108 protein-coding genes, 1 tRNA gene and 7 pseudogenes (2 of these 116 running past the window's edge) are annotated in these 112,111 nt (G+C 59.8%); 40 read left to right on the top strand and 76 right to left on the bottom strand.

The features are described from left to right. Both JQ587_RS21185 and JQ587_RS21190 read left to right on the top strand, forming a co-directional pair. Positions 1-193, top strand: partial view of a hypothetical protein gene (locus JQ587_RS21185; protein WP_212426533.1) — the 3' portion only. The gene continues 179 nt to the left of window position 1, outside the view; only the last 193 of its 372 coding nucleotides appear in the window; the start codon falls outside the window, past its left edge; it ends in the stop codon at positions 191-193. 1 nt (position 194) lies between these two features. Further along, entirely contained in the window at positions 195-590 is a 396-nt protein-coding gene (locus JQ587_RS21190; protein WP_212426534.1) for a GFA family protein, read from the top strand. Positions 591-663: 73 nt separating this feature from the next. Here the strand turns inward: JQ587_RS21190 and JQ587_RS21195 are convergent, their stop codons facing one another. Next, a complete protein-coding gene (locus JQ587_RS21195; protein WP_212426535.1) occupies positions 664-1,593 on the bottom strand; it encodes a CobW family GTP-binding protein in 930 nt (309 codons plus the stop codon). A 3-nt stretch (positions 1,594-1,596) separates the two neighbouring features. Next, the gene (locus JQ587_RS21200) at positions 1,597-3,087 is read right to left on the bottom strand and encodes an amidohydrolase family protein (protein ID WP_212426536.1); all 1,491 of its coding nucleotides are present in this window, start codon (positions 3,085-3,087) and stop codon (positions 1,597-1,599) included. A 533-nt stretch (positions 3,088-3,620) separates the two neighbouring features. Between JQ587_RS21200 and JQ587_RS21205 the strand changes: the two genes are divergently transcribed. The 3 genes from JQ587_RS21205 to JQ587_RS21215 all read left to right on the top strand — a co-directional run bounded on the left by JQ587_RS21205 (position 3,621) and on the right by JQ587_RS21215 (position 6,805). Further along, a complete protein-coding gene (locus JQ587_RS21205) occupies positions 3,621-4,622 on the top strand; it encodes a PcfJ domain-containing protein (RefSeq protein ID WP_249154427.1) in 1,002 nt (333 codons plus the stop codon). A 102-nt stretch (positions 4,623-4,724) separates the two neighbouring features. Further along, complete coding sequence (locus tag JQ587_RS37045; protein ID WP_212426538.1) at positions 4,725-5,825, top strand: GNAT family N-acetyltransferase; 1,101 nt, start codon at positions 4,725-4,727, stop codon at positions 5,823-5,825. Beyond that, complete coding sequence (locus tag JQ587_RS21215) at positions 5,822-6,805, top strand: Rieske 2Fe-2S domain-containing protein (protein ID WP_212426539.1); 984 nt, start codon at positions 5,822-5,824, stop codon at positions 6,803-6,805. The genes JQ587_RS37045 and JQ587_RS21215 overlap by 4 nt, the downstream gene beginning before the upstream one ends. Positions 6,806-6,808: 3 nt before the next feature. On the opposite strand, the gene JQ587_RS21220 is transcribed toward JQ587_RS21215, so the two are convergent. The 8 genes from JQ587_RS21220 to JQ587_RS21255 form a co-directional block, all read right to left on the bottom strand. Beyond that, positions 6,809-7,960 carry an ATP-grasp domain-containing protein gene (locus JQ587_RS21220; protein ID WP_212426540.1) on the bottom strand — a complete coding sequence of 384 codons (1,152 nt, stop codon included), beginning with the start codon at positions 7,958-7,960 and terminating at the stop codon, positions 6,809-6,811. After that, positions 7,957-9,240: a F390 synthetase-related protein gene (locus tag JQ587_RS21225; RefSeq protein ID WP_212426541.1), complete on the bottom strand. Its 1,284-nt coding sequence runs from the start codon at positions 9,238-9,240 to the stop codon at positions 7,957-7,959. Before JQ587_RS21225 ends, JQ587_RS21220 begins: the two co-directional genes overlap by 4 nt. Next, positions 9,237-10,031, bottom strand: coding sequence for an MBL fold metallo-hydrolase (locus JQ587_RS21230; RefSeq protein WP_212300120.1), 795 nt, complete (start codon positions 10,029-10,031; stop codon positions 9,237-9,239). The genes JQ587_RS21225 and JQ587_RS21230 overlap by 4 nt, the downstream gene beginning before the upstream one ends. Next, a complete protein-coding gene (locus JQ587_RS21235) occupies positions 10,028-11,011 on the bottom strand; it encodes an NAD-dependent epimerase/dehydratase family protein (RefSeq protein ID WP_212426542.1) in 984 nt (327 codons plus the stop codon). The genes JQ587_RS21230 and JQ587_RS21235 overlap by 4 nt, the downstream gene beginning before the upstream one ends. Beyond that, entirely contained in the window at positions 11,012-12,013 is a 1,002-nt protein-coding gene (locus JQ587_RS21240; RefSeq protein WP_212426543.1) for a 3-oxoacyl-ACP synthase III family protein, read from the bottom strand. Positions 12,014-12,168: 155 nt separating this feature from the next. Further along, positions 12,169-12,381, bottom strand: a complete 213-nt coding sequence (locus JQ587_RS21245) for a hypothetical protein (RefSeq protein WP_212300123.1) — start codon at positions 12,379-12,381, stop codon at positions 12,169-12,171. A gap of 138 nt (positions 12,382-12,519) precedes the next feature. Continuing rightward, positions 12,520-13,053 (bottom strand): 2'-5' RNA ligase family protein, encoded by a 534-nt coding sequence (locus JQ587_RS21250; protein WP_212300124.1) that lies wholly within the window; start codon positions 13,051-13,053, stop codon positions 12,520-12,522. Positions 13,054-13,108: 55 nt separating this feature from the next. After that, positions 13,109-13,179: transfer RNA gene (locus tag JQ587_RS21255), tRNA-Glu, on the bottom strand. Positions 13,180-13,298: 119 nt separating this feature from the next. Here JQ587_RS21255 and JQ587_RS21260 point away from each other — a divergent pair. Beyond that, positions 13,299-14,675: a tyrosine-type recombinase/integrase gene (locus tag JQ587_RS21260; RefSeq protein ID WP_212426544.1), complete on the top strand. Its 1,377-nt coding sequence runs from the start codon at positions 13,299-13,301 to the stop codon at positions 14,673-14,675. A gap of 134 nt (positions 14,676-14,809) precedes the next feature. Here the strand turns inward: JQ587_RS21260 and JQ587_RS37200 are convergent, their stop codons facing one another. Continuing rightward, the gene (locus JQ587_RS37200; RefSeq protein ID WP_433995303.1) at positions 14,810-15,040 is read right to left on the bottom strand and encodes an excisionase family DNA-binding protein; all 231 of its coding nucleotides are present in this window, start codon (positions 15,038-15,040) and stop codon (positions 14,810-14,812) included. Positions 15,041-15,344: 304 nt separating this feature from the next. Then, positions 15,345-16,175 carry a methyltransferase domain-containing protein gene (locus tag JQ587_RS21270; RefSeq protein ID WP_212426546.1) on the bottom strand — a complete coding sequence of 277 codons (831 nt, stop codon included), beginning with the start codon at positions 16,173-16,175 and terminating at the stop codon, positions 15,345-15,347. Between the two features lie 552 nt (positions 16,176-16,727). Here JQ587_RS21270 and JQ587_RS21275 point away from each other — a divergent pair. Then, positions 16,728-17,093 carry a response regulator transcription factor gene (locus JQ587_RS21275; RefSeq protein ID WP_349629520.1) on the top strand — a complete coding sequence of 122 codons (366 nt, stop codon included), beginning with the start codon at positions 16,728-16,730 and terminating at the stop codon, positions 17,091-17,093. Positions 17,094-17,254: 161 nt separating this feature from the next. Here JQ587_RS21275 and JQ587_RS21280 read toward each other — a convergent pair whose 3' ends face one another. The 3 genes from JQ587_RS21280 to JQ587_RS21290 all read right to left on the bottom strand — a co-directional run bounded on the left by JQ587_RS21280 (position 17,255) and on the right by JQ587_RS21290 (position 18,945). Further along, entirely contained in the window at positions 17,255-17,425 is a 171-nt protein-coding gene (locus tag JQ587_RS21280; protein WP_212426548.1) for a hypothetical protein, read from the bottom strand. A gap of 65 nt (positions 17,426-17,490) precedes the next feature. After that, the gene (locus JQ587_RS21285; RefSeq protein WP_212426549.1) at positions 17,491-17,811 is read right to left on the bottom strand and encodes a hypothetical protein; all 321 of its coding nucleotides are present in this window, start codon (positions 17,809-17,811) and stop codon (positions 17,491-17,493) included. 24 nt (positions 17,812-17,835) lie between these two features. Then, entirely contained in the window at positions 17,836-18,945 is a 1,110-nt protein-coding gene (locus tag JQ587_RS21290; RefSeq protein ID WP_212426550.1) for a DUF1236 domain-containing protein, read from the bottom strand. Positions 18,946-19,174: 229 nt separating this feature from the next. Here JQ587_RS21290 and JQ587_RS21295 point away from each other — a divergent pair, with 229 nt between their 5' ends. Further along, on the top strand, positions 19,175-19,402 hold the full coding sequence (locus tag JQ587_RS21295; RefSeq protein WP_212426667.1) for a hypothetical protein: 228 nt from the start codon (positions 19,175-19,177) through the stop codon (positions 19,400-19,402). 85 nt (positions 19,403-19,487) lie between these two features. On the opposite strand, the gene JQ587_RS21300 is transcribed toward JQ587_RS21295, so the two are convergent. From JQ587_RS21300 to JQ587_RS21320, 5 genes are all read right to left on the bottom strand, one after another. After that, positions 19,488-20,516, bottom strand: coding sequence for a glycosyltransferase family 4 protein (locus JQ587_RS21300; protein WP_212426551.1), 1,029 nt, complete (start codon positions 20,514-20,516; stop codon positions 19,488-19,490). A 131-nt stretch (positions 20,517-20,647) separates the two neighbouring features. Continuing rightward, the gene (locus JQ587_RS21305; RefSeq protein WP_212426552.1) at positions 20,648-20,854 is read right to left on the bottom strand and encodes a hypothetical protein; all 207 of its coding nucleotides are present in this window, start codon (positions 20,852-20,854) and stop codon (positions 20,648-20,650) included. Between the two features lie 90 nt (positions 20,855-20,944). Continuing rightward, on the bottom strand, positions 20,945-21,349 hold the full coding sequence (locus JQ587_RS21310) for a hypothetical protein (RefSeq protein ID WP_212426553.1): 405 nt from the start codon (positions 21,347-21,349) through the stop codon (positions 20,945-20,947). A gap of 439 nt (positions 21,350-21,788) precedes the next feature. After that, on the bottom strand, positions 21,789-22,016 hold the full coding sequence (locus JQ587_RS36730) for a hypothetical protein (protein WP_249154428.1): 228 nt from the start codon (positions 22,014-22,016) through the stop codon (positions 21,789-21,791). Between the two features lie 276 nt (positions 22,017-22,292). Further along, complete coding sequence (locus JQ587_RS21320) at positions 22,293-22,637, bottom strand: DUF1236 domain-containing protein (protein ID WP_212426555.1); 345 nt, start codon at positions 22,635-22,637, stop codon at positions 22,293-22,295. A gap of 193 nt (positions 22,638-22,830) precedes the next feature. Between JQ587_RS21320 and JQ587_RS21325 the strand changes: the two genes are divergently transcribed. Next, entirely contained in the window at positions 22,831-24,234 is a 1,404-nt protein-coding gene (locus JQ587_RS21325) for a TAXI family TRAP transporter solute-binding subunit (RefSeq protein WP_212426556.1), read from the top strand. Positions 24,235-24,256: 22 nt separating this feature from the next. Here JQ587_RS21325 and mdoH read toward each other — a convergent pair whose 3' ends face one another. Next, positions 24,257-26,377 (bottom strand): glucans biosynthesis glucosyltransferase MdoH, encoded by a 2,121-nt coding sequence (gene mdoH / locus JQ587_RS21330; protein ID WP_212426557.1) that lies wholly within the window; start codon positions 26,375-26,377, stop codon positions 24,257-24,259. Then, the gene (locus tag JQ587_RS21335) at positions 26,365-27,870 is read right to left on the bottom strand and encodes a glucan biosynthesis protein G (RefSeq protein WP_212426558.1); all 1,506 of its coding nucleotides are present in this window, start codon (positions 27,868-27,870) and stop codon (positions 26,365-26,367) included. The genes mdoH and JQ587_RS21335 overlap by 13 nt, the downstream gene beginning before the upstream one ends. Before the next feature lie 76 nt (positions 27,871-27,946). On the opposite strand from JQ587_RS21335, the gene JQ587_RS36920 reads away from it, so the two are divergent. Both JQ587_RS36920 and JQ587_RS37050 read left to right on the top strand, forming a co-directional pair. Next, complete coding sequence (locus JQ587_RS36920; protein ID WP_283815647.1) at positions 27,947-28,195, top strand: ImmA/IrrE family metallo-endopeptidase; 249 nt, start codon at positions 27,947-27,949, stop codon at positions 28,193-28,195. Continuing rightward, entirely contained in the window at positions 28,192-29,604 is a 1,413-nt protein-coding gene (locus JQ587_RS37050; RefSeq protein WP_212426559.1) for an exonuclease domain-containing protein, read from the top strand. Before JQ587_RS36920 ends, JQ587_RS37050 begins: the two co-directional genes overlap by 4 nt. A gap of 120 nt (positions 29,605-29,724) precedes the next feature. Here the strand turns inward: JQ587_RS37050 and JQ587_RS21350 are convergent, their stop codons facing one another. From JQ587_RS21350 to JQ587_RS21360, 3 genes are all read right to left on the bottom strand, one after another. After that, positions 29,725-30,258: a hypothetical protein gene (locus JQ587_RS21350; RefSeq protein ID WP_212426560.1), complete on the bottom strand. Its 534-nt coding sequence runs from the start codon at positions 30,256-30,258 to the stop codon at positions 29,725-29,727. A gap of 1,263 nt (positions 30,259-31,521) precedes the next feature. Then, positions 31,522-31,719 carry a hypothetical protein gene (locus tag JQ587_RS21355; protein ID WP_080669694.1) on the bottom strand — a complete coding sequence of 66 codons (198 nt, stop codon included), beginning with the start codon at positions 31,717-31,719 and terminating at the stop codon, positions 31,522-31,524. Between the two features lie 588 nt (positions 31,720-32,307). After that, entirely contained in the window at positions 32,308-32,703 is a 396-nt protein-coding gene (locus JQ587_RS21360; RefSeq protein ID WP_349629521.1) for a response regulator, read from the bottom strand. 90 nt (positions 32,704-32,793) lie between these two features. On the opposite strand from JQ587_RS21360, the gene JQ587_RS21365 reads away from it, so the two are divergent. Beyond that, positions 32,794-34,053, top strand: a complete 1,260-nt coding sequence (locus JQ587_RS21365; RefSeq protein WP_212426561.1) for a GAF domain-containing sensor histidine kinase — start codon at positions 32,794-32,796, stop codon at positions 34,051-34,053. A gap of 36 nt (positions 34,054-34,089) precedes the next feature. Here the strand turns inward: JQ587_RS21365 and JQ587_RS21370 are convergent, their stop codons facing one another. Next, positions 34,090-35,367 (bottom strand): IS701 family transposase, encoded by a 1,278-nt coding sequence (locus JQ587_RS21370; protein ID WP_212426562.1) that lies wholly within the window; start codon positions 35,365-35,367, stop codon positions 34,090-34,092. Positions 35,368-35,568: 201 nt separating this feature from the next. Here JQ587_RS21370 and istA point away from each other — a divergent pair, with 201 nt between their 5' ends. After that, positions 35,569-37,083, top strand: coding sequence for an IS21 family transposase (gene istA / locus JQ587_RS21375; RefSeq protein WP_433995304.1), 1,515 nt, complete (start codon positions 35,569-35,571; stop codon positions 37,081-37,083). Then, on the top strand, positions 37,080-37,892 hold the full coding sequence (istB, locus tag JQ587_RS21380; RefSeq protein WP_208764263.1) for an IS21-like element helper ATPase IstB: 813 nt from the start codon (positions 37,080-37,082) through the stop codon (positions 37,890-37,892). Before istA ends, istB begins: the two co-directional genes overlap by 4 nt. A gap of 264 nt (positions 37,893-38,156) precedes the next feature. Here the strand turns inward: istB and JQ587_RS21385 are convergent, their stop codons facing one another. The 6 genes and pseudogenes from JQ587_RS21385 to JQ587_RS37055 form a co-directional block, all read right to left on the bottom strand. Then, positions 38,157-38,918, bottom strand: a complete 762-nt coding sequence (locus JQ587_RS21385; protein WP_212426563.1) for an IS5 family transposase — start codon at positions 38,916-38,918, stop codon at positions 38,157-38,159. A gap of 297 nt (positions 38,919-39,215) precedes the next feature. Then, entirely contained in the window at positions 39,216-39,932 is a 717-nt protein-coding gene (locus JQ587_RS21390) for a Crp/Fnr family transcriptional regulator (protein ID WP_092219513.1), read from the bottom strand. Positions 39,933-40,080: 148 nt separating this feature from the next. Then, positions 40,081-40,329 (bottom strand): DUF6894 family protein, encoded by a 249-nt coding sequence (locus JQ587_RS21395; protein WP_028160173.1) that lies wholly within the window; start codon positions 40,327-40,329, stop codon positions 40,081-40,083. A gap of 146 nt (positions 40,330-40,475) precedes the next feature. Next, positions 40,476-41,234, bottom strand: a pseudogene (locus JQ587_RS21400) (IS5 family transposase); the annotation flags it as partial. A gap of 205 nt (positions 41,235-41,439) precedes the next feature. Next, entirely contained in the window at positions 41,440-42,201 is a 762-nt protein-coding gene (locus tag JQ587_RS21405) for a molybdate ABC transporter substrate-binding protein (RefSeq protein ID WP_212426564.1), read from the bottom strand. Positions 42,202-42,458: 257 nt separating this feature from the next. Beyond that, positions 42,459-43,142 (bottom strand): invasion associated locus B family protein, encoded by a 684-nt coding sequence (locus JQ587_RS37055; protein WP_212426565.1) that lies wholly within the window; start codon positions 43,140-43,142, stop codon positions 42,459-42,461. Between the two features lie 82 nt (positions 43,143-43,224). Between JQ587_RS37055 and JQ587_RS21415 the strand changes: the two are divergent. Continuing rightward, positions 43,225-44,780 (top strand): annotated as a pseudogene (locus JQ587_RS21415) (ISL3 family transposase). Between the two features lie 81 nt (positions 44,781-44,861). Here JQ587_RS21415 and JQ587_RS21420 read toward each other — a convergent pair. The 3 genes from JQ587_RS21420 to JQ587_RS21430 form a co-directional block, all read right to left on the bottom strand. Beyond that, positions 44,862-45,638 (bottom strand): DUF2182 domain-containing protein, encoded by a 777-nt coding sequence (locus JQ587_RS21420; protein WP_212426566.1) that lies wholly within the window; start codon positions 45,636-45,638, stop codon positions 44,862-44,864. Positions 45,639-45,690: 52 nt separating this feature from the next. Further along, a complete protein-coding gene (locus tag JQ587_RS21425) occupies positions 45,691-46,323 on the bottom strand; it encodes a DUF1326 domain-containing protein (RefSeq protein ID WP_212426567.1) in 633 nt (210 codons plus the stop codon). Positions 46,324-47,187: 864 nt separating this feature from the next. Further along, the gene (locus tag JQ587_RS21430; protein WP_212426568.1) at positions 47,188-48,180 is read right to left on the bottom strand and encodes an ABC transporter substrate-binding protein; all 993 of its coding nucleotides are present in this window, start codon (positions 48,178-48,180) and stop codon (positions 47,188-47,190) included. A gap of 821 nt (positions 48,181-49,001) precedes the next feature. Between JQ587_RS21430 and JQ587_RS21440 the strand changes: the two genes are divergently transcribed. Next, positions 49,002-49,610, top strand: coding sequence for a LabA-like NYN domain-containing protein (locus JQ587_RS21440; RefSeq protein ID WP_212426569.1), 609 nt, complete (start codon positions 49,002-49,004; stop codon positions 49,608-49,610). Between the two features lie 349 nt (positions 49,611-49,959). Here the strand turns inward: JQ587_RS21440 and JQ587_RS21445 are convergent, their stop codons facing one another. From JQ587_RS21445 to JQ587_RS21455, 3 genes are all read right to left on the bottom strand, one after another. After that, on the bottom strand, positions 49,960-50,172 hold the full coding sequence (locus JQ587_RS21445; RefSeq protein ID WP_212426570.1) for a hypothetical protein: 213 nt from the start codon (positions 50,170-50,172) through the stop codon (positions 49,960-49,962). Continuing rightward, entirely contained in the window at positions 50,169-50,645 is a 477-nt protein-coding gene (locus tag JQ587_RS21450; RefSeq protein WP_212426571.1) for an NHL repeat-containing protein, read from the bottom strand. Before JQ587_RS21450 ends, JQ587_RS21445 begins: the two co-directional genes overlap by 4 nt. Before the next feature lie 960 nt (positions 50,646-51,605). Further along, entirely contained in the window at positions 51,606-51,818 is a 213-nt protein-coding gene (locus tag JQ587_RS21455) for a hypothetical protein (protein WP_212426572.1), read from the bottom strand. Positions 51,819-52,203: 385 nt separating this feature from the next. Between JQ587_RS21455 and JQ587_RS21460 the strand changes: the two genes are divergently transcribed. From JQ587_RS21460 to JQ587_RS21475, 5 genes are all read left to right on the top strand, one after another. Further along, entirely contained in the window at positions 52,204-52,431 is a 228-nt protein-coding gene (locus tag JQ587_RS21460; RefSeq protein WP_212426681.1) for a hypothetical protein, read from the top strand. A gap of 38 nt (positions 52,432-52,469) precedes the next feature. Then, complete coding sequence (locus JQ587_RS21465; protein ID WP_212426573.1) at positions 52,470-53,072, top strand: ATP-dependent DNA ligase; 603 nt, start codon at positions 52,470-52,472, stop codon at positions 53,070-53,072. A gap of 391 nt (positions 53,073-53,463) precedes the next feature. After that, positions 53,464-53,625: a hypothetical protein gene (locus tag JQ587_RS21470; protein WP_212426574.1), complete on the top strand. Its 162-nt coding sequence runs from the start codon at positions 53,464-53,466 to the stop codon at positions 53,623-53,625. A 64-nt stretch (positions 53,626-53,689) separates the two neighbouring features. Next, positions 53,690-53,818 carry a hypothetical protein gene (locus JQ587_RS36935; protein ID WP_283815648.1) on the top strand — a complete coding sequence of 43 codons (129 nt, stop codon included), beginning with the start codon at positions 53,690-53,692 and terminating at the stop codon, positions 53,816-53,818. 104 nt (positions 53,819-53,922) lie between these two features. Beyond that, on the top strand, positions 53,923-54,366 hold the full coding sequence (locus JQ587_RS21475) for a DUF7662 domain-containing protein (RefSeq protein ID WP_212426575.1): 444 nt from the start codon (positions 53,923-53,925) through the stop codon (positions 54,364-54,366). Positions 54,367-55,199: 833 nt separating this feature from the next. Here JQ587_RS21475 and JQ587_RS21480 read toward each other — a convergent pair. Next, complete coding sequence (locus tag JQ587_RS21480) at positions 55,200-56,762, bottom strand: integrase catalytic domain-containing protein (protein WP_212426576.1); 1,563 nt, start codon at positions 56,760-56,762, stop codon at positions 55,200-55,202. Between the two features lie 66 nt (positions 56,763-56,828). Continuing rightward, positions 56,829-58,313: a group II intron reverse transcriptase/maturase gene (ltrA, locus tag JQ587_RS21485; RefSeq protein ID WP_212426577.1), complete on the bottom strand. Its 1,485-nt coding sequence runs from the start codon at positions 58,311-58,313 to the stop codon at positions 56,829-56,831. 429 nt (positions 58,314-58,742) lie between these two features. On the opposite strand from ltrA, the gene JQ587_RS21490 reads away from it, so the two are divergent. Continuing rightward, positions 58,743-60,170 carry an IS1182 family transposase gene (locus JQ587_RS21490; protein WP_212426578.1) on the top strand — a complete coding sequence of 476 codons (1,428 nt, stop codon included), beginning with the start codon at positions 58,743-58,745 and terminating at the stop codon, positions 60,168-60,170. A gap of 127 nt (positions 60,171-60,297) precedes the next feature. Here JQ587_RS21490 and JQ587_RS21500 read toward each other — a convergent pair. Both JQ587_RS21500 and JQ587_RS21505 read right to left on the bottom strand, forming a co-directional pair. Further along, a pseudogene (locus JQ587_RS21500) lies at positions 60,298-61,277 on the bottom strand (ABC transporter substrate-binding protein). Between the two features lie 225 nt (positions 61,278-61,502). Continuing rightward, positions 61,503-63,041 carry a winged helix-turn-helix domain-containing tetratricopeptide repeat protein gene (locus JQ587_RS21505; protein WP_212426580.1) on the bottom strand — a complete coding sequence of 513 codons (1,539 nt, stop codon included), beginning with the start codon at positions 63,039-63,041 and terminating at the stop codon, positions 61,503-61,505. A 115-nt stretch (positions 63,042-63,156) separates the two neighbouring features. On the opposite strand from JQ587_RS21505, the gene JQ587_RS21510 reads away from it, so the two are divergent. Continuing rightward, the gene (locus JQ587_RS21510; protein ID WP_212426581.1) at positions 63,157-63,603 is read left to right on the top strand and encodes a cupin domain-containing protein; all 447 of its coding nucleotides are present in this window, start codon (positions 63,157-63,159) and stop codon (positions 63,601-63,603) included. 254 nt (positions 63,604-63,857) lie between these two features. Here JQ587_RS21510 and JQ587_RS21515 read toward each other — a convergent pair whose 3' ends face one another. The 4 genes from JQ587_RS21515 to JQ587_RS21530 form a co-directional block, all read right to left on the bottom strand. Beyond that, positions 63,858-64,439, bottom strand: coding sequence for a hypothetical protein (locus JQ587_RS21515; protein ID WP_349629522.1), 582 nt, complete (start codon positions 64,437-64,439; stop codon positions 63,858-63,860). A 582-nt stretch (positions 64,440-65,021) separates the two neighbouring features. After that, entirely contained in the window at positions 65,022-65,183 is a 162-nt protein-coding gene (locus tag JQ587_RS21520) for a hypothetical protein (protein WP_212426582.1), read from the bottom strand. Between the two features lie 440 nt (positions 65,184-65,623). Beyond that, complete coding sequence (locus JQ587_RS36940; RefSeq protein ID WP_212426583.1) at positions 65,624-65,857, bottom strand: DUF1127 domain-containing protein; 234 nt, start codon at positions 65,855-65,857, stop codon at positions 65,624-65,626. A gap of 805 nt (positions 65,858-66,662) precedes the next feature. Then, positions 66,663-67,364: a Crp/Fnr family transcriptional regulator gene (locus tag JQ587_RS21530; protein WP_212426584.1), complete on the bottom strand. Its 702-nt coding sequence runs from the start codon at positions 67,362-67,364 to the stop codon at positions 66,663-66,665. 491 nt (positions 67,365-67,855) lie between these two features. Between JQ587_RS21530 and JQ587_RS21535 the strand changes: the two genes are divergently transcribed. Beyond that, on the top strand, positions 67,856-69,181 hold the full coding sequence (locus tag JQ587_RS21535; RefSeq protein ID WP_212426585.1) for an MFS transporter: 1,326 nt from the start codon (positions 67,856-67,858) through the stop codon (positions 69,179-69,181). A gap of 398 nt (positions 69,182-69,579) precedes the next feature. On the opposite strand, the gene JQ587_RS21540 is transcribed toward JQ587_RS21535, so the two are convergent. Both JQ587_RS21540 and JQ587_RS21545 read right to left on the bottom strand, forming a co-directional pair. Continuing rightward, positions 69,580-70,524: a class I SAM-dependent methyltransferase gene (locus JQ587_RS21540; protein WP_212426586.1), complete on the bottom strand. Its 945-nt coding sequence runs from the start codon at positions 70,522-70,524 to the stop codon at positions 69,580-69,582. A 244-nt stretch (positions 70,525-70,768) separates the two neighbouring features. After that, entirely contained in the window at positions 70,769-71,677 is a 909-nt protein-coding gene (locus JQ587_RS21545; protein WP_212426587.1) for a LysR substrate-binding domain-containing protein, read from the bottom strand. Between the two features lie 107 nt (positions 71,678-71,784). On the opposite strand from JQ587_RS21545, the gene JQ587_RS21550 reads away from it, so the two are divergent. Together JQ587_RS21550 and JQ587_RS21555 are read left to right on the top strand one after the other, a co-directional pair. Then, positions 71,785-73,161 carry an FAD-binding oxidoreductase gene (locus tag JQ587_RS21550; RefSeq protein WP_212426588.1) on the top strand — a complete coding sequence of 459 codons (1,377 nt, stop codon included), beginning with the start codon at positions 71,785-71,787 and terminating at the stop codon, positions 73,159-73,161. 128 nt (positions 73,162-73,289) lie between these two features. Next, entirely contained in the window at positions 73,290-74,162 is an 873-nt protein-coding gene (locus JQ587_RS21555) for a GNAT family N-acetyltransferase (RefSeq protein ID WP_249154433.1), read from the top strand. Between the two features lie 669 nt (positions 74,163-74,831). Here JQ587_RS21555 and JQ587_RS21560 read toward each other — a convergent pair. Continuing rightward, positions 74,832-75,674 (bottom strand): class I SAM-dependent methyltransferase, encoded by an 843-nt coding sequence (locus JQ587_RS21560; protein ID WP_212426590.1) that lies wholly within the window; start codon positions 75,672-75,674, stop codon positions 74,832-74,834. Between the two features lie 518 nt (positions 75,675-76,192). Between JQ587_RS21560 and JQ587_RS21565 the strand changes: the two genes are divergently transcribed. After that, the gene (locus JQ587_RS21565; protein ID WP_212426591.1) at positions 76,193-76,504 is read left to right on the top strand and encodes an NIPSNAP family protein; all 312 of its coding nucleotides are present in this window, start codon (positions 76,193-76,195) and stop codon (positions 76,502-76,504) included. A 44-nt stretch (positions 76,505-76,548) separates the two neighbouring features. On the opposite strand, the gene JQ587_RS21570 is transcribed toward JQ587_RS21565, so the two are convergent. The 3 genes from JQ587_RS21570 to JQ587_RS21580 all read right to left on the bottom strand — a co-directional run bounded on the left by JQ587_RS21570 (position 76,549) and on the right by JQ587_RS21580 (position 78,939). After that, positions 76,549-76,905: a PilZ domain-containing protein gene (locus JQ587_RS21570; RefSeq protein ID WP_212426592.1), complete on the bottom strand. Its 357-nt coding sequence runs from the start codon at positions 76,903-76,905 to the stop codon at positions 76,549-76,551. A gap of 241 nt (positions 76,906-77,146) precedes the next feature. Next, entirely contained in the window at positions 77,147-77,989 is an 843-nt protein-coding gene (locus JQ587_RS21575; RefSeq protein ID WP_212426593.1) for a tetratricopeptide repeat protein, read from the bottom strand. Next, positions 77,968-78,939: an adenylate/guanylate cyclase domain-containing protein gene (locus JQ587_RS21580; RefSeq protein WP_212426594.1), complete on the bottom strand. Its 972-nt coding sequence runs from the start codon at positions 78,937-78,939 to the stop codon at positions 77,968-77,970. Before JQ587_RS21580 ends, JQ587_RS21575 begins: the two co-directional genes overlap by 22 nt. Positions 78,940-79,401: 462 nt before the next feature. Between JQ587_RS21580 and JQ587_RS21585 the strand changes: the two genes are divergently transcribed. Both JQ587_RS21585 and JQ587_RS37205 read left to right on the top strand, forming a co-directional pair. Then, positions 79,402-79,860 carry a RidA family protein gene (locus tag JQ587_RS21585; protein WP_212426595.1) on the top strand — a complete coding sequence of 153 codons (459 nt, stop codon included), beginning with the start codon at positions 79,402-79,404 and terminating at the stop codon, positions 79,858-79,860. Positions 79,861-79,909: 49 nt separating this feature from the next. Continuing rightward, complete coding sequence (locus tag JQ587_RS37205) at positions 79,910-80,314, top strand: group II intron maturase-specific domain-containing protein (protein WP_212426596.1); 405 nt, start codon at positions 79,910-79,912, stop codon at positions 80,312-80,314. Positions 80,315-81,173: 859 nt separating this feature from the next. On the opposite strand, the gene JQ587_RS21595 is transcribed toward JQ587_RS37205, so the two are convergent. The 6 genes and pseudogenes from JQ587_RS21595 to JQ587_RS21620 form a co-directional block, all read right to left on the bottom strand. Then, positions 81,174-82,868, bottom strand: a complete 1,695-nt coding sequence (locus JQ587_RS21595; RefSeq protein ID WP_349629523.1) for a response regulator — start codon at positions 82,866-82,868, stop codon at positions 81,174-81,176. Then, a complete protein-coding gene (locus JQ587_RS21600; RefSeq protein ID WP_433995305.1) occupies positions 82,865-84,355 on the bottom strand; it encodes an ATPase domain-containing protein in 1,491 nt (496 codons plus the stop codon). Before JQ587_RS21600 ends, JQ587_RS21595 begins: the two co-directional genes overlap by 4 nt. Before the next feature lie 468 nt (positions 84,356-84,823). Beyond that, positions 84,824-85,294, bottom strand: a pseudogene (gene greA, locus JQ587_RS21605) (transcription elongation factor GreA); the annotation flags it as partial. Between the two features lie 253 nt (positions 85,295-85,547). Next, positions 85,548-86,066: a hypothetical protein gene (locus JQ587_RS21610; protein WP_212426598.1), complete on the bottom strand. Its 519-nt coding sequence runs from the start codon at positions 86,064-86,066 to the stop codon at positions 85,548-85,550. An 89-nt stretch (positions 86,067-86,155) separates the two neighbouring features. Then, a complete protein-coding gene (locus JQ587_RS21615) occupies positions 86,156-86,653 on the bottom strand; it encodes an Hsp20/alpha crystallin family protein (protein ID WP_212298440.1) in 498 nt (165 codons plus the stop codon). A 77-nt stretch (positions 86,654-86,730) separates the two neighbouring features. Continuing rightward, a complete protein-coding gene (locus JQ587_RS21620; protein WP_212298441.1) occupies positions 86,731-87,180 on the bottom strand; it encodes an Hsp20 family protein in 450 nt (149 codons plus the stop codon). A 23-nt stretch (positions 87,181-87,203) separates the two neighbouring features. Here JQ587_RS21620 and JQ587_RS21625 point away from each other — a divergent pair, with 23 nt between their 5' ends. Further along, positions 87,204-87,425: a hypothetical protein gene (locus JQ587_RS21625; RefSeq protein ID WP_212298442.1), complete on the top strand. Its 222-nt coding sequence runs from the start codon at positions 87,204-87,206 to the stop codon at positions 87,423-87,425. A 155-nt stretch (positions 87,426-87,580) separates the two neighbouring features. Here JQ587_RS21625 and JQ587_RS21630 read toward each other — a convergent pair whose 3' ends face one another. The 9 genes from JQ587_RS21630 to JQ587_RS21670 form a co-directional block, all read right to left on the bottom strand. Further along, complete coding sequence (locus JQ587_RS21630) at positions 87,581-88,591, bottom strand: PAS domain S-box protein (protein ID WP_212406744.1); 1,011 nt, start codon at positions 88,589-88,591, stop codon at positions 87,581-87,583. Positions 88,592-89,012: 421 nt separating this feature from the next. Further along, a complete protein-coding gene (locus JQ587_RS21635; RefSeq protein ID WP_172648795.1) occupies positions 89,013-89,411 on the bottom strand; it encodes an Hsp20/alpha crystallin family protein in 399 nt (132 codons plus the stop codon). 11 nt (positions 89,412-89,422) lie between these two features. Continuing rightward, positions 89,423-89,848, bottom strand: a complete 426-nt coding sequence (locus JQ587_RS21640) for an Hsp20/alpha crystallin family protein (protein ID WP_172648796.1) — start codon at positions 89,846-89,848, stop codon at positions 89,423-89,425. 92 nt (positions 89,849-89,940) lie between these two features. Further along, the gene (locus tag JQ587_RS21645) at positions 89,941-90,273 is read right to left on the bottom strand and encodes a hypothetical protein (RefSeq protein ID WP_172648797.1); all 333 of its coding nucleotides are present in this window, start codon (positions 90,271-90,273) and stop codon (positions 89,941-89,943) included. Between the two features lie 207 nt (positions 90,274-90,480). Beyond that, positions 90,481-92,106 carry a chaperonin GroEL gene (groL, locus tag JQ587_RS21650; RefSeq protein WP_212426599.1) on the bottom strand — a complete coding sequence of 542 codons (1,626 nt, stop codon included), beginning with the start codon at positions 92,104-92,106 and terminating at the stop codon, positions 90,481-90,483. A gap of 45 nt (positions 92,107-92,151) precedes the next feature. Beyond that, a complete protein-coding gene (gene groES, locus JQ587_RS21655) occupies positions 92,152-92,466 on the bottom strand; it encodes a co-chaperone GroES (protein ID WP_172648799.1) in 315 nt (104 codons plus the stop codon). Positions 92,467-93,834: 1,368 nt separating this feature from the next. Continuing rightward, positions 93,835-94,053, bottom strand: a complete 219-nt coding sequence (locus tag JQ587_RS21660; protein WP_172648801.1) for a hypothetical protein — start codon at positions 94,051-94,053, stop codon at positions 93,835-93,837. A gap of 302 nt (positions 94,054-94,355) precedes the next feature. Next, the gene (locus JQ587_RS21665; protein WP_212426600.1) at positions 94,356-94,541 is read right to left on the bottom strand and encodes a hypothetical protein; all 186 of its coding nucleotides are present in this window, start codon (positions 94,539-94,541) and stop codon (positions 94,356-94,358) included. 9 nt (positions 94,542-94,550) lie between these two features. Continuing rightward, positions 94,551-94,760: a hypothetical protein gene (locus tag JQ587_RS21670; RefSeq protein WP_212426601.1), complete on the bottom strand. Its 210-nt coding sequence runs from the start codon at positions 94,758-94,760 to the stop codon at positions 94,551-94,553. A 299-nt stretch (positions 94,761-95,059) separates the two neighbouring features. Between JQ587_RS21670 and JQ587_RS21675 the strand changes: the two genes are divergently transcribed. The 4 genes from JQ587_RS21675 (at position 95,060) to JQ587_RS21690 (ending at position 99,118) form a co-directional block, all read left to right on the top strand. Next, on the top strand, positions 95,060-95,512 hold the full coding sequence (locus tag JQ587_RS21675; RefSeq protein ID WP_212426676.1) for an Hsp20 family protein: 453 nt from the start codon (positions 95,060-95,062) through the stop codon (positions 95,510-95,512). A gap of 152 nt (positions 95,513-95,664) precedes the next feature. Continuing rightward, positions 95,665-96,621 carry an RNA polymerase sigma factor RpoH gene (gene rpoH, locus JQ587_RS21680; RefSeq protein ID WP_212426602.1) on the top strand — a complete coding sequence of 319 codons (957 nt, stop codon included), beginning with the start codon at positions 95,665-95,667 and terminating at the stop codon, positions 96,619-96,621. A gap of 69 nt (positions 96,622-96,690) precedes the next feature. Then, positions 96,691-98,328 (top strand): chaperonin GroEL, encoded by a 1,638-nt coding sequence (gene groL, locus JQ587_RS21685; RefSeq protein ID WP_212426603.1) that lies wholly within the window; start codon positions 96,691-96,693, stop codon positions 98,326-98,328. A gap of 562 nt (positions 98,329-98,890) precedes the next feature. Beyond that, positions 98,891-99,118 (top strand): hypothetical protein, encoded by a 228-nt coding sequence (locus JQ587_RS21690; protein ID WP_249154434.1) that lies wholly within the window; start codon positions 98,891-98,893, stop codon positions 99,116-99,118. 389 nt (positions 99,119-99,507) lie between these two features. Here the strand turns inward: JQ587_RS21690 and JQ587_RS21695 are convergent, their stop codons facing one another. Beyond that, complete coding sequence (locus JQ587_RS21695; RefSeq protein ID WP_212426604.1) at positions 99,508-99,705, bottom strand: hypothetical protein; 198 nt, start codon at positions 99,703-99,705, stop codon at positions 99,508-99,510. Between the two features lie 218 nt (positions 99,706-99,923). On the opposite strand from JQ587_RS21695, the pseudogene JQ587_RS21700 reads away from it, so the two are divergent. The 3 genes and pseudogenes from JQ587_RS21700 to JQ587_RS21710 all read left to right on the top strand — a co-directional run. Then, positions 99,924-100,280, top strand: a pseudogene (locus JQ587_RS21700) (hypothetical protein); the annotation flags it as partial. A gap of 550 nt (positions 100,281-100,830) precedes the next feature. Further along, positions 100,831-102,276, top strand: a complete 1,446-nt coding sequence (locus JQ587_RS21705; RefSeq protein WP_212426605.1) for a hypothetical protein — start codon at positions 100,831-100,833, stop codon at positions 102,274-102,276. 324 nt (positions 102,277-102,600) lie between these two features. Continuing rightward, positions 102,601-102,876: a hypothetical protein gene (locus JQ587_RS21710; protein WP_212426606.1), complete on the top strand. Its 276-nt coding sequence runs from the start codon at positions 102,601-102,603 to the stop codon at positions 102,874-102,876. Here JQ587_RS21710 and JQ587_RS21715 read toward each other — a convergent pair. The 6 genes from JQ587_RS21715 to JQ587_RS21740 form a co-directional block, all read right to left on the bottom strand. Next, positions 102,852-103,871, bottom strand: a complete 1,020-nt coding sequence (locus tag JQ587_RS21715; RefSeq protein ID WP_212426607.1) for an adenosine deaminase — start codon at positions 103,869-103,871, stop codon at positions 102,852-102,854. The two genes, JQ587_RS21710 and JQ587_RS21715, sit on opposite strands and share 25 nt — an antisense overlap. Before the next feature lie 130 nt (positions 103,872-104,001). Beyond that, positions 104,002-105,060 carry a LacI family DNA-binding transcriptional regulator gene (locus JQ587_RS21720; protein ID WP_212426608.1) on the bottom strand — a complete coding sequence of 353 codons (1,059 nt, stop codon included), beginning with the start codon at positions 105,058-105,060 and terminating at the stop codon, positions 104,002-104,004. 30 nt (positions 105,061-105,090) lie between these two features. After that, positions 105,091-106,071, bottom strand: coding sequence for an isopenicillin N synthase family dioxygenase (locus tag JQ587_RS21725; protein ID WP_212426609.1), 981 nt, complete (start codon positions 106,069-106,071; stop codon positions 105,091-105,093). 41 nt (positions 106,072-106,112) lie between these two features. Next, positions 106,113-106,967 carry an ABC transporter permease gene (locus tag JQ587_RS21730; RefSeq protein WP_212426610.1) on the bottom strand — a complete coding sequence of 285 codons (855 nt, stop codon included), beginning with the start codon at positions 106,965-106,967 and terminating at the stop codon, positions 106,113-106,115. Further along, on the bottom strand, positions 106,964-107,800 hold the full coding sequence (locus JQ587_RS21735; RefSeq protein WP_212426611.1) for an ABC transporter ATP-binding protein: 837 nt from the start codon (positions 107,798-107,800) through the stop codon (positions 106,964-106,966). Before JQ587_RS21735 ends, JQ587_RS21730 begins: the two co-directional genes overlap by 4 nt. Continuing rightward, positions 107,797-108,891, bottom strand: coding sequence for an ABC transporter substrate-binding protein (locus tag JQ587_RS21740; protein ID WP_212426612.1), 1,095 nt, complete (start codon positions 108,889-108,891; stop codon positions 107,797-107,799). Before JQ587_RS21740 ends, JQ587_RS21735 begins: the two co-directional genes overlap by 4 nt. Positions 108,892-109,279: 388 nt before the next feature. On the opposite strand from JQ587_RS21740, the pseudogene JQ587_RS37060 reads away from it, so the two are divergent. The 3 genes and pseudogenes from JQ587_RS37060 to JQ587_RS21750 all read left to right on the top strand — a co-directional run. Next, positions 109,280-109,455 (top strand): annotated as a pseudogene (locus JQ587_RS37060) (IS21-like element helper ATPase IstB); the annotation flags it as partial. Between the two features lie 163 nt (positions 109,456-109,618). Continuing rightward, a pseudogene (locus JQ587_RS37065) lies at positions 109,619-109,774 on the top strand (tripartite tricarboxylate transporter permease); the annotation flags it as partial. A gap of 221 nt (positions 109,775-109,995) precedes the next feature. Beyond that, positions 109,996-110,832: a universal stress protein gene (locus JQ587_RS21750; protein WP_212426614.1), complete on the top strand. Its 837-nt coding sequence runs from the start codon at positions 109,996-109,998 to the stop codon at positions 110,830-110,832. 68 nt (positions 110,833-110,900) lie between these two features. Here JQ587_RS21750 and JQ587_RS21755 read toward each other — a convergent pair whose 3' ends face one another. Together JQ587_RS21755 and JQ587_RS21760 are read right to left on the bottom strand one after the other, a co-directional pair. Then, complete coding sequence (locus tag JQ587_RS21755) at positions 110,901-111,860, bottom strand: NHL repeat-containing protein (protein WP_212426615.1); 960 nt, start codon at positions 111,858-111,860, stop codon at positions 110,901-110,903. 8 nt (positions 111,861-111,868) lie between these two features. Beyond that, positions 111,869-112,111, bottom strand: partial view of a VOC family protein gene (locus JQ587_RS21760; RefSeq protein ID WP_212426616.1) — the 3' portion only. It continues 540 nt past the right edge of the window; 243 of the gene's 783 nt are visible here — the last part of the coding sequence; the start codon falls outside the window, past its right edge — the gene reads right to left on this strand; it ends in the stop codon at positions 111,869-111,871.

The following is a 112,111-nucleotide window of genomic DNA, read 5'->3' on the forward strand; positions in this document are numbered from 1 at the left end:
GATGTCGGTCGACGTTTCCGAAGAACTGGCGCGGAAGGGCCAGGAAGTACGGGAGATGACGCGCGATCTCGACATGTTGAAAGTCGACGTCGACGTGATCGACACGATGATCCGGTTGCGCAGCGCGCGCGGCGCCTCTCCGGTTCATGCGGAAGAGACAGCCGAGCAGCCGGCCGAGCCGGACGGGGAGTGACATGACTACGTTCCGGGGAAGCTGCCTGTGCGGCAAGGTCGCTTTCGAGGTCGAAGGTCCGTTCGATCGTTTTCTCAACTGCCATTGCTCGCGTTGCCGCAAGGCGACCGGGACCGCGCATTCCTGCGAGGTGGTCGTCAAGGCCGGCGCACTGCGCTGGCTGCGCGGCGAAGCATCTGTCGCTCGCTTCGATCTGCCCAATGCACGCAGCTTTGCCACCGCATTCTGCAAAACCTGCGGCAGCCCGATGCCACACCTCACACGCAGCGGGCGCGAGGCGATCATCCATGCCGGCGCGTTCGACGAGCCGCTCGGCACGACACCCGACCGGCATGTCCAGTGGGCGTCACGCGCAGAATGGTATGTGCACGGGGATGGATTGCCGGTGGAGGATTGAGGCTGAACGTTCAGCATGCACGCTGTGGTGTAAGGCGGCGTCGACGGAAGCGATTGGCTCCTATCGCCTCAATTCAAGCTGAAGCAACACACCCGTCCATAAGCGCGTCGAGCTCGGCTTTCGACAGCACCCCGAGCTCGGCGATGAAGACGATCCGCGCCCGCGGCACGCCTTCACTCGGCGGCTCGCCCGGCGCCAGTGTCGCGCGGCCGCCGGCGAACTGAAACACCATCAGACGTCCGGGCTGCTCGACCGTTTCGAACAGGCCTTTTGCACGTGCCAGCTTCGGCGCAAGCCGGCCGATTGCTTGCTGCAATCGCGGCAGCGAGAGCGGCCGGTCCGAGGTCCAGCTCAGCGTCTCGAAGCGCTCTTCTGCCGGACGTTTCGGTCCCGGCTCGCGCAGCGCGGGCGCGCGGTCGGTGGTCGCGGGAAACAGCAGCGCGGCTGGAAGCTCGCCGTGCTTCGCGTCGACCACCACGGCGGGCACGCGTTGCGCGCGGATGGCCTCGCGCATCCGCACGCCTGCGCCTTCGTCAGCCAGATCCAGCTTGCTCAGCGCCACGATGTCGGCGACGCGCAGCTGCGACCGCATCAGCGCATCATCCAGAGCGGCCCGCGGCGTTGCCGAGTCCATCACGCAGAGCACCGTTTCCAGCGGCGCCTCGCGCAGGATCACCGGATCCATCAAATTGCGGACGACGTCGCCGGGATCGGCGACGCCGCTGGTCTCGATGACGATGTAGTCCGGCTTCGAATCGCGCCGCAGCAAGACCGAGAGTGTCCGCAACAAATCGCCTTCGAGCGAGCAGCAGATGCAGCCATTGGCGAGACTGACCACGCCGTCGCTCGCGCCGGCGATCAATTCGGCATCGATATTGATCGCGCCGAAATCGTTGACGATGGCGGCAATGCGCCGTCCTTCCGCGTTCGCCAGCAGATGGTTGACGACCGTGGTCTTGCCCGCCCCCAAAAAACCGGTGACCAGGAGAACGGGAACCGGCATCGATCAGCTCCCGACGACGGGACGGCGCACGGGCTTTCCGGGCCGCGCCGCGACGTCGAGCACGCCGTCGCTGATCAGCACCTGGCCGCTGACCACGAGATGTCGCACGCCTTCCGACGCACGGTTCATCGCCGTGAACGTCGCGCGATCCGACAGCTTCTCGTAATCGAACACCACGATGTCGGCGTCGGCGTCCTTTGCCAGCCGGCCCTTGGCGCGCATCGCCGGCGTGCTCTGCGACAGGATCTGTGCGGGGATCAGCGCGCATTTGCGCACACCTTCGAGCAACGACACGGTTTTGCGCTCGCGCACCCATTCGCGGATGAACTTCGTGAAGCAGCCGGCCGAGCGCGGATGCGAGGTGGCGTCATCCGGCAGCGGCCAGGCATCGCCCTTGTAGGTGCTGCCGTCCGACAGCGTCCACGGCATCGCGTCGGAGGCGATCGCGCCGCCGGGATAGAGCACCGACATATCGAGCAGATCGCGGTGATGCGCATTGTTCTCGGTGTCGAGGATGTGCCAGAGCACCAGCGAGGACGGCTCGTCGGCTTGAGCTTTCAGCAGTTCCTCGCGGTCATGGAAGCGATAGCCGTCGGTCACGCGCTGCACGGAATCGTAACCGGTGCCGTTGCGCTCGACGAATTCGGGATCGCTGAAGAAGGCCGCGGCCAGCACGGTCGAGCCGGTGCCGTACGGATAGGCTTCGACCGTGATCGGCAGGCCCTGTGCCTGCGCCTTCTCGATCAGCACGCGGCAGCGTTCGATATCGGTCTTGCTCGACGAATTGAAATGACAGATGTGCATATGCGCGCCTGTCGCGCCGGCATAGCCGATCAGGCGGATATAGGCTTCCGCCGCGCTCTCGGGATCGATGCGCGACATGTAGGCGACGTGGGTGAAGGTCGGGACATTTTGCTTGGCCGCGAGCTGGCACACCGCGGTCAGCTCCTGCACGCCGGCACCCGGCGCATAGGCGTTCAAGATGCCGATGCCGATGCCGCCCTCGTTCAAACCGCGCGTGAGACGCTCGAGGATTCCCACCACCTCCGCATCGCTCGCCACATTATCCATCCAGCGGCGATCGCGCATGGCGTTGCCGAACGCTTCCAGCGAGCTCTCCGCGTTCGAGCCCGTCATCGCGCCGATGCGCGCAAAGGCCCAGTTGGTGGCGGCGCCGTAGTTCAGCACGCGGCCTCGCCTCGCCTGGCGCTCGTACCAGGGGGCGACAGGCAGCACGCCGGCCTCGAGATCGAGCGTCGTCGTCACGCCGTCGAAGGCCTGCATGCGGTCGGCGGGGACCGACTGGCCGTGGGCGTGCAGGTCGATGAAGCCGGGCGCGACCACGAGCCCGGTCGCATCGATCACCCGCTCGGCGCTGCCGAGCGAGGAGCCGACGGCGGCAATCTTGCCGTCCATCACCGCCACGTCGCCGACGGCGTCCATTCCGCTCGCGGGATCCACGACCCGGCCGCCAGAGATCACCAAACCGCTCATATCATCACTCCGCCAAGCTATTTCCCAAACCTCCAAAGGCCCGGCAGCAGCTTCGGAGGCGCAGACCGGCCGCATCAGCGCACCGTCCCGGCGCGCATGAAGGCAGATTTTTTGATGAACCACCACCGCCACCGGAGCCGACACAGTATGCAGATTGCACCACTTCGATCGCCGCGGTCGCGCGAATGGGATGCAGTCCCGGGTTGCATCCCGGCCAATACCAAGCTATTGGGTGCGCGCAATTTCATTTTGGAGGCGATCATGTCGACGACAGCACGCTTCCCGGGTTCGCCGCGCGATATTTGACGCGCTCCCCCGGGACCAAAGGCCCGGGTGAACGATAAAGCCCCATATCAACTCTTATCTGCCGCGGCCCATCGGCGCCGCGATCTCGAACCTGTGTCATGACATCCCATGTTTTACCGGCTCCTTGTCAGGCGGCCGGGCGTTCCGACCTGCTTGAACGCCGGCTTCGGCGATATCACCCGAGCGTCCAGGACGCGGTGGGCGCGTTGAGCGCGCGACACGCACGTTTGGCCGACCTCGCCGCGAGCTTTCCTGCGCTTCTCTTCGCACTGGCTGTACCGCGGCCACGGTGCGATCCCGCGCGCGCCATTGCATCCGTGATCGACGGCGCCGCCCTCTCGCAAATCGCCGCACTTGCCGACTTGCCCTTGTGGCTGCGCAAGCTTCCCCCGGAAGCGTTCGTGCGTCCGATCCCGCGATTGCCCGATGGCGAACTTCTTCGCCGGCAGATCGCGAACCACCTTCCGCGCTCTCCCAAGCTCGCGCCGACCTGGCTTCAGCTCGTGGCCGATGCTGCCGAGATCGCGCATGAGCCGTTGGCGGCGTGGATCGCGCGCGAATACGTCCGCGATCCGCGGCAGGTGCCCCCCGCACGGTTGCGGCGCATCGCTCTTTGGGCCTGGTTCTCCGCCGAGCCCGCTACAGCAGGGCACGACCTGATCGAACGGCCATGGACACCGGACATGCGGATCGATGCCGCACGTTCCGCCGCGCATGATTGGCAAGCCGCAGTAACCCTGCATGCAAATCTCGGTCGACAGCCGATCCCCGATATGTGGCTGCGGGCGGGCCGGATAGCAGGTTACGAGTTCCTGCCGCTGGATTCGTTGACCGCGATCACCGAAGAGGCAAGGGCCATGCGGAATTGCCTCCGAACCTACGGCACCAACCTCGCGCATAATCAAACGCGAGTTTGGAGTGTGCGGAAGGACGGTGAACGCGTCGCGACGTTGCAGATCGCCCGCCGTTATCGCGACCCGCTGCCAAACATCGTTCAGCTCAAGGGGCCCGGCAACATCGAGGCCTCGCGCGAGCTGTGGTGGGCAGCGCGTCAATGGCTGCACAGGCACGATCTGTCGCAGGTCGTGATCAAGCCGCGGAGCTGGGGTACTGCGCCGCTCAATCGCGAAAGCTGGGTGTCGCTATGGCGGCCCTACTGGCTGGCCAAACGTCGTATCCCCGACTGGCTGCCGTTGGCCCCTTCGCGCGCAGCGCTGGAGGCGCTGTGAACCTACCAAAGCCGTTGGCAAAGCGTTGACCACCATCGGAACAACTGAAACGATTGGGCGCGCCGGATTCTCCGGCGAGACGGGACAGGGGCACGCTTCTCGGTGACAGAGATCGACAACACCGCGAAGGCAAATTCATTGTGCGAGCTGTTCGGGTCGGCACCGAGCGAAAACGCGATCGGCAATCTCAGCACCCATGTCGGCTTTCGCCAGATCGATCGCCATGTGCTTCCCGTCACGATCAACAGCGGCACCCGGCCGACCTGCTATCTGTGCTGCCCCTCCGTCGCGTATATTGATTATGCGCGCGACGAGCTGCGTCACTTCTCGGAGCATCGGCTGTTATCGGCCATGCTGGATGGCCTGCTCAAGCTGGGTTATCCGCTGATCCGGGCAGCCGGGCTCGACCGACAGGTGCAGGTGAACAACTGGCTGATCGCAACAAATCCTGTTCCCGATGTCACGCTTGATGCGCTTCAGGCGGTGACGCAGGCGATCACGCAAGAGCATCCCGGACACGTGGTGGTCTGGCGCTCTCTGAACGATTTCAGCGACCGCGAGACGATGCGGACTTTTTGCCAGGCCGGCTACCAGATGTATCCGGCGCGGCAGATCTACATGTTCGATTGCAGGGACGCTGAGCCGAAGATTGGTCGCGACGAAAGACGCGACCGCACGCTGCTGGACGAGGCGGGCTTCACTCTCGTCACGCCGGAGGAATTTCGCGACGACGATTTCGTTCGCGCGCAGCTGCTCTACCGGCATCTCTATCTCGAGAAGTACACCTGGCTGAACCCGCAATACACCGCTGCGTTCATGAGAACGGCACATGCCGGCGGCATCCTCGAATTCTGGGGGACACGCGCCGCAGACGGACAACTCGCCGGCGTGATCGCGTTCTTCGACCGCGGCCGCACCATGACGGCGCCGATCGTCGGCTATGACAGCACCGTGCCGCAGGCGATAGGTCTCTATCGCATGCTGATGGCGCTGGCGGCGAAGCGCGCGCGGGAGCGGAAAATGCTCTACAACATGAGCGCCGGCGCCGCATCATTTAAACGCAACAGGGGCGGCATCGCCGCGCTGGAATATTCCGCCGTCTACAACGCCCATCTTGCGCCGACGACCCGGCTGGCCGCATGTCTGGTTCGGGCAATTCTGGAACGGGTCGGCATCGCCATGCTGCGGAGCTTTGAGCTATGACGGGTCGAGCATCGACCTGGTACGCGGTTGCGCTGAGCCGCAAGATCGGCGCGAAGCCGCATCGCGTACTGCTCGGCGGCCAGCCTTTCGTCTTGTTCCGATCCGGCGAGACCCTGAAATGCCTAACCGACCGCTGCCCGCACCGCTTCGCGCCGTTGTCGCTGGGCCGCGTGATCGACGGCACCATCGAATGCCCCTATCACGGCTGGCAGTTCGGCGGCGACGGCCGCTGCCGCAGCATGCCGGGCCTGCTGGAGCAGCCGCCGAACATCGCAGTGCCGGCACATGCGGTGCGCGAACAGAACGGCCTGATCTACATTTCGCCGGGCAGCCAACGCGGCAAACCTTATCCCGGTGTGCTGTCGGGACCGGGCACCGTGAGCAGCGTTGTCGAGAATCGCGTTCGCTCGACCTTGCTCGACGTCGCCGAAAACATTTTGGACGCCACCCACACCCACTTCACCCATAGCGGCCTGCTGCGCGGGCTGAGCAGCCGGCGCTGGAAGGTCAGGGTATCCGTGACAGGCGGCAATGGCTGGGTCGAGGCCCGGTACGAAGGCGAGCCACGGCAGGAAGGTTTGATCAGCCGGTTGCTGGAAGGCGAGCGTTCAATCAGCGTCGGCCGCTTCATCGCGCCGGGCATCGCCGAGCTCGAATTCTGGGGACGCGACCAAATCAACTTGTCGACGACATTTCATCTGCGCCAGGAGGACGATGACCACGTGCGCGGCTTCTGCGTGCTGGCGGGGCCACGTCAAGGTGGCCTCGGATATCTCAAAGCCCTTCTGTTCAAGCCGCTGTTCATGATCGCGCTGCGCCAAGATCAGCGCATTCTCACGGCCGCGCGGGACAACAAGCCACCGGACGCGCTGCCTGTGGTCAGCCGCCTCGACGTGCTCAGGCCCAGCATCGACGCGATTCTGCGCGGCGAACGTCCGGCGGTTGCTGACGCGCCGTTCGAGATCACCATGGAATTGTGATCCTCACGACAGCGGCTCGCCGTCCCATTCGATATCGCGCACTGAGGCTTCAACCAGCCCGGTACCGTTCCGCAGCGCGCGAACGGCGATCTCTCCGAGCGCCCGCAACTGCGCCAACAACAGTCCGCGATCCCCGGGCCAGGCGGAGATGTCCTGCATGCCGGCAAAGTCGCGCCGCCATTGCGCAAGCCCGCGATGGCGTATGGCGTCAGGCAAGCCATAGGCCAGCATGGCCAATGGCAGCGTCATCGGCGCTGTGGATGATGCCCGCGCGGCGCGTCCTTCGAGAATTGATTTCTCAAGACCGTCCGCGGGTCCAAAATAATGCACACCGCTCGTCGTGCGCGGATTGCATTCGATGACATGCAGCGCGTCGTGTGCGTCACGGCGGAAATCGAACGAAATCTGACCGGTCCAGTTCAATCGCCCGACCAACCCTTCCACAAACTGCCGCGCGACCGGTTCATCGGCCGGCGCGAAGGCGACGCCGGCACCCAGGCCGACCCGATAGGTCGGCCTGTAACTTTGAAATGCCGCGAGGCAACCATCGACGGCGACCGCATAGGCGCTGATCTCTTCGCCCGGCAGGTAGGTCTGTGCAACCCAGGGATCCGCCGCAGTCGGAAAAAGCGCGTCGACAACGGCGCGCGATGGCCGGATCAGCACGCGCGATCCGAACCGCGACCATGCGGGCTTCAGGACCAGCGCTTCGCTCGACTGCGACAGCCTTGGGAGGTCTTCCCGCGAGAGCAGCCGCGTAGTCGGCGGCGGATCGGCGCCGAGCCCGGTGGCGAGCTCCGCGAAGTCGGCCTTGTTGTGGACTCTTGCGAGCAGATCGAAACGCGGCGCAAACAGGGGAACGTCGATGCGGCTGATGTCGCGGACCGCGGCCAGGAAGAACACCTCCTCGCAGGTCGGCACGATGAGATCCGGCGCTTCGCGCGCAACCAGCGCCGCCACTGCCGCGCAGTAGTCGGAAAAACTCGCCCGCGGCGACGGCAATTGCGCATAGCCATGCTTCATCCGCGTCGCCCGCGACATCGGATAGCGGAAGGTGTCGGCCAGAATGACGCGATGGCCGGCGCTGTGAAAAATTCGCGCCAGATGCAGCGCCGCAGGCGCTCGGGCTCCGGTGACGAGAACGGCCTTCCTCATGGGACGCCCGGCTTCCAGCAATTTTCGACGCGCCGAAGTTTTGCGTCGTTGCGCGGCTGCAGGGCTTCGTGCTGCACGTCAACGCCGGGGCGCGCTCCAAGCCCCTCACACACGCGCAGCACCGCGTCACGTGCGGCCTCACCAGCGGAGATATTGACGTGGACCGGCAGGACGATGTCGATGCGGTTTTCGCCGGTCTGCCGGATGCGAAAATCATCGATGCTCCGGTCGGCCGCCAGCACGGCATTGCGGAGCACGTCGGGAGTCACCAGCACATCGGACCGCGCCGAATCGCGGTTCGGCAGCAGAAAGACATCGTCGCGACGACCGATCACCTCCGCGACGGCTTGCATGGCCGACCCGCAGGGACAGCGCATCGGGGCGAGACGAAGGATATCGTTCATGCGGTACCGCGCCATGACCTGGGTGCGTCGCGTGAAATCGGTCACGATCGGCGCCACGAGATCGGAGCTGCCGGCGACGGGCTCGAATTCGAAATGGACCACGTCTTCTGCGAGATGCAGCGTACCGTGCTCGCAGGACACGCCGAACAGGCCCTCCGTCGCCATGTAGATTTGCCGCAAGCCCAGGCCGAAGCGACGCTCGATCACCTCCCGGTCCGGCGGATCGAGCACCTCCGCAGTCGAGAACATCGCTCGCGGGGCGATCGCGACGCCGTTCTCTGCGAACCAGCGCAGCGCCTTTGGCGGACCGACGACCACGGTCGGCTGGAAAGCGGCGAGCGTTTCGGCAGCCGAAGGCATGCTGAGCCTGAGATCGACGAAGCAAAGTTTCAGCAGCTTCGCTTCGTTCGCGGAATCGTAGAGCCGCGACGAGCGCGGCAGCACGATGGCGACCCGATGCTGTCGCCACAAGGACGGCGGAATCGCCTTTGCAACGATGGTGCCGAGCCAGACGAAGCGCTCTTCGTCCGAAACGAGATAGAGTCCCTGATTACCGCTGGTGCCGGTGCTGCAGCCGACATCATAACCCCTGGGCGCCTCCCCCCGGTCGATCATGGTCCAGATCTGCGCGGCGGTCAGACCGAGCCGGTTGAAATCCTCGAAGCGCGCCATGACCTCGCGCTTACCGACGATGGGAAGCTCGGACAACACCCCGTCGCGAAAGGTGCGATAGAAGGCAGCCTGCCGTGTCGCATCGCGCATCAGCCGCGCGAGACGCGGCTGCTGCCATCGCGCGATCCGGGCGCGGCTGGTCAGCCAGCGCCGCAGCAGGCGCGTGCGCAGATAGGCCGATGCCAATGCCAATTGCGGCGTCACGACATCGGCTCTTCAACATCATGGCAGAGATGAATTCGGCCGCCCTGCTCGGCGAACGCCCTGAGCAGGCGCTGACTGTCGCGTCCGGCGCTGATATCGTCGAACACGACGGCTCTGGAGATCCACGGCGTCTTGTCCTGCATCAGCGCCTCGCGCGTCCATGCCACATCAGTAGCGTAGATGACCGGACCTGCCGGCTCGCGCCAGAAGATGCCGAAATGGCCGAACGCATGTCCCGGCAGCGGCACCGCGAGATAGGAGCCATCGCCGAAAAGATCATGGCCGTCGCCGAGCAGGGTGCCGGTCGACCGTCGCGTCAGCCCTTCGACCGGCCGCAGCCGCTCGGTGATATCCGGCGGGATCAGCTCCTTGAAAATCCCTTGGTGCAGGGCCGCGGCTGGGCTCATCGCCATGACCGCGTGCGCCGCGGCTGCCCAGGCGATGACCTCGGCGTTCACGAACAACCGAAGACTCGACACGTGATCGGCGTGAAAATGGGTGACGACGACATGGCGGATATCGGCCGGAGCGACGCCGAGATTGCGCAACGTCGTCTCTACGGCCTCGCCGGCGTTCAGTTGCGGGCGAAGCACCGCGCTGTAGAGACGCAATGCCGCGCTGCGCTGCCCCTGCGTCACCTCCGGTCCGACGCCGGTATCGACAAGGCAGAGCCCACGCGCGCCGAGGTCGATCAGGCCGTAGCGCACCGTGAGCCGCGCACGTTTCAGCCCGGCACCGCGCTTGATGAGACCGGCGAAGACATCGATATGCGCGCTGTTGAACAGCTTCATGCCGCCTGATCTCCCGCGAACGTCCGCTGCAAACCTTCGGCGAAGGTGATCCCCGGTGTCCAGCCGATGTCGTTGCGGATGGCCGAGAGATCGAGCGTCTGGCTGAACGCAAGCAGGCCCGCAGTATAGGCCGTCACCACTGGCTCGACCTGCGGCCGGAACAGTGTGTGAAATCCCTCGATGGCACGGATGGCGGTGAGCGCGACCGGCCAGGGCAGCTCGCGCCAGCGCACATCAAGGCCCGAGAGCGCGGCGCTGCGGGTGATGATGTCGCGGATCGACACCGCCTCTCCGCCCGAGACGTTGTAGACCGCACCCGTCGCCCGGTCCCGATGGTCCAGTACGCGCGCGATCGCGGCCACGACGTCGTCGACATGGGTGAGATCGATCACCGCCCGCCCGCCGTTGAACGAGGGCAGCGGCCCTCGCCTGGCTGCCCGCAGCAACCGCGGCAGCAGGGCCCTGTCGCCCGCCCCGTAGATGCCGCGCGGCCGCACGATGGTCCAGGGAAGATCAGCCGCAGAACCGACGAATTGTTCGGCCGCGACCTTGCTCCAGGCATAATGATTGACCGGCGCGGGCAGCGCCGAGGTCTCGCCGACATTCAGCCTGTCACGGAAACTGAAATAGACACTGGACGACGACACATAGATAAAATGCGGACGCCCCCAACGTCGTGCCTGTGCCAGCAGACTGGCCGTTGCGGTGACGTTGTTGCGTTCGAAATCGCGTCGCGGCCCCCAATTCGACGACAGGCCGGCGCAATGGACGATGGCATCGACTCCTTCGATCTCGAGCGCGGACAATGAAGCGGCATCGGCGAGATCGCAAGTCTTTACCGTAATGCGTCCGTCGCGAAGGGCGTCGCGGAGCAAAGCGGACCGACCGAGCGCCACGACCTCGTGGTCGCACGCCGCCAGATGGCGCGCCAAGCGACGCCCCAGGAAACCACCCGCTCCCGTCACCAATATCCGCGGCATCTAGATCTCGATCGCCATGCCGCCGAACGACACGCCCGCAGAGGTGCCGAGCAGGATGACCCGCGATCCCCGGCTAATGCGCTGCTGGTGTCGCGCAAGGTGCAGCGCGGTCGGGATCGACGCTGCGACCTGGTTGCCATGGGTGGCAACGATATCGATGACCTTGTCACGCGGGAAACCGCAGCGCTTGACGAGGTGTGTCAGCGCAAAGGGACTGGCCTGGTGCGGAACGACGAGATCGACGCTCTCGCGCGTCCAGCCTGCGCCTTTGAGCAACTCATCGACAAAGCCGGGAAACTTGCTCGCGGTCAGCTTGAACAGGTCGCGGCCATTCATCTGGAAGAAGCGGCCCGCCGCGAAGCGCTCGGGCTCGCGCGCGAAGTCGATCCCCGTCCCGCCTGACGCCAGCGAGCAGGCCTCATAGCCCTCATGGTGGACCTCGAAACGAACAGCCCTGACATGGCTCGCGCTATCAGGTTCGGGCCGGACCAGCACCGCCGCCGCGGCGCCATCCCCGAACAATCCGGCCGTGGCCGGATCGGTCTGCCACGGCAGGGCTCGCGAGGCCATCTCGGACGAGACGACCAGGGCACAGCGATGGCGCCCGGCGGCGATCATCAATGTCGCCATGTCGAAGCCCGACAGGAAGCTGAGGCAGGTCGAGTTCACGTCGAGCGTCGAGCAGTGCCCAGCGGGAATGCCGAGATGCCGCGCGATCAGCGGCGCCGTAATCGGAATCGAATATTTGGGAACGGCGCTCGCGAAGATCAGGAGGTCGATCGCTGATGGTGCGATGCCGGCCTCGGCCAGCGCGTCCTGCGCAGCACTGGCCGCAAGCTCGTCCTGCGTCTCGGCCTCGCAAACGAACCGTTCCCTCACGCCGCAATTCGCCTCGAGCCATCCATCCGGCTTTCCCAGCTCGCGGTCGAGGGCGGCCGAGCTGACTTTCTTCCCTGGCAGGCTCGTCCCTGTTCCGCGCAAGCTGAACGCAATCGGCGTCATGGCACCTCTGATTCCCGTGGAGCCGTCCTAAACTACAGGATGCGCCCGGCGGTTGCCACGCGATCGAGGGGAGCAGCGCTCGATTGTGCGCAGATCGTCACACAAAACCTCCGGACCCGAAGGCCCGGAGGTTGCACGTTGAACAAACAGTTCGCTCAGTTCTGCCTGTGAATGGTGATGTTGACGTGGCTGGTGCCGAAAACCGAAGCCACCGCGTTCTCGGCCTTGGCGAATTCCGAGCCGATCCATTTCACAGCCGCAGACGCTTCGTGCTTGATCCAACCCCAGACGCCGGCTGCGACAACGCCGTCGAGTTCGTCGATGGTCAGCTCACGGTTCTCAAAGCCTTTGTCGTTGGCACGTTTCATGTTCATCTCCAGTTGGTGATGCGGGCCATCCCGCAAGCACAGGCAGGATGCATGCACGCTCCGAAGATGGCTGTGACGACGATCACCTCCGTCACGACGGGTGATGAAATGGCGTTCCAGTCGTGAAGCGACAACTGACTACGATGACAATCTCCGCTCGGCGATAATCCGCACAGGCGGAAAAGCAACGCAATCGACCACGTCGAACATCACTTCGATGCTGCGATCGAACGCCAGTGCAAACGCAATGGCATCATTGCGCCGTTCGTCGACGATGGCCGTGCCAAGCGTACAATGCGGCGTCCACGCGCCGGGCCGGTAATGCGGACGACAATGCGCTGGATCGATTGCGGCACTGACGGCGCGATGGATGCGTGCCAGGACCTCGTCGACCGCCGGCTCAGCCCAGAGGACGAGCGGAGAACCTTCGAACCAGCAAATTCGCGTGAATTCGATGCGCAGCTGCGTTTCGCCGGCTGCGGCGGCCAGCATGGCGTCCCACGCCGTTTCTTCGTCGATCGCAGGCCCGTCGTAGATCGCAAATGTAAAATGGGGACGGTAGCCAAGCGCACGCATCGATGGCTTGGCCTCGAACGCACCGACCTGATCCCACAGCCGCTCGATCTCGTCTGCAGAACCGTTGTCGGCGCGGATATTGATTGCCAATGCCACAGGGGCACCCCGCGGGTGGAACAATCAAATCAAGAGGGATGGTGATTTCGAGAAATGGCGCTCCCTAGGGGAATCGAACCCCTGTTTCAGCCTTGAGAGGGCTGGAAGCACTTTCCGCGCTGGTTCGTAGTTGTTCGTCATAATATAGCCTTATCAATAACTTAGACAGAAGTCGTTCTTCGCTGATCGGCTTTGTACGCCGATGCTTATTCGACGGATATTCGACGACTCCGGGTTCGTATGCCATGACAAAGACGCTCGCTGAGGCTCAGATCACGACTGCCAAGGCGCGCTCGAAACTGGAGCTTGGTGTACATTGGCGCCGCCTCGATGCCGAGGCGCATCTTGGCTATCGCAAGGGCAAGCGGAGCGGCATTTGGTTCGTGCGCTGGCGCAATCACCATGATGGAGCCAACTACAAGCAGGCGCCGGTCGGCATCGCCAACGACGTCAACGACAAACTTGCCGAAGGCACGCTGACTTTCGAGCAGGCGGTGACACAAGCGCGGGAACATGTCACCCGTTCCAGAACAGAAGCGGCGGCACAAGCCGCCGGACCGGCCCCCACCGTGCGGACGGCTGTAGAGACATATATCAGGGAACGTAATGCCCGTGACAGCCGAAGGACCGGTCGCGAGGTTCGATCCGATGCTGGTCACCGCTTGCGGCGTTACGTTCTTGGTCAAGAGGAACGTGGTAGCCAGGAAGCCATTGAGGCCACCCCGCTCGCCGCAGTGCATCTGCACGCGCTACGGGAAGATGATCTTTTGACGTGGCGCGAGGACCTTCCTGTAGAGTTGAAGGCCACGACAAAACAGCGGCTCATAAATGACCTGAAGGCTGGGCTGAATGCAGCGTGGCCTCGCCTGTCGGCAGAGCAAAAGAAGCTGAACCCAACATTCCCTTCGATTGTGAAAGACGGGTTTAAAGCTGAGCGCATCGATGATGATGATGACACATCAGTCGCCCGAGACAACCAAGTCCTTACGGATGCGCAAATAAGCACCCTACTTCGAGCCGCGCGCGAGATCGACGACGAGCAGGGATTTGAAGGCGACCTACATCGCATTGTCGTGTGCCTTGCAGCCACGGGCGCCCGATTTGCGCAGGCAAGACGGATGCGCGTCAGTGATGCACAACGGGAAGAGCAGCGCTTGATGGTACCAGGTTCCTACAAGGGTCGTGGTGGCAACGGTGGCTCCGTTCCAGTTCCGGTGGGCGAAGATGTCATCGAAGTCCTCTTGCCAGCCATGTTAGATCGCCCAAAAGAGGCGCCGTTGTTCGAGCGATGGAGCTACGAGCAGGAGGCCGGCAGCATCGTTTGGAGAAAGTCAGAACGCGGTCCTTGGAAGACGGCAGAACTTACACGTCCGTGGCACGCCATCCGCGATCGCGCAGCGCTACCAGAAGCCATTCCTTATGCGTTGAGACATTCCAGCATCGTTCGCGGTTTACGAAACCGACTCCCTATTCAACACGTTGCTAAGCTACACAACACTTCCGTGAAAATGATCGAGCGGCATTACGCGAAATATATCTCAACAGCCTTGGAAGATCTCGCTCGGGCGGCAGTTGTGCCCCTCGTCCCGCGGCACGGCGAAAATTCGGTTGGGTACGGATGACCAATAGGACGCGCTTGCCAGCGAACGCGTACGGCCTTTCCGGGCTGAGACGACAACCAAGTTGAGGGCCAATTCACGATCGATACGGTAAGCCGTGTCATCGTCAGCTTCCGCACCTGCTTACCTGACTGTCATCAGGAGCCGTGAACCTGTCCAGGGTCGATTGGTATCGCATTGATACCAACCAGAGCCAATAGAGATTGCACATTGACTAGACGACGGCGCCCGACCGTCGTCGTGGTAACTCGACCATCCCCGATGAGTTCATAGATTTTGGTCCGTCCGAGACCCGTCGCTTCACAGGCCTCCGCAACAGTGCAGGTCAACCGCTGCGCAAAAGGGAGACGACCTAGATGGTTGGACATCGGTATATCTGCGGCCGCACTACGTTCAACTTGGAAACTACTTTCGAAGCCCTGACCACGCCGTATCAAGATCCGCCTCCTCCATAATCGAAGGAGCTACCCTGAGGCGCGCCGCATTGCACGTCAATGGAAGCAAAGGAGCAGAAGGGAGGGCCTTAGCGAACGTTAGAGAGTGTCAGAAAAGACCAGGTTACGAAAGACAACGCAGAATTTTTCGTAACTAGTGTTGGCAAGGATCGATGCTGCGACAGTTGCAACACCCAGTTCTTGGCATTGCTTGAGCGAACATTGCTGAAGCTGCAGCTCAGCCCGGGGCCAAAGCCGTTCCGACGTAAGCTTCCTGCGGGAAGGAAAATACACCGCCTGCCAGCATCGCTGGATCGGACGTGTCCGCGACTTCCGATGCGACCCTGTCGATCAGCGCCTGCCGTTCGGACTCCGGACGGCCGTCGAGCAGCCCCGCCATCGGCGTCGCAAGAAGCTGAAAGCGCACGTAATCGAGGACGGACGGAAAAGCGATCCCCTGGACGACGGTGTCGACACGCACGCTCTCGAACGCGGCGTTGAAAAGAAGCTCCTCTAACTCGCCAGGGGCGCCGAATGAATGCTCCCCGCGTTTGATCAGGGAAGCGTCGCTTCCGAGGACGCGGTCGAGCGCCTCGACGAACGCGTGGGCGCCAGGAGTTCTTTCGATCGGGCTATAAACGCTCACCGCCAGGCGCCCGCCCGGCAACAGCACACGACGCATCTCGCGTAGAGCCATCCCTTGATCGGGGAAAAACTGCAGACCCAGTTGGCAAAGCACGACGTCGAAAGTGACCGCCGCGAACGGCAGATCCAGGGCGCTTCCGTCGATGAACTCGATCGCCCCATCGCCGCCGGATGCCTTGCGCGCGACGGACAGCATGCCTTGGTTCAGGTCGAGGCCGGTGACGTGGCCGGACCCGGTCCGGAGGCTCGCGAGGCGGGCCACGATCCCCGTTCCGCAAGCGACGTCGAGGACCTTTTCCTCGGGCCGGATCCCGGCGCGTTCCACAAGGTCAGCCGCCCATTTGGCGGTGATCGCAGGCACAAGATAGCGCTCGTAGAGCTCCGGCGCGCTACCGTCGAGTTGCCAATGGGAAAGACCAGACACCGTCTCCTCCAGCTGCTATCCGCTTCAGTATAGCACACCGCAATTACGATCTCAGTCCGCGCGTAGCCGGCTGGTCCGGGCCGGGAAACGTCGTAGACGTCGAAACCATTTTTCGAAGCCGCGACACATTCCTGAAACCGAACAGGATCGAGCTGCTGCCATTGGACCAGATGGGGATGTGGTCATGCGGAGACATTCATCGAAACCCTTTACCGCGATTATTGCCTGGCCCGGCTGCAGGAGATGCGGAAGCTTGAGATCTCGCACTGACCCATAAGTGATACTCAAAGATATCCGATCGCGTTCGCCGTACTGTCGGCCTTCGCGATCGCCATCGCGGTCTGGGCCGCCATGGGGCAACCGCCCGCGAATCATCCGAATAACCCGGCTCTCGCCTCGTGCTGAATCAATCAGACGGTTCCCTCTGGCTCAGGAACCGGCCGTCGTTTTCAACCGTTCGGTCAATGCTCATCGGTCTTGGTACCCGTCTGGAACGGGTACGCAATCTTTTTGTTCGACATGAGCGACAAACCGGTTCGGAAAGAGCAAGCAGTGAGCGTACTTCTCGTCGAGGACGACCCCCTGATCCGCGAATTCGTGGTCGAAGCTCTGCGTGAGGCAGGGTACCACGTGATCCACGCAAGCACCGGCGAGGAGGCGCTCGCCTGGTGCAAACGCCACGTCGCCGACGTGCTGGTCACCGATGTGAGGCTACCTGGACCGCTCGATGGATGGCAGATCGCGGAACGCTACAGAGAGGAGGATCCTGGGCTGCCCGTCATCTACGCCACCGGCTTCTCGCCCAGCACTCCACGCCCGGTCCCCGGTAGCCGCATCGTGAAGAAGCCCTTCCATCCGGACGAGATCGTCCGGACGATCAAGGAGCTCGACGAAAAGAAGGGCGCACCGCCTGATTGATCGGTACTCGCGGTCGTTTGCGCCGCGCGCGGCTCTCCGGCCGACCAGATTCAAACCGCGCACAGGAACCATAGCTCCTTACCAGCTCATAACCCGCTAGCCCCCGGAGCTGGGGCCTTTCTCCCAAGCAGAGCTTCTGTGAACTTCCCCGGCGCCGAGTGCTATTCGTCCACGCCCGCAGCGGCGGAATTCTGGGCGCCAAGCAGCTTGAGCGCAGTCTCGATCTTCGCGAGCAGCGCCTGGATTTCGGCGCGCTCGTTCGGACCCGGATCGGTGCCGAGGCGCGCGAGCAACTGCTCCTTCTGTGTCAGGAGCTTCGCAACAGCAGGCATGTCATCTCCGCCGAAATGGAGCAGAACGTCGAAGGGGGCCGCTCTGAGAGCGGCCCCCTTCTGGTTCACCAGCTTCGGGTGCCGAAGCTGAAACCGATGCTCGGCCCGCCGCCGTAGTAGCCGTAGCCGCGATCGTAGTAGCCGGGGCCGCCGTAGTAGCCGTAGCTGCGGCGCACCACGTAGGCGTCGTCGTCGCCGTAGTAGCGTTGGACGTAGCGCGGGCCGCGGGTCCGGAAGCAGCGGCCGTACTCGTCGCAGACGAGCCGGACCTGCTCCGTTCCGGAGGAGACCTCGGTCGACCCCGGGGAGGTCGGGTTGAGCGGGGCGGCAATCGCAGCCGATCCCAGAAGGGAGGCGGCGAACAGTCCCAGTGCGATGGTCTTCATGAATGTTCTCCTTCCTTGGCGAGATCAGTCGATCTCTTCGATGACACGGCGCTCATGAGGTTCGACGATGTAGGTGCGGCTGTCCCGGTTGATGTACCGGTATTCGCGCAGGGTTGGAGCATCCCGATAGACCTCTTCCGGAAACGCCTCTACCTCGACGCCTTCGGGCACACGTTCGCCGGTCCTGATTTCGGTTCGGGCCGTACTGCCCGTTGTGCGAGTCTCGCGCTCGACAGGCCGCGCCTTGGCATGCTTGCGGATCACCTCGCGGTCGCGATCGCTGAAGGTGACCTTGCGCTGCTCAGTGCGCGCGGGCGCCGAAGCGGTCGAGCGGCCGGAGTAAGGCAGGACCGTCACGATCTTGTAGCTGGACGGCTCCACGATCACGATCTCGTCCTTCACCAGCACGAAGTCGTAACCCCTATACTGCGGTACGATCTCCGCGACCTCGGCCGGCAGCGGCTGCATGGGGACGTCCCGCGGCACGACGGTGCCCACCGAAAGCGAGAAGTTCACGTTCGTGAGCGGCTGCACGTTCAGGTGCGAGATCGACGAGCTGATGCGGGTCCGCTGCTGATCGTTGATGTTCACCGACGCGTTCACGTTGGTGTTCGACGAACGATCGGCAGTGTTCTGCCGGTCGTTCGGTTGCTGCGCCGTGTTGGTCGAACCGCTGCCGGTCGGGGACTGCGCCTGGTTCGTTCCCGAAGCGGGCGGATTGGCACTCTGCGTCTGATTGTTCGTGTTCGACGGAGAGTTGGTCTGCGCCTGGTTGGAAGGCGCGGTGGTCTGGTTGGACGGCTGAGTGGTCTGGGCCTGGTTGGTCGAGTTGTTCGACGTCGGCGCCTGCGTGGTATTGGTGCTTGTACCGGAATTGGACGGCTGGGTCGCGGCGTTCTGACCGGTCGAGGAAGGCTGCTGCGTCTGGGCCGAATTCGTCGAAGGATTCGTGGCCTGGCCGGACGAGCTGGACGGCTGGGTCGTCGATGATGAGGACGGTGGCGTCGTGGACGTGGAATCCTGCCGCTGCGCCGTCGGCGGATTCGCGCTCGAAGTGCCGGGCGACGACTGTGCAAACGCCGAAGTCGCGATCGCGACCGCAGCGGTCGTGGCCAAGAATAAACGCTTGTTCATCTGATACCTCCTAATGAGATTGCCGATAACACTCGGAGGCATGACGAGTTCCTGATCGGGTAAACTAGGCAGACCACGTTCTCACGCACGGAGACCTATCGCGGCAATGTCCGTTATTGGCGCGATCGCGCAGAGGCGCGCGTGATTCCAAGCTTTCGGGAACAAACGGAACTTCCAACTGTGCTTGCCGTTGCCCGTGACTACTTACGAGCCACTGGAGGAGGACATGATGAAGAAGCTGATCCTGTGCGGCGCGCTCGCCGCTTTCGCACTCGGCACACAGGCCGCCAGCGCCGCCGAGTTCTATATCGTCCGCGACGCGACCACCAAGAAGTGCACCGTCGTCGACAGCAAGCCGACGACGACCACCACTACCGTCGTGGGCAATGGCATGTACAAGACCAAGACCGAAGCCGAGTCCGCCGTGAAGACCACTAAGATCTGCACCGAGCAGTAATCGCTCGGCGGTCGAACGGCTCGTCCGGTACGCCGGGCGGGCCGCTTTCGTTTCAGCTATCCACAACCGATTTCTTAAACCGGCATTACCTGCGAGCGATCAGTTCACGATACCGGCCTTCATACTCCCGCGCCATCCGGGTCGCGACGAAGCGTTCCTCGAACCGGGCGCGGACGGTTCCTCTGTCGAGACGACCGAGCTTGTTCACAGCCGCGATCGCCTCTTCGGCGTTCTCGACGATGAAGCCGGTGACGCCGTCCTCCAACACTTCCGGCACCGAGCCGGAGCGATAGGCGATGACAGGCGTTCCGCAGGCCATCGCTTCGATCATTACGAGACCGAACGGCTCGGGCCAGCTGATGGGAAACAGCAAGGCCGCGGCCCCGGCGAGGAACGGCTGCTTCCGCGCCTCATCGACTTCGCCGACGAGCTGGATCTTATCGCCATCAATGCTCGGTTCGAGCGTTTTTTTGAAGTACGCCGTCTCCGCACGAGGTATCTTGGCGGCGATGCGCAGCGGCATTCGCGCAGCGCTTGCGATCCGCATCGCGTCTTCCGGGCCCTTGTCGGCCGTCAGTCGCCCCAGAAATGCCAGGTACGATCCGGGTTCATGGGACGGCCGAAGGAGATCCTTCGGCAGACCGTGCTGTATCGTCGCGATCCAGTTCGCGTCTGGAAGCGGCCGGCGCTGATTGTCGGAGATCGAGACGAAGGGCGCTTTCGGAAAGGCTCCGATGACGTCGGGAAGCCCGGGAAGGTCCAGACGGCCATGCATCGTCGTGAGATACGGGATGCCCGTCCGGCTCAACACGGGAAGAGGTAGCCAGTCCACGTGAGAGTGGATCAGGTCGAAGCCGGCGGCGTGTTCGGCAATCGCTTCCATAAGCATCGCGCAGGCGGCGTTGGGATCCGCACCCCTCCGCCCCAGTCGCAGAGCGCGGGGCCACACCGTGTGAAGCTTTGCCTTCGTGCTCGAATCGCCGCTGGCAAACAAGGTGACGTCGTGTCCGAGCTCGACCAGCTCGTCCACCAGCCATGCGATCACGCGCTCTGTCCCGCCGTAGAGTCTCGGCGGGACGCTTTCGGCCAGGGGAGCGAGCTGCGCGATCCGCATCGGCTAGGCTCCCAGAACGCATCGCATGATCACCACCACAACGGCCGAAAGCAGGAACGAAATCGCGAGCAGCGTCCAACCGGGCTGGGTGCTTCCGCGGGTCACCCGTGCGACGAGCATCTTCAGGCCCCTCAGCATTCCTCTTCGGGAAGCCGGTCGAGATAAGCTACGCCGAAGCTGGCGAGTTCTTCGGAATCGCTTCGTCGCTCTTCCCATCTCCTCTGCAGGTGACGCTGCAGCAGGCAGCGCCGGTCATCTCCTGAATCGACGTCGGGGTGCCGCGAGCGATAAACCGTCCACGCGGTCTCCGCGGCCATTTTCAACACATCGTCGACCATCTTCGCGCTCCGGCGACCGCATCCAGTCGATGCCAACTCGACGCGTGCGCGAAGGTTTCCTGTTTTTCCCGATCATAGACGAAGGCCATATCAAGACGCCTTCGCACGCGCTCGCCCGCGCGCCGCCCGTCGGCGCTGCAGGCGCCGGCTTCGGGCAGCGCGCGTGGAGGCAAGAAGTCTCGGCGCGGGCTCTGCGGCCGCGGGGCGCTCGACGACGATCTCGGGTTCCGCTTGCGACTCGGAAGGCCTGGCTTCCATGAAGTCGAGCACCGTCCGGCCCTTCTCGGTGATCCGCCATCCGCCATTCAGGCGTTCGACCAGCGCCTGCGAGAAGATGTCGAGATCGGGGACGCGTGCGGCGAGACGCTTCGTTCGCTCGACCCAATCGCGACCGCTGGTGGCCAGGATGGCCATGTCGCGCTTGAGGTCCGCCATGACGGCGAAGCCATCGGGATAGCTCACTAGGATCTTGAGCACCGTGACCTGGAAGTTCACGCCCCATCCCCCCTATTTATCGCCGCGTCACCGAACCGTCGTGAAGCGCCTCGCAACCGACCTTCTTCAGATTCTCCGGCGCGACGTTGCCCTTGGTTGCAGCTTCCAGAATCCTCGAGCGACTTGCGCGCGAGCACCGGTTTCCAAGCGCGAGATGTCGGCGCGGTCATCGTGGATTACGGCGCGCGGAAGCGCGGTCGTAGCCGGATCGAACATGGCCCCCGAAAGGCGACTAGCGCAGAAATTCAGCCGGCGCATTCAAGATTGTTAAGGCCGCAACGTCACGCAGCTTGTCTCGTACCGCCGGGGACTGGCTACGGCAACCACGGCGGAGCCTATCCGGTCGTTTGGCATCGCTGGCATCGTCACCATTGGTTGAAACCAGTCGATCCGCGCAACGGAGGCCGCGCGCTGGAAGGCGCGGCCTTTTTCTTTACCCTCACCACCATCCACCCGAAAATGGGTCGTGCCGCTCGAAGGCGAGCTGTCGTTCGGGTGCTCTTTTCGACAGCTTTGCAGAGCGCTTCGGATGCGGACGGGACGCGGCGGAGAGGCGTGCTGGCGGCTCTTTCTTGATTTCGGCAGAAGGTGCTGCAGGCATTGCGGCCAGGGCTTCGCGCACTTGCTGCGGCGGTTCTTCGATGACCGGATCGGCCTGCTCTATCATTGGAACATCCGTCCGCGGACGCGTGTCGAAGACGACCTTCTCCGGAAGACTTCTCGCCGAGGCAATCCGGATGATGGTCCTGTCGGGATCGGCCGTTCCCACATGCTCGACGGGAGCCGGCAGGTAACGGTCCGCAGCGAAGAGCAAAGCCAGCAGCAGCGCGCCTACGAAGACGAAATATCGAATGATGGGCATGGACGGCCAAGGAGTCTGTTGTCGGCGGGGCCGGTTGGACGTGGAGGCGGACCGCCCGTTCGGCGACCCGCCTCGATCGACTCAGTCGATCTCCTGGACGACCGTGCGCGTCGACGGATCGACCAGCATCACGCGTTCACCCGAGTAGACGTAGCGATACTTGGTGAGCGAGGGACCCCAGTCGGCAGGCACGGCCTCGAGCTCGACCTCGCGCGGCACCGGCTGGCCGACCACGATCTTTTCGCGGGTCTCCACCGGGCGGACCTTGTGTTCGGTCACGTAGGTATGGATCTTCGTGCGGTATTCCGGCTCGATCTGCACCGCGGCGGCATTCCCGGCACCGGTGGTGGTGACGACCGTGGACTGTGCCATCGCACCCGTCGAGATCAGCGCGGCAGCCGCGCATGTCAGCATCAGCTTCTTCATGAATGTCTCCCTCTCCGCAGGATGCGGCATGCGAGAACCCGCGAATGGTGGCAAGGTTCCCGCCACTGCCCCTGTGAAGAGCCAGCTCGCTCACGCGCGCGACGGAACATTGCGATCAAAGACTGGTTCGCCCAAGTTAACGGCGGCGCCCTTGTGGCTCCAAAGCAGGCGTTCGCTCACGTAGGTTCTGCCGATGTCACCGTCCGACCCAGTCAATAGTGCTCACGATCGGCGCCAACGAAGGCTGCTCTTTGTGTTGGCTTTGGGTTTTGTCGTTTTCGGTGCCGCCGCAGCCGCCCTCTTCTACGTCTTGCAGCCCGAGACCCTTCGGATCGCCGTCGGCCCCGCAGGCAGCGACGACCAACAGGTGGTCGAAGCGATGGCCGAGGCTTTCAAAGAGGAAAGCAGGTCGGTCACGCTCTCCCCGATCACGACTGACGGAGCGGCCGAAGCCCTCGCTCTGTTGGGCGCCGGCAAGGCCGACCTTGCGGTCGGTCGCAGCGATCTCGGCATGCCGGCGGACGCGCAGACACTGGCCGTGCTGCGCAAGAACTACGTCGTCCTGTGGTCGCCCTCGGGGCGACCGGGTAAGAACTCGCGGAAAAAGGCGACCGGGAAGATCGGACAGATTGACGATCTGTCCGGCCACAAGGTCGGCATCATCGGAAAGACCGGGGCCAATCTCGCGCTCCTGCGCACCATTTTGGTCGGCTCCGGCGTCGATCCGGACAAGGTGACGACGGTTCAATTCGGGACCGACGAGATCGAAAAGCTCGCGCAGAATACGACTGTGGACGCCTATCTCGCGGTCGGTCCGCTCGACAGCAAGATCACTGCCGACGCGATCGCGGCGACCTCGCAGTCGCGCGGAGCTCCGAAGTTTCTTCCGGTCGACGCATCCGAAGCCATCGCCCTGAAGCACCCCCGCTACGAGGCCGAGGAAATTCCGGGCAGCGTCTTCAGCGCGAACCCGGCCTGGCCGGAGGACAAGGTCGACACCATCAGCGTCAACCATCTTATCCTGACCAGAAAGAAACTGTCTGAAGCCAAAGCCGCGGCCTTCTATCGGCAGCTGTTCGCGGTGCGCGACACCATCACGCAACGTGTCGCTAGCGCCGCGCACATCAGCAAGCCAGAGACGGAAAAGGAGGCGGAGCCCTCGGTGCACCGGGGCGCCGCAGCGGTCATCAATGGGACCGAGCGGACCTTTCTGGACAAGTACAGCGACTACTTCTGGTTCGCTCTGCTTCTTCTTTCCGGGATCGGTTCGGCCGCTGCCTGGCTGCGTCGCTATCTGAACCGGGATGAACGTGACGACAGCACCAGCCACCGCAACCGCATTCTCGCCCTGGTCTCGGAGGTTCGGGATGCCGGGTCCGAGCAGGACCTGCTGACGTCGCAGCGGCAGATCGACGCCATCATCGGCGAGACCCTCAAGTGCTACGACGAGGGAGCCATCGAACAAGAGGACATGGCCGCATTCGGCCTTGTCCTCGAGCTGTTCGATCATGCGGTTGCGGAAAGGCGCGCCGTGCTACAGAACGGCTCCGCCGATCCGGCGAGGTCTCCGGGCCCAACCTTGGCCTCGCGCCGATAGTCGCACCCGGCAGGCCAAACCCTCATCGTTTCTGCAGCACGGTCGAAAGCACCGGACCGTCGTTCAAGATCGACAGGACCTCCCGCGAGGACAGATGCGCTGCGGCTTCCTCGAAAGTATCGCTCGCGTCGACCTTGGCACGGCCGACCGCCAGGTTCGCATCGACCGTGTCAGGCCGCGCGGTGCGCGGAGGTGGAAGCTGCGCCAGGTGGAAGGCCAGGAGCGCAGGGTCTTCGCGCAGCTGCACCAGTGCGGGTCTGACCCCGACCTCTGCCGACGCGCTTAGTTCGTTCGCCCGACGCAGGACCGGAGGCGGCTCGCGTTCTTCGGGAGTGACGAACAATTTGGCGGACGCCGGCCTGGCGGTCAGCGCGCCGATGGGAACAGCGAACAGCAGCCCAATGATGACCGGCGACATCCAAAGCAGAAGGGGCAGCGAAACAGCGTACGCACTTGCCGCCATCGCTACGCCACACAAGGTTGGAACGCCGTATTTCCGATAGAGTTCGCGGCGCTCGACCGTGCCGTCGTCGCGCCTCTGCGTCTGCCAGCCCGCATCGCGGCCGGCAAGAATTTCGACAACCGCGATCGACTGGAAGATCATCATGACTGGCGCCATCAGCGCGGACACGATGATCTCTGCGAAAACTCCGGCTGAGGTTCGCAATGCCCCGCCGAATTGGCGTCGCTCCGAGCCCCGTATCCCAACGAGGAGCAGGCTGAGCAGCTTCGGCAACAGCAGCAGCCCCATGGTGGCGACGAACACCCAAATGGCGAGCACCGGGTCCTGGGCCGGCCAGGTCGGAAACAGCGAGAAACCCTTGGGAAAATACTCCGGACGCACGAAGCGGGCCTGCAGCGAGATCAGCATCCCCAGCAGCAGGAACAGCAGCCACAGCGGTGCCGTCAGGTAGGCCCCGATCCCCACTATGAAATGCAAGCGCGACACCCAATGAAGACCCCGCGCCGGGACAACGGCAAGATGCTGAAGATTGCCCTGACACCAACGCCGGTCGCGCGCGGCAAAATCGAGCAGCGAAGGCGGCACCTCTTCGTAGCTTCCGCCGAGCATGGACAGCATGTAGATGCCCCACCCGGCGCGCCGCATCAGCGCGGCCTCGACGAAATCGTGGCTGAGGATGTGCCCGCCGAATGGCTTGGGCCCCCGAAGCTGGGGCAGCGCCGCCGCTTCGGCGAACGCCTTCACACGGATTATCGCGTTGTGTCCCCAGTAATTGCCCTCGGAGCCGTGCCACCAGGCGACGCCGGCCGCGATCATCGGCCCGTACAGCCGGCCCGCGAACTGCTGGACACGGCTGAACAGACTTCGCGCGTTGACGACCATGGGGAGCGTTTGGACGAGACCGGCGGTGGGATTGGTCTCGATCGCATGGACCAATCGGACGATGGTCTGCCCGCTCATGAGGCTGTCGGCGTCGAGCACGATCATGAAGTCGTAGACGGCGCCGAACCGCGTGATCCACTCTGAGATGTTTCCGGCTTTGCGTGCCGTGTTGTCGGCGCGGTGCCGATAGTACAGCCGCGATATTCCGACGGCCTGACGCAATGCGAGCAGTGCCTTTTCTTCGGCGACCCAGATGTCCGGATCGGTGCTGTCGCTCAGAACGTACCAGTCGAACAGCTCTCCATGCTTCGTCGCTTCCAAGGACTCGATGATCGCGCGCAGCCGGGCCGTCAATCGGTGTGGGTCCTCGTTGTAGGTGGGAAGCAGCATGGCGGTGCGGCTTGCGATCGCAGGCAGCTCCCCGTCTGGCGCGAAGGCGCCCGAACGATGGACCAGCAGCACAAAGAAGCCGGCCAGCGCGGATGCGAACGAGAAGGCGACCCAGGCGAGCAGGACCAGAAAGAGCGCCAGCACCATGGCTTCGAGGACGGTGACACCCCCGACCTCCAGCACGCGGTACATCTCATAACCGCCGGCCCCCGTGAGCGCCACCGTCGAGAGCAGGATAAGGCCGCGTCGCCAGGCCATCGCGAGCGCGACCGGCGCACGAACACGGTGGGGTACCCGGCTTTTTCCGAGATCGCCAGGAGCCATCGGAAGTGGTGCTTCCCGGGGCAGCAGGCGCTGAGTCGCAGTTTCGCCGGCCATCGGCCGCGGCGCCGGGTTCAGGGTGCCCATCGGTAGATCCAGACTTCCGACAAGGGCTTGTCGCCTTCGGCCAGAAACGCCCGCAGCTCGATCGGCTCTCCCTTCACCTGGCACTGGAAGCTCAGGCGCCAACCGCCGGTGTAAGGATTTGGCTGCGTGACGATGTTCTTCACCTCGGACTTCTCCGCCGTCACCACGCCTTTGACGCCCGCAGGATCGATGCCCTTCAGGTTGTCGCCAACCAGATCGAGCACGAAGAGGCGCGCGTCCTCGCCCCTCGCGCCGATCCCGCTTCGCGTGAATCTGGCGACCGAATGCGGTTTCGGGCTGTCCGGCCCCCAGTGCAGCCGATAGGTGTAGTTGTGTTCGCCTTTGGCCTGTAGCGGGTTCTTAGGCCGCCAGAATGAGGCTATGTTGTCGTGGACCTCCTCCTTGGTCGGGATCTCGAACAGCATGATGCCACCCTCGCCCCAATCGCCGATCGGCTCCATCCACAGACTTGGACGTTTTTCGAAGCTGGACTCGATGTCCTGATAGGCGAAGAAGTTTCTCTCCCGCTGCATCAGCCCAAACCCACGGGGATTTAGATCCTGGAAGGTGCTGATCTGGAGATCGCGGGGATTGCTGAGCGGTCGCCACAGGCTTTCGCCCTTCCCATTGAAGATCGCAAGGCCGTCGGAATCGTGGACCGACGGACGGAAGTCGTCGATGTCGTTGCGGTCGTTCGGACCATAGAAGAACATGCTGGTCATGGGTGCGAGCCCGGCCCGCTGCATTTCGACGCGCGGGTAAACCGCCATTTCGACGTCGAAGACCGTCGTGTCCCCGGGCCGCACGGTGAAGCGATAGCTCGCTGCGCAGCTTTTGCTGTCGAGCAAAGCGTGGATCACCATCGAGGTTGCACCTGGCGCCGGCCGCTCGAGCCAGAAGGCCTTGAAGAGCGGAAATTCCTCGCCCTTGGCTTCGCCGGTATCGATCGAAAGTCCCCGGGCCGAAAGCCCGTACGTCTGCCCCTTGGCAACGGCACGGAAGTAGCTCGCGCCCAGGAAGACGCAGACCTCGTCGTAGTAGTCGGCGCGGTTCATAGGCGCGTGTATGCGGAAGCCCGCGAACCCGAGATCGATGTCCTCGAAAGCCGGGACCTTCTCGCCGAAAGAAAAGTCCGCCTTGCGGTACTTGAGCTCGGTAGCCTTCCCGTCCGCGACTTCGAAGACGGTCACCCTGTTCTTGTAGAAGAAGCCGCGATGAAAGAACTGCGCCTCGAAGGGTAGGTTCTTGCCACGCCAGAGCGCGCGCTCCGGCAGAAAGCGGATCGAACGATACCGATCGTAGTCAAGGTCCTTCAACCCGCCCGGCAGCTTCTCATCCGGCGCCTCGTACGGTTTGCCGGCCAGCGCACGGGCCAAGTCCCTGACCGTGGACGACCCAAACGCGTCATCCGACGCAGCGGCAAAGCCGCTGCGCGAGACGAGCAGCAACGCCGGCAGCAACGCCGACCCTTGAACAAGCTGGCGTCGGTTCACGTGCTCTCCTACTCGCTACATCTGCCGCGGCCAAGCAACGGCCGGCGCGCGTGCGAGTTCCACCGCCCGGCCATCATTGACGAGAGGACAACCCCTCAATCGGTCCCAAAACGGACGAAACTCGGCCGGCGTGGACGCCACAGAGATCGAGGCGAACACCTTCGCGGCCGAATTGCTCATGCCCGAGGATCTGCTCAGAGCAGCTCTTGAGGGGCAATCGGTCGATCTGGAAGACGACCAAGCCGTTGCTATGCTGGCCAAACGCTTCAAGGTGAGTGAAGCTGCCATGCGCTTCCGCTTAAGCACACTCGGAGAATCCGGGTGAGCTTTGTTGTCTATGACGTCGAGACCACGGGGCTGACCAAGGGCTTCGACCAGATCGTACAGTTCGCGGCTTTGAGGACGGATGACGATCTCACGGTCGTCGATCAGGTCAGATTTAGCTGCCGTCTGATGCCGCACATAATTCCCTCGCCCGAGGCCATGCATGTCACGGGACTTGGCATCGATGAGCTGACGGACCCGTCGCTTCCGTCTCACTATGAGATGGTTATGCAGATTCGCCGGGTTCTGGAATCCTGGTGTCCCGCTCTCTTCCTTGGTTTCAACTCCTTGTCGTTCGACGAGGAGTTCCTGCGCCAAGCCTTCTACCAGTGCCTCTACGGCCCCTACCTGACCAATACGCAGGGCAGTGCCCGGGCCGATGTCCTTAACCTTTGCCGAGTAGCGGCGGCTCTTCGCCCGGACGTGCTCAGGGCCGCGGCCGACGACCAAGGCCAGCCGATTTTCAAGCTAAAGCCGCTCGCCGAAGCAAATGGAATTGGTGTGCCGCTGTCGCATGAAGCCCTGGCCGACGTCGCCACCACGCTGGCATTGTGTCAGCACGTTAAGGGGTCTGCCCCGGAAGTCTGGTCTCAGTTCCTCAGATTCAGTCAGAAGGCCAGCGTCGAAGCCTTCATAACTGGCGAGGACGCGTTCTTAGTTTCGGAGACGATAGGCAACCAGCACCGCACCCGCGTTGTAACGCGTATCGGATGCCACAGCGAGCAGTCGATTCGTCACTACTGTCTTGACCTAGGTGCAGACGTTGCATCGCTGCGCGCGATGACCGACGAGGAACTGGCCCGCGCACTTAAGGAACGCGGGAGACCCGTGGTGACTGTCCGCACTAATGCTGCGCCTACGCTGTGGGCATTGTACGAGGCCACTCCCGCGCACTTGGCACCCTTTGACGAGTCCGAGGTTCTGAAGGGGGCAGCTGCTGTCCGGGAAGACAAAGAACTTGTCGAGAAGCTATGCCGGGTCGCGCAATCGACCGAGCCGGTCTATCCGCCGTCTCCTCATGTCGAAGAACAGCTCTACGAGCGCGGTTTTCCGCCGCCGCAAGACGAGAGCTTGATGCGACGATTCCATGCCGCGTCGTGGGAAGAACGCCCGATGCTCGCCCGCCAATTCGAGGACGATAGATACCGTCGTCTCTCTCATCGCCTCATCTTCTTCCATCATCCCGAGCTGCTCGGCGATGAGTACCGGCGCGGGGCGGCGGCGGAACTTTCCAGACGTTTTACAACCCCATTGGACGCTAAACCCCGCTGGCGCTCCATTCCTGCCGCCCAACGCGAATTGAAGACACTAATCGAAAGCGGGATCAATGATGACGCGCGGGCGCGGCTAAGCCGGTATGCTGCCTATCTCGATCGGCGCTGGCTGGAAGCCCAGATGCAGAACACCTAATCGGACCTCTAATCGGTTGGCCCCCAACGAAGAGAGGAACTACTGCAATCGATGAAGTGATGCTTGCTGGTGCGAAGGGTGTTTAGGGCCAATATCATCGTGCGCGTCAACGTCAGCGCGCTAATTCTCATCAGACTTGCGCCGCACAGATCGAGCTCGATTCATGAACGCGAGCACGTCCTTGTTCGACTGCATGCGGGAGGCATCGCGTCCTGTTGACTTTGAGAGCACCCCATGCGTCTCACTGCGCCCCTCAACTCGCGGGCGCGCGGCTGCCTCCGTTCGCAGCAGCCGCCCAAGCGGCAGGTGCTTTGCCTCGGCTCGTTTTTTCTGGTCCGGCTCGCCAAGCAGCGGCCCACCCCGGGGTTCTCGATGCGGCGGCCGCTTGCTTGCTGCATCTGCTTCCATGCGCTTGCGCCATACCGTCGAAGACAGCGTACCGACACTGAGCGGCCTCCCGCCCCGCGTTGTGACGCCCGCGGCGGTCAGCCCGCGGATCATGTCTTGCCAGCTCATGCCGCGCCCTTCAGCGGCGTCGAACCACCACAAGTGCACGGCGATAAGCCGTGCCAGCTTCTTCCGCCCTCCACCCGGAAGTTGGAAGTCTTCCGCCATTGCTCTCAGCCCAGCTTCAAGCTCTTTGTTACTGGCCATCTCAAGCCCTCATTAAACCCAGCAACAGATAGGAAACGGACCAAGCTTCTGCAACTCTCTGCAAAACTATGCACTGTCGACGCAAAGGGAAGCAGAAGTTTGCAGAACTCACACCTGTGCACCATGAGGTGCTTTACCCGTGGCTTGAAACGGATCGGTCGCTGACCTTGAACGACGATGATACGAGCGACGTCAGCCTTGTGCCGATCGAGGCGCGCCGGCAGCGCAATATATGGCGATGCGCCGATAGCAAACCCAAACATCTGTCAGAGAGTCATCGCTTGGGACAAAGGGAACAAAAAACGCCGCCCGCTTAAATAAAGTGCAGGCGGCGGATCACCAGCCCCGGGAGGGTGAGGGTAAAATCCCGACAAAGGTTGTCCCGACGTGTCGCCCTAAGGTTCATCGGCATCGAGTGGCAACGCCCGAGGTCAAAGATAATTCAAGAATCGGTAGGTCGCAGACCGAGCGTATTTGATCGAAGCTGCTTTTCCCTGAGCCATTGGATGATGGCACGTTGAGCTGCGATGATAGCCTCTGCTCGATTGAAGCCGATGCCTGTTTTCGATGACCGACCGGCTCGCTCAAACGACCATTTCCAGCCAGGTGGATTGATCGTTTGAACCACCGTATACTCAATACCCTGATGTTCCATGCACCGTCATCGCTCTGCGACGAAACAACACGTAGGCAGCGAGAAACGCTGATCAATCAGCGTCGCTTGAAGTCTTCTCTGAACGATCGACTCGAACTTCCCGAAACTCCGCGGGCCCGTCGAGAAGACGCTGCTTGCGCATCTGGTGCTCCTGCGAGCTCGCGGAGCTGTCGGCCCTGTCATCCAACACCGCACCCGCCAAACGAAGGGCTCGCCTTCGTTGGCGGCCCGTCCGACGACCTCTTGCATCCTCATTCGTCATTAAATTGAACCCTCAAATAGGAGCGTACATGATCGGATACGCCCGCTCGGTCGGCGAAGCTCAGCAACCGCGGCAAATGTTCTTCAGCTTTGCGGCGGTTCGAGCCTCTTCCGCAACGAATGGGTCCTTGGACCCTGACGATGGGGCACTATCGGTTTCGGCGGGCTTCTTGGCCTTTGGCGGAAACGCCGCATCGTAACAGGAGAGCCGGGCACTGGTGCTCTCGATCGCGCTGCAATTCGGTTCCGCTACGGAAGCGGCTAACGCAGATGTGCTTAATCCCGACGCGAGCAGGAGCGCCGCCGTCCGCATACCGGATCGAGTTCTGCTCACACCGAAGGTCCCGTCATGATCCACCTTTGTTGACCCAAGAAGGACGCTGGCCGGTCCAGATTGGAAGAGCATCCCACTCAGAGCAGCGCATCCGGCGCTCCTCACCCCCGACGCTCACGAAAACAAAAGGCGCATCGTCCCGGCCTGTTTTCGAGCCAACGAAAATTGCCGGAACGCCGTAGGCATCCCTGATGATTGCGGTGTTTGCCATTATCGGCTCCCATTGGCCCAAACTTGCTCCAGGCATTCGATTTGCATTTTGAACGCATGGTTGCTGAACCGCTTGCAGCTACAGAATAGCCACAACCGCGATCAGCAGTGCGAGGAAGACCGGCACCAATAGCGGCGGCACAAGCCACTCGCGAATTTCGAATTTGTCGGATTTTGACGTCTTACCGCCTTCACTGGGTTGAGGCGGGAGCGCAAAGCTCTCAGTCACCGATAACAGCCACTAAGCGCGCGGTGATACCAATCCTATAGCAGTCTTCTTACCACCAAGCCAGATCAATCTTGGTCCATTGCTGCCGAAAGTAGATTGGCAGTCGATTGCGTCTCCGGATCGGGCGGCTCACTTCCAAAAAACGGCGGCGATCACCAACACGACCGGGATAGTCCCGAGTACGATCACGCCTTATGCGGAAGCCAATTTCGCCAGGCATTGGGAACTCCCGCCAAGGCAAGAGTGTAAGCTGTCCTTCTGCCCCAGATAGACGCTTTAAGCACGCTGCATGATTGACCATTTTCCAAACCTTCGCAGGCCCGCATCGAAATCAAAACACAGGGGACGGGCGGCTGGCCATCATCCGGTGAGAGCATGGAGATGCTGGCCGAGCTGCCTCTGCACATAGGGCTTGGCCAGGAAGCGGGCTCCGGCGGGAAGATCCTCGACGGCAGGTTCTACCTGGCCCGAAGTGACCAGCAGTGCGATCGGAGGCCAACGGTCGCGAACGGTGGCTAGAAGTCCCAGGCCATCCATCGAGCCGGGCATCTGGATATCGGTAAATACGATCGCTATATCGGCGGTGTTCTCCAGGAGCTCGATTGCGTGATCCGCATCGGCGGCCTCTATGACCTCGTAGCCCAGCTCGCGTACCATCTCAGCCGCGTTCAGACGAATGAGGAACTCGTCCTCGACTATCAAAACAACAAATTTGTGAGCCACCGAATGGGGGTACTTTACTCTAGAGGTCAACACGCAACGGCTCCCGCCTCGCGTTGTTCCGAGAACATTCTATCTCTTCCAGAGTTGGGTCAGGAACCCAGATGCTCCCCTGAGTATAGTTCAATGATAACCGACCTTAGCGGCGAAATCACCGCCGTTCAGCAAATCAATGCTGTTCCGAAAATTTTGGATGCCGTAACCCGCTTAACGGGCATGGGCTTCGTAGCGGTCGCCAGGGTGACCAGCGATCGCTGGTTGTGCTGTGCTGTTCGCGACAACATAGATTTCGGCCTCGTGGAAGGGAGCGAGCTTCGCGTCGAAACGACGATCTGCAATGAAATTCGCGGCCACGGCGAACTGGTTGTCATCGATGATGTCGAGACGGATTCCAGATTTTGCAATCACCCGACGCCACGCATGTATGGCTTCAGGAGCTACATCTCAGCTCCGATCAAGCGTGCGAACGGAGACATCTGGGGCACGCTCTGCGCGATCGATCCGCGACCGCGTGAGTTAAATCGACCTGAGATCGTCGAAAGCTTGCGGCTTTTTGGGGAATTGATTGCTGCGCATTTGGATCTCAACGAGCGCTTCGAGCAATCTCAGGCCGACCTTGCCAAGAGATCAGAAAGCCTGCTGGCCAGTGAGGTGGGGCGGCAGTCTGCCGAAGCGGACCTGAAAAGCACCCGAGCCGATCTTCTTGACGAACGGAAGACGTCGGAGCTGCGCGAGCAATTTATCGGCGTGCTGGGACACGACCTCCGCAATCCGCTGGCGTCCATAGCCGGCGGCATGCGTGTTCTCCTCAAGAATGCGAATAGCGAGCGAGCGCCCAACATCGTCGCATCAATCCAGAAATCCGTGATGCGAATGGCGGGTCTGGTGGACAACATCATGGATTTTGCCCGCGGCCGCCTCGGCGGCGGATTGACGATCAGGCCCGACGCAAACGAGCCACTGACCCCCGTGATCGAACACGTCATCAACGAAATGCGTCTGGCGTGGCCAAGCCTTAACATCGAGACCGATATTGCCCTAAACGAGCCGGTTCGATGCGATCGCATCAAGATCAGCCAATTGTTCTCCAATTTACTCGGGAATGCGGTCACCTATGGCGACATCGACAAGCCAATCATTGTTTCGGCAAGGACGAGCGATGGAAGATTTACCCTCAGGGTGACAAACTACGGTACGCCGATCTCGGACAAGGCGATGCAAAGCCTGTTTCTGCCTTACACCCGCGGCGACCGTCCCAGCCAGCAAGGTTTAGGTCTCGGCCTCTACATCGCATCCGAGATTGCGCGAGCCCATGACGGGACGCTTAAGGTCGTCTCGAGCGGCATAGAGACAATTTTTGAGTTCAGCATGCCTGCAACGACTTAGCACTACTTTGGCAGAATGTGTTTTGGCCGCTGTTTTTCAAGGATTTGCTTTCGGCAATATGGGCATTGCTGAGACGGCGGCCGAAGGATGAGATCGACGATAGCGTGACGTACGGCGGGCATGGTTGGTTGAGGCGGAGGCCCGTTGATTCTTTTTTTTCCGCCCCGCGTTTGCGAGGCGACGATGTTGCAAAAAGGCGTAGGCAATCATTGTCATAAGGGCGTGGCGATGAAGACCTTGCCATGATCGCCCTTCGAAGTGATCAAGTCCAAGCTCCTCCTTCAACTGTTGATGCGCCTGCTCACAAATCCACCGTGCCTTGATGGTGGCGGCCAGCGTGCGCAGATCCGTCGTCGCCGGAAGATTGGCGAGATAGTATTTCTTCTCCCCGGAGGCACGTTGCTCGCCAATGAGCCAGGCTTCGTCGCCTGGGAGATGCTGCTGACCTTTATCCCATATCCGCTGCGGAGGGCCGTCGGCGGTGCGGACACGGAGAGCAGCAAATCGGGCTTTGAGCCGACCTTTCGTCCCGCTGCGCCAACTCACGGTTTTCCATTTGGCGCTGGCCAGCATTTGTTCTGCCGCAATCGATAAGATATCGGGCACGTGGTGCTTTCGTGGTTTCCCGCGGGCTTTGGTGATCGGCCAAATGAGCTTCACATCGACCGGATACACTTTCTGGTGCCGAGGGATACCGACCGCCCAGGCCAGCCCGCGCTCTGTTAGCCCTTGTCGAAACGGTGCGCTGAGGCCGTATCCTGCATCCGCCAGCACACATCCAAAGCGCATGTTGGCTGCCATCGCGCGGTCAATCTCGGCCAAAGCGATCTCCGGCTTGGACCGTGGCGTTCGGTGTTCGACTGGCACGCGAGCGCGCTTCAACCGAGGCATGTCGCTTGTCCAGCTGTCGGGCAGAAAGAGACGTAACGCGACCATTACTGGCACTTCGCCGCGCGCAAGCGTTAAAGACACCAGCGTTTGGCAATTTGCAGTTTTACCGAGAGCCGACGCGTATTGAGCCGCAACACCGACCGATCGCTCACCCTTCTTCGGCAGTGAGGTGTCATCAATAACCAGCACCGCATCCCTGCCGCCGACAAGTCGGTCCGCCTGGTTGAGCAGCTCTGTCTCCAGCGGCGTCGCGTTCCAGACACCATCCGCAATGAAATGGTGCAACTGGTCGTAGTTGCTCGTGGCAAGGCGTTCCGCCATCGGCTGAACGCTCTTGCGATCGCCAGGACCGATCAATCCCGCAACATACAGAGGACACATCCGCTGCCGGGTCTTATGACCCAGCCGGTCCAAGAACGGCATCAGCCTGTCGCGCGGCGATCAGGATGGAAGGCAGCGTCAATCAAGGTGAGAGAGTTTCGCTGGGCTCGTGACGTAGGGAGGGCGTAGCCCGACCGGAGTTACGAGCCCAGCGTCGGCGCGATCCGAGGAGGACCGCGCCGACTGGTGATCGCGGCCGGCGGGGTTATGCAAGTGGTTCTTCCGCCAAGAGGAATCACTCGCGTGCCCGGCCGACACATCACAGATCACCAGATGAGGCTCTACATGAAGTACCGTCAGACCGATAGCCCGCCAGTGGCGGCGGCCAAGGCGTCATTCAGTGCGTCGACCGCCTATCGGATCGAGAGAGACCCCCGATTTCCATCGCAAAGGAAGGCGCCCCGCGGCCGGCGACGGCCGGACCCGTTGAGCGACGTGTTCGAGACCGAGATCGTCCCGATCCTGAAGGCGGCACCTGGCTTACGCCCGGTGGCGGTGTTCGAGGAGATGCTGCGGCGTCATCCGGATCTCGGCAGCGGTATCCGTCGTACCCTGGAACGTCGGATCCGTGCCTGGCGGGCGATCCACGGCGAGGAGCAGGAGGTGATCTTCCGCCAAACCCACGAGCCTGGCCAACTCGGCCTCTCCGACTTCACAGACATGGACGAATTGGGTGTTACGATTGCGGGTGCACCGTTGGATCATCGTCTCTATCACTTCCGTTTGGCCTATTGCGGATTCGAGCACGCCCACGTCGTGCTTGGCGGCGAGAGCTTCGTTGCCTTGGCCGAAGGCCTGCAGAATGCCCTCTGGTCGCTCGGTGGGGCGCCGCGGGAGCATCGGACCGACAGTCTGTCGGCCGCATTCTGCAATCTCGATCGTGATGCACGGGACGATCTGACGCAGCGATACGAGGCCCTTTGTGCCCATTACGGCATGCGGCCTTCCCGCAACAATCGAGGCGTTGCTCACGAGAATGGTTCGATCGAAGGGCCCCACGGTCATCTCAAGCGAGCAATCGCGGACGCCTTGCTGCTGCGCGGAACTGTCGACTTCGACGATCTTGCCACCTATCGCGGCTTCATCGACGAGATCGTCAGCCGCCGCAATGCCCGCAACGCCAAGCGGATCGATGGCGAGCGCGTGGTATTGCAGGAGCTGCCCGATCGGCGCACCTCGGACTACGAAGAGGTGATCGTCCGCGTGACGTCCTCGGGCGGCTTCACCCTGCGCAAGGTGTTCTACACGGTGCCATCGCGCCTGATCGGTCACCGGCTGCGGGTGCGCCTTTACGATGATCGTCTCGACGTGTTCGTCGGCGGCACCCATCTCGTCACCCTGCCGCGTGGGCGGCCGCATCCCAATGGCAAGTACGACCAGGTCGTCGATTATCGGCACGTGATCCATTCCCTGCGGCGCAAGCCGATGGCGCTTCTCAATCTGGTCTACCGAGATCGGCTGTTCCCGCGCGATGCCTATCGAAAGACCTTCGATCGCTTGCGCGAACGCTTGCCGGACAAAAAAGCCTGCCGGATCATGGTCGATCTCCTCGCGCTCGCTCATGAACGCGGCTGCGAGACCGAACTCGCCGATCAGCTCACCGCCGACCTTGAGGCCGGCCAACTGCCCGACCTCAACCGGCTACGTGCTCACTTCGCCCCCGATCCCGCCAACCTGCCGAACGTCGTGGTGCAGCTCGTGCCGCTTGCGACCTACGAATGCCTCATCGGTACCGCCGAGACCGGAGGTGCCGCATGAGCGTAACGAACACGGTTGATGCCGCGCGCCTCAATCTGTTGCTCAATGAGCTCCGGCTGCCTGCCATCAAGGTGCTGTGGGCGCAATTTGCCGAACAGTCCGACAAGGAAGGCTGGCCGGCCGGCCGCTTCCTCGCGACCATCGCCGAGCACGAGATCGCCGAACGCGGCCGCCGTCGGATCGAACGGCACCTTGTCGAAGCACGTTTGCCCGCCGGAAAGACCTTCGACAGCTTCGACTTCGAAGCCGTGCCGATGATCTCGAAGGCGCAGGTGATGGCGCTCGCCGCTGGTGACAGCTGGCTGGGCAAGGGCGCCAATTTGCTGTTGTTCGGCCCGCCCGGCGGCGGAAAGAGCCACTTGGCGGCAGCGATTGGCCTGGCCCTCATCGAGAACGGATGGCGCGTCCTCTTCACCCGGACCACCGATCTCGTGCAGAAGCTCCAGCTGGCGCGACGCGAGCTCAACCTCGAGGCGGCCATCAATCGTCTCGATCGCTTCGATCTCCTGATCCTTGATGATCTCGCTTACGTCACAAAGGATCAGGCCGAGACCAGCGTGCTGTTCGAGCTCATCAGTGCACGCTACGAGCGCCGCTCGATGCTGATCACCGCCAATCAGCCATTCGGCGAATGGAATAGGGTCTTCCCGGATCCCGCCATGACCCTCGCCGCTATCGATCGCCTCGTTCACCACGCCACCATCGTCGAGATGAACGTCGAGAGCTATCGCAGACGAACCGCCCTCGAACGAAAACGCGGTCCAGGACGGCCGCCATCGCACGCGACACCTAAAACCGTCGCTGATTGACGCTGCGCGACAATCAGAGTTCAACAAAACTCTTGCGCGCGACAATCATCGCGGCAATCATCATCAGGCCGCGACACTGCCTCGCCATCCTAATTGCCGCGCACTTCCTACCCAGATTGCCGCGCTACAATCAGCCAGCGTTCAAGTTCGTCTTCCCATCCCGGCATGGTCAGCCCTCCAAGAGCCGACCACCCATGAATCATTGAAAAATTGATTCGGGAATCCTATAAATCGCGGCAAGATCAATAATCTGCCAAAGTAGTGTTAGGACGCGGACTCATTAAGGCGCAGCCATAGCCGGATTGACGCGAGTTGAATGAATGCGAGGTAGTTGGCGGCGAGCCTATCGTAGTGCGTCGCCACCCGACGACATTGTTTGATCCTGTTGAAGAACCGCTCGACCTGGTTGCGAGCACGATAGAGATAAGGGCTGAAGCAAATCGGATCGCTGCGATTGCTTTTCGGCGGGATGTTTGCCCACGCGCCCTTCTTCATGGCAAGCTCCCTGATCCAGTCCGCATCATACCCACGGTCAGCAAGCAGCATCGACCCGGATTTCAGACGAGACAGCAGTTTTCCGGCGAGTCGAACGTCATGGGCCTCACCCGGGCTCAGCGCCAGCCGTACCGGCAGACCATTGCCATCGACCACCGCATGGATTTTGCTCGTCAAGCCGCCGCGGGACCTTCCCATCGATTGGCGCTGGTTCCTTGTGATGCAGGCTCCATGCTGATGCACGCGGACAATGGAGGTGTCGATCATTTGGACAGCGGCATCATGGGCAGTGGCAAGCGCTCCTATGATGCGGCCCCAAACATTGGCCCGCCGCCACCTAACGAAACGGTTGTAGCAAGTGGTGTATGGGCCAAACGCCGTCGGAAGATCACGCCAGGGTGCTCCTGATCGGAGGACCCAGAAGATGCCATTCAGGACCCGTCTGTCGTTCACCCGAGGAACGCCACGCGGCTTGTTCGGCAGCATCGGCTTGATGGCGGTCCATTCACGGTCGGCGAGTTCGTAGCGCATGATTCGAGTCCCCAGTTCGGGACCTTGAATCACGGCAGTCCGGCCAAGCGCAACTCTCCTGGCCCGCTCTTGGTACGGCGCTTACGGACAGGAGCGGACATCAACCAGTCCTCAACCCCTGCCAAACGCGTCGAAAATGACCCAGAGCTGACTCGTTATGCTGTTAGCGTTCGGGGGCCTGTAGGGGCCGAACGCCGTGTCGTCCAGACGTGTCTCGCGTCGAGCCGCATAGTACGCATGTGCTCGGAAGGGCTTCAGTTCAAGGTTCAATACCCCTAATTGCGCAGGTTTGGGCTGTCAAAGTTTTTCATCCCTGAGATGGAGATACTCTGGCGTGAAGTCCGCCAGCTCCTCCAGCTCCTTCCGTCGGAGCAGCGTCAACGTGCGCCTCTCCCACTCAATGAGTCGGAGTTGTCTTAGCTCCTGTATAGTCCGATTGATGTGCACGACGGACAAACCGCAGGCATCCGCGATGTTCTGCTGGGTGAATGGAAGATAAAAGCTGGCGTTCTCCAGCAATCCGACGACTTCGAGTCGCGCCGCAAGCTCGCAGATGAGGTGCCCCACTCGTGAGCGCGCGTCGCGGGCAAGGCCTGCAATCCATTCGCGGTAAATCGCGGCATCGACAAGGGTCTCGCGCCAGAGCGCGTGAACCAGTCCGGGAGAGCTACTCAGGATATCATTGAGATAGGTGTGCGGCACAAAGCCAACGGTCGATGGACCCGCACTGCAAATATTGTGGTCCATGACGGGTAGCTGCAAAGTGTGCAGATCGGGCATATCGCCAGCCAGGTCGATCGACAGGATCTGGGCTCGGGTGCCGACGACCTTCTGACGAAACACAAACCCGCTCATCACGATGGCGCATCGGGACGCTCTGTCTCCTTCACGCACGATGTACTCGCCGTCAGTGAATTCCTTCACCGTATGGGGCATGTTCGCGAGCTTGGTCCGGTCCTCGTCGGAGAGTCCAACAACGGCTTGCAGCCGTTTGATCAATATTTTGCTTGGCATTGCAGCACCCGAGTTCTGGGGCGGGAGCACAACACTCTCAGTTGCCAGCTACCCTGCATTAACGCCAGCAATGCTGATACGCTAACACAAAACTCCGGGGGAAACATGACCTCGGAGCTGTTAGCATTCTCGGCAGCAAACCACGCCCTTAGGAGGGAGGCTCAGATTGAAGTGCGGCAAACCGCAGAACGAAGAGCGTCCGGCCGTGTGGTAATGGACCGTCGGTTACCTTCATCTCCCACGGAATGTCCTTCCACAGATTTCCCATTGAGCCTTGTTTGATGATTTGGCCACTCATTTGCACGGCTTCAGCTTGTGCGGCTGCAATGTCGGGGAGCTCAGTGCCGGCATCATCCAGCGAAGAGCTGTCAGAGATATGGAAGAAGTAGCGCGGCATGCTGGCTCCGTCGCAGATTGGATCGGCCTCTAACGATGGTCATCCAAGGTTCCAAAATCAGCACAGCCATCCTGTCACCGCTTTGGCTGGTCTGCATTAACGCAAGTAAATTTCCAGCTTACCCCGGCTTCATGAAACACGTAGGGCGCGGACTCATAACGCGCGGCCAGCCATAGACGGATGGATGCGAGTTGGACGAAGGCAAGGTAGTTTTCCGCAAGCCTATCGTAGCGCGTCGCGACCCGATGGCATTGCTTGATCCTGTTGAAGAACCGTTCGACGCGATTGCGAGCGCGATAGAGGTAAGGGCTAAAGCAGATCGGATCGCTGCGGTTGCGTTTCGGCGGGATGTTGGCCCACGCGCCCTTCTTCATGGCAAGCTCTCTGATCCAGTCGGCGTCATAGCCACGGTCGGCAAGCAGCATTGATCCGGATTTGAGACGAGACAGCAGTTTTCCGGCTAGTCGAACGTCGTGCGCCTCGCCAGGGCTCAACGCGAGCCGAACAGGCAGACCATTGCCATCGACTACCGCATGGATCTTGCTCGTCAAGCCACCGCGTGATCTTCCCATCGACTGGTGCTGGTTCCTTCTAATGCAGGCCGCCTGCTGATGCACACGGACAATCGAGGTGTCGATCATCTGGACAGCGGCATCATGGGCAGTCGCAAGCGCATCTATGATATCGCCCCACACGCCCGCCCGTCGCCAACGAACGAACCGATTGTAGCAAGTCGTGTACGGTCCGAAGTTTTCTGGCAGGTCGCGCCATGGCGCTCCGGATCGCAATATCCAGAAGATACCATTGAGGACGCGACGGTCATTCACTCGTGGCACGCCGCGCGACTTATTCGGCAGCATCGGCTTAATGGCAAACCACTCATAGTCCGTGAGTTCGTAGCGCATGATTCGGCCCCTCCCGTTGGGTGGCTTGAATCATGGCTCAGCTGTCGAGCTCAACTGGTCGCTATCCGTCCGAAAGCTGACCTATTATGCTCAACTTGAGTTTTGTGGTTCATGACCCACACCGGACCTTCTCGGGCCGGCTGCCATGGTTCCTCATCATTTTCGCTTTGCGTTTGCCAACCTCAATCTCGGAGGGTTCAATGCTTCAGCCCGGCGTCATTCCCTTCGCTTTAATTATGGCGCTCGCTTCTGGCGACTTGAGATACCCGAGCAGCGCTTTTGCGGCATCTCCTTGCTTTGTGTCCGCGGCAGCAGCACCCGTAAAGACAACTTCCTGCTGCAGGTCCGCAGGGAATGGGCCGACGACGTCTAGTCCAGGGGCGGTGAGCACATTTAGCAAGAACACGCCTAGCTCAGCTTCGCCCTTTTCAACTGCCGCAACGATTTCGGCTGGTGCCGCTTTTGCCTGAAGCTTGCCCTTGATTGCCACGGCGACACCAAGTCGCTCGAATGCTTTCATCACTTGCGCACCTGCGGCGCTTGCCGGCAGTGTCGCAATCGACCGTGCATCGAGCAGCGCAGCCTTAAACGCGTCAGGTGTGCCGATGTTGGGCTTCGGAGCGCCAGCTCGCACCGCAACACCGAGGCCGACGCGCGCGACATCGGATGTAGTGCCGGCGGCGAACTTTGCACGTGCTGCTGCGTCCTGCATCACCTCGACCGGCACGACGCCGACGTCAAACGCCTTTCCCGACGTCGCCTCCTTGATCAAATTTGGGGTGGTGCCGAAGAAAATGTCTAGCTTGTGTCCAGAGACCTGCTCGAACTTTGGTTTCACCTCGGCCCACACCGCGGTCATCGCGCCGCCCGCCAGAACGCGCAGCTCGGCTGCCTGACCCTTCTCGCCCAGAAATGTGACAAAGACTGACGCGAGGAATGCCGCGCGCGCAAAACTCAACACAGTCATGATGTGCTCCCCACACGAGTTCACGCAGCATAGCAGTTCCGACTGATCAGCGCCAATTGCCTGCGTGCATGCAGCGGGTCGCCTGTAGGTCCGAAAATGGCCCCTGGCTGACCTCAACCCAGAGCGTTGGCGCGTCTGCTTCTGAAGGGTGACCCGACCAAGTTCATGCTGGCCAGCGAGGGCAGCCTTTGACCTCGAGCGGAGGCGGTTGGGGACTTATCTATCCCGCTGGCGACGACAGAGGACCTCGACGCCGTTTACTGCTCGTCCAGTCCGAAGTCGAATGTTTGTGCTGGAGCAGCCTTCCGCACGACGGCAAACTGGTCGAGCGAAAATTCGAGCGACATCGAGGAAGAATTGAGGTCCGTGACTTCAAGCTTTAAAGTCTTGCCGGATTCCAACGCCGCGATCAGATCCGGCTTCGCAAGGTCCGCGGCGATGCAGATGTTGGTGAGGCAAAAGGCAAACGGAACTGGGGTCGGTTCTGAATGATCCACGGTTACTTGCACCCCACGCTGCAAGTTAACACCTTGAGGCACGAACAATTGCAAACGAGCCGGACCATCGGCGCGTTGGATCAAATCAACTCTCGCCACCACCTGATCGATTTCGTCGGTTGCGGCAGACGTTATTCGACAGATCGTAGTGTCCTCCGAAGATTCGAAGCAAAGCTTTCGCCATCCCGAATAGTTCATCTGCGACGGAAGGCTGACCTGCGGAGGAGTGGCGTGCAGCTTTTGCGGCGGGCTCGTGCCCACAAGCTGTTGGGCCGTGCTGGTGGCTGACTGCTCCTCAAGGAACTGGCTTACGATTGGAGACCAAATTGGGACCGCGTCAGGGGGCCACAAATCGCGATATCGACCCGTGAGGCGCCGTCCTCGCGCCGTGAACAAGCCCGCATGCCACGGCTCAAACTGAACCGGCCGTAAACGGCCCGTCATTCGGCCTGCAAATTTGGCTCTGACTCACTTTTGATGCAGTTCGAGGGATGTCTGGCGTTTTGATTGGAGGAGAATCAGCGCCATGCAGCAAGCACTCCACCGCTCCAGTCTGGTGCCGCGTGGGTTTGTTGTAGAGAGTGCGTGCTACGAGGGTGATAAGGCCGTCATCACGGTCCGGGCGTCCGGAAGTTTCGGCCTGTGTCCATCGTGCGGAACGGTTTCCCGACGTGTCCACAGCCACTATCGGCGCCGTGTGACCGATCTGCCGCTTTCGGAGCGGATCGTACAGCTCGTGGTGATCGCCCGCCGCTTCCGCTGCGACGCCGTCCTGTGCGGGCGCCAGATCTTCACTGAGCGTTTTTCCGACGGGATATTGGCTCCATCGGCGCGACGCACGGCGAGGCTGGACTCGCTCGTTCATCACCTTGGTCTGGCGCTTGGCGGTCGACCGGCGGCAGGCTTCGCAAAACGGCTGATGTTGCCGGTGAGTAAGGATACGCTCCTGCGCGTGGTACGACGCCGCCACCGTCCACCGGCTGACCCGCTCAAGGTTATCGGCATCGATGATTGGGCCTGGCGACGCAATCACCGATACGCCAGCATCATCTGCAACTTGGAAAGGCGCCGGGTAGTCACTTTGTTGCCGGATCGTGAGCCCGCGACCGCCCAAGCCTGGCTGGCCGCTCATCCCACGATCACGGTCGTCGCTCGCGATCGTGGCGGGAGATATGGCGAAGCAACAGCAAAGGCCCTGCCGCACGCCGTGCAGGTCGCCGACCGTTGGCATTTGATGGAGAACGCCAGTCGGGCCTTCCTTGATGCCGTCCGCAAATCGATGCGCCAGATACGCACCGTCATCGGCGCGACCACGATTGATCCCAAGCTGCTAACAGCCGCCGAACGCCTCCAGTATGAGGGCTATCTGCGGCGCGAGGAGACCAATGCGGTCATCCTGGCTCTGTCGAAGAACGGCATACCGATAAAGCAGATCGTACGGCAGACCGGGCATAGCCGGAAGCTGGTGCGACAAGTGATCCGTGGCGAACGCCAGGATGTCTTCCGGACCCGGCAGAGCTCGCTCGATCAGCACCTGCCATGGCTCGACGATCAATGGGCTGCCGGTTGCCGAAACGGGCTGAACTCTGGCGCCACCTAAAGGCGCGTGGCTACCGAGGCTCCCTTCGTGTCGTCGGCGAATGGGCAACACGCAGACGGCGGGCCGAAAAGACCGACGCGCGAAACCTTCAAAGGATTCCGTCGGCCAGAACCATTGCGCGCCTTATGACCATCGGCCGAGACTTGCTCACGAAAGCGGAGACCGTCACGGTCGTGGCCATCGAAGCTGGCGTACCAACCCTGGTCGAGGCACGCGAAATCATCGCCGAATTCCACCTGATGATCCGACGCAAGACCGAGACGGGCCTCACCCCATGGATCGAGCGCGCTCGCGCCAGTCTCGTCGCCTCGTTCGCGAGCGGCGTCGTCAGGGATGAGGCGGCGGTACGGGCGGCAATCACTTCACCATGGTCTAACGGACAGACCGAAGGTCAGATCACGCGCCTCAAGCTCGTTCGACGTCAAATGTACGGCCGCGGCAAAATCGACCTGCTTCAAGCCAGACTAATCGGTGCCGAATAGTCGGCGCTGCACCAAACTTGCGTCAGAGCCAATATTGCAAGCCGAAACACAGCCCACCTCGCGATTTTCGTTCCCCCACCATCACATCCCGCGTACGAGCACGAGCGCGCCTAACAGGATGAGGGCCACACCAGTCGCGTGGCTCAGCCATCGGCCGAGCGGCAGCAATTTCTCGCAGGCGACGTAGAGCGCAATGCCGATGATCCAGACGAGATTCATCACGCCGCTGACGAACAGTAATGCCATCAGAAACCAGCAACAGCCGACGCAATAGCTGCCGTGACGCAATCCCATGCCGAACGCTCCCGCAGGGCCGGGCCGCCAGTGACTGCTCAAGAACAGCAGCGGGCTTTGACAATAGCGGAGACAGGCGCGCTTGAGCGGTGTGAACTGATAGAGTCCGGCAGCAAGCAGAATGACACCCCCCAACACGGAACTGGTACTGGCCATCGCCATCGACAGAAGTCCCAAGCGCTCGAGCGCCCATTGCGCAAGGACGGCGACGAGACTGAAGCCGGCCCATGTCAGAAGATAGCCAACAAGAAAGACCCAGGCTTCGGTCGCGGCGCCGGACGCATTGTCCTTGCGCTTGACTGCCGCGTAGAGCAGGACCGCGGGCGCCGCGCTTGGAACCATCATCGCGATCATCATCACCCACCACATCACGAACAGCAGCACAGCATAGACCGGCGTCCATGGCATCGGCGCCATGTCGGGCATGTCGGCCATCATTTCGGTATCCATGCCGGCGCCACTGGCCAGATAGGCCCAGGCCAGCGCCACCACCCCTGCCGTCCCGACCGCCACGATGAGGCGATCGCGACGGAGCAGGCGTTCAAGCGCCAGGTATCCGATCATGGCTGACCCGATCGACGATATGGCCCATCAATGATGCGACTTTGTTGCACCGTCAGGCCGCAACTCCATCGGGCGTCTGAACGACATTGGCCAGCGAGCTGTGCGTGCCCTTCGTTTCGAACTTGATCGCACCGGTGGAGCGGATGTCGGAAGAAGCAACCTCGGCGCCTCTGTGCTCGAAGCCCTCGGGCATGACGACTTGAATCCGATGCGGCGCACCCGTGACCGGATTCTTGATCGGTTCGACGTCCGTTTCCAACACGCCCTTGGCAACGAGTTTCGCGACGCGTCCGTTCTTGTCGAAGGCGAATTCGAACGGCACAAAGACCGGATCGTGAATGGTGGTCACGATCAGGCTGAAGATGTGGAACATCGTGCCCTCGGCCGAATGCTTGCCGGAGAAGATGTTGAAGAGCGCCTGGCGCTGTTCGGGCGTCGCGCGCTCATCGATGATGGGCTGCATCTTCCCGTTGCCCTCGTGCAGCGCTCCCGGAAAATCGACGGTTGCCGCGAAACAGAGGCCATCGAGCTCGGTACCCTCGAAATGTCCTTTTGTGATCCGCATGCCGACCAGGCCTTTGCAAAAGCCGTTCGTCGGCGGGGCATTGAAATCGCAGGGGCAGCCAAACGCGCAATTACAATTCTTGATCCATTCGCCTTCAAGACGCCAATCCGACGCAGCCATGACACATCTCCCATTGTGAGAAGGACGAAGCAGCCGCTCGATAATTCCGTTCAGCGTTTAATTCGTTTATGTCAAAGAAGGCGCGAGCGGGATCGAGATCCGATCAGAAAACCAGCATCGCCGCGGAGTTTGTTTGCGCGCTGCACTGTCCTAACGGAGGAAACATATCAGTCGCGGCCGAACGCGTATAGTGGTCCCTTGTCTACGGAAATCTCCAAGCGCGCGGGCCGTGGCGTTTCGTTGCGGCGCACCGCGCCCGCAATTCAAACGAACCGGGAATCGAGCCATCCCGCTTCGCCCTTTGGGCTACGCCGGGACGAGTTTTGCGCGGATGGCTGGGCGGCTATGGCCGCGCTGAGCTGGATGGTGCGCCAGTCAAACCCCATCATTGGCTCTTTCGGGTTAACTCCCGAATGTCTCTTGTGGGTCTTGGTTGCGTGAAAACGCTTCAGTGCGAAAATACCCGCCCCCGAGTCAATGGGAAGAACGGAGGGAAATGCATCAACGAAACATCACCCGACCGACTTTGAAATGCGGCCAGAGGCGGGGCACTAATGGCTCAAGTATTCCAATTTTCAATGACAGGCGGCAGTCCGTAAGCCTAATCGCCCGCCCACATCAGACCTAGGAGGAATGATGTCTTTGAAAACTAGCACTGTGGTTGCATCGTTTCAACCTGGAAGACCAGCGCGCTGTGGAAGTTGGGACCGATCGATTTGGGCTTCCACTGTGGGGTCAACAGCGCCGTTTAGACCGGCGGTCGGGCGCTTCCGCTTCGCCCCCAACCCCGGGCGTCTCGCCGCAATGCCGTAACGGAAGCGAAGGGCTAATTCCGGACTCGTGCACGCGCCGAAAAGTCTAGGCTTATTCGATCACCTCGTCCGCCCGAGAAAGCAGGCTACTCGATATGGATATACTCAAAGCCTTTGCAGTTGCTTGGTTAATGGTCATCTCGAATTTTGTCGGCAATTCCACAGGAAGGTCGGCTGGTCGTGCTCCGCGCAAAATACGATCAGCATAGATGGCAGCTCTCCGAAACAGATCAGTCAGGCTAACCCCGTATGATGCCAATCCGCCGTCCAATACAAAAAGGCGAAACGCGTACACCGTCGGAAGCCGGAGACGGGCAACGCTAGAAACGATAAGACTCTTATTGAGGCCGTTGAAAATATCCGGCATCACGATCACGCCTCCGCGCGGCAATTCCGCGAAGGCCGCGAGGCATCTAGAAATTTCGTCAGCGCTTTCGACGTAAAGTGTCTCAAACTTCAGCCCTGAGGCCAAAGCACCGCTTTGGACGGCATTCAGATAGTACGAGCCGCCTCCCGCAGCAGTCTTGGGGTTAATGAGGCAGCCGATCGTGGCGAGGTCCGGCACAAGCTCCTTCAATAGTTCGACCCACTTGCCGCCGAGGCTTGGCTCAAGATCGATGAGGCCGGTCATATTGCCTTCCGGTCTCGCCAAGCTTTTCACAAATCCATTGCTGACCGGATCGGTGACGGCGATGAAGATGACCGGGATGGTGTTCGTTTCATTTGAGATCGCTCTTGCGGCCGCCGTGGTGTGACACACAATGAGATCCGGCTTCTCGCTTGCGATGGATTTTGCCAAAGCTGCAAATCGAGCTGGGTCCCCGCCAGCCCAGTAAGGACTTATTTTCAAGGCAGCACTGGCAGTCCAGCCACGCGATGCAAGTTCGTTCTCGAATGCCTGTGCCTGTAGTCGACCTTCGGCATCGTTAGGGGATCGACCAAAAAGGATATCGATTTGTCGGGGCGATCCTGCACGCTGCGCTATTGCGTAGCGCGAGGACGCTGCTGCCCCCAGAAGACCGACGATGAGCTCCCGCCGCCGCATCAATCACCTCCGATGCATCTCGAAGTGGCATACCTTAGCACTCAGACGGCCCACCCGAATGGTTGTGCGCCGCAATAGATCGAACAAATGTTCGTTCGATAGCCGACATTCACCTCTCGCTGCCGAACGGCGGCCTCGAGCCACAGGCGGACTCATGCACTGCGAATGCGTGTAGGCTATTCGATTACCTCATCTGCGCTCGCAAGCAATGTTGATGGCACAGAGAGCCCGAGCATTTTCGCCGTCTTCAGGCTGATGGCGAGCGTTAGCTTTGTCGGCTGAGGAATAGGAATGTCTTTTGGCGCAGCTCCGTTTAGAACTTGGCCGACTTCATCCGCCCAATGAACCAGGTAGTAGTCGTAGTCCGGCGCGGAGCGAGACGAGGCCGTCGGTGAATTTGATTTCGATACGGTGCTGCCAATAACATCTGGAAGATTTCCCTGCTGGCCCTGTAACGAGCTGCAGCTCTGCTGCGCTCACTGCCCGTCAACAAAGGGTTGCCTGACTGGTCAATGACGGCCCATCGCCAAGCACGACCGCACCTCTGTATCGACAGATCAAAGAGATCAAAATCGCGAGCCATCTGAAACGCCTTCAAATGCGCACCTGGAAATAAGCAGGATACATTACAATTTTGACGGAAGAACTTCCGGGGCGGGGTCGAGTTCCCACCCTGCACAGGCATGATGTTAGTTGAAGCTTAAAACGTTTGAGCTACTCGACGATCTCCGGTAGATATCCCTTTAGAATGCGACTCAATATTTGTATCGCAAATTTCGCGATGCTTCTAAACCGCGACTTGCCCACCGAAAGTTAGATAGATGTCCCATTCACCTTCGGACAAGATCGCGCTCTTCATCGACGGGGCCAATCTTTACGCGACGGCGAAAACTCTCGGCTTCGACATCGACTATAAGCGCCTTCTGAAGGAATTTCAGAGCCGCGGGACGCTGCTCCGAGCGTTCTACTACACAGCGGTCATCGAGGATCAGGAGTATTCCTCGATCCGTCCGCTGATCGACTGGCTCGATTACAACGGCTACACCGTCATCACCAAGGCGACCAAGGAGTTCATCGACGCCTCTGGCCGTCGCAAGGTCAAGGGCAACATGGACATCGAGCTCGCGGTCGATGCCATGGAGCTCGCCGAGCACATCGACCAGATGGTGCTGTTCTCCGGTGACGGCGACTTCCGCTCGCTGGTCGAGGCCGTGCAGCGCCGCGGTGTCAGGGTCACGGTGGTCTCCACCATCGCCAGCCAGCCGCCGATGATCGCCGACGAGCTGCGCCGCCAGGCCGACGTCTTCACCGACCTCGTCGAGTTGCAGTCCAAGCTTGGCCGCGACCCGTCCGAGCGTCCCGCCCAGCGCGAGCGCGGACACGTGCCTAAATTTTTGCAGGAACCGAAAGGAAACGATCCCCTCGACTAAACGAGCAAGGCGGCGTCCACTTCGAGGAATTAAGAGACCACAACATCAAAGACATCCACTTTGCCGGCGACCCGCACAGAGCAATTCCCGGCAAAGGCTCGCATCGGTCAAAATACGAAGAAATCAGTTTGACAAATCGGATCCGCTCTGCCGCGATGAGCAGACTTTCGTCGGACGCGGCGTAACTCCTCAGATGGATTCGGAGGCCGACATCACCAACGGTCAAGAGGAATGGCTGCTGCATTTGATCGTGACGGCCCACGATACAAAGACAGGCGCTGGCTCTTATTGCGAGGTTACGGCAAGCCCGAGTTGAGCACGGCACACCGCGAATTCGTAGCTCACCACATCAATTTCTGACAAATTTTTTTATGTCGGGTAGCTGCGTGAAGCCGCCGAACACGTTACCCTGTTTATCGGCAGCGACGCCTTCCGGCATTTCCTCGTTCGGATCTGAGATGAAAGCGGTCACCTTGCCGTCCCTGACGCTACCGATGCGGATACCCTGCTGGAACGGCGGGTCCACTGTTTCATTCGATTGCGAGTCAGTCACGTAGATCATGTCATCGCGAATGTAGACCCGGCTCGGGCGACCGAATTGCTTCCACTCTGCCAGGAATTTCCGTCCTGGTCGAAAATCTGGAGGCGGTTGTTCGCCCGGTTGGCGACGAATAATCGTCCGGCCGAATCCATGGCGAGACTATGGGGTACATCGAATTCCCCCTGTCCCGAACCATGGTGACCCCATGCTTTGATGAATTTTCCGTCTTTGGAATATTTAACGATACGATCGTTTGTTTTCGGCACCGGGAAATCACCGTGGCCGTCGGCGACAAAGATATCGCCGTTCGGGGCAACAAGAACGTCGGACGGACTGTTAAACTCATCGGGCCCGTCACCAGCTATGCCGGACTTGCCGAGCGTCCTCAGCACGCGACCGTCCGGCGCCAACTGCACGACGATGTGCTTCTTGCCGTCAGTAACCCAAACCGTTCCGTCAAGCGCGGAAAATAGACCGTGCGGCCATTCGAACATCCCGGAGCCAAAACTAGCGACCAGGTGTCCAGAGGCATCGAATTTCTGAATCGGCGCGAGGTTCGACGCCTCACAGGTCCTTGCCTCGCACCGGTCAAAGACCCAAACACTGGTGCCGTCGCGATCGATGTCAACGCCGATGGCCTGCCCCCAGACTCGCCCTTCCGGAAGGCTCGCCCAGCGCTCGACGACATGGTATGGATTAGGAGCGCTATTGGGATCCGCCCCCCTGAGCCCGTCCCCCGTTCGCTGTAGCGACCGCCAGTACAGCTACGCCGGCTGCAGCAAACAAAAGCATTGCACTTACGCGAGCACCCATTTTCCCTCGCACTGCAAAAGGCGAGTCCAGCGTGCGCTCTTTTGCTATCTGCCGCAAGCGCCGGCTTTCATGATTTCTCCAACTGCCGCCTTAGCTGATTGCCCTCCTGGCGTCGTGCAACAAACACTTCAGAGAATGAATGCAAAAGGTCGCCACATTCAGCCCTCCCAAGTGGACTGCAAAAGAAACGGCATGAAGGGCCAAAATGTCATGTTGATTTCGGTTGGCAATGACCTAGTTGGCTCATGTTCTGGCCAAGGCGGAAAATCTTCACACGGTCAGCCACAGCGAACGTGCAGCTGGCAACCTTAAAGTCATTCTCGCAACCTTCGAAGCTGCAACCGCACGAGAGCGGGACCTGTGTCCGGCTATTGTCGTCGGGCGACAATCTCATGTCGCGCTGACCACCCGTAAATTTCACAGGAACGAAGGCTGCCCTTCAGGCTTCTGAGTCTCGCTGGCCGCCGCCGGCCGGCCGAGCGGCCCCGGTCTAGCCCCAAGCATCTCCTCCAAGCCGGGGCCGTCTCTCCGCCCAACGTTGCGGATTAAAGATGCCCCGTCGCTTTGAAGCGGATGGCAAAGAACGATCCGCCACGACAACAGCTGTCGCACTGATCGCAGAGACAATCCTCGAGGCGGCCTTACTTTCGGTCGTCCTCTTTGGTCAAATCCAACAAAAAGTCCTCCAACGCTTGCTTGCCAGCAACCTCCGCTACCGTTTTGGACTGCCATCCATCGCTGGTCATCTTGATGCCCAGTGGCTTACTCTTGCGGCGTATTTCCCAACCCCACCGCCCGGGCTGCTCGCCGGTTTGGCGCGTGACGAAATAATAGTCAGAGGACTTGATTGCCATGGCGCTGACCAGTATCGCAGCGGATGCTGCGGTGCAGCAATGCAATTGGTCGGCCCCTTGTTCCTCAAACAAGGCCAAGGCAGGGGGAGCATGAGCCAGGCTGCCTTAATTCAGCTTCCGGCGGAGCTTGTCCGCCAGCTCCCGCTGCTCATCCGCGTGCTCTTTGGCAGCTTTCCGGGCCTCGCCCGGCCGCCGCAAGTGCTTCTAGCACGGATTAGGCCGCCAGCATCGAGGCATCGCCCATGACAAGATCTGCGACGACATCGGTTCGGTTTGTGAGAACCACCCGGATCGACCATGGGAAGGACCGCGCGCCTGCTGCTGCGGAGCCGCCGGCGCGCCCTGCCCGCATTGCAATGTTCTGATCGACAACGAACCACCTCGGATGCCTCCAGGCATCAGGGCTGACAGCGCTGCGCCAAAGCCATCGCCCGCGGAAACGATCGACCAGAGCTACGACCGCGCCATGGCCGCGATCGGCGACTATCTCGAGCACAGGATCGACGCCAAGGCCGCGCTCGACGGCCTGATCGCTGTGCTCGACGAGGAGGAGTTGCGTGAGGCGATCACCGAGGTTCTGGTCGACGCCAAGGTGCATCCCCGGTCGAACTGAGACTCGCAATCCGACCTGCCGGCTCCTATCTTCCGCCCATGCGTAGCGCATTCGAATTCTGCCTGCCCACGGCCGCAAAGGCCGTTCCCGACGGCCCGGACTGGATCCACGAAATCAAATATGACGGCTATCGCCTGCGCGTCGAGCGCAAGGGCAAGAGCGTGCGGTTGCTGACCCGCAACGGCCACAACTGGACCAGCCGCTTCCCCTGGATCGTCCAGGCCGCGCTGAAGAACCGCGAGCAGCACTTCGTCATCGACGGCGAGGCCGTCGTGCTCGGCGTCGACGGCGTCTCCGACTTCAACGCGCTGCACTCACGCAAGCACAATGACGAGGTGCAGCTCTACGCTTTCGACGTGCTGGCGCTCGGTGGCGAGGATCTGCGCCAGCTGCCTCTATCGATGCGCAAGACCAACCTCGCGCGCCTGCTGCGCGGCCGGCCGGATGGCATGTTTATAGCACCGTTCGAGCCCGGCGCGATCGGCCCCGACCTGTTCGGCGCGGCTGTCAACATGGGGTTGGAAGGCATCGTCTCGAAGCGGCGGGATCGCCCGTACCAAGCGGGCCGGTCCAAGGAATGGATCAAGGTCAAGAACAGGACGCACCCGGCAATGACGCGCGTGATGGATGTGTTGAGCTGAGGCGGAAAGACAGTGGAGCATCTAGGCCCGCCAGCGCGACCCGGCGGGCCCGCACCATCATCCTTGAGCCCTCGTGTGAATTGCGTGCATTTCTGAAAGAGGCGTGGTTGCCATCTCCGGAAACGCAGATCAGTGTCGCCACGCCCTGTCCCAGCGGCGGGTGCTTGTGGTAGAGGGCCCGCCAGCTCAGCCAGCCCCGGGCGGTGCCTCACCATCGTTAAATGCAATTCCAAATACTCCGCTAGTCTGAAAACGATGCCCAAGGGCTGATTGCGTCAGAGGCACTCACCTGTCGTCAGAGGTCGCGCGGCTCCTAGGCGCCTTGAAAACTCCGCTCTATTGGGCGACAGTCTTCACATTTTCAGAGAGCAATTTTTTGGGAGTACTGCGGATGCCCAAGATCCTGGAAGATCTATTGTGGTGCGCTGCCCTAGCGACATGGCTGATGATGTTTTGCGGATTTGTCATTGCGGCGCTGCGGCCACTTGCAAAGAGCGTTCGCTGCCGACTAGCAGATCGGGCCAAAGCGAAGAAGTCCGCGCTGAACCACTGATGTCTTCCCGCGATTACCGCATCGAGGCCGCGCGCGAGGAAGCGTGCTATTCGGAGGGCGGGCAATGATGCGGATGAACCGGGTCGGGCGGCGCACACTGATCTGCATGGCCGTGATTGCAGTGGCCGTTCTCCTGTGCAAACTGCTTGGCGCCCGAGCCGCGGACTGGGTCCTCGTGATCAGCATCCGCTGAGGAACTTCGTGATCCCCGTCCGGGGCGCCTCGGCGCATCCAGGGGAATCTCTTGCGCTCGTCCTGCGGTTGCGGTTGGATGCGGCTTTCGGGATTTATATTGTCATGGCCATTCATTTGATCGTGGCGAAAGTCCTTCGGGAAGAGCTTTCAGCCATTGGCATCCGATCGCTGACGGCTGAAGAATCCGAGACGATTGCTTCCCGCATTTTCGAACGCATCACCGAGCTCGAGCTCGAGCTTACCGCGCGGGACTTCCACTCTACGAGCCTTCAGAAAAGCCAACGTGACGGTCCGCGTGTTATGTCCGTTTACGATCCATTGCAAAGGAAGCTGAAAAGTGTGCGCGAGCCAGCTGTTCGGCTGACGTTTTCCGAAATCGAGGAAATCCTTGGAAGACCGTTACCCGCATCTGCATATAAGTACAGTGCGTGGTGGGACAATGAAAAGTCTCGCCCAGGTCACGCGCATTCCTTTGCGTGGTTAGACGCTGGATTTAAAGCGAGAGTTTCGATGAAGAAGCGGACGGTCGAATTTAATCGGACATGATTTCACGGAACGCCAGCGGGGGGTCAAAGGAGCGGATCAAGGTGAAGAACCGGAGTCATCCGGCAATGAGTCGGGAGTTGTAGGGCTCGCTGGATTCCAGCTGCACTCACGGAAAAGCCGCAGCGCGGTTCCAGCCCCACTGCGGCGTTCCCGGACGAATTAAACGTTGGTGCTTAAATCTCGCCGGTGTTCCTACGGTAGAACACCCCGTTCCGAAATTGGACTCCGGACTACTACCGGACTCCGGGGTTCCACGCATTGTCATTAACGGCGGACCATGGCAGAGGTGGCTTTCCAGCCCCCAATGCTCCTGGCTGCCGATCCAATTGCGGGATTAGAGCGCTGGGAGAGCTAGGCCCGCCAGTTGACCGGCGGGCCTTTTGCTTTGTGCTCTATCGCTTCAATCTGCGTCGGTGCGTCATGAACCGCTGCCGGTCGCGCTTGCGGTGGGTTCGGCGGCGGCGCTTCATTGCTGCGGCCTCCGCGAACGCTTCGTCGGATGTGCTGCCAGGAATTCCAGATCCTGAGCGATAGCGAACTCAATTCCGCTCGGGTGTGACACCAGTATAGCCGTGATCGCCGGACGCCAGCACTCTCCTCTTCCACGCGACATGGGCCCCGTGGCCAGCTGGCGTCAAAAGCTGCTTTGCGAGCGCGGACCGATAGTTCCGGTGTCGCGCGCCATGGAAAACTGCCCCCTCATATTGCCTCAGATGAGAATGTTACCGAAACGGAGCCCAGTTCTTGCCGGATCCGGCCTGCCGCGAGTCCGAGCAAGCCGCTCGCGAAGCGCGCCATCCATAGCGCTGTAGCGAGCGAGCGGCTTGCGGTGACTAGGCGAACGCACTTGTGGGGCCTTGAACCTCAGGCACGGAGCGTGGGTCGGTGCTCAACGTGATCTCTGCGCTGCCGATTAGCTGTCGAGCGGCCTTTGATCGCCAACTCTTCACCAGTCGCTGCACCGTACGCCGCTGATGGCCGCTGAACCGACCGGGCGCATGCGCTTCCAGCCGGGAGAGAAGATCGACCGCGGACAAGTGCGGAGCCGCAGCGAGCCATTCCTCAATGATGGGAATGTAGGGCTCGAGCATCGATGGCCGACGTGGCCCAGGCTTGCGCCGCACGTAGCGGCGCCGATGAATGCTCCGCTGCTCACCCTGTTTCCAACCATCGCCGAGCCCTCCGGCAAAGGCCGCCAAGTCGCTTTGCACCGACGCTACAGTCATCGCTGACTTTCCAGCCCGTTGATCGACCCGCTTACCCAGCTCATTCTGAGCGTCCCGCATCTGTGCCAGAAGTGCCACCGGATCAAGTGTCCGGTAAATCTCCCGCAGCCGACCTTTGAATGCCTCATTTAGCCTCGGGTGGACCAACGCTCTTTCGTATGGCGTAGCGGGAGGAAGATAGCGCTTGATCATCTTGGCACCTTCGCGGTGCTTCTCCTTCAGCTTAAACGAGGGCTGGAAGAAATTGACGTGCAGCCGTGCCGCCGCAAACAGGCGAGCTAATGAGCGAGCGGCATCAATGCCTTCAAACCGCCCGTAGCCCACCAAGCGGCGAACGATAGCTCCGTTCTTTTGTTCAACGAATGCCTGATCGTTCTTTTTGTAGGCCCTCGAACGGGTGACTTCGACATCGTGAGAACGGCACCACGTTACGACCGTGTCGTTCATGAAGGCGCTATCGTTGTCAAAATCGAGCCCCCGAACGGGCCAGGGAAATAGGTTCTGCGCGCGCTCGAGAGCTTCGACCACAAGAGCTGCTTCACGCACGACGAGCGGAAAGCATTCGGTCCACCCCGTTGCGATATCTACCATTGTTAGCGTCTGAATGAACGCGCCGGATACGGACATGCCGCCGTGCGCAACCAGATCCGCTTCGCAGTACCCCGGCGGAGGTGATCCCCAGTCATTGAATGTACGCACCGGGACTTGGCGCCGTAGGGCACTGGAAAAGCCCGCCCGCCGTCGGCGTCCTCCGGCTGCTGCGATCTTTACGTCGCTCAGCAGACGATCGATCGTCGCCGCGCTCACCTTCAAAACCTTCGACCTGTCATCGGCAGAAAGCTCCAATCTGCCGTGCAGTTCAAGAGCCGGAAGTAAAAATGGGATCATCGCGACGAGCCGCTTACTGCAGAGCCGGTCAGAGGCGTCCCATAGCACAATCAGTGCAACGCGAATGGAAGCTCCGTAGGTCCGGCCTCGTCGTCGCGGCACGGCCGATCCCGATGCCCTGTCCACCGACAGTGCTCGGATCGCGTGCTTGCGATGCCATCCCGTAACGGCACACAGCTCGTCCAGGATCCGTGCCTCCTCGAGCCGTCCGCTCGCCCGATAACGCTCCACCAGCGCTGATGTGATCTCGCGCTTTGCGCGCATGCTGATCTTCCCTGCCATACCCGCCACCGATCTGATTCGGCAGCTCCGCCCCAGACACGACAGGGAAGTTGTCCGGTAACATTTTTAATGAGGCAATGCGGGGGGCAGTTTTCCATGGCGCACGACAGGCCAGGGGTGAAGGACGCGCGGCGCGGGAAGCCAGCCGGCGACCAGCTTCGTCATCCGGTCCCACGTGAAGCCGTCTTTCTGGCTGCGCCGCCGAAGCGTGCGGCGCCAGAGGTCGGCCACGTAATGCCGGAACGCTGAGAGCGCCCGACTGTTTGTGGGTACGGCATAGTAGGCGAAGTGGCCTGTAACGACTTGCCTCAACCAGTGTCCCTGAGAGGGGATAGGCTGGTGCATTCTTTGCCGCAGCTCCACCTTGATTTCTTGCAGCTTCGCCCGCATGCGGTCGCGCCGGGTCTTCCGCTGTAGTTGGAAGGCGCCCCGTCGAGATTTGCCGCAGATGAAGGTGAAGCCCAAGAATGCGAAGGTCTCCGGTCTACCGATGCCGCGCTTTTTGCGCTCGGCTGCCGCGTGGCGGCCGAACTCAATCAAGCGGGTCTTAACCGGATGGAGCGAGAGCGAGAATGCCCCGATCCGCTTGCGCAGTGCATCGAGGAAGCGACGGGCGTCGTCCTCATGCTCGAAGCCTGCGACCAGATCATCTGCATAGCGCACGACGATCATGTCGCCGTGGGCCTCTTGCCGTCGCCAGCGTTCGGCCCACGGGTCAAACACGTAGTGCAAATAGATGTTGGCAAGGAGTGGTGAGATCACCGAACCTTGGCCAGTTCCACTGTCAGCTACGGATACGACCCCGTATTCGAGGATACCCGCCTTGAGCCACTTACGGATCAGACGGATGATGCGCTTGTCGCCGATGCGGTACTCTAGGAAGCGGATCAACCAGTCGTGGTTGACGCTGCCAAAGAAGTCCCGGATGTCGGCGTCAAGTATTTGGTTCACCTTCCGGCTGGAGATCGCCACCGCCAAAGCATCCAACGCAGCGTGCGGCCCTCGTCCAGGTCGGAACCCATACGAGAACCCGAGGAAATCCTCTTCGTAGATGGCGTTGAGCACCATGACGCATGCGCCCTGGACGATCTTGTCTTCCAGAGCCGCGATTGCCAGCGGCCGTTGTCGACCATCCGCCTTTGGTATGTACGTCCGGCGCGATGGATGAGGCCGATACGCTCCCCGATGGACTCTTCGGTGCAGATCCTCGAGATTGCACTCGAGGTTCACCTCATAGTCCTGCCAGGTCACCCCGTCGACGCCAGCAGCGGCTCTTCGTTTGAGCGCGTAGAATGCTGCTGAGAACGTGTCGACGTTGACATGGTGGAGAAGCGCGGTGAACCGCTCCTTCTTCCTTTGCCTTGCGGCTTGCCGTACGCGGTTCAGCGCCTGGGTCACGCGCGCCCGGATCTGCGTCCGGTGCGTGCTTTGCTGATCCGCGTTCCTCTTGGTCCCTGCCCTTTGCTCCGCCACCTCCGCTGCCGGAGGCCCGGCTTTGTTCGGCGACTTCTCGGCTACTACGGCAGAGTCTGACTTCTCCGGATCGTGCATCGGCGGCTACGACTCCTCGCCTTCCCACCGCGGACCGTGCCGCCCAAGGGGGCGTTCGGCCGACCCGGAGATCTCCCGGTTCCCGTACGAGGAGCGTGCGTGCGTGCCAGGTTCTTCGACCACGCCGGGTCACCCAAGCGCTTGCGATGACGCTCTTGGGCATGTTGCCTTCCGCTACACAGACAGCGTCGGCACCCTGAATCAGTTTTCTATCGCGGCTCAATGGTTGGCCTGCACGTCCCCCTGCCGATGCTTCGCCGGCATCCTCGCGGAGGCCTGCGCACGGTTTGGGGTCGATGCGGTTCGCTATTCCTTCATCGTAGTGGACTTGCACCACCTACTCCTTGCCGGTCTCCCGGCGCACGCGTGAAAACGCTCTGTTTGGAGTGATTCGCGCGATAAGATTCCCTGCGTTTGCGGGGGCATCCAATGAAGCGCTTTGTTGAAGGATTGGATCGCGGCCAGAGCACATTGTTTCCGGCATCGCTCGATGACTATGTTGCAGAGGACAACCCGGTGCGAGCGGTCGACGTGTTCGTCGATGGTCTCGATCTCGACAAGCTCGGGTTCATTGGAGTCCAGCCATTCGACACGGGCCGACCCAGCTATCACCCGAGCACTATGCTCAAGCTCTACATCTACGGCTATCTTAATCGGGTTCCGTCGAGCCGATGCCTGGAGCGGGAATGCCTGCGCAATATCGAGATGATCTGGTTGACCGGGCATCTGGCGCCGGACTTCAAGACGATCGCGGACTTCCGCAAGGACAATGGCAAGGCCATCCGTGAGGTCTGTCGCGAGTTCGTCGCGCTGTGCCGCAAGCTTGAGCTGCTCAGTACCGCGAGCGTCGCCATTGACGGATCAAAGTTCAAGGCTGTCAATGCACGGGATAAGAACTTCACCGAGGCCAAGATGAAGAGGCGTTTTGAGCGCATCGATGAGAGCATCGCCCGGTACCTCTCTCAGCTTGAAACCGCCGATCGGCATGGGGATGCGGTCCCAGAGGTGAAGGTTGAGCGGTTGAAGGGCAAGATCGAGAAGCTCAAGGAGGAGATCGTCCGGCTCAACGCGATCAACGCGGAAATGATGAAGAGCAAGGACAGGCAGATCTCGCTCTCCGATCCTGACGCACGCTCGATGGCTACAAGTGGCAAGGACACCGGCATCGTTGGCTACAACGTGCAGATTGCTGTTGATACGCAGCATCATCTTATCGTGGCTCACTATGTGACCAACGTGGGCACCGATCGCCACCAGCTTGCCGACATGGCCGAACAGGCCCGTGCCGAGATGGCTGTCGAGACACTCGAGGTCGTTGCTGATCGCGGCAGCGAACAGCTTCGCGCCTGTGAGCAGGCCGGCATCACGGTCACATTGCCGAAACCGCTGACCTCAGGCGCGAAAGCCGCAGGTCGTTTTGGCAAGCAGGACTTCGTCTATCTTGCTGCCGAGGACGTCTATCGCTGCCCTGCTGGCGAACGGCTGACGTACCGCTTCACCGGCCAAGAGGACGGTAAGATGCTGCGCCGTTACTGGACGACCGCCTGCCAAAGCTGCGCGCTCAAAGCTCAGTGCACGACCGGCCCTGAGCGGCGCATCGCGCGGTGGGAGCACGAGGCCGTGCTGGAGAAGGTTCAGCAGCGGCTCGACCAAGACCCCAACAAGATGACCTTACGCCGCAAGACGGCCGAGCATCCCTTCGGGACCATAAAGGCCTGGATGGGTGCCACGCACTTCCTGATGCGAAGACAGCACAAGGTTGCGACCGAGATGGCGCTGAACGTGCTCGCCTACAATATGAAACGTGCAATAGCGATTTTGGGTTGCCGAACCCTGCTGGAGGCGATGCAGACGTAAGGAGTTTGTATCCGAGCCAACTCTAGCCGCGAAACCGATCCCGGGCCTCTCGACTTACCAGTCGGCAAAAGGGTTATCACACAGCCTGGGCCATTTCCGGACTCATGCACCGCAGCAAACGGCAACTCTATTCGATCACCTCGTCGGCGCGAGCGAGTAGCGTCGGCGGCACCGTTAGGCCGAGTGCCTTTGCGATCTGGAGGTTAATGATGAAATCGAATTTGGTCGGCTGTTCGACCGGTAGGTCGCTCGGGTTCGCGCCGCGTAATATTTTATCGACGTAATCAGCACCGCGTCGGAAAAGGTCTGGAAAGTTTGGACCGTACGACATTAGACCGTTCGCTTCGGCGTACTCCCGAACACCACCCATCGTCGGCGGCCGTGCCTTTAGCGCCAAGTCGTTGATAAGGGCGCGATTGGTGGTCATGAGCGGGTCTGTCTGGACATAGAGTGCTTGTGCGCGGCCTTTAGCCCTTCTACTGTGGATGCAACATCATCAGCACGCTTGATCTGCGAAGTCACAACATCAAAACCGAGCGTTCGCGCAGCCGCATGAAGCTCGCTCGCCTCCGCCATGGTGTTTGGATTGGCGGCGTTAGCTAAAAACGCCAACCGGCGGAGCGCCGGATCAAGCTCCCGCAGAATGTCCAGTCGTTTGCCCGCAAGATCGTTGCTCTGGAGCGACAGGCCGGTCACGTTGCCTCCGGGGCGCGCCAAGCTTGCAACCAGATTATTGCCAACTGGATCACCGGCTGCCGCGAACACAATAGGAATGACAGATGTCGCCTGCTTGGCTGCGATGACGTTTTGAGTTGCGTGGGTAAAAATAATATTCACATGCATCCCAACCAAGCCGACCAGAAGCTCGGCCGAACGCTCAAAGCGCCCCTCCGCCCAACGGTATTCAATAATGATGTTGCGACCCTCGGCCCAGCCGAGTTCATGAAGACGCTGCACAAAGGCTTCAGTCGATGACTTTTGCGTCGAAGCGGTGTTTGCACCTAGGAAACCGACGACCGGCGGCTTGGCAGTCTGCTGCGCACGGGCCGTCAACGGCCAAGAAGCCGCTGTTCCGCCGATGAGTGTGATGAACTCGCGCCGCCTCATGCTCGCTACCAAGGCTCACGACGACGCATCTTATCGGCTCAAGCGAATATTTTGCTCGGGGCTGAAACCAAAATCGAAGCATTGCCGCAGTGCAACGCCAATGTCACAGATGGGTCACGAGCGCCCTTCGGAGGGGAAGAAGGGTTGCTTCCGGTCTACCCCAACAAGCTGACCTGAGTTTCAGCATCTCCATCGACCGGAATGGGCCAGAACGCGGCATCAGCGTCACGGCGGCGTACTAGCCTGCGCCCTTTGGACACTACTGATCATCTGCTGTGCCCACGCCGGATTGTGGGCCTTGAGCGGTTCCAGCACCCCGCCGGGCTGCCCTGAACTGCCGAGCATCTGTAGCGCGCAGCGCCGTGCTTCGTCCCATTTTCCAAGCGCCGCATAACAACAGGCGAGCACTTCCAGGCTAGTCCGCCAAGTCGGCCGGACCTGCAGAGCGCGCGCTGCTGCTTCCAGAGCCGCTTCCGCGCGTCCGGAGAAAAGCCGCGCCAGCGCAAGAATGTTGAACCAGACGAAATTTTGTGGATCGTAAGCGCTCAGTCGCAACCCGCATTCAAGAGGCGCAATTGCGTCCGCTGCGCGTCCGCTGAACAGGAGAGCCATTCCCAGGACTAGATGACCTAAGGCAAAGCTGGGGCTGATTTCAATCGCTTTTCTGGCGGCGCTAATTGCCTGCTCGAACTCGCCTGCATATGCACTGACGATCGCAAGCGAGTAGTGTGCATAAGGATTTCGTCCGTCCAGCTGAACGGCCAACAAAGCTGCTAGAGTGCCTTCGTGCAAATCTGCCGCACGATTGTCCGACCAGCTATAGGCGACCAGGCCGGCGCTGACTCGACCGAGCCAAAGATGCCCCTCTGGAAGTTCGGGATCGAGCCTGGCAGCCTGACGAAAAAGCTCCCGGGCTTTCAGGTGATTCTCGAGAGTCACCTGGTGAAAATACCATGTCCCCCGCCGTACGATGTCCCAAGCCGTCATGTTGCCCGTGTGCCGAGCAGCCGCTTGCGCGCCTTCTGTTTTGAGCAGCTCCGGTTCAATAGCGCCCGCTACACGTTCTGCGATTTCGTCTTGAACTGCAAACAGCTCGGTCAATTCGAGGTCGTAGCGCTCAGCCCAGATATGCTTTGCTGATGCGGCCTCTACGAGCTGTGCCGAAATCCGGACCTTCTGAGCGGACTTGCGTACGCTTCCCTCGATCAGATACTCGATGCCGAGCTCCTGAGCGATCTGCTTTGCGTCAAACGCTTTGTGTTTGTAGGCAAAGCTTGAGTTGCGAGCGATCACTGAGAGCCAGCGAAACCGCGTCAGAGCGGTGATGATATCCTCGGTGATGCCATCGGCGAAATATTCTTGTTTTTTCTCGCCGTTCAAATTGAGGAACGGCAGAACAGCGATCGACGGCCTATGCTCAGCCGCCTTCGTCTCAGCGGTCTGTTGCATCGGTTCCGTTGCCGGCCCGACGAACCGATAGCCGACTCGTGGAACCGTGGTGATCCAGTCTCCCCCTTCTGGAGTAGCGCCAAGTTGCTTTCTCAGCGCGGCGATCTGGACCGAAAGATTGCTCTCCTCGACTGCCGTGTCGCCCCAGGCCGCCTGCAATAATTCGTCTTTCGTCAGCACTCGATCCGGGGAGCCGATCAGCGTCTCAAGCAACCGAAAACCCTTGCTGCTGATGGCTACAGACCGGCCCTCTCGAAAAAGGCTTCCGCGTCGTCTATCAAGGACAAATGGGCCGAAGGCTAAATCTTTAGACATGCCGCGAGACTAGCGGGTTTTGCAAATTTTCGGAACATTTCGGCTTGGCGTTCAAGATTTTTCGAGAGCTGATGGGAGAATTTGGTGCGTGGATCTCTCACCATAGGAGGGTTAAATGACGGTCCTTGAAGTCACCCAGAGCAAGAGCACCGCGATTGCTGCGGCGCATAAAGCCTCTGTCGTCAAGAACGGCGCTGGCTACCGCGCAGAACAAGGCAGCGATTACCAGCCCGGAGTGAGCGCAGAAACAGTGGGCTCACGATCGCTGTGGCTCGGGATGATCACGCTTCCGGCCGGGAAGCGAACGCTGGCACACGTGCACGAGTACCATGAAACTGCGCTCTACATGCTCAGCGGCGACGAAATGGAACTATGGACCGGCGACCAACTTCAATATCGCGACATCGTGCGTCCAGGGGATTACATTTTCATTCCCGCAAACATGTTGCACGTTGCGGTGAACCGAGGCGCACAACCCGCAGTGTTCATTGGCTCGCGCAACGAAGCGACAGCACAGGAAAGCGTCGTTTTAAGACCTGAGATGGACCGCAAGGTGCCGTAGAAATCTCCACGGGGCCCCCGCTGGATCAGATCCAGCGGGGCTTATGCAAAAGCGAATATCGACTGTGTTAATCTTGTTGGGTGCGCTTATCGCCGCGATTCTCGCGCGCTGATCTGCCCGCCCGCCGGGTCTCAGTTACGTCCGGTTTGACCTCAACTGCTGACACCCCGGAGGCCCTTGCGATCTGCGCCTTCGGGCTACAAGCCGTCATTCGACGCTAACACGTTAGTCCGTTCACGGTGGCAGAAATCCTGCTACCTTGATCCGACGAGTTCGGTGCTAGCTGCGGGTTGACGGGATCGGGCGAAAACGAAACGAGATGTCACGGGTATCTCCGCTTCGGCTCGACCGTCCTGGCCAATTAGGATCAATCCGGCGCCGCCATTTGCCACATTCAGAATAATTGGCTCGCCGCTCCATGTCTTGATCGGCTCCATTCCGATGATGAGAAATTCACCGATGGGCTGGTCGAAATATTGGATACGCAATTGAGGACCCACTTCGGCCGCAGCAAGTCCAAGGCCGAGCTGTTGGGCGCGCGCGTAGACGTCAGCCAATGTAACGCTATCGGACGTGAACCCAAGCTGGGCTGGCGATACATTGGCAAGCTCCACATTTGTCTTCTGCGAGCCAACGGTGAACGTCGGACGAGCAAGAATTTCAGCAGCCTGACCACCGACATTGCAGCCCTTACTATCCAACTCGTTGCGCAGCGTAAGAGAGTCGGCAAAGGCGCCGATTGTAATCGTCTTCCATGTCGCAACATCGCGAGCGGACCTGATAGGATGTTGGGACGCTGGAGCTGAGCGCGTCTTAAGTTTTAGCTGGTTCTGCAAGACGTCTCTAGCTGTACATTGAGCCCAAGCGACGTTCGCGAATTGAAGGACGAATGCTGCACATATCACGGGTGTCACTAAGTGACGGCCCGCTTGTCCTACAATTGGAAGATCACTGCCTGCCTTGCGAGCGGCTCGGTTTGTCTGAATAGACATGACGAAATCGCTTTTTGGTAACGCTTGACTGAAAAAGGCCCGCCTCCGAGTCTGGGGAAGAACGGAGGGGAATGACGTCCATGAACATTCCCCGGCCGACCTAGAAATGGGTCCGAAGGCGGGGCCTATGGCTCAAGTATTCCAATTTCCAAAAATGGCAGGCGGCAGTCCGTAAACCTGTGATCACCTGCCCCATCAGACCTAAGAGGAATGATGTCATAAAAAGATAGCACTCAGAGCGAATTCGTTCAACACCGAAGGTCGGATGTGGATCATTCGCGTCGATTTGCCCGGGTCTCAGCTATGTTGGTCCGAAGGCGAAGATCAAGGGCGTCCGGGGCGTCAGCAGTTGTGAGGTCAGACCGGACATACATTGAGGCCTCGGAGGAAAACCGCACCGGACACCCACCTTAGCACTTCGCGAAATCAGGCGTCAGAGAGGTGGCACCCAACCGACCCGAGACCTGCAATGTCGTCGAAGCGTTGTCGTTGTTGCTGTCTGGATTTGATGTCGAGCAAGTTCAGCAGCGTTGCAGTGGCGATCATCGCCACGATGCCATGAATCTGTAGTTCCGAAGCGTCAGCCAAGTTCTGATGTCGTTGGGACATGGTCAAGAAAGATGCACCTCAGCGCGATGCCCCGATAGGCAGATCCGCAGGTCGCGGCCCTGGCCTTTCCGCTCCGACAGCTCGCCGACCGCTAACCTGGGGATGGTAATTTGGTCGCGCATCCTCTCCTGGGAGACGAAATGCAGATTCACGACTGTCGTATTCCGGGACTGGTTTTGGTTGTCAGGGCCATCGCCAACACCGCTCGCCGGACTGAGGCTAAGCGGTCCCAAGCTGGGCGAACGCACGACGCTGCGGTCGTAAAATTTCGAGCGATCATGCCGGCCGATTGCCGCTTGGGCTCCTCGAGCCAATAGCTTTCATACCAGGAGCGATCGACTTGAAGGAAGCGCATCGCGAGGTCGTGGTCTCCGGGAGACCGATGCGAACAACGAGTTGGCATGGCACTCTCCTTGCATTTATCGGACGCCTCGCGGGTCGCTACCTCGGTTCGAGGCGACGTAGTCGATCTCGCCACGCGAAGTACCGATGTCCATCAGTTCCCTATCACTTAGATCGGACAGAGCGGCGCGTAGCCCCTCGCGTTCGCGCCCTTCTTGAAACGCTTCCCAATATCTTTCCAAAAAGCTGACGACGCGCCGTCCAGAAGCCAGCCGTCTGTCACATCCTAATGCTCTATAGGTTGTGCTCATTGTGCAATCTCCGGAGTCCCAACTCGGGCCGGCAGACGCATTATCGCCGCCGCCTTGTTTGCGGGTGCAGTCCTACAATTAGGTTGTGATGGCAGCGAAGCAGATGACCACCGAAGCCATCACACCAGCGAGCGCCGCCGTCGCCTTATCGCTCTGACAAGCCGACTGTGGTCAGCTTCACGGTCGTTGCCGTCGCTGTCATGCTGGGTCGCGGCGTCAGGACGGCGATCTGATGCGGAGACGCCGGCATCCCGCCGTACATCAGCGCTGGGGTCGCCGGCTGTTCCTTAACATCTTGCGCTCCCATTACTGCGACCTGATGTCGCGTGATCGGAAGGCCTTTCAATTCAAAGCTTGGAGGCTCTGCGGCCCCTGCCCGGGAGCCGACTACCATCACTGCCGCAACAGCGGCCGCCAAGAACATTTTCTTCATGGCAATCCTCCTCCTCAAACCAAACAGAATATTCGCACCACAATTTCAAAATGACTAAATCAATTCGCCCGCGTGTAATGTGAGCCCTTTCACAAGCTAGCTCCGCCGGTCGAGGTTAGGGGCCCATTTAAGTCCAGGTGTGACCGAGGGCTACCGGTGCAAAGTACCTCTGCATCGACTTGCTCCGTTCGTTACTCTTGCCTTTCGGTAAGCCGATTGAGACATGATGGTCGTCGCCGCGGTGAGGCGAGGCTACGCCCAGGAACGGCACCGAGCATTGAGTTTTGCCAATGTATGAAAAAAAATCTGAGCGGTGGGATCGGCCCATCGCCGGCATCGCATGCCACATCGCGCCAGGAAGCCAGAGATGGGCTACTCGCCCTTGATGTCGCGCACAAGCTTCTCTAGACGGCCGATGTCGGTGACCCGCAGGTTACGTCCCTCGCGACGCAACAGACCGATCGAAGTGAGACGGCTTACCTCCCGAGAAACTGCTTCTCTATGAGTGCTAACACGGTTGGCGATGTCGGAAAGCGATGGGGCCGGCGACAACAACGGTTGCGCTCCGTCTCTATCAGCCTCAGCCGCCAGACGGAGCAATTCCGCCTGAATTCGGTTTTGCACAACAAGTGTGCTGAACTCGAGCACGCGTTGCGACAATCTTCTCAGTTCACCCGCGATGTGGCGCAACGTTGCCATTGCGACGCTTGGCTCGTTGAGCAGCAGATTTTCAAACTGACTAGAGGTCAGGGTCGCAACGGTGGCTGCCTCCAGTGCCTCGATCGATGCCGATCGTGGGCTCCCGTCGATGGCAGAAATCTCACCAAAAATGTCGCCCGTCCTAAGGTCCCTAAGGATGATAGCTTTCCCACGTGCCGAGTGGATGATTGCGCGGACCCTGCCGGAGACAAGAAAGAATACATTGTTCGAAGGATCGCGATACCCGAGTATTTCTTCACCGCGTTTGTAAGTATGCCACCTGCACGTCTTGGCGAGCTCCTCCAAAGATACCTGCGATATACCAGCGAGGATCTGGACGCGCTTTAAAAACTCCAACTGCTGGCCAGGGTGCATGGGGCTCGTTGCCTCGGATAGTACTCAATCCGCCGATGGGAATCTGGACCCCGATCATCCCATGTTACGAGCACTGCTTCCAAAAGCAGAACAATCGAGGCAAACACTCCGGCTCTCCCTCGCCGAGCAGACGTCTTATTGAATTACACCGTCGCCATCGCAACCGCGAGACGACAGCACTGACCAGAGCCAAGGTCCGAATCGGATCATGATCCATAAGGCTCGGATTGAACAAATGTTTTTCCGGTCGCCCCGACACCCGACATCAGGGAAGCGCACCGAATCTTTGGGTCGCGCCAGTTCGAGACCTTAGCATGTGCAGCGAAGTGCGTGCGCCGAACTCGGTCCTACTCGATCAACTCGTCAGCGAGGGCAAGCGGCGAGGGTGGGATGCTAGCCGAGTGCATTGGCCCGTGGCCAATGTTATCGTCGACCCGCAACGACACGGTTACTGGCCTCGGCCGGCCGATGCCCGGCACGGGAGGATCGTCATGACGGCTGCTGAAATCCCCGTCGTACCGGTGTCCGAGCTCGAGCATCGCACCCACCTGCGCCGGGCGGTCATCGCCAGCACGGTCGGCACGACGATCGCATGGTACGATTTCCTGCTGTATGGCCAAATGGCCGCGATCATCTTCGCTAAACTGTATTTTCCGTCGTCCGAACCGCTCACCGCCACGCTGCAGGCGTTCGCCACTTTCGCAGTCGGCTTTGTCGCTCGACCGATCGGCGCGGCGATCTTCGGCCATTACGGCGATCGCATCGGCCGCAAGGCGGCGCTGATCGCGACGCTATTGCTAACTGGCTTGTCGACCTTCCTGGTAGGCTGCGTCCCGACCTATGAGCAGATCGGCGTTTGGGGCGCGGTCTTGCTGGTCGTCCTGCGGTTTGTTCAGGGAATCGGTGCCGGCGGTGAATGGGGCGGCTCGGTCCTGATGTCGATGGAGTGGGCGCACACCAACCGGAATCACGGGATCATCGCGGCTTGGCCGCAATTAGGCGGGCCGGCCGGGTTCTTCTTGGCGACCCTGGCGATCCTGGCGTTCAGCCAGATGTCAGGAGAAGAGTTCCTGAGCTGGGGCTGGCGCGTCCCGTTCTGGCTGAGCATTGTTATGTTCGCAATCGGCTTGTGGATCCGCCTCGGTATCCTCGAGACACCGATCTTCGAGCGAGTGATCGCCGAGGAGCGGGTGGCGCGCGCGCCCGTCGTCGAGGTATTCAAACGCCAACCGAGGGAGATCGCCCTCACCGCGCTCGTGCGCATGGGCGAGATGGCGCCGGTCTTCATCTACCTCGCCTTCATCTTCCCCTACGGCACACAGGTCGTTCACCTGTCGCGCGACTTCATTCTGATAGCGCTTCTGATCGGCTCGTTCATATCGTTCTTCACGATCCCGTTATCCGGCTATCTGTCTGACCGGCTCGGCCGCAAGCGGGTTTATGTTTTCGGCGCGGCCGCCACTGGGCTCTTCGCGTTTCCCTATTTCGCGATGCTCAACAGCGCTGTGCCCGGCCTGGTGATCATGGCGACCATCCTCGCATTGTTTTTCCATGACTTGATGTGGGGGCCGCTGGCAGCGCTGACTGCCGAAGTATTCACGCCCCGCCTGCGCTACAGCGGCGCCTCGATCGGTTTTCAACTGGCTGCGGTGGCTGCCGGCGGGCCGGCGCCGATGATCGCGACAGCGCTATTGGCCGCCACAGGTTCGGGCTATGTCATCGCGCTCTACATCTTCGGCTGCGCGATTGTCAGCATTGTCAGCACAGCGCTCCTGCCGGACGTCAAGGATCGCGATTTCGCGCGCGATCACCTTTGACGCGATAGGTCGGGCCCCAGCGGAGACCTAGATTCATCGTGATCCACCATGGGCGCCGACCTCCGAAGCCGGACCCGCAGGCCGGGCGCTCCGCTTCCTCGGGTTACTATTGCGCCGACTCCAGCACGACCTGTCGGTGGCCCTCAACAAGTCTGGCGATTCAAGCTGCGCGCCGGCTTATCCACCGCGCCGCATATCCCAGTGTTGTGCACCACAACAAACTCGACGCATCGATGTCGCAGATGGGTCATGAGCGCCGGTTTAGTCCTGCCGAATGGTTTCCGGTCAGGCCCGATGAGCGGACATCTTCAGTGCTCATCGCAAGCCTCAAACGAGCCGCGAGGCGACATACGCCGACCTATTCGACCGGCCCATCGGCGCGGACGGAATGTTGCCGCCTACTTGTCCGCTACAATTCTGAGACCGCCGAGCTTGCGCTCTTGAATGAGATCGACAAACCGAATGTAGGACTCGTGAAATGCGTCGTGTCCCACGGGCGTTCCGGACTGCCGCGCTTCCTCGCGGAGCCGTTGGTACATGGCGAGCCGTTCTTTGAGAATGGGCCTCCATTCTTCGGTCAAATCAGTGATCGAAAGCACCCTCAAGCCAACGCCCTCGACCAGGTGCCGGTAGTCCGAAATCGAACGGAGCGGCTGAATTGCCATCCCGTCCCACATCAGTTGCGCGTCCGCGGCTGCAAGCGGTTGATTGGCCACCCAATCCGTGAAGGCCAATCGGCCCCCTGTCCTCAGAATGCGTTTGGCTTCGGCCAGTGCCTTTGTCACATCCGGGATGTGACAGAATGATTCCTGGCTGACGACCACGTCGACGCTCGCGTCGGCCAGTGGGGCGTCCATCACGTTGCCCTCAACGATCCGCGCCGTCTCCTGAAGGCCGACCAGCCTGGTCAGTTCTTGCGCACCTGCAGCGCGCACAGGAGTAAATTCGACGCCGGTGACGTTGGCTCCGTATTTGTGAGCGAGATAGCGTACGGTCCCGCCAAGACCCGCGCAAAAGTCGGCGACGGCCGTTCCGGGACCGATTTGCGCGTGTCGCGCTAGTTCGTCCGTGGCGTTGAGACCACCATAGTGGTCCTGGTCGTGCGCATACAGGTCTTCCGGGCGCAGGTTGTCGAGATGACCGCGGCTTGCTCGCAGTTTAGCGATGATGATGTCGCGCGAGATGGGATGACGATTGTAGAAATAAAACAACTGCGAGGGGGAGTCATTCATGAAGACTGCTCCAAAGTTCAGATGGACGGCCGGGAAATGACGCGCCTTCGAAGTGCCAAGCGCCGGATCGACAAATAAATCCCGAAAAATCAAATCAAGTTTAGCGAGCACGATGCTAGGGGCGCAAGTCTGAGTTCTCTGCCGAAACGTGTTGCTAGCTCATGTGGGCTGTGGGTCATTCGCGTCGATTTGGGCGCGTCTCGGCCAGGTCCGGTCTGGCCCTGAATGTCGACTAACGCGGCGCCATCGCGACGTGCACGCCGCTCCATCCGTGCAGAGTGAGCCGGAAGCGGCTCCTGCGGCGTACGATCGGTGCTCTTGACCCGCAGTGGGCGTTTCAGACAAGAGCACCGCATCAAGCAGTCGACCGCGACCAAGCCGAGAAAGCCCGTATCGTCTTTGCGCGCGGATGGCTTGACCTGCTCACCACATAGAAGCTGTAGCCAGGCAGGCTCAAATTGAATGCTTTCACCAGCGTGCCGCCGGCTAGTTCTTGTGCCACCAGCACATCGCTGAAAATCCCGACTCCCTGGCCGGCGATCACCGCCTCGATGGCGTGCAGCTCCTCGCGGAAGCTCAAGTGCTGCATGTCCTTGTATTGAGGGACCTCGCGCCACCTGCGCTTGGCCGCAGCAAGCCATCTCTGCCACGTGGGAGGCTCACGATCGGCCGGCGACCAATAGGAATGGATCAGAACGTGATTTGCGAGATCGACTGGTCTCTTCAGCCGTCCTGTCGAAAGCAAAGCTGGATTGCAGACAGGCCAGAACATATCGCCGAAGAGTTCATCGACGATTCCGTCTGTCGGCTGCACTCGGCTGGTTGCATAGCGGATGGCGACATCGCCATCTCCGGCTTGCAGATCGAGCACTGTGTCTGTCCCAATCACTTCTAGCGGCACATTGGGATGCAATTTCCGCCACAGAGGCAGGCGGGGCACGAGCCAGCGGCTGGCGAATGCGTTAGTTGTTGTCACCCGAAGGGGCTGCTGGTCGTTATCCTTCTTGACCGCCGCAACGGCTGCAGCGAATACCTCGAGCCCACCGCGAATGGCAGGGAATAGCTGCGCTCCGGCATAAGTCAGCGAAAGAGGTCGTGGTCTCCGCCGGAAAAGAGCGCGACCGCAATACTGCTCAAGCAACCCGATCTGGTGGCTGATCGCCGTTGGGGTGACGCCAAGTTCCTCGGCCGCCTTCTTGAAGCTAAGATGGCGGGCAGCAGCTTCAAACGCGCGAAGTTCGATCAGCGGCGGCAGCTTGTGCATGCGACTAGTCTAGATGAAATTAATTCATCGTCAGCTGAATTCTTCGGATTTGCTCCGTGCCGGTCCAGGATTGAGGAATAGGTGGGTTCAACCGAGGAGACCGTGTCATGTCGTCCATCGCATCTGTCGCCAGCGCTGCCGCAGACCTCAGCGCCTCCTTCCAAGGACAACTACTCATGCCAGCGGACGAGGGCTACGATGTGGCGAGAAAGGTTCACAACGGGCTCGTCGACAAGCGGCCAGCGTTGATTGCCAGATGCCACGGTGTGGCCGACGTCGTGGACGCCGTTGCTCTTGCCACCAAGCTTGGCCTTGAGGTCGCCGTTCGTGGCGGGGGCCATAATGTCGCAGGTCGCGCGACCATCGACGGCGGGGTCGTGATCGACCTCTCGCTCATGAAGGGCGTCCGGGTCGACCCCGTCGCCAAGACGGTGTGGGCGCAGGGCGGGGTCACCTGGGGTGAGGTCAACCGCGAAACGCAACTTTACGGGCTTGCGGTCACCGGTGGCGTGGTCTCGACCACCGGGATCGCCGGACTGACCCTTGGCGGCGGATTGGGCTGGCTGATGGGCAAGTATGGTCTGGCACTCGATAATTTGCGGGCTGTCGAACTCGTCACCGCCGAAGGAAAGGTCTTGCGAGCCAGCAAGCAAGAGGAGCCGGACCTGTTCTGGGGTCTCCGCGGTGGCGGTGGAAACTTCGGGATCGCCACCAGCCTCGAGTACGACCTTCATACCGTCGGTCCAATCATTACCGGCGGCCCGATCATCCATCCCATCGAGCGCTCGCGTGACGTGCTCGAATTTTTCCGGGCTAGCGCACGATCGCTAACGGACGAGCACACGCTGTTCGCGACCCTGACGCACGCGCCTGACGGGTCTGGCGCGGAAGTAGCCGCCTTGGTCACCTGCCACTGCGGACAGCCGGCCGACGCCGAGCGAGCCGTGCGGCCGCTTAAGCAGTTCGGTGCTCCGATCATGGATCTCGTCGGGCCGATGCCCTATTGCCAGCTCAACAGCATGCTCGACGCCAACTATCCCAGAGGCGCCCTTAACTATTGGAAATCGAACTTTCTCAAGGAGCTGAGCGATGCTGCAATTGCGACCATGACCGATTGTTTTGCGCGCTGCCCGACTCCGATGGGGCAGCTGCTTCTTGAACACATCCACGGCGCGGCGACCCGCGTTGGCGCGGGAGATACGGCCTTCCCACATAGGCAGAAGGGCTATAACTTCTTGGTTCTCGCGCAATGGATGCAGCCTAGCGACACAAACCGCTGCGTCGCCTGGGCGCGCGAAACGTATGAAAGCATGCGACCCTTCTTCGCTCCCGGCCGATATGTGAATTATCTCGACGACGATGAGGCACGCGACTCCGTTGTCGCTGCCTACGGCCAGAATTACCGGCGTTTGCAGCAGATCAAAACGAAGTACGATCCGAACAACTTCTTTCGTATGAACCAGAACATCCGGCCACTCGCCTGATCACGAGAGAGAAGCTCGCATCTCTAATCAGGATTCGGGGTCAAGTTCATGGCCCATATGATGTGGCAGACTCGCTCGTCATTCCGGAGGGAGGACTGAAAATGGTCGTGGTGTGTCGACCGGCTCGGATGGACGACTTGAAACGAGCAGAAGAGATCGTTGTTGCCAGCATCAATGAACTCACTGAACGGCGGGGCTTCGGAAAAATGGCATCCTCTCGTCCTCCGAATTTCCAGGCTTTCTCGCTAAGGGACGACACCGAAGGCCTATGGGTCGCAGATGACGATGGAGAAATAGCTGGCTTCGCCTGGAGCTGGGTTTGCGGTGAGCTTTGGTTCTTAGCACAGTTGTTCGTCGCGCCTGATCGCCAGAGCGACGGCATCGGTAATGAGCTCATCCGAAAGACGTTCGCTCACGCGCAACTGCGCGGAGCATCCATTAAGGCGTTGATCACCTTTACGTTCAACAACGCGTCTCAGGGGCTTTACATCCGTCACGGAATATTCCCGCGCTTTCCGATCTACATGGTCAGCGTGCCTCGTGACCGCCTTACCTCACGGTTGGCTGCGGCGCGGTTACATCTCGAGCCTATGAACATGAAGACAGCCAGATTCGATGAGCTCGCGCTCATTGATGCCAATGCTCTCAGCGTTTCTAGAGAGAAGCATCATCGATATCTCCTGGGAGACAGCACGACGAGCGCGTTCACCATCCATGCTGGTGGCGAGTACGTGGGATATGTCTACATTTCTGATGGACACATTGGCCCGCTTGCGGTCCGTCGGCCAGATCTCGTCGGTCCCGCGTTTACGGCCGCACTATCGTTCGCAGCAGAAAGCAGTTCTCCAATCATTTCGGCCTTCGTACCAGGCGCGAGCGAGCCAGCGCTCAAAATAGCGACGGACCACGGAATGCGTATAACGTTCCCGATGTTGTTGATGTCGAACCGGCAATTCGGGGATTGGATCTGCTATTTGCCGCGCAATCCCGGATTCATGTAGGGGTTTCACCCGTTGAAAACACGCAAAATCGGCGCGGCTGGCACTATTTCCTACATCGGAACCGCGGCCTTTTGGAAATGGACGTGCGGCTATCGCCTTGTAAGTTCTTGTAGAAGAGGCCCAACTCGAGTCAATGGGAAGAACGGGGGGGAAACTCGCATAACCGACGATTGGGCTAAGTCGAAACGGCAATAGATCTGAAAGCAACGCGGCCCATCGACCCTGGTGAAGATTGTTCTGCATGCTGATTGAGGGAAGGGGCCTTTGAATTTCTGTTGCTACAGCCCACGGGGCGGCTTCGAGGTAACCTTGCAAAGTGGGACTCGTTCGGGAACTTCCAGAGCGAAGGCTGCTCAGAAGCCCGCATGCTGGCTTCCTCCTATTGGCATCTCTGTTTTAAGAAGACTTGTCAGGATGGCCACGATCAGAAACACTGCTTGTCATTTCAGGAAGTATTTCTAGGAGCGTGTTATGCCTAAGACATTGGAAGCCCTGTTGTGGTGCGCGGCCCTCGCGACTTGGTTGATGCTTCTCTTCGCGCTCATGCGCGAGCGATTGAGGCCTGTTGAAAGGATCGTCCGTCGGTTGGTCGCCGAAGCGTTCAGGGTCAAAGCCGAATAATTTGCGGCGCTCTGAAGAGTACGCAAGTAACCAGGCGGCAAGCACGTATCAGGCGGGGCGCTGGCCAGCCCCAACCTTGAACGCGATAGGCAGCTTCAGTCCATCGGCTGATCTATAGACACTGGCGCGACGTTCGAACGCTGCGCGGATCGCGTCTCGGCTTGCCTGATCTTGATTTCTTATGAGAGCGCCGGTGAGAACAAGGCTGCCCAAGCCGCCTTGCCAAAGGGCCTCGGTATCGGGGATTAAGTACGATGTGGTATGTTCTGTGACCTTCACGTCCGTGAGGCCAACTCCGTGGAGTAACCGGAGGAATTCGCCCGAGTTCGAGTAACGAAACACGTTATGGCCCTGTGGTACGTCCAGCGGTGCCGACACGCCAATGTCGGCAATGGCTTCACGGAAGATGCCTTGAATACGTTGGCGCGACGGATCATCCCACCACGCGAGTGCAACGCGTCCGCCGCGCGACAAAACTCGTACGCACTCTGCGACGGCAAGTTCTGGCCGTGGAAAATGTCCAAGGCCAAAAGCGCAGACCACGGCGCCAAACGTTTGATCAGGAAAGGGGAGATGTTCTACGTCGGCCACACGATATTCGATCTTCGGATAAAGTCGCTGCGCCAATTCTATCATCCGCGGCGACAAGTCGATGCCAACTGCACGCACGCCGCGATTTGCCGCCTCGGCTGCGAGAGCGCCCGGTCCAGTCGCGACATCCAGCAGACGCGTACCGAGGCGCAGATGCGCCGCTTCGAGAAGCGGATTGATCGCGAGGCCGGTGATCGCGGAAAAGAAGTCGTGATAGCTCGTCGCCAGCGCATCATGGCCGTGCCGTTCGAAGGCGCGCAGCCGCTCCGCATCGTTGCTTGATAGCTCTGCGCCAGACATGATCCGCCTCCTTCAAATTGATCTTACCCGCCAGTGCAGGAATCATCTGCTCCTGCACTTGGCAATATGGTCGATCACCGGCTCGCGGGCACGCTATCCTTGGAGATGCGCTGGCTCAAGCGGCACGAGACACAAGTCGGAGACGAGTGGCTTGGACCGTCCGAACTGACACAGGACGGGACTGTCGACGTAGTGGCTGACGGTCAGAATTGGCGGCGCTGGCGCGCACTACGACCACGTTACAGCGCTCTCCCAGGGCCAGAAGTCCGCGAAGACTTAGTCTCAGATCGACTGCGAAGGTTCACCGGCCGCTCAAAAAATTATTGGCTCCTCAGCGCACGTACGCAGCCATAGGATCGACATCAACCGGAGCCAGCAGGTTTAGTTGCATAGCCACATTTATGCTGGAGCACGGAGGCGGGCTCTGCTTTGAGGGCGCTGCGGCCGCGGATCCGAGGCCTTGCCGGACCGGCCAGACTAGAAGTTGATACTGGAGATCATCAGCACGGGAGGGAAGCATGCCCGCAGTCGTCGTTCAATACGTTTCCAAGCCGCGGCCCGGCAGCAGCCTTGAGACCATTATGCAGATATCAAAGGAAGCGGCGGCACTCTGGAGAAAGCACGGTGCCGAAGTGAGCTACTGGTCCGTGGTTGGCGGCGAAATCGGAAACCTTGTCTTCTCGGTTCGGTTCGATAGTTTTGAGTCCTATGGACGCACCATGGCCGCGATCGCAAGCGATCCGACCACGATGGAATGGCAAGCCAAACGGCTGAAGGCCGGACAGGCGGAATGGGTGCGAGCTAACACTGCATTTGAAATTGAGATCTGATGGACTGACTGAGAGGCGAAGTAGGCAGGGGGCCTCGCCCTAGGCTATTCTGGCGAGGCCGATCTCACTTGCCGTAATGAGGCGGCGAGTTGAACAAGTGCTTCGCGGCGAGCCGCTCCGCAATCCCCGCAGCAGCAGGGATTGCGGCTACACTCTCCTCCGCTCTCCCGATATCTCAGCTGCATGCGCCGCTCGGAGCGCCACACCGCGCGACAGGAGAATACGAACTGTGCGCTAGGAATGCTCAAGGCGAATTCGTGCGGGATGCCGACGACGCTCGGCAGATCGAGTTTGGCGCCGTGAGGAGACAAATCTCGCACGACGCAGCTGAAGGCGCCGCCTGGAAACTCTATCATCCCGGCCTTGAAGACACGCTGTCGCGGTTCTGTACGGTTTTCCATGGCGAAATTGTAGGCGCGGTCTCTAAGAGATCGATGAAACTTGTCGACGAAACTGAGGCGGACTTCCGCAGGTCCCGTACAAAGTTTATTTACCCTGCGGAGGAACGGCTGGGTGACGCGAGTCTTAGCGGCTTCTTAGGAAGAAGCTAGATCTACAGGGCTGACATTAGGATCTCGAAGTCACAACACGCCAGGAAAACTCGAATGGAGCTCGACCGGATATCAATCGGGCCGGAAGGGATCAGTCCTCCGGCAATCCTGCTTTGCGCAATGCCGATTCCACGTATGCGCGCTGCTCCACATATGCAGGATCGTCGGACAGATCAGTGGCTCGGAATCTTGCAAGGCTGGTGTAATTCGTATTTAGGCGACCCGCTGCTGCGAGTGCAGCGCGCGCAGCTGATAAATCGCCTTTCACAGCCAATATCGCGGCGTAATAAAGCTGGGCATACGCCAGTCTCGGATTTGTCACCACCGACCTGCTAAGCCAAACCAGGGCTTCGTCATCGCGCCTGAGCAGGATCATTGCTCGTCCCATTTCGAACTGCCAGGTGCCTAAACCCGGGTCGCGTGGACTGAGTTCAATAGCGCGCTCGAAAAGCGAGATGGCGTCAACAGATTTCCCTGTGAACACGAGCGTCTCGCCAAGAAAGATCGTGGTTGTTGGTATATTGCCATTGATCTGCAGTGAAATCCTGTAGTGCTCGGCGGCTTCCTTCTGCCGCCGCTGCGCCTGAAGGACCCGGGCACGCAATGCGTGAGCTGCCGCATTGTTCGGATCAAGCCTGATTGCGTCCTGTGAGAGCTCGTCGGCCCGACGCAAATCGGCTATTGGGTCCGTCGATTGTCCATTGATAACCAGATTAGCAATTGTCAGGGAAAGCCCTGTCATCGCTCTGAGCGTATTCGGGTCAATTTCAAGCGCATGCTCAAACAGGCGCCGAGCTTCCTTTCGTGTCTCAGGCGTGGTCGGCTTGTACACGGCAGCCCAACCCTGCAAGGCGAGATCCGACGCGGTGGGATTCGTCTGGTGCTCCAACTCGATACTTCGGGCCGCGATAACTACCAGTTCCAAACCCAACATGCGAGCGATGCGGTTCGTAATGTCATCCTGCAACTCCAGGAAGTTAGTGCGCGGACGATCGAACCGGTCCGACCAGACATGGCCTCCGTTTCCGTATCGATGAGCTGCGCGTTGACTCTAACCTGATCGCCCACGCGTTGGACGCTGCCTTCGAGCGCGAAGCGGACCCCGAGTTCACGCCCGATCTGGCGGACATCAATCGACTTGCCCTTGTACGTGAATGCCGTGTTGCGCGCGATTACAAAGCTGCCCTGAATTCGCGAGAGGTCGGTGGTAAGACTATCGGTTATCGCATCGGCGAAATAATCCTGCCCCGGTTCGCCACTGAGGTCGTTGAAAGGAAGCACGACAATGGATAAGCGCGGGGCTGTTTTGGCTTGCGGAGCAATTTTGGATTGAACGAACATTGAGGTGATGCTGGCCAAGCCAAACATATACCATGTACCCCCAATGAACGCGGAAGCGAGGGTCGCGGCTGCCGCCACTACCAAAAATTTGGCTCTTGGCTTCGCAAACTTGGGTAGCCGTAGGCCGGCCGGATCAATTAAATAGACCTGCACTGGCTCCGCGATGTTTTTTAAACGTCGTTTGCCCCAATCGTGTACGGTGATGACAATCTTGCCCTTTACCTGTTCGTAGGCTGCGCGCGATAGGCAGATGCTGCCAGCAGGCGCAATGTTCTCCAACCGAGCGGCCACATTGACCCCGTCGCCCATCAGGTCGCCGTCGGGTTCAACCACGACATCCCCTAGATTGATGCCGACGCGGAATCTGATCTCTTTGTTCCGAGCCATGCCGACATTTTGGCTTATCATTTGGCGCTGCAACTCGATCGCGCACCGGACGGCATCCACCACGGACCCAAACTCTACCAGCATTCCATCGCCGGTCGTTTTAACGATGTGACCTTGATGCGCCGAGATTAACGGATCGACAACGTCTTTCCGCAATATCCGAAGTCTGGTGATGGGTCCCTTCCTCGTCGGCTTCTGTCAGCCGACTATAGCTGGCCACGTCCGCGGCCAAGATGGCGGCAAGTCTCCGTTCGACGTGCTGCTCGCGCAAAGTCCATTCCTCTGCATTTGTTAGAAGTCTAGCACAACGTGAAACCTGCAGAAGCCTGACACATCGTCGATCGGACGGTGCATTGCATGAGCCAAAAATTGGGCCGTGGGCTACGTTTGCTTGGACCGTCGGGATGTCTGTGGGCGGAGATGAGCCGAGCAAGGTCATGCTGGCTGAACGGGGCAGCCTTCTCACGCCAGACTTTCGTGAGAGCCTTGTCTGCTGTCAGTCGTAAGGTTTAGTCTGTCATGTGACAGGTCGGTGCGCCGAGACGAGAGCGCCCCCTGAGGTATTTGCTAAGCAGTGTATTGGATGATTGCAGACCGCATTTTGGGAGGCGCGACACCATGACCAGCTTTCGACTTGCGCTCAGAAACGCGATCTTTATCGCTATCGTTACGTTTGGCTTTACGACGGCGTCACGCGCCGAGATGCAATCGTTGACCCGCGACGTCATCTCCCCGCCCTCGGCAACAACCCGCGCCCCACTGCCGATCTCGCCAGGGGTACGGGTCGGCGATATCATTTACGTCTCCGGACAAGTCGAACTCGATGCCCCAGATGTCACTGGCCAGACGACGAGCGTACTTAAGAAGGTCCAGGCCGTCGTCGAGGCGGCAGGCTCGACCATGGCCAAGGTGGACAAGTGCACGGTGTTTCTGACGCGCCAAGCGGATTTTGCGCCTATGAACGAGGTGTGGCGCACGTTCTTTCTGAAAGACCCTCCTGCGCGCACCACGGTTATCGTCGCGGCGCTTGCGCGCGCAGAGTTTCTGGTCGAGATTGAGTGCATGGCGCACCGTTAGGGCGCGTTGACAGAGTTCACGTGGCGGCGTCGCACCGTGAAGGTTGCAGATGGCCCTTCGCGCATTGCGCCGCGTCGGATATGTGCATTGGTTTGAGGCGAACGGGAATTGGTATCTGGGTGCGAGCCCGTCCAAGAAGAGTGTGCAACGGCTCAAGACAAGGATCGGCGATCTCCTCGTGCCGAGCAATATCGATCCATGGCCGGAAGTATGTGACAAGCTGAACAGGTCACTGCGAGGCTGGTCCAACTACTTTGGCTACGGCTCGCGGAGCAAGGCGTACCGTAGCGTCGACCAATACGTCTTCGAACGTGTGCGCAGGTTCCTCGTGCGAAGGCACAAGGTGCAAGGGCGCGGCAATCGCCGATTCACATTCGATGTCATTCATCGAGAACTCGGCGTTCTGTGCCTCCAACGCCTGCCCCGAGCGGCCCCGTCGCGTGCCTCGCGGTGAAGCCAGCCGGAAAGCCGGATGCCGGAAATCGGCACGTCCGGTTTGATGAGCGGGGATGGGAAACGGGGCGATGGCCAAAGGCCCAAGCCACCGCGCCCATCCTCGACTCTACCTGAACTGACCTAGGCTGGGTCGAAATCCCGCAGCGCAGCAGTCCCTCCCCCGCCGTGCCTGATGTGCTACCGTCGGGCAGACGGTTGGGCGCCTGCATGAGGAGACTATGTTCGACAGGAAGCGGCGCGAGTTCATCACATTGCTCGGCGGCGCGGCAGCGTGGCCGCTCGCGGCAGAACGATCGCGATCCGCCAAAAAAGCGGCTCAGACGCGAAAGAGGCGCGCAGGTTGAGCAGGATGCTAAGGCAAGCAGGGCGCGATAAGCGCTTCTTGCGGGAACGGCGCTTGGTGAGTGAGTTACTCATCTTACGCCATTGGCTAACGGTTACCCGGTCCACAAAGGTCATGGCATTTCATGAGCCACCCTCGGAGGAGACCGCGGTGGACGCCAGCAGGATACATTTTGTCAGAGTGAGGACCGACGACCGGACGCAGCAGTTGTGGGCCGCGGCAGCGCCGCGCAACGAGGCGGTCGACCGTGTCCTCGATGCCATCCCCGAAGGGTGGACCGCGCGTCTTTTAGAGGAGCAGTTAAAGCCACCGCCCGACGCCATATCGAATATGGTACCGGGTGAAGTACGAAAGCTAGGCGAAAAAGGACTGGTCTGATCTGAATTAAAAGGCATCGCATGGCAAACATCCGCATTTGCACAAAACTCTGTTGTTAGTCGGAGATTGTGATGCCAAATACTCCGGCATTGCGTGCATGTCATTCTCCGTCTGCTAGCTTGCTACCCAGAACTAGCTATCCTGCGACAGCTTGGCGCTCCCCACCCTCTCGGTTCAGCGCGCGGGCGAGGGTTTCTGCAAGCTCTCTAACCTCAAAGGGCTTGCCTATCGTCTGTGCCTTACTGATGCTGGCAAGCTGCGCTCGATCGGCATAGCCGGTCACGAATACGATCGGCAGCTTTGGATAGCGCCTCAGCACCCGATGCGCGACTTCGGCGCCACTCATGCCGGGCATGGCGAAATCCAATAGGAGCAGATCGATTTTCTGGGATTCCAGAATATCAAAGGCGGCCCCGGCGCTGCCGACTTCTACTACGTCGTAGTCAAGCTCGTACAGCATGTCAGCGGTCACCTGTCGTACCGCATCATCGTCATCGACGAGAAGAATGCGCGCCTGCACACCAGGGCTGAGCGCTCGCCCCTCTGCAACGATGTCGCTCTGCGGAACGAGTGTTGAGCGCGGCAGGAAGATACGGATCGTGGTGCCGTTATTTTCAGCCGTATCGATGCGCACGCCGCCGTTCGATTGCATCGCGAACCCCAATACCTGGCTCAGACCGAGCCCCGAGCCCTTTCCAATCTCCTTGGTCGTGAAGAAAGGTTCAAAAACACGCGCGCGGACGCTTGGGCTCATACCAGATCCAGTATCAGATACACATATTTCTACATATTCGCCTGCGGCCGGCTCTTCGGGAGCCATGGGTTCACCAAGAGAGGCGTTGCTGGTAGAGACCTTCAAAAGGCCTCCAACACCCATCGCATCTCGGGCATTAATCGCCAGATTAAGCACGGCGAGTTCAAGCTGGGTAGGGTCGACCAACGCATGCCAAAGTCCGTCCTCGAGTGAGGTCTCGATGCGGATGCTGCCTCCCATCGTGCTCTGCAGGAGATCGCGCATGCCTGCAATAGCACTGTTAAGATCGAGAACTTTTGGCTCGAGGTGCTGGCGTCGGGAAAAGGTCAGAAATTGGTCGGTGAGTTTCGCGCCGCGTTCAGCTGCGGCTCGCATGAACTGCAGTCGTTGAGACAGCTTGCCGTCGATGCCTCGCACGGCGAAATCCTTTTCCATGAAGGAAATGTTGCCCAAAACAACGGTCAGCAAATTGTTGAAATCGTGTGCCACGCCCGAGGTCAGTTGCCCAACGGCTTCCAGACGCTGCATCTGGCGCAACGTGCTCTCGACACGTTCACGCTCCTCCATTTGGGCCAGCAGCTGCCGGTTCGCCGCCGCGAGTTCGTGAGTCCGTTCCTGGACCCGCAATTCAAGTTCCTCATTGAGCCTGCGGCACTCGTACTGGCGGCGCCGGCCACGCAAATGCGTACGGACTACGCTGATCAGCGTGGTTGGATGAAACGGGCGCTCAAGAAAACTAACGCTGCCAAGCGCCTCCGTAAGCCGTGCAGCCTGGGGGTTTCGTTCCAATCCGCCGCCGTGCCCTGTAAGCACGATGAACGGAAAATCCGACCAGGCCGGCTGTTGATTGACCCAGCTCGACAGGAGCCGCACGTCAACGTCGCGCAGCGATTCCTCGGTGAGGATGGCCAGTTCACAGCCTAACTCAATGCGGGAGAGGAGATCAGGAAAGGAATTGCAGATGTCTGCACGAAGATGGGCCTCGCGCAGAATACCTTGCGCGATCGCGGCGTCTCGTCCGCGCGGTGCAAGTATAAGGGTGCGCTCACCCGTCTTTGACAAATCCGCTTTACTCACGGGTTCTCCATCAGCGGCGCCTTGCTGCCAAGATAAGTCGGGATCCCGCGCAAGACACCCTGAAACTCGACGAGGGGTTGGCCTACGGTGATGCCTTGCTCGCCAATCGTAAATTCGCGTATCGTGTCCTCGTGGGAGCCGGTGCGCTTTTTGATCACAGAGATGGCGCGGCGCACCCGGCCCATCGCCTCAAAATAACGGAGCATGAGGACGGAGTCGGCAAGATAGGTCACGTCCACGGGCTGCCTCATGTCACCCATCATGCCATGCTGCGCGACGGTGAGTAGCGTCGCAGCACCCCGCCGGTTGAGGTATTGAAGCAATTCATGCAGGTGGAGAATAAGAAATTGCTCCTCCGGCATTGATGCCTGATAGCCATTTAGGCTATCGACGGCAACGGTGCGAATGTTTTCCTGATCCACGCATCGACGAACCCGGTGGCTGAACTCGCCTGGCGACAATTCGGCGGCATCGAGTTGCTCGATGAACAGCTTTCCCTCACCTTTCATGGCTTCGAGATCGATGCCGAGGTTCTTGGCGCGAGACCGCAAAAGACCAAGCTCCTCATCGAAAACGAAAAGAGCTGCTCGCTCGCCGCGACGGACGCTCGCTGCAAGGTACTGAAGGGTGAGCAGCGACTTCCCGGTTCCGGCCGGTCCAATAATCAGCGTGCTCGAACCGGCCGTCAGGCCGCCGCCAAGCAGTGCGTCCAGCTCGGCAATGCCGCTATTCAGAACGGAGCCCGAAAAACCGACCCGGTGTTCTGCGGCGACCAACCGCGGAAATACCTGCACGCCACCAGCGCCGATTATGAAATCATGATAGCCGCCGCGAAAGCTTTGGCCTCTGCATTTTGCCACCCGCAACCTCCGCCGCTCGGCCCCGTAGTTCGGCGCGAGTTGATCGAGGTGGATTACGCTATGCGCAATGGAGTGCACGGCGCGATCGGTACTTTCGGTGGTGAGATCGTCGAGCGTGATAACCGTGGATTTGTTGCGGGCGAAGTAATGTTTTAGCCCGAGAATTTGGCGACGGTACCTCAACGAGCTTTGAGCAAGTAACCGGATTTCCGACAGACTGTCGATAACAATGCGCTGGGGCCTGTGCTGTTCGATTGCGGAGAAGATACGTTCAACCGTCTCACCGAGTTCAAGATCGGACGAGTAGAGCAGACTTTGATGCTGGTCTGGATCGAGCACACTTTCCGGGGGCACCAACTCGCAGATTGTCACCCGCTTATCGATTGACCAGCCATGCGACGCTGCTCCCGCCCGCAATTCCTCTTCGGTTTCTGCAAGGCTCACGTAAAGGCCAGTCTCCCCAGAGCGTGCTCCAGCCAGAAGGAATTGCAGGGCGATGGTCGTTTTTCCGGTGCCCGGCGTGCCTTCCAACAAATGCAGCCGGTTCTGGGCAAGGCCCCCTTCAAGGATGTCATCAAGGCCGTCGATTCCTGTTGCGGAGCGCGGCAGAGTTTGGCGTGCTGAAATCATTGGTTCGCGTGAAAATGGGTCTAGGCACTTCGCATAACGCTCTGGCAGTATTGCCGGTTCCTTTACCGGCTGGTCGGGGACCGCATGCTAATGAACTTCGGAAATGCAATTAAATCTGAAATGGTTGGCTCGCTGGTGAAGGGAAACGCGCTAGGGGCTTTACTCGGTCTCCTGCGCCAACCTTGCCCACTCTTCGGCAAGCTCCAGCCAACAGTCTTTGAAGGGGCTCACGGTTGCTCGAGCCATTTGATGGCATAACTCAGCTTGCAAACGGTAGTGCTCCGCTAGCACCGCGGAGGGAGTCACTTCAGATAGGCGCAGTCTCGTCGCCGAGGGTGCCTTTCGGGGCGATCGCATCATTGCTGAATGTTTTGATTAGCGCCCATTGGCACGCATGCTGGGGCTGAGGCCAGTCCGCGACGAGTCTGAGCCTAAGACCTGTTGTCGCTTCTTCTTGTCCTCAAACCACTCCACGTACCGAACTTTGTAGGCCTTGGTGCCGCCTGGCGCCTCGACCAGCACGGTTGCTCCCTTGGTCTTGCCGATCAATGCCCTGCCAATGGGTGACGTTACAGAAATCCTTCCTTTACTCGCATCGGCTTCCGGCTCGCCGACGATCTGCCAAGTTCGTTTCTCCCTGGTATCTTCGTCGATCAGCGTCACGGTGGCGCCAAATTTAATCGTGTCGCCGGAGAGCTTGGATACGTCGACGATTTCGGCCAGCGCTAGCTTGTCTTCCAACTCGGCGATCCTGGCCTCATTGACGTTCTGCTCCACTTGCGCAGCCTGATATTCCGAGTTCTCAACCAGGTTGGCGTCGTCGGCGATCGCCTGCTGAATTCGCTGAATCAGACGAGGTCGTTCGATTCTGATGCGGCCCTTCAGTTCATCTTCAAGGGCGGCGTGACCTGCAGCCGTCATAGGAAACCTTGTCATCGCATCACCAATCTGCCCCACCGAGTCTGCTTCAGAGTTTTATGGCCAAAGGGAATGCAGACGCCAACAGCCCTTCAAAGGTTGACAGCCGTTCACGAAGGCGTTTCTCCACAATCTCTCGCTCAGCTTCAGCGAGCTCAGTTTGGAGCAGCCTGCGATAGCGCCAGATTTCGTTACGAACGGATCTGATCTCACTGATGCTGTCGTCAATGGTAGCCATCACCGAACCGATCCCACTGACCCTCAAGACCTGTCAGCTCCGCAGTTCTTCAGCGAGCCGCCGCTCTATGAAGGTGCGTTCAACTTCAGTCAATTGCGTGTTCAGGAGCTTTCGGTATCGTCGCACGTTTGCGTCGCGCGTCCATCGCGAATGATTTGCTGTGCGCGGCGCTGGCATTGGCCGATGCCGCCTCGTCGCTGCATGCCTTCCGAACACACGCTGCGGTTCGACGGACGCCGTGCAATCAAGCGTGCTGAGACGAGGCAGCCGCATGGCCAATGCCCCACGTGGCGGCGGATCGTCCTCGTCGTCAAGCTGCTTCAGCGCCGCCAGGATGTCGTCCAGATGCAGCCGGTGCGGGATTCCGGGGACTTCGCGAAGCGAGGGGCGCGATTCGACGACATACATATCCGATGCCCAGGACGACAAGATGACTCGCTTCTCGTCGGTCGACAGCTTGGCATCGTTCAGGACATCGTCAGGTGAATTGTAATGAGATACCGGGTGGAAAAAGGGGCCAACATTGTTGGCGGTACGATTGGCCTGGCTCATGTTGTGTCTCCTATTGCTCCTTTCGTCGAGAGACAGGTTGATTTGAGAGGATCTCAAAGGCGGCGGCATTGTGCCGCCGCCTTCGGTTCTCAGTTGGTGTTGATCGCGATACGCTTGACGTTGCGGTTTGACTGCTCAGACTTCGGAAGTGTTACCGTGAGCACGCCGTTCTTGAAGTCCGCTTGCGCCTTGTCTTCTTCGACGCCCTCCAGCGAAATCTGGCGTTCGAACGATCCGTAGTAGCGTTCGCTGACGAACTTTGAGTCGTCACTACGCTCAGCCTTCTTCTCGCCGCGGATCGAAAGAACGCCGTTGGCAATCTCGACCTGGACGTCCTTTTCGCTGAGACCCGGAAGTTCGGCGGAAACCGTCACCGCCTTGTCAGTTTCACCGAGTTCGAGCCGAGGCCAGGCGAATTGGCCCTCCATCAATGGATTGCCAAGACGACCTAGCGAGCCGAACCCGCGAAACGCGTCGTCGAAAAGCCGGTTCATCTCGCGATGAAGCGTGAGAAATGGATCGAAAGGCTCCTGACGGGTTGAGAGCTGCTGACCTTTCGTCCACGGAACAAGATCACGAATAGCCATGATATCCTCCTTGACATGAAGCTGATCGACGCGCGGACAAATTGCGGCCCGTGCGGCGAGATCAAGCGAAAGGCGGGCTAAGCTGCCTTCTGCGTGATTTGCCCGGCCGGGGCGCCACCGCCGATGGCGATGCGCCGGGGCTTCATGGCCTCGGGGATTTCGCGGACGAGCTCGATCCGGAGCAGGCCGTTGTCGAACGCGGCAGTTTTCACCTGGACGTAGTCAGCAAGGTTGAATTGCCGCTTGAACGGCCGAGCCGAAATGCCCTGGTAGAGATATTCGTGCTGGTCCTTGCCGCCCTTGCGGCCTTCCACGGTGAGCACGTTCTGCTCGGCCGTCACCGCGATCTCATCGGGGCCGAATCCGGCCAGCGCCAGCGAGATCTGATAACGATCTTCGCCGAGCCGTTCGATGTTATAGGGCGGGTAACTGTCCTCGGTCCTGTGCTGGGTTTCGTCGAGGAGATCGAAAAGGCGGTCGAAGCCGATGGTCGAACGCCACAGGGGAGCGAAATCGTAAGTCCTCATAGCCAAGTCCTCCTGAGAGCAAGATGGATACGAAGGAGCGCAAGACACCAGTGTCTGGCGCCCTGTTCAGTTCACCGGACCCAAAGCTGGCGCCCGGCACCGCTGTAAGCGGCAAAAAACGACTTAGAAGAAGGGATATCGATTTCAAGGGCGTCCCGAAAAATTTTTGCGGCGATTTTCCTTCGGTTAATTTTGCGTTGCAGCTTGCGCAGCGAGACCTTCCAGCCAAGTTTCGGCCTCGCTGACCAAGCGCATCAGCCGGCGCCGTTCTTCGGTCGAGGGGCTGGGATCGTCGCGCAGTTTTTTGCAATGCAGAATGACCCGCCGCTCGTTCGCGATCAGGAAACTGTGTGGAGCAGCGCAATGTCGCGAGGGCAGCGAAGCCAAACTCGATTGGATTTTACGTCGGAACGGCGATTTCGCAAACCAGCCCTTCCGCGCGCCAGTCAAAGAGCACCTTGCCGCCAAGTGGCCTGATGGTTCCTTCGATGAGGCGACTACCGAAGCCCTTGCGTTCGGGCGCATTTACTTTCGGACCGCCCAATTCGGTCCAACGGAGTATTACCTGTCCATCCTCGGTGCGCAACCACGTCAATGCAATCCGGCCTTTCGCGTTCGATAGCGCTCCATACTTGGCAGCGTTGGTTGCCAATTCATGCAGAACCACAGCAATCGCCTGCGCAGCGGTGGGTTCTAATACGGTTTGCACACCCCCCATCACAATCCGCTTGTCGTGGCCCTCCTGGAGATAAGGGGCAAGCTCCTGCTTGGCGATCGCCGAGACTTCCGCTCCTGTCCACCGCGCTTCAACGAACAGCGAGTGAACATTTGCCATCGCTTGGATACGCCCGCTGATCACTTCCTTGAGGCGCTCGCAGGTGTCGGACTGAGAAAGATTGATGATTGCCTGTACGTTCGCGAGGATGTTCTTGCTTCGGTGCTCCGCCTCGCGCGCCAGAACGCTAATCTGCTCCTGAGCTCGCTTGTGCTCGGTAATATCCCTCGCAATCTTTGATGCGCCAATGATGTTGCCGTGGGCATCTTTGACAGGAGAAATGGTCAGCGAAACGACGATTGAGCTACCATCTTTACGTCGCCGAACGGTCTCAAAATGGTCGATGCGCTCACCTCGTCGGATGCGGGTTAAAATCTCGCGTTCTTCGCTTTGTCGGTCCTCCGGGATCACAAGTGTAATGGGCTGGCCGATCGCCTCGGCGGCCGAATAGCCGAAGATGCGCTCAGCCGCCCTGTTCCAGCTTGTAATAATGCCGTCCAGATTTTTGCTAACGATCACATCGTCGCTATTCTCAACTATGGAGGCCAGCAGATTGGCCAAGCGCTCGGCACGTTCCAGGGCCGGCTCGCTGACGAGAGGTTCGCGTTGAAGCCCCGACTGTTCTTTAGTCGCCAATGGGGACCCCCAAAACCCGGATGTGCACTGCAGTAGGTGCGCCAATCATAGCACTGAACGCAAAGGCAAGAAGTCTCCATTGGCACGGTTTCAGCGGAAATTGTCGGTGCCTTCGTCCAACTCGCATCCATCCGGCTATGGCTGGCTGCGCGTTTCGAGTCCGCGCCCTTAGGTCATCCGACCGGGCCGACCACCTCGATGGGGAGGATGATCTTGTTACGGGTTTCAATGGCCAACATGAGCGAGAAAGTTTTCCAGCGCAACGCGGACTGCACTTTGGCGTCATCTAACCCGCTCGGCCAACGTTCGTCAGTGAAAACCGGTCTCGTCCGTGTTCTATCCCAGGCTGTAACCCCATGGCGTGGCACCATTCTCGGCGCCAACGCCGAGGTCATCGAGTCGAAATTCCGAAGTACCCGCGCTAACTCACTTGAATTTTGCGCGGCTTGGCCTGCTCGGCTTTGGGCAGCACAATCGTGACCACGCCATCTTTCATTTGGGCGCTGATCTTGCTCTGGTCGACCTTGTTGGAAATCTGAAAGCTGCGCGCGTAGTGACCCACGTTGTATTCGGTGTAGACGGGCTGCATCCCTTCATACTTCGAGAAATCAATCCGACCTTCAATAGTGACGACGTCATCCTCGACGCTCGCCTCGATGCTATTGCGATCGACGCCCGGCATCTCCAGCACGACCGTCAGCGCCTCGGGAGTCTCGAATATGTCCGTCACTGGCACGAATGCCCGTCCAGGCGTCGTGCCTTCGGTTTTCTTTTCGACCTCGCGCTTCTGCTGAACCTGTAGTTCCTGAGACTCTGCCATGGTAGCCTCCCTTAGCTTACCTTGATGGAACGCGGCTTATCGGCCTCTGCCCGCGGTATGAACAGCGCGAGGATGCCATCGCGATATTCGGCCTTGATTCGATCAGGTTCGATCCGAATCGGCACCGATAACGTCCGGTCGAACACGCCACTGATACGCTCGCGGCGATGGACACTTGCCTGCTCTCCATAGGCGATCGTCTTTTTGCCTCGGATGCGAATGGTATTTTCCTTCGCTTCGATCTCCAGATCGTTTTTGTCGACACCTGGCAGTTCGACGACAGCAACAAGGTCGCCATCCTTCTGGAACATATTGATTGGCGGGAAACTGCCGATCGCAGCCGTTCCACGTCCCATCCAGTCGCTTGCGACGCGTGCGTCGAGTGCGCGCTGCAGAGCCAGCAGCGCTTCAAATGGGTCACTAAAGCCAGCGAACATTTGTTCCTCCATTGACGGCCTTAAAGGGATAGCTGTTCGACCGAAGCAACGCGGACCGCGAGTCGCTGTCCGCATTGCTGATGAAGCAGCAATCAACTTAATGTCGACGAGGTCAGATCCTGAGGCGATTTCAGGACACCCCAAGGTGTGATGCTCGGGAACATGAGCGTATCGATCCTCAGCGTCGGCGCCGATGCCTTCCAGTTCATCCAAGGCATCGAATCGAGATATCGGATTGGTGGCAAACGCAGCATGTCGCCAGCTCTCGCTCTATCCCGGTCCGGCGAACTCTCCGTTCCCCAAGCTGCCAGCGACGGCAGCATCAAGGCCGATGCAAGCAATGCCGTCATCAGACGTTGCATGATGCGACTGTCGGCTTGATCTTTCTCCGCACGAGCGGAGCCAATGGTTTGATCTTTGATCATCTCATCCTCCTATCGTTGGAAAACTTACCCATGCGATGGTCGCAAATCTTTGGGGCCAGCATGAGCCAATTCAGGTAGCCCCACTCCTGAGCAACAGAGCTTCGATCTGGGTGCCATTTTGGATCCCCGTCTCTCGTTGTGTTGGCGATCTCCTTGCTTAGAGGTGGAGCAAGCGCCCGGCCGTCGGACGGCCGGGCGCTCGTCTTTTCAGAAGTCCATCGGCGGCGCGGCGGCCGGGTGAGCCTCGGATTTCTTTGGCTTGTCGGCGACCAACGCTTCCGTGGTGATCAGTAGAGCAGCGATCGAGGCTGCGTCCTGCAACGCAGTACGGACAACCTTTGCGGGGTCAATCACCCCGGCCTTGACCAGATCCTGATATTCACCAGTCGCAGCGTTGAAGCCCCAGTTGTAGCTGGCGTTCTCAAGCAGCTTTCCGACCACCAGTGACCCGTCCTCGCCGGCGTTCTGGACAATCTGGCGCGCCGGTACCTGGATCGCCCGGCGCACGATGTCGACGCCGGCCTTCTGGTCCGCGTTCGCCGTCCTGACGCCATCGAGCGCCTTGAGCGCGCGGAGCAGCGCGACGCCACCGCCGGGGAGGATGCCTTCCTCGACTGCAGCGCGCGTGGCATGGAGCGCGTCGTCAACGCGGTCCTTCTTCTCCTTGACCTCGACCTCGGTGGCGCCGCCGACGCGGATCACCGCAACGCCGCCAGCGAGTTTCGCGAGCCGCTCTTGCAGCTTCTCGCGGTCATAGTCCGAGGTGGTTTCTTCGATCTGCCCCTTGATCTGGGCGACGCGGGCTCCGATGTCCTTCTTGGCACCAGCCCCGTCGACAATGGTGGTGTTCTCCTTGTCGATGACCACTTTCTTGGCGCGCCCGAGCATGTTGAGCGTGACATTCTCGAGCTTGATCCCGAGATCCTCGGAGATCGCGGTACCGCCGGTAAGCGTGGCGATGTCTTCGAGCATGGCCTTGCGGCGATCGCCGAAGCCCGGCGCCTTCACCGCAGCGATCTTCAGGCCACCGCGCAGCTTGTTGACGACAAGCGTTGCCAGTGCTTCGCCCTCGACGTCCTCGGCGACGATCAAAAGCGGCTTGCCGGTTTGCACGACAGCCTCCAGCAGAGGAAGCATGGTTTGCAGCCCGGACAGTTTCTTCTCGTGGATCAGGATATAGGGGTCTTCGAGCTCGACCTTCATCTTTTCGGCGTTGGTGACGAAATAGGGTGATACATAGCCGCGGTCGAACTGCATGCCTTCGACCACTTCGAGCTCGGTATTGAGGCTTTTGGCCTCCTCGACCGTAATGACGCCCTCGTTGCCAACCTTCTGCATTGCATCGGCAAGGAAACGGCCGATCTCCGTGTCGCCATTGGCCGAGATCGTCCCGATCTGCGCGATCTCGTCATTGGAGGTGACCTTCTTGGCATGCGCCTTCAAGTCGCGAACAATTGCCTCCACTGCGAGATCGATACCGCGCTTGAGGTCCATCGGATTCATGCCGGCGGCAACCGATTTCGTGCCTTCCTTGACGATGGCCTGCGCCAGCACGGTGGCCGTCGTGGTACCGTCGCCGGCCAGATCGTTGGTCTTGGACGCCACCTCGCGCACCATCTGGGCGCCCATGTTTTCGAACTTGTCTTCCAGCTCGATTTCCTTGGCGACGGTGACGCCGTCCTTGGTGATGCGTGGTGCGCCGAACGACTTTTCGATCACCACGTTGCGTCCCTTGGGACCGAGCGTGACCTTCACCGCATTCGCCAGTGTATCCACTCCCCGCAGCATGCGCTCGCGGGCCTCGGTCGAAAACTTCACGTGCTTGGCAGCCATGTTCCAAATCTCCTTTCCTTTATGACTGTCAGTTTTTCAGCGGGGTCAGGCGGCCTTCTTCAACTTGCCGCTGTGTTCGACGATGCCCAGGAGATCGCTCTCCTTCATGATCAGGAGATCCTGGCCATCGATTTTCACCTCGGTGCCCGACCATTTGCCGAACAAGACCCGGTCGCCGGTCTTCACATCGAGCGGGACCAATTGACCTTGCTCATTCCGCGCGCCCGGACCAGCAGCGATGATCTCGCCTTCCTGCGGCTTCTCCTTTGCGGTATCGGGAATGATGATGCCGCCGGCAGTCTTCTCCTCGGCATCGATGCGGCGCACGAGCACACGGTCGTGCAACGGACGGAAATGCATGCACATCCTCCTTAACAGTCTAGCGATGTCATTTAACCGGGGCCGGTAACCAGCCCCCGGCGGAAAAACGACCTAGGAACCGAAAAAATCCAATTCAAGAGGGGCGGCTAAAATTTTTGGCACTCCCAACAAAGGACTGCCAATGCGCTCTTGAACAGCTTGCCGCGGCGACCCAACCGGACGCACGACAATCCTTGTAAAATATTGTTATTAAATGAGAAATTTCGCTTGCGGTCCGAACCGGTGCGGGGGATCTCTGCTGCCCATATGGTCCCGGACCATGCTAGTCCCTGGGGTGCTGTTGCTGGCACCGCCTCGCGCATTGCCGCTGCAAGCGACTATGACCTGGCCGGCATCAGGACCTGCGCGTCGTTGGTGGTGATCGAAATTGGTGCCTGGTGACTTGGAAACAGATCGCGGCGTCACTAAGTGGTAGAACCGAAAGTGCGAACCCTACGGTTAGGACCCGTAAGCACGAGGTGGTGTCATGAAAGTTCGCCGCCGTTTTAAGCAAACCGTTACCCTCGAAGGACGGCTCGCCTACGAAGCCAAACGCATTAGAGACGAAGCAAAAAAGCTTCCTCCAGGGCCGGAGCAAGCAGAGCTTCTACGAAAGGCTCGCGAAAACGAAATGGTAGCCGAAGTAGCTGGCTGGATCACATCTCGCGGACTACAGCCACCGAAGTGAGACGACTTCCTTTGACGGCTTCAGATCATTCGTCTCTGACAGCCTTACATGCCAGGCGCGCTACCCTCCGAAATCCGCGTGAATTCCTAAAGTACTGGCTCAACGCGGCAAGCAAGCCTTTACTTCGGTAAGACAAGCATCCAATTGCGCCTTTATCTCACGCACCTGCTCCTCCAACGCTGCGAACGAGGCTTCACGGGCCGTGAGCACAGTCCTACCGTCCTGGTCAAGAGAGCCAGCTGCAATTCCAAGATAAGCTCTCGGCGGCAGCTTACCTTGGCCACACTCAATGACAGTCTCTATACGGATTGCCATGGTCAAACCTCGCCGGAGCGCAGCAGTTGGCCCTTACCTCTCTCATCTTCTGCTGCCAACGAGCTTCGAATGCGGAAGTCGTCTTAAAGAAATGGCGCCGCAAATTCGAACCGCGAAGTCATTGGTCCTTGACGGCAAGCGATCTAGAGCAGCGTGGGCAATCTTCAAGAGCGGGTGCCCGAGCGAAGGCTCCAGAATATCTTCGATCGGCGTCATACAGCGGATCGACCGGCAAGCGTATGGAACTCGCCGAGCCTGAACTGTCGGCCAGGTTTGAACCCATTGCTTCGGGCGAGGTTCACAGAGTGTCATCCTGCATCAAAGGCCCGAGGGTGAATTCGGGACCCCTCAATACCAAAATTCGCCTACTCTTCAATGGTAACCTGCGACTCGGTTGCGAGACCAGCAAGAGATTCCGCAAGAGTGTGGCGCAGAGCTTCATCTGAAGCATCGGTCGCTTTCCAGATGGTGATGTGCGGCACCTCGCTACGACCACTCCAGACAAGACTGTACTTGCGGATTAGTCCGCTTGCCTTCACGCAATCAAGGGCCTCCGTCAACGCATCATGAACCTTCGTGGTCATCACAACCTCATCGTGGGATGAGACGATGCTGCTCCCCGTCATTCAAGTCCAGTCCGTACCATGGCTCGCGCCACCTCAAGCTCGCTAATCGCCTGGCGCAGCGCTGCTCGTGCCGCAGCCTTGTCGCCATTCGTGCAGGCTGCGCAGAGGTCTTCGAGATGGCGGGCCGCCGCCTTAGCGTGTGCGATAAGGTCTGCGGCACCCGCAAAGGTTGGGCGGCGCTTTTTGTCAATCATTAAACCTTCTCCCACCTTTCTCTCGAGCGCGTGTCGCCAGGAGACGAGTGTGGCGACCGCAGAGGGCTAAGCCGCGCGTTGTACCTGGGGCGATCGCCCTTCGAGAAACTTCCGCAAAGCTTCCTCTTCTTCCTCCATACGCCGCTGGAAACGTTCCCGCTCAGCGCGGGAAGGAGCGGAATCGCGCAGGTGCCGATAGTGATCGATGATTTTCTCGTGCCCGCGGATAATGAAAGCTTCGAGCCCAGACATGGCGCGCCTCTACGCTGCTGCGTCCGCCGATTGCCCAAGCGCCGGCAGACTGAAGGGAAATGTCGCTTTGACAAGAGCTTCGGCTTCGGCCTGTTCTTCCTCCAGCCGCTTCGCAATGAAGGCCCGCTCCAGGTCCGAGACTTGCGTCGCGAGCAACCGCTGGTAGCGGCGAATGTTGTTGCGGTACGCCCGCAGGCGGGCAAGGTTCTCCTCGATCATCGTCGTCTCCTGACGGTCGTCATGCTTTCCTTGTGCAAGAGGAAAGCCCCCTGGCGCCGAAAATTTAGGCGTGGGCGGCCCACCGTCAAGACTCCGCGCGGCCACTCAACGGCTGGTTAGCCACGCCGTTGCGGGAAGCAAAAATTTTCCCCGCCCTCTTGAACTTTTTCCAGGCTTGAGGATTCTTTTGGTCACGCAGAGATGCGGCCGGGGCGCCAAATGGGCTCCGGACTGAAGGCGGGCACCGGCAGGTGTCCGGTGCCGGCTCGTACCCAACTTGCTCTCAGGAGGATTTGGCTATGAGGTATGATTGGACTCCCCTCTGGAGGTCGACCATCGGCTTCGACCGCCTTTTAGACGTTCTCGACGAGGTCCAGCGGACTGCCGACGAGAGCTATCCCCCCTACAACATCGAGCGTCTCGACGAGAATCGCTTCCGAATTTCGGTGGCTCTGGCCGGATTCACGCAGGACGAGATCGCGCTCACCGTCGAGCAAAATGTGCTGACGCTCGAAGGCCGCAAGGCTGAGAAAGAAGCGAAGAACTTCCTGCATCGGGGCATTTCGGCACGTTCCTTCCGGCGTCTATTCACGCTGGCCGACCATGTCGAGGTCGATAGTGCTCGCTTCGAGCAAGGCCTCCTTATCATCGACCTTCTGCGCGAAATTCCGGAAGCGATGAAGCCGCAGCGCATCCCGATCGGCGAAGTCAACAAAGGCAATGTCAGGCGGATCAAGGCGAAGGCCGCCTGATCGATCTTTCACTCGGGGGCAGTTCACCCGTGCGGATCTCGCGCGGCTACTCAATCTCGTCCTTGGATTTCTCGCGAGGACAGTGGCCGCCGATACGACGGCGACTATCTCGCGATCATACGCATGCAGCCAGCAAGAAAGGAGCGAACATCATGGTGGGCATGGCAGCACTTCCCTCGGTCTCCTCGGACGGAGGGCTCTCCCGATACCTGACGGAGATTCGAAAATTTCCGTTCTTGGAAGCGTCCGAGGAGGCAAGCTACGCCAGGCGCTGGCGAGATCATGGCGATCGCGAGGCCGCTTATCACCTGGTGACCAGTCATCTCTGGCTGGCGGCAAAGATCGCGATGAAATATCGCCGCTACGGTCTGCCGATTGCTGATCTCGTTTCGGAAGCAAATCTCGGATTGATGCAGGCCGTTAAGCGCTTTGAACCTGAGAGGGGATTTCGTCTGGCCACCTATGCGATGTGGTGGATCAGGGCATCTGTCCAGGAATACATTTTGAGGTCCTGGTCACTCGTCAAGTTGGGCACCACGGCTGCCCAAAAGAAACTGTTCTTCAATCTCAGAAAGCTCAAGAACAGATTGTCCGCTTTTGAGGATGGCGATCTGCATCCGGACCAGGTGAGTTACATCTCGGAACACTTACAGGTAAGTCCGTCGGAGGTGATCGAGATGAATGGGCGACTGCGTGGTGACGCCTCCCTCAATATCTCGATATGCGATGATGATACTTCCCAGGAATGGCAGGATCGTTTGGCTGATCCTTCGCCCAATTCTGAAACCCTACTGGCGGACGCCGATGACTACGAACGACGACGGGCTGCTCTGTCGGAGGCACTCAAGGTGCTGTCGGCGCGTGAACGCGCGATTCTGGAGGCGCGGATGCTAACAGACGAGCCAAAGACGCTGGATGACTTGGCGCGAGAGTACCGCGTTTCGCGCGAGCGAATCCGACAAATCGAGCAGCGCGCTTTCGAGCGCCTGAAGGTCGCAGTACATACCAAGCTCGGCAATTCCTTGCCGCCCGCCGCTCGGAAGCGGGACGAAAGGGATGCAAAACCTGGCTCTGCTAGCCAAAGAGTTCTTGAAAATTCCTGCGCTTGACCTAGGTCGTCTCTGGCTATCACCGCAAGGGGATTAGATGCAGGCAAGCATGCTTCGGGAGAAGTGACCATGAGCGCGAAGGAGGTTCTATTTTCAACGGGCGCACGGGAGAAGATGCTTCGGGGTGTCGACGTACTCGCCAATGCCGTCAAGGTGACGCTGGGGCCGAAGGGCCGCAACGTCGTGCTCGAAAAGAGCTTTGGCGCCCCCCGGATCACAAAGGACGGGGTGACCGTCGCCAAGGAGATCGAGCTTGAAGACAAGTTCGAGAACATGGGCGCACAGATGGTGAGGGAGGTTGCTTCGAAGACCTCCGACCAGGCAGGCGATGGGACCACGACTGCGACCGTGCTCGCGCACGCAATTGTGCGCGAAGGCACCAGGGCCGTTGCGGCCGGCATGAATCCTATGGATCTCAAGCGCGGTATCGATGTTGCTGTCGAAGCGGTGGTCAGCGAACTGAAGAAAAATTCGAGAAAGCTCGCTTCAAACGAGGAGATCGCGCAAATTGCTACCATTTCCGCCAATGGCGACAGGGAGATTGGACGCTTCTTGGCGGATGCAATGAAGAAGGTCGGCAACGAAGGAGTCATTACGGTCGAGGAAGCCAAATCGCTCGAGACCGAACTGGAGGTCGTGGAGGGCATGCAGTTCGACCGCGGTTACATCTCACCCTATTTCGTTACCAACACCGAGAGGATGCGGGTCGAGTTCGACGAACCCTACATCCTACTCCACGAAAAAAAGATCTCGAGCCTGCAGACTCTGCTTCCTTTGCTCGAAGCGGTGGCACAAAGTGGAAAGCCCCTGCTGATCATCGCGGAGGATGTGGAAGGCGAAGCTTTGGCGACACTCGTCGTGAACAGGCTGCGCGCTGGGCTGAAGGTCGCCGCCGTCAAGGCGCCGGGGTTTGGTGATCGTCGCAAAGCCATGTTGCAGGACATCGCTATCCTCAGCGGCGGGAACTTTATCAGCGAAGATCTTGGCACCAAACTCGAAAACGTCACGCTGAACATGCTTGGACGTGCCAAGAAGGTGATGATCGACAAGGACAACACAACGATCGTCAGCGGCGCCGGCAAAAAGCCCGAAATCGAGGCGCGTGTCCGGCAGATCAAAACGGAGATCGAGGAAACCACCTCGGACTATGACCGCGAGAAATTGCAGGAGCGGCTTGCAAAGCTAGCGGGCGGAGTTGCCGTGATCCGAGTGGGCGGCTCGACCGAAATCGAAGTCAAGGAGCGCAAGGATCGGGTCGACGATGCCATGCACGCGACGCGTGCCGCAGTCGAGGAAGGTATACTCCCAGGCGGTGGGATAGCGCTGCTGCGAGCTTCAGCCGTGCTGGCAAAACTCAAGCCGGCAAACGACGACCAGCGCCACGGGCTGGAGACCGTCAGGCGGGCTCTTAGTTGGCCGGCACGACAGATAGCAGAGAATGCCGGCGAAGATGGATCACTCATTGTTGGAAAGATACTTGAAAACAAGGAGTACGCCTGGGGCTTCGATGCCCAGACGGGGGAGTACAGCAATCTCTTCGCGAAAGGCATCATCGATCCGACCAAGGTCGTGAGGTCCGCCCTGCAGGATGCAGCTTCAATCGCGGCGCTGTTGATCACGACGGAAGCGATGGTTGCTGAGGCGCCGAAAAAGAAGAACGGAGCTAGCCAAGGGGTCCCTGCTGGTGGGGGCGAAATGGATCTTTGATCCTGACACAGGCCCATCCGCTAGCGAGGAATTTCGTCATCTGCCCGCGAGAGGAATGAGCATGCTTACGGAAATGGTCATGGCAACGCTTCTCGTCAACGTTTTTGGCGCGGTGGCGGCCCTGCCGTTCATTGCCGCGCAAAATTTACTCCCGCGGTCTTTGCAAACCGAACCGCGCGATGCGATGGGCGGGGCCGGCCCCTCCAGGGAAACTAACGGATTGTCACCGTCCAAGGCGGCGAACCGACGACAATCCTCGCAACCTCGTCGAATGCGCGATAAGCAACGTACGGCCCGTCCTTCCACGCGGTCGAGGAAAACAAATAGCGGCAGTCTACCGCGGAGCGAACCTATGAGCGACCCACTATGACAGTGTGGCGCAAGCGAGCCTGCTCTCTACTGGATTTTGATGTGCGCTCTAGATCTATAGGAGGCTGACTGGGGTTTACCGCGAAGGAGCCAAGGTGTCATCCGCAGCTCCCGATCGCTTGCAATTGACAGCAGGAACTGAGCAGTCGCTTTTGCCGTTGTGCCGGCATCGGGCATCGTCAAGTCGTGAACCATGCCGACCGACTATCGTCATCATGTGGACATAGCGAGTGAGGAAGAGCGGAGTTACCTGGAGTCCTTGATCCGGGAGGACTACGAACGATGCCATCCCGGTGAGACACTGGAGGATCTCAAGCGCCGGGCGTCATTTTCGAAGGAGGACAAAGGACTGCTGCGGAACTGGATGGCCGTGGCAGCGGCCCGCGCCGCGACTGATCAGGCCAAGGCACGCCACGACTGATGCATAGCCGAATTGTCGATCGGCACGCGCTCGGGTTTTGTGTTTTCCTTCAAGCGAAGGCGATTTCCGGACTTCGGGCTGGTGACATGCGGCACGAATCTCCGCTCGCCCCGGGGAAAAGGTGGCAGCGGGAGGAGCGACTCGCCCCCCAACCCGAACAAAGTATCCGGCAGACAGATCGCACGAAATCGTAGTTTGGCGCACAAAATCGTGCAAATGGCGGAGAGAGTGTCAGTCAATCCCCGTTGAAAGACAAAGCATTTTCGACCTTTCTAGACCAAAACCCACCATTTCAGCTACGCGGGAAAATGGAACTTCGTGCAAAGCGTTCAGTTTGGTATTGGCGCAACTACCCCGAAAAGCCTCAATTAGCTCAGAAGTAGCCGCCATCACATGCGAATGGTGCGAGTGATTTCGTATACTTCGCCCTGTTTCAGATCGAGCTTTTCCATCTCGGCGAGGGTCAATTGTGCCTGCGCCAGCGAGGCGGACCAGCCCTCCGGAATGGCATTTAAGACCAAGCCGACCGCGTCCTCGGGAGATGCTCCCGCGGCAACCCAAAGCCTGTTGACGCGGTCGTCGGTCAAGACGCGGAAAAGATAGACGCCTGTCTACAAGGACCTTGCCATTCGATCGATCGCTCGTGGCAAAATGCCTCGCGCAGGGACTAAATGCGTCGGAGACCGGTTGGTTCAAAGCCGAGATCCGCCGAGTCTGGCCCTGGCATCCACCAAGGCTCAACTGGCGACATCAAGGGCCGCAGCCAGACGGGCGGTTCACGCGTCCAAGTCGCCTCCGACCTCGTGAACAAGCGCATGTCCGCGTGCATCAGATCTGGATGGGCGACCGCGCTGACAATGCTCGGGCCGCGAGCTACAGCGCATATGATCTCATGACCGTTGAGCGCGATATCGGACGTCTCGCCAAATACACCTTCGACATGGGCGGCGCGGGTGATTTGTTGTCACTGTCGCTAAACGTTCCGCCGTGGGAAGATTTACATGAACTCTCTCGGGAGGAATTGCGAGTGACTAATCTCATCACTACCGACAAAGTTGCTCAGCTGGGCAGCCCCAACGCCGCGGCGGTCGAGCTGACGCCCAAATCGCAACAGGGTCTCTTGGTGAGCACTACGGCGGCGGCCTCCGCTGGGCAAGAGTAGCGAGTAGTCGTTTCGAAGATACTCGGAACAGGATCCGTGCAAACTCGCGGCTTTCCTAATCATCGGCGGGCCCTGGCGACGCTGCAACGTGTTCGATTCAGCCTGATCAAGTTGGCCAGTTTCAGCTAACAACGGCCAAGAACAGCGTGGCCAATCAAATTCGGGTCGCTTGCTAAGCTTTGGGGACCCGGCCTTTCTGTACGATCCACTCCAAAGCAGTGGCCTTGTCGTCAATCCCATCCGAAGGGAGAAGACCCCTCAACAACTCATTTCGGCGCAATTCTGAATACGCCGCCGATCCTGGCTTCACTGCTTCTCAATTTGCCGGATATCCACAGGTGTGGAAGGATGTAACCATCGAATAGAATCTTCCTGCTGGAGCGCAGGCCGAGGCACACTGAAAGGAAGGAGTGCCGCCAGTCTTGAATGCACCGCAACAGGATAAGCCCGGAGCGCCCGTCAGGGCATCGGCCACCAGCTCAACATCGACAGGCAGGACGTGCATACGGTTTCACGTGAAGAGCTCTACGAACAGGTCTGGTCAAGACCAATGACCAAGGTCGCCGCCGACTATGGCGTCACCAGCACAGCTCTTAAGAAGACCTGCGACCGCCACAAGATCCCTACTCCTGAACGTGGATACTGGGCAAAGCTCGAGCACGGCAAGCAGGTTTGCAAGAGGCCGCTCCTCCCTGGACTGAGAGACAGGAAACTTGATCGGGCGAGCATCAACGGTAGCCCATCGGAGAGCCTACCGGAACAAGTGAGAAAGGCGGGAGCGGAAGTCCGTGAGCGGCTCGCGTCGATGATCCTGCCCGCACCTGCCGCCGCAACGATTTCAACTAGTTCCCAGATCAAAGAACCCTCGATTTTAGGCCCGACGCGTCGAGCGATTTCGAAAGGTCGTCCCGACGTGCAGGGCTTCAAAAGCAGTCGGGGACGCGGCCTCGTACCGATGAAGGTCGCGCCAAATTCAATTGGCCGGGCTCTCCAGCTCCTGAGCCGGCTTTTCGCCCTCGCAGAAACCCAGGGATATCGCCCAAAGATCAGCGACGTCGGTCTCGATCTTGCGGCCGAAGACATGGCAATCGCCTTTGGCGTTGAAGAGCGGCCACGGAAAACACCGCACGAGCCTACCCCTGCCGAGTTGAAGCGCAAGGACGACAATCTTCCATGGGGCTTCTCGCGGACAGCCTCGCCGCAATACGACTATTCCTCGTCCGGACGGCTCTCCATAGTCATTCACGCCAACTCCTGGTCAGGGCTCCGCCACACATACTCTGACGGCAAAACGCAACTGGTTGAGGCCATGTTGCCCGAGATTGTCGCTGGCCTAGCTGAACATGCGGCGCGCATCAGGGAGCGGCAGCGTGCTGCCGAGGAGCGCGAGCGCCAACACCGGCAAGCGGAAGCCCACCGCAGGCGCGAGGAAGCGTTCGCTGCCCGGGAAAAGCGATGCCTGGAATTTGTCGATACGATCCACGAGCAGCTCCTGGAACGATCAAAGCTCTCCATAGTGCTTTCTCACCTGGAGACGGCCATGGCGGAAGACATCAACCGTGCACAGACCATCACGGCATGGATACGACGACGCATTCAGCAGATCGATGCTCTCATCAGCCCTGAATTTCTCGATCTGTCGGCGAGAACGGCAAAACTTGATTTCGTCGGGCATTTGAGTGATCCCAATCGCGACGATCCGGGCGGTTACTACGGTTACCTGTCCACTCCCCGACTTCAATTCTGGTCAATCGACGAACAGAAGGAGCTCGCGACCTCAATAAGTGCCCTGGAATGGGCCGCCCGGACCGGACTTGCGCCGGAGAGCGAGAGCGACGACGCCGCCCAGGCCAGACTGGTGGAGCGTCGCGACCGGCACAGCGCTGAGCCACAATCGCCACGGTTTTGTGGAAGATCCAATTGCGCCTTCAAAGGCTGTCGAGCAGGTTCAAATCATGGAGGCGCAACCGCCGATACCGACATTCCGTTCAGGTAGCGATCTGATCGAGGGCGTTCCCTGCGTCCCGAACGCAATGAGCATCTTCTAAATTATTGATTTTTCTTGGTGAGGTGATCGTCCCCGTCCTGTTTTGTTCACGGTCGTTTCACCCAATTCGTTGCGATTTCATTGCGGCCTTTCGCAACGAGAACGGCAATCGCTGAGCCATCGAACGTGAGCGTGGCAAGGCAAGTTGAGTAGGATCGGAATCAACGAAACCAGATCCGCTCAGAAAGAGGAGCGTCCCCAGCGGCTTCCAAATTCGCTCAAAACTCTGCCCCCCGGCCACCCCGAATAATGCGAAGCGCTTCCGGAGACGCAGTGGTCAGCGTCTCGATCGAGGGCGTCCGCGTGCTGCTCGCGGTCGAGTTTGCGTACCTCCATGAGCGAGCGGAACGGGCACAAAGCGTTTGGGTTTTGATGCCGCGTCAGCATTTTGTCTACGCCCAAGCGGCGCCGCCGGTTAGACGAGACAGAATGTGGTTCGCAATCCCGAATTCCACGCTCGCCAGTGCCTGCGCTGGCGAGCGACCGCGCGGTTCGATCGGCGCGGTCGCGCTGGTGTGGACAACCTACATCCTGAACGCCGCGACATAAGAATCGATGGAAGCGAGCGCCTTATCTCGTTCGTCTGGGGAGATGAAAGCTGCGGTGAAGCCGTTGCGCGCCAGGTCCACGACATCATTCAAGGAGAGGTCTAACGCCCGCTGGCATTCGATGAGGTTCTCGCTGACGTATCCACCGAAATAGGAGGGGTCATCGGAGTTTACAGTCACGTGAAGGCCCGCATTGATCAACGCCCTAAGGGGGTGTTGCTCAAGCGATGGCACTCCCTTTAACCTGAGGTTCGATAGCGGGCAGACTGTCAAGGCAAGCTTTCGCCTGACAATCTCCGCGACGAGTTCAGGATCTGCCAGGCAGGAGTTGCCGTGATCAATTCTGTCGACGCGCAACAATTCGACCGCCTCGCGCACGTAGGAAGCCGGCCCTTCTTCGCCAGCGTGAATCGTGATTCGAAAACCCCTGTCTCGGCAGGCTCTGAAGAAATTAACGAACTTGGAGGGAGGATTGCCGACTTCGGCGCCTCCCATCCCGATTCCGAGGATCCGATCTGACCAAGGCATGATTTGATCGAGCAAGAGCATGGCGTCCGCCTCGGTCCGATGCCGCTGCGCGGTAACGATCAAACCGGAGCTTATTGCAAGGTCGTGCCTCGCGTCTTCGATTGCTCGCAGCACGCCATTCATCACGGTCTCAATCCCAACGCCGCGAGTGGTAAAGCTTTGGGGGCCGATGAGAAGTTCAGCCCGAATGACGCCGTCTTGCTTCGCGCGGCGCAAATATGCGGCTGTCACGTCGTAGAAATCCTGCTCATGAATCAGAACCCGACAACCCTCATAGTAAAGATCCAGAAACGACTGCAGATTCGTGAATTGATATGCCGCTTGAAGCTCACTTGGGCTGCCCCACCGTAGCTTGAGGCCATTGCGCGCGGCCAAATCGAACATCATTCGCGGTTCGAGGCTACCTTCGATGTGCATGTGAAGTTCAGCTTTCGGGAGGCCGCGGATAAACGACTCGTAGTTTGTCATGTAAACGTCCTTTGTTCGGAGGATGAGAGCATATTTGGAACCGTTGCGAAGAAGGCGCGGTCAGTTGCCGTTGGGTTATGCGCTGGTTGGACCGCGGGTCGCTCTTCTGATCGTGCTGTGCTTGCCAGCTTCAGGACTGGAGACTGCGGACGGATTGCCGGTCCATAAGCTGATAGTCGAGGACCTTCCTCCCATTTAGCCGATGACTTTCGAGGCCGCGCAGAAGCTGCGCGGCCGCGATTTCGCCCATGCGCTTAAATGGAAGGTGAATGGTGGTCAGTGGTGGGTCAACGTATTGCGCCATGACCGAGTCGCTGCAGCCAATGATCGAAATATCAGCCGGCACAGCGAGGCCAGCGTGCCGAATTGCCATGATTGCGCCGAGTGCGAGAATGTCCCCAGTGCAGGCGATCGCGGTGTATCGCGGCCGGCGCATCAAGAGCCGACTTACGGCTTCACGTGCGCTGGCAGCGTCATAATCGGGCGTCTCGGCGATGTCATCAGCACCCACCTGCAGTCCATGTTTCGCGAGTTGCTTTCTCGCACCTCGGAGCCTGTCAGCAACCGGCGGCGTGTTGCCGGTAGGTCCCGTCAATAGGGCGATGCGACGGTGGCCGCGCTCGACCAAGGTATCGATAGCGAGAGCCATCGCCGCAGCGTCCTGCATGGCGATCGACAGGAAACCCGGATAGCTATGAGAGCAGTCCTGAAACACGGCGGCAATACGCTTTGCACGCAGCAAGGTCAGCAAGTCCGGCCGATGATTCGCACCAGTTAGGATCATGCCATCGACGCCGCGCTCCATCATGGTTTTCGCTTGATCGAGTTCTCGATCCGGATCGCGATTGGAGCAGGCGACGAGAACGCCGTATCCTGCGGCTCGCAATGTCTCCTCTGCGCTTTCGATCGTCGGAGCGAACAGTGGATTACTCATCGTTGGTACAACAAGGCCGATTGTCATTGACCGTCCACTGATCAACAGGCGCGCGGCATTGTTCGGGATATAGGAGAACTGTTTGAGAACCTTGTCGACCGCCTTCTGCTTTGAGGGGGCGACGATATCGCGGCGATTAATCACCCTCGACACGGTCGATATGGACACGCCAGCCAGGCGTGCGATGTCTCTGAGTGTCAAGTCCGCACCGGCGCTAGGCTCCGATGCGGCCCGTGTCCGCTTCTCGACGTTCATTCCTGTCGTCTCGCTGCCTGGTACAATCGCTCAGCCTGTTGCCGCGTCTTCAGTCTTGAACTTCTGTACGGCCTTGAATCGGCCAACGATATAATCGCCAAACTTGATCGGTTCGTATCGGGGAGGATTGTCGTCGGTACTGCACGTGGGCAGGCAACTGACCGGAGCATCGTAATCGAGATTGTAGAACATCGGGATCGAGTAACGTTCACGGCCGGTGCGGTTGGTAACGCGATGAAAATTGGAAATGTAGCGATCGTTTGTCCAACGCTGGAACAGGTCCCCAATGTTCACGACCAAAGTCCCATCGATGTAGGGTGCGGCGATCCACTCTCCGTCGCGCTTCTTCAATTCGAGACCGCCGATTGGATCCTGCGCTAGAAGCGTAATCATGCCAAAATCGGTGTGCGGAGCCGCGCCGAGCGCCGCGTCCGTCGTTTGTTGCGGCGGATAGTGAAACATCCGCATCTGCACCATCGGCTTTTTGTTGTAGCGCAGAAAGAACCCGTCATCGAGCTCCAGCGCGTGGGCGATCAGACGCAACAAGCGCTCCCCAAGAGCCTTCGTCTGATTGAAATAAGTCTCTGCAGCCTCTCGCAGCCACGGCAATTCCTCTGGCCATTGATTAGGTGCGTGCAGCGGGCGGCGCGCGACGACGTCCGGATCATCTAGCGCCAGATCCAGGCCGACCTCATAGCTCTCCTTCAGATCGGCTTCATAGCCGGGTTGCTGGGTGACGCCTTGCGGCATGTAGCCACGCCGGAAATAGGGGTGCATCAGATGCCGCTGGCGCACTTCCATTGGCATCGCGAAGTAGCGCCTGGTTGCTCCAAAAGCCGCATTGAGGGCATTCTCGGAAACGCCATGATTGGCAACATAGAAGAAACCGGTTTGCCGGCATGCACGGTCCAGCTGCTTTGCCAATTCGTCGATCGGACCTCCTTGGAGCAAGGGCGCCAAATCGAGCACAGGCACCTCGCTGCGGCTGGCGACACGAATCTGTTCAGTCATGGATAGTTTCCTTTTTTCGGATTACTCAGGCTAGGATCGACTCACGGAACGTTAAGTGGTTTGTCATCAGTGCGGCTCGCCCAAAATAGAACTCGGCGGCGCGCGACTTCGATAAGGCCATGCAGGCCCACCCCAATCAGGGACAGGACGATCAGGATGGCGAACACACCTGCCATGTCGAAGGTGAGGTTTTTTTGTAGGATCAGGAAGCCGAGACCTGCCTTCGCGCCAACGAATTCACCGACGACGGCGCCGATGACCGCCAGCACCGCTGCGACGTCTAACCCCACGAATATGAAAGGCAGCGCCTGCGGAAACCGCACCATGCGAAATATCTGCCAAGGGCTGGCGGTATAGGCCTGCAGCATCTCGATTTGATCCTGCGGCGCAGAGCGCAGGCCAACAATCGTGTTTGCGATGACGGGAAAAAACGCGATCATCGCCGTGATGATGATCTTGGACGACAGGCCGTAGCCGAACCAAATCACAATAATCGGTGCAATCGCGACCTTTGGTACGGTCTGGAATGCGACAACGTAGGGGTACAACGTCCGCTCGAGAAAACTGGACTGACCGATGAGGATGCCGAGCACGACACCCAGAAGAGAACCTACCGCAAATCCGGCGATGACCTCCTCAAGTGTTACGCTGAAATTGCGAGCAAACGAGATCGAGCTGATCTCGCTCAGGAGTGCTGCCGCTACACCGCTCGGTGGAGGCAGGACAATAGTCGGAATGCCCATCCCTCGCACGAGAGATTCCCAGCCAGCAAGCAGGCAGATCAGGAAGACAGGTGCGACAAGACGGCTCTGACGCCAATCGAACCGCTTGGTGGTCAGGTCTTTAGAATCGGGCAATGTCGTCTGACGGACGGCTCTGATGACAGCGTCGCTCATTCGTCGAGACTCCCGGTTGCATGAAAGTGTCGCCGGATCGCCCCGACGTACTTTCCGAATTCCGGCGTATTGAACATCGCCAGAGTGCGAGGACGAGGGAGATCAATATCGAGCACTTCCGCAATCCGTCCCGGCCGAGGTGTCATGACCACCACCTTGTCTGCCAAGAAAACCGCTTCAGGGATGCTGTGCGTCACCAGCAGAATGGTGATCTTCTGCTCGCGCCAAATTCGCAGCAGCTCGAGATTCATCGTTTCGCGTGTCATCGCGTCCAACGCGCCAAACGGCTCATCCATGAGCAACAGACTGGGTTCGTGGACGAGCGCGCGGCATATGCCGACTCGCTGCGCCATTCCTCCCGACAGCTCGGATGGATATCGATCTTCAAAGCCCGCGAGACCAACCATGGCCAACAGCTCGCGTGCGCGTCTTTCAGCTCTGCTGCTGTCGAGCCCCTGAATCTCCGCTGGTACGCGCACATTCGCGAGGATCGTGCGCCATGGAAGCAGTACGGGCGACTGGAAGACCAGGCCCAGATCGCGACTTGGTCCGGTTACAGATCTGCCGCCCATCAAGACATCACCCGATGAACGGGGAAGGATCCCGGCCAAAATCCGGAGTAAGGTACTCTTTCCGCATCCGCTGGTCCCGACAATCGTAACGAGAGAACCGCGCTCAATCGACAGATCGATGTCCTGAAGAGCGTGGATCTCGGCTTGGCCCTGAGTTCTGTACCGCTTCTCCAGCCGGGAGATCGAAACCCAGGGGGTGGCCGGCGATCCACTCGCGGGGGAGATTGGGCAAGGTGCGAGAGTGGCTCCTGTCGGGGTCATTCGTGAACCTCGCAATTCCTGGCAGCTGCTCGAATTGCCTCGACGTCAAAATCGTTCACCCTTGCGTAGAAGTCCGGGATCGCAGCCAAATAGGTGTCCGCCGGCAAAGCCTTCTTTATGAGTCCGGCTTCCTGGAGAAAGGTTTGTAGTCTATCGATGCCTCCCGAGTCCGTAGCGCCCCACTGTCTCCCGCCATTGAGCTTGAACCCGTCCGCCAGCGTCGATAGCTGCGCGCTAATGGTGGTAACGTCCATGCGTAGCGCGGTTGCATCGTCGACGCCGGTTGGTTTCGTGGCAGGATAGGATTTCCATTGGAGCTTCACGGCGCATTCGGGATTAGCGAGTGCATAGACGGTCGCTTTGGCCACGCCGCGGCTGATCGCAACGACCATGTCGGGATCCTTGGCAATCGTGGCCTGCATCGCCGCTAGGGAATAGTCGGGGTAGGTCCTCCATTCGGATGGGGTGATCTCCCTGAGTGACAGGCCGGCATTGCGAAAGCTTGCCGTTGCGGTTGCCCAGTAGATCAGTGCATCGACCTCGCCGCGTCGCATAGCTTCCACCGGCGCAGCACCAAGCCCAAGTGGCAAGTAGTTGATGTTGGCGCTTTCGCTGGTGAGGCCAATTTGCTTGAGCGAGTGATTGAGCAGCCACCCGCCCGTTGAGACCGCGCTAAACACCCCAATCGTCTTGCCCTTGAGGTCGGCGACTGTGTGAATGTCGGATGCGGACGGGACGGCGATGGTCCAGTCCGTCACGCCGTTCGCCATCAGAACGCGAACGGAAAGTTGGTTGGTCACATCCGACTGAATGACCGCGCTTGCATTGACCTGAGCAAAATCGGCATTGTCCGCGACCATCTGCTGGATCGCCTGCAACGACGTCCCGACAGGCTGGACATCAACATCATATCCCTCCGCCTTCCAGTAACCCAAAGTTCTCGGCAGCGTGTCCATTGGATAGCCAACACTAAGAACCGAAGTTCCGACGGCGAGCGTCACGTGCTTCAGTTGCTGGGCGAACGCACCGGTCGCGATTGGCAGGGAGACGATCAACACAATTCCAGCGCGGAACAAACCAGTCGGCCTCATCACTATCGCTCCTTCCCAATTTCTGCAAACGTTTTCAGAGCCGCTGAAAACGTTGTCAGCAAGCTTTATGCCAACTTGCTTCGTGAGCTTTGCAGCCGTTATTCGGTCAGTTTGCCTGTGATTTCCCGTTTCTGTGCAAGCATGCGCCTCGTCTCGCGACGCGTCTGCGCACCCAATAGGCAGCGTGGGAAAAGTTTTGAGCAGACTAACTGTCCAGAAAAGCCGACTGGCATTCGGACCAGCCGTGGAGCGGGCGTAAGGTGGCCGCCTGCTAGTTGACCGCGTCTTTACGAGTGGCGTGAGCGGCGTCTCCGAGCCGTCACGACTTAAGGGCTTCGAAAGAAACCGCTGTCGGGATGTCGGCGAGCGATCCGTGCCGGAACCTGCCGAGACCGACAACGATAGCTGGCGGTTCAAGAGCCGAGACGACGATCATGTCACCTGCGCTCGTCTCCCCTCGGCTATCCCGGCCAGCTCCGACGAGACGAGCGCTACCAGCAGAGTCGCCGCGCAAAGGGGGCAGAAGTGGACGCCGATGAGAGGTCAAGGTTGAACGCTGAGTGACAAGCACGGACGATCGTTGCGGGTCTCTACCAGCTCGCGACCGGCGTACGCCGTTGGAAGATCGGGGCCTAGTGGGCAATGATCCTCGCGCGATCGTTGCCGTCTTTATCAAACCGTGCCCAGCGCCGACCAACGCCACGAGCGCACGCATGTCGAGGACTTCGTTGCATCTTTTGTTGCATACGCGGTAGAAAAGCGCATTTCGAAGCGTCCAGCGAAGTTCGGCAACGGTGCCATTGAAGGCGTTGCGAGCCCGGAAGCATCGACCCATGCGGCCGTTCAGGGCGACTTCATCCCAACAACGAGCCTTGGCATTCCGCTGGGCGCCAAGGCTCACGCCGGGGCCTGCGCATGGAGTATCGAGATATCGGGATATCGATCTGTCTATCGCCCGCGCATGGACTGCTCTGCAAGCAGTGCTGACACGCGGTCCGGAACGCGGCATGATGAGCGGCAGACCGCCACGCATTGGCTCCAGCGGGGTTTCTAAAGGAGGCCTACGTTGCAGGTGGGCGTTTACCCGAAACAGGAAGACTAAGAATGAAGACAATCTTAGTACCGATCCAGAACATTGCGATCATGCCATCCGTTCTCGGTGCCGCCGCTCGTCTTGCGCAACGCACCGGGGCCTACACCGAGGGCTTTGGGCTCCGGTATGGCAATCCCCAAGCTTTGGTTACAGAATTGACCACCGGCTTCGCCTTAGATTCGTATCTTGAGAGGAGCCAAGAAGAGCTGGCCGAAATGCGGCACGCATTCGAAGCGCTCATGGTCGAGCACAATATCGCAAGAGCCGGTAACCCGAGCGGACCAAGCTTCGGCTGGTTGGAAACCTCCCCTGAGAGTGAAGAGTTTGTCGGAAGTTACGGGCGGGCTTTCGATGTTATTGTAATGGCGAGGACCGATGTCGATGCTGCAGGCCCTCACCGGCGAGCCATCGAGGCAGCACTTTTTGAGAGCGGAAGGCCCGTCCTGCTGGCGCCATCAAGCGCGCCGAAATGCATCGCGACAAACATCATGATCCACTGGAACGGCAGTACCGAGCAGGCCCGGGCAAATGCACTTGCCATGCCATTGCTTCGTCTGGCGGACAGGGTAAGGGTGTTGACCGTGATTGGCGGACAGGAAGTACCAGGACCATCTGCCGATCAAATAGTCCGGCAATTGCGGTACAACGACATCGCCGCCGAGCTAATCAGCGTCGAGCTCGAAGACCGGGAGACTGGCGAAGCGGTACTCGACACCGCGAGAGCACAAGGCTGTGATCTCTTGATAAAAGGAGCCTTCACCCGCAACAGACTGCGGCAGATGATATTCGGCGGCGCGACCAGCTATGTCATGGAGCACGCGGACTTACCGGTGCTCATGGCGCACTGAAACTGCGCTTACAATTCGCAGGCATGCTCTTTCGCGCAACGGCAAGCGTAACGCGAGCGCCCCGCAGGTTAGCGCAGTTCGAACTTGCGAAGGCATCGATGTGGCCGATAGGGTCTTCCGGTCCAATTCGCGAACGATTCCGGGACCTCAGACACATAGATTGCGCCCGTGGAGTCGATCGCAATCGCATGCGGAGCAAGGAACTCCACCGCGGGCGCCCCTATTCGAGCAGCAATGGAACGGTCCGGAGACCATACAGTCACCCGCCCAGGGATTTCTTGGTCCGCAGGCCCGAGCCGCCACGACTTCAAGTCGTGTGGACCACGTGCGAGCTCGGTCACGTACATATATCCTTTGCGATCAAGCGCCAGATCCGTCGGCCGTTGAACGTCGTTCCACACGTGCAGCAACTCGCCGTCGGGGGAGAAAACCTGTATCCGATCGTTCTCGCGGTCGCATATTAGGACGTGACCTTCGCTGTCGAGTGCGACGCTGTGCGGTATGACAAAGCAGCCGGCGCCGGCCCCAGAGCCGCCCCAGGAATGAACTTGCTGACGGTCTGCGGAGAATCGATGCACTCGGCAATTGCGGTAGCCGTCACTGACGAACAGCTCTCCAGTCCGCGATGCCACCGCCTTGGTAGGCCTGTTGAAGGGCGCTCCCCCAGGCATCCGGTCAAACGCCAGCTCTTTGCTCGGCAAGCCCTCGTCGAATCCGGTTACGGACGGTATGCCGCTGCCGATCGTTTCTATCAGACACCCCGTACGGTCGAATACGAAGACCCGGTGGCCGCCATCGTCAGCGATGTAGATCTTCTCGTCGTCACCAATTGAAATGAGGTGCGGGCGATTTGAGAAGCAGCCGTTGCCCCAACGATCAACGACGGTCCCACTGCTGTCCAGCACGGTGACCGGATCATCGCCCCGCCGCAGGACGTAGACACGATCATGGGCGTCGACCGCGACGCCGGTGACGTCGCGATCTTCCCAGGTCTCTTCGCCCCAGCCGGAGACTTCTTCAAAGTACATCGTAGTTCTCACTCGGTCGACTGACAGACCCAGCGCGGGACGAGCGCTTGAACTTTATCGGCCCCATGGTCGAGGAGCGCGGGCACCGGATCCTCGTCGAAGAACCAGCTCGAAAAGTCGTAGGACCGCCACGCTACGTCAGGAACATCGAAAGTCGCAATTTCAAGGGGGTTACCGCTCGGGTCAGAGAAGTAGATGGAGGAAATGAAGCGATGCTTGTTGTCGGCACCGCGCCGCTCGGAGATTTCGGA

The sequence above is a fragment of the Bradyrhizobium manausense genome (assembly GCF_018130615.1).
GTDB lineage: Bacteria > Pseudomonadota > Alphaproteobacteria > Rhizobiales > Xanthobacteraceae > Bradyrhizobium > Bradyrhizobium manausense_A.

Excerpts from the sequence above, each read along its gene's own strand:
- JQ587_RS21425 (WP_212426567.1), bottom strand. The coding sequence starts at position 46,323 with ATGGCTGCGTCGGATTGGCGTCTTGAAGGCGAATGGATCAAGAATTGT.
- groES (WP_172648799.1), bottom strand. The coding sequence starts at position 92,466 with ATGCATTTCCGTCCGTTGCACGACCGTGTGCTCGTGCGCCGCATCGAT.
- JQ587_RS21570 (WP_212426592.1), bottom strand. The coding sequence starts at position 76,905 with ATGGAAAACCGTACAGAACCGCGACAGCGTGTCTTCAAGGCCGGGATG.
- JQ587_RS21395 (WP_028160173.1), bottom strand. The coding sequence starts at position 40,329 with ATGCCGCGCTACTTCTTCCATATCTCTGACAGCTCTTCGCTGGATGAT.
- JQ587_RS21645 (WP_172648797.1), bottom strand. The coding sequence starts at position 90,273 with ATGATCAAAGATCAAACCATTGGCTCCGCTCGTGCGGAGAAAGATCAA.
- JQ587_RS21390 (WP_092219513.1), bottom strand. The coding sequence starts at position 39,932 with ATGCCAAGCAAAATATTGATCAAACGGCTGCAAGCCGTTGTTGGACTC.
- JQ587_RS21550 (WP_212426588.1), top strand. The coding sequence starts at position 71,785 with ATGTCGTCCATCGCATCTGTCGCCAGCGCTGCCGCAGACCTCAGCGCC.
- JQ587_RS21245 (WP_212300123.1), bottom strand. The coding sequence starts at position 12,381 with ATGAAACGTGCCAACGACAAAGGCTTTGAGAACCGTGAGCTGACCATC.
- JQ587_RS36935 (WP_283815648.1), top strand. The coding sequence starts at position 53,690 with ATGATGCGGATGAACCGGGTCGGGCGGCGCACACTGATCTGCATGGCC.
- JQ587_RS21300 (WP_212426551.1), bottom strand. The coding sequence starts at position 20,516 with ATGCGGATCGCGCAGCTCGCTCCCCTGGCCGAAAGCGTCCCGCCGAGA.
- mdoH (WP_212426557.1), bottom strand. The coding sequence starts at position 26,377 with ATGGGCACCCTGAACCCGGCGCCGCGGCCGATGGCCGGCGAAACTGCG.
- JQ587_RS21640 (WP_172648796.1), bottom strand. The coding sequence starts at position 89,848 with ATGTTCGCTGGCTTTAGTGACCCATTTGAAGCGCTGCTGGCTCTGCAG.
- JQ587_RS21565 (WP_212426591.1), top strand. The coding sequence starts at position 76,193 with ATGCCCGCAGTCGTCGTTCAATACGTTTCCAAGCCGCGGCCCGGCAGC.
- JQ587_RS21465 (WP_212426573.1), top strand. The coding sequence starts at position 52,470 with ATGCGTAGCGCATTCGAATTCTGCCTGCCCACGGCCGCAAAGGCCGTT.
- JQ587_RS21635 (WP_172648795.1), bottom strand. The coding sequence starts at position 89,411 with ATGGCAGAGTCTCAGGAACTACAGGTTCAGCAGAAGCGCGAGGTCGAA.
- JQ587_RS21505 (WP_212426580.1), bottom strand. The coding sequence starts at position 63,041 with ATGTCTAAAGATTTAGCCTTCGGCCCATTTGTCCTTGATAGACGACGC.
- JQ587_RS21530 (WP_212426584.1), bottom strand. The coding sequence starts at position 67,364 with ATGCACCCTGGCCAGCAGTTGGAGTTTTTAAAGCGCGTCCAGATCCTC.
- JQ587_RS21370 (WP_212426562.1), bottom strand. The coding sequence starts at position 35,367 with ATGCCGTTCTTGGACCGGCTGGGTCATAAGACCCGGCAGCGGATGTGT.
- JQ587_RS21750 (WP_212426614.1), top strand. The coding sequence starts at position 109,996 with ATGAAGACAATCTTAGTACCGATCCAGAACATTGCGATCATGCCATCC.
- JQ587_RS21200 (WP_212426536.1), bottom strand. The coding sequence starts at position 3,087 with ATGAGCGGTTTGGTGATCTCTGGCGGCCGGGTCGTGGATCCCGCGAGC.
- JQ587_RS21615 (WP_212298440.1), bottom strand. The coding sequence starts at position 86,653 with ATGGCTATTCGTGATCTTGTTCCGTGGACGAAAGGTCAGCAGCTCTCA.
- JQ587_RS21285 (WP_212426549.1), bottom strand. The coding sequence starts at position 17,811 with ATGAAGACCATCGCACTGGGACTGTTCGCCGCCTCCCTTCTGGGATCG.
- ltrA (WP_212426577.1), bottom strand. The coding sequence starts at position 58,313 with ATGCACGATCCGGAGAAGTCAGACTCTGCCGTAGTAGCCGAGAAGTCG.
- JQ587_RS21240 (WP_212426543.1), bottom strand. The coding sequence starts at position 12,013 with ATGACGCCGATTGCGTTCAGCTTGCGCGGAACAGGGACGAGCCTGCCA.
- JQ587_RS21575 (WP_212426593.1), bottom strand. The coding sequence starts at position 77,989 with ATGTTGGGTTTGGAACTGGTAGTTATCGCGGCCCGAAGTATCGAGTTG.
- JQ587_RS21305 (WP_212426552.1), bottom strand. The coding sequence starts at position 20,854 with ATGGTCGACGATGTGTTGAAAATGGCCGCGGAGACCGCGTGGACGGTT.
- rpoH (WP_212426602.1), top strand. The coding sequence starts at position 95,665 with ATGGTGGGCATGGCAGCACTTCCCTCGGTCTCCTCGGACGGAGGGCTC.
- JQ587_RS21295 (WP_212426667.1), top strand. The coding sequence starts at position 19,175 with ATGAAGAAGCTGATCCTGTGCGGCGCGCTCGCCGCTTTCGCACTCGGC.
- JQ587_RS21510 (WP_212426581.1), top strand. The coding sequence starts at position 63,157 with ATGACGGTCCTTGAAGTCACCCAGAGCAAGAGCACCGCGATTGCTGCG.
- JQ587_RS21725 (WP_212426609.1), bottom strand. The coding sequence starts at position 106,071 with ATGACTGAACAGATTCGTGTCGCCAGCCGCAGCGAGGTGCCTGTGCTC.
- JQ587_RS21690 (WP_249154434.1), top strand. The coding sequence starts at position 98,891 with ATGCCGACCGACTATCGTCATCATGTGGACATAGCGAGTGAGGAAGAG.
- JQ587_RS21460 (WP_212426681.1), top strand. The coding sequence starts at position 52,204 with ATGCCTCCAGGCATCAGGGCTGACAGCGCTGCGCCAAAGCCATCGCCC.
- JQ587_RS21355 (WP_080669694.1), bottom strand. The coding sequence starts at position 31,719 with ATGGCAAACACCGCAATCATCAGGGATGCCTACGGCGTTCCGGCAATT.
- JQ587_RS21365 (WP_212426561.1), top strand. The coding sequence starts at position 32,794 with ATGATAACCGACCTTAGCGGCGAAATCACCGCCGTTCAGCAAATCAAT.
- JQ587_RS21350 (WP_212426560.1), bottom strand. The coding sequence starts at position 30,258 with ATGGCCAGTAACAAAGAGCTTGAAGCTGGGCTGAGAGCAATGGCGGAA.
- JQ587_RS21320 (WP_212426555.1), bottom strand. The coding sequence starts at position 22,637 with ATGAAGAAGCTGATGCTGACATGCGCGGCTGCCGCGCTGATCTCGACG.
- JQ587_RS21660 (WP_172648801.1), bottom strand. The coding sequence starts at position 94,053 with ATGACCACGAAGGTTCATGATGCGTTGACGGAGGCCCTTGATTGCGTG.
- JQ587_RS21705 (WP_212426605.1), top strand. The coding sequence starts at position 100,831 with ATGACCAAGGTCGCCGCCGACTATGGCGTCACCAGCACAGCTCTTAAG.
- groL (WP_212426599.1), bottom strand. The coding sequence starts at position 92,106 with ATGGCTGCCAAGCACGTGAAGTTTTCGACCGAGGCCCGCGAGCGCATG.
- JQ587_RS21455 (WP_212426572.1), bottom strand. The coding sequence starts at position 51,818 with ATGGCAATCAAGTCCTCTGACTATTATTTCGTCACGCGCCAAACCGGC.
- JQ587_RS21440 (WP_212426569.1), top strand. The coding sequence starts at position 49,002 with ATGTCCCATTCACCTTCGGACAAGATCGCGCTCTTCATCGACGGGGCC.
- JQ587_RS21235 (WP_212426542.1), bottom strand. The coding sequence starts at position 11,011 with ATGCCGCGGATATTGGTGACGGGAGCGGGTGGTTTCCTGGGGCGTCGC.
- JQ587_RS21625 (WP_212298442.1), top strand. The coding sequence starts at position 87,204 with ATGGATACGAAGGAGCGCAAGACACCAGTGTCTGGCGCCCTGTTCAGT.
- JQ587_RS21445 (WP_212426570.1), bottom strand. The coding sequence starts at position 50,172 with ATGATCTACGTGACTGACTCGCAATCGAATGAAACAGTGGACCCGCCG.
- JQ587_RS21405 (WP_212426564.1), bottom strand. The coding sequence starts at position 42,201 with ATGACTGTGTTGAGTTTTGCGCGCGCGGCATTCCTCGCGTCAGTCTTT.
- JQ587_RS21220 (WP_212426540.1), bottom strand. The coding sequence starts at position 7,960 with ATGAGGAAGGCCGTTCTCGTCACCGGAGCCCGAGCGCCTGCGGCGCTG.
- JQ587_RS21620 (WP_212298441.1), bottom strand. The coding sequence starts at position 87,180 with ATGAGGACTTACGATTTCGCTCCCCTGTGGCGTTCGACCATCGGCTTC.
- JQ587_RS21190 (WP_212426534.1), top strand. The coding sequence starts at position 195 with ATGACTACGTTCCGGGGAAGCTGCCTGTGCGGCAAGGTCGCTTTCGAG.
- JQ587_RS21260 (WP_212426544.1), top strand. The coding sequence starts at position 13,299 with ATGACAAAGACGCTCGCTGAGGCTCAGATCACGACTGCCAAGGCGCGC.
- JQ587_RS21730 (WP_212426610.1), bottom strand. The coding sequence starts at position 106,967 with ATGAGCGACGCTGTCATCAGAGCCGTCCGTCAGACGACATTGCCCGAT.
- JQ587_RS21490 (WP_212426578.1), top strand. The coding sequence starts at position 58,743 with ATGAAGCGCTTTGTTGAAGGATTGGATCGCGGCCAGAGCACATTGTTT.
- JQ587_RS21325 (WP_212426556.1), top strand. The coding sequence starts at position 22,831 with ATGTCACCGTCCGACCCAGTCAATAGTGCTCACGATCGGCGCCAACGA.
- JQ587_RS21420 (WP_212426566.1), bottom strand. The coding sequence starts at position 45,638 with ATGATCGGATACCTGGCGCTTGAACGCCTGCTCCGTCGCGATCGCCTC.
- JQ587_RS21430 (WP_212426568.1), bottom strand. The coding sequence starts at position 48,180 with ATGCGGCGGCGGGAGCTCATCGTCGGTCTTCTGGGGGCAGCAGCGTCC.
- JQ587_RS21215 (WP_212426539.1), top strand. The coding sequence starts at position 5,822 with ATGACGGGTCGAGCATCGACCTGGTACGCGGTTGCGCTGAGCCGCAAG.
- groL (WP_212426603.1), top strand. The coding sequence starts at position 96,691 with ATGAGCGCGAAGGAGGTTCTATTTTCAACGGGCGCACGGGAGAAGATG.
- JQ587_RS21665 (WP_212426600.1), bottom strand. The coding sequence starts at position 94,541 with ATGTCTGGGCTCGAAGCTTTCATTATCCGCGGGCACGAGAAAATCATC.
- JQ587_RS21290 (WP_212426550.1), bottom strand. The coding sequence starts at position 18,945 with ATGAACAAGCGTTTATTCTTGGCCACGACCGCTGCGGTCGCGATCGCG.
- JQ587_RS21470 (WP_212426574.1), top strand. The coding sequence starts at position 53,464 with ATGCCCAAGATCCTGGAAGATCTATTGTGGTGCGCTGCCCTAGCGACA.
- JQ587_RS36730 (WP_249154428.1), bottom strand. The coding sequence starts at position 22,016 with ATGATAGAGCAGGCCGATCCGGTCATCGAAGAACCGCCGCAGCAAGTG.
- JQ587_RS21735 (WP_212426611.1), bottom strand. The coding sequence starts at position 107,800 with ATGACCCCGACAGGAGCCACTCTCGCACCTTGCCCAATCTCCCCCGCG.
- JQ587_RS21675 (WP_212426676.1), top strand. The coding sequence starts at position 95,060 with ATGAGGTATGATTGGACTCCCCTCTGGAGGTCGACCATCGGCTTCGAC.
- JQ587_RS21195 (WP_212426535.1), bottom strand. The coding sequence starts at position 1,593 with ATGCCGGTTCCCGTTCTCCTGGTCACCGGTTTTTTGGGGGCGGGCAAG.
- JQ587_RS37200 (WP_433995303.1), bottom strand. The coding sequence starts at position 15,040 with ATGTCCAACCATCTAGGTCGTCTCCCTTTTGCGCAGCGGTTGACCTGC.
- JQ587_RS21230 (WP_212300120.1), bottom strand. The coding sequence starts at position 10,031 with ATGAAGCTGTTCAACAGCGCGCATATCGATGTCTTCGCCGGTCTCATC.
- istB (WP_208764263.1), top strand. The coding sequence starts at position 37,080 with ATGAGCGTAACGAACACGGTTGATGCCGCGCGCCTCAATCTGTTGCTC.
- JQ587_RS21450 (WP_212426571.1), bottom strand. The coding sequence starts at position 50,645 with ATGTTCGAATGGCCGCACGGTCTATTTTCCGCGCTTGACGGAACGGTT.
- JQ587_RS21385 (WP_212426563.1), bottom strand. The coding sequence starts at position 38,918 with ATGCGCTACGAACTCGCCGACCGTGAATGGACCGCCATCAAGCCGATG.
- JQ587_RS37205 (WP_212426596.1), top strand. The coding sequence starts at position 79,910 with ATGGCCCTTCGCGCATTGCGCCGCGTCGGATATGTGCATTGGTTTGAG.
- JQ587_RS21755 (WP_212426615.1), bottom strand. The coding sequence starts at position 111,860 with ATGTACTTTGAAGAAGTCTCCGGCTGGGGCGAAGAGACCTGGGAAGAT.
- JQ587_RS21715 (WP_212426607.1), bottom strand. The coding sequence starts at position 103,871 with ATGACAAACTACGAGTCGTTTATCCGCGGCCTCCCGAAAGCTGAACTT.
- JQ587_RS21545 (WP_212426587.1), bottom strand. The coding sequence starts at position 71,677 with ATGCACAAGCTGCCGCCGCTGATCGAACTTCGCGCGTTTGAAGCTGCT.
- JQ587_RS37055 (WP_212426565.1), bottom strand. The coding sequence starts at position 43,142 with ATGACGGGCCGTTTACGGCCGGTTCAGTTTGAGCCGTGGCATGCGGGC.
- JQ587_RS21475 (WP_212426575.1), top strand. The coding sequence starts at position 53,923 with ATGGCCATTCATTTGATCGTGGCGAAAGTCCTTCGGGAAGAGCTTTCA.
- JQ587_RS21740 (WP_212426612.1), bottom strand. The coding sequence starts at position 108,891 with ATGAGGCCGACTGGTTTGTTCCGCGCTGGAATTGTGTTGATCGTCTCC.
- JQ587_RS21670 (WP_212426601.1), bottom strand. The coding sequence starts at position 94,760 with ATGATCGAGGAGAACCTTGCCCGCCTGCGGGCGTACCGCAACAACATT.
- JQ587_RS21555 (WP_249154433.1), top strand. The coding sequence starts at position 73,290 with ATGGACGACTTGAAACGAGCAGAAGAGATCGTTGTTGCCAGCATCAAT.
- JQ587_RS21560 (WP_212426590.1), bottom strand. The coding sequence starts at position 75,674 with ATGTCTGGCGCAGAGCTATCAAGCAACGATGCGGAGCGGCTGCGCGCC.
- JQ587_RS21585 (WP_212426595.1), top strand. The coding sequence starts at position 79,402 with ATGACCAGCTTTCGACTTGCGCTCAGAAACGCGATCTTTATCGCTATC.
- JQ587_RS21535 (WP_212426585.1), top strand. The coding sequence starts at position 67,856 with ATGACGGCTGCTGAAATCCCCGTCGTACCGGTGTCCGAGCTCGAGCAT.
- JQ587_RS21720 (WP_212426608.1), bottom strand. The coding sequence starts at position 105,060 with ATGAACGTCGAGAAGCGGACACGGGCCGCATCGGAGCCTAGCGCCGGT.
- JQ587_RS36940 (WP_212426583.1), bottom strand. The coding sequence starts at position 65,857 with ATGAGCACAACCTATAGAGCATTAGGATGTGACAGACGGCTGGCTTCT.
- JQ587_RS21480 (WP_212426576.1), bottom strand. The coding sequence starts at position 56,762 with ATGGCAGGGAAGATCAGCATGCGCGCAAAGCGCGAGATCACATCAGCG.
- JQ587_RS21610 (WP_212426598.1), bottom strand. The coding sequence starts at position 86,066 with ATGAGCCAGGCCAATCGTACCGCCAACAATGTTGGCCCCTTTTTCCAC.
- JQ587_RS21280 (WP_212426548.1), bottom strand. The coding sequence starts at position 17,425 with ATGCCTGCTGTTGCGAAGCTCCTGACACAGAAGGAGCAGTTGCTCGCG.